111 protein-coding genes, 2 tRNA genes and 2 pseudogenes (1 of these 115 running past the window's edge) are annotated in these 115,088 nt (G+C 48.7%); 86 read left to right on the plus strand and 29 right to left on the minus strand.

The annotated features are described in order from the left end of the window. Positions 1 to 230 precede the first annotated feature (230 nt). A pseudogene (locus tag AC2JF8_RS00005) lies at positions 231 to 894 on the plus strand (DNA/RNA non-specific endonuclease); the annotation flags it as partial. Between the two features lie 122 nt (positions 895 to 1,016). On the opposite strand, the gene AC2JF8_RS00010 reads toward AC2JF8_RS00005, so the two are convergent. Genes AC2JF8_RS00010 through AC2JF8_RS00020 form a run of 3 tightly spaced genes read right to left on the minus strand, consistent with a single transcriptional unit; the run spans position 1,017 to position 1,831 of the window. Next, entirely contained in the window at positions 1,017 to 1,217 is a 201-nt protein-coding gene (locus AC2JF8_RS00010; protein ID WP_500760022.1) for a hypothetical protein, read from the minus strand. Between the two features lie 46 nt (positions 1,218 to 1,263). Further along, positions 1,264 to 1,518: a hypothetical protein gene (locus AC2JF8_RS00015; RefSeq protein WP_500760024.1), complete on the minus strand. Its 255-nt coding sequence runs from the start codon at positions 1,516 to 1,518 to the stop codon at positions 1,264 to 1,266. A gap of 46 nt (positions 1,519 to 1,564) precedes the next feature. Beyond that, positions 1,565 to 1,831 carry a hypothetical protein gene (locus tag AC2JF8_RS00020; RefSeq protein ID WP_500760026.1) on the minus strand — a complete coding sequence of 89 codons (267 nt, stop codon included), beginning with the start codon at positions 1,829 to 1,831 and terminating at the stop codon, positions 1,565 to 1,567. 240 nt (positions 1,832 to 2,071) lie between these two features. Here AC2JF8_RS00020 and AC2JF8_RS00025 point away from each other — a divergent pair, with 240 nt between their 5' ends. Together AC2JF8_RS00025 and AC2JF8_RS00030 are read left to right on the plus strand one after the other, a co-directional pair. Next, on the plus strand, positions 2,072 to 3,301 hold the full coding sequence (locus tag AC2JF8_RS00025) for a CPBP family intramembrane glutamic endopeptidase (protein WP_500760028.1): 1,230 nt from the start codon (positions 2,072 to 2,074) through the stop codon (positions 3,299 to 3,301). A gap of 134 nt (positions 3,302 to 3,435) precedes the next feature. Next, on the plus strand, positions 3,436 to 4,032 hold the full coding sequence (locus AC2JF8_RS00030) for a recombinase family protein (RefSeq protein WP_500760031.1): 597 nt from the start codon (positions 3,436 to 3,438) through the stop codon (positions 4,030 to 4,032). A gap of 294 nt (positions 4,033 to 4,326) precedes the next feature. Here AC2JF8_RS00030 and AC2JF8_RS00035 read toward each other — a convergent pair whose 3' ends face one another. The 8 genes from AC2JF8_RS00035 to AC2JF8_RS00070 form a co-directional block, all read right to left on the minus strand. Beyond that, positions 4,327 to 5,874 carry an ATP-binding cassette domain-containing protein gene (locus AC2JF8_RS00035; RefSeq protein WP_500760826.1) on the minus strand — a complete coding sequence of 516 codons (1,548 nt, stop codon included), beginning with the start codon at positions 5,872 to 5,874 and terminating at the stop codon, positions 4,327 to 4,329. Between the two features lie 122 nt (positions 5,875 to 5,996). Continuing rightward, on the minus strand, positions 5,997 to 6,587 hold the full coding sequence (locus tag AC2JF8_RS00040) for a DUF6568 family protein (protein WP_500760034.1): 591 nt from the start codon (positions 6,585 to 6,587) through the stop codon (positions 5,997 to 5,999). A gap of 115 nt (positions 6,588 to 6,702) precedes the next feature. After that, on the minus strand, positions 6,703 to 7,053 hold the full coding sequence (locus AC2JF8_RS00045; RefSeq protein WP_500760037.1) for a hypothetical protein: 351 nt from the start codon (positions 7,051 to 7,053) through the stop codon (positions 6,703 to 6,705). Between the two features lie 114 nt (positions 7,054 to 7,167). Beyond that, complete coding sequence (locus AC2JF8_RS00050) at positions 7,168 to 7,365, minus strand: Blp family class II bacteriocin (RefSeq protein ID WP_500760040.1); 198 nt, start codon at positions 7,363 to 7,365, stop codon at positions 7,168 to 7,170. A gap of 5 nt (positions 7,366 to 7,370) precedes the next feature. Beyond that, positions 7,371 to 7,616 carry a bacteriocin gene (locus AC2JF8_RS00055; RefSeq protein WP_500760043.1) on the minus strand — a complete coding sequence of 82 codons (246 nt, stop codon included), beginning with the start codon at positions 7,614 to 7,616 and terminating at the stop codon, positions 7,371 to 7,373. A gap of 113 nt (positions 7,617 to 7,729) precedes the next feature. After that, a complete protein-coding gene (locus AC2JF8_RS00060) occupies positions 7,730 to 8,161 on the minus strand; it encodes a LytTR family DNA-binding domain-containing protein (protein ID WP_500760046.1) in 432 nt (143 codons plus the stop codon). A 31-nt stretch (positions 8,162 to 8,192) separates the two neighbouring features. Beyond that, the gene (locus tag AC2JF8_RS00065) at positions 8,193 to 8,588 is read right to left on the minus strand and encodes a hypothetical protein (protein WP_500760049.1); all 396 of its coding nucleotides are present in this window, start codon (positions 8,586 to 8,588) and stop codon (positions 8,193 to 8,195) included. An 872-nt stretch (positions 8,589 to 9,460) separates the two neighbouring features. Beyond that, positions 9,461 to 10,906, minus strand: a complete 1,446-nt coding sequence (locus AC2JF8_RS00070) for a 6-phospho-beta-glucosidase (RefSeq protein ID WP_500760052.1) — start codon at positions 10,904 to 10,906, stop codon at positions 9,461 to 9,463. Positions 10,907 to 11,206: 300 nt separating this feature from the next. Between AC2JF8_RS00070 and AC2JF8_RS00075 the strand changes: the two genes are divergently transcribed. From AC2JF8_RS00075 to AC2JF8_RS00090, 4 genes are all read left to right on the plus strand, one after another. Continuing rightward, positions 11,207 to 11,677: a Dps family protein gene (locus AC2JF8_RS00075; RefSeq protein ID WP_500729667.1), complete on the plus strand. Its 471-nt coding sequence runs from the start codon at positions 11,207 to 11,209 to the stop codon at positions 11,675 to 11,677. Positions 11,678 to 11,806: 129 nt separating this feature from the next. Then, positions 11,807 to 12,505, plus strand: coding sequence for a ribose-5-phosphate isomerase RpiA (rpiA, locus tag AC2JF8_RS00080; protein WP_500729668.1), 699 nt, complete (start codon positions 11,807 to 11,809; stop codon positions 12,503 to 12,505). 143 nt (positions 12,506 to 12,648) lie between these two features. Beyond that, entirely contained in the window at positions 12,649 to 13,569 is a 921-nt protein-coding gene (locus AC2JF8_RS00085) for a nucleoside hydrolase (RefSeq protein WP_500760055.1), read from the plus strand. 12 nt (positions 13,570 to 13,581) lie between these two features. Further along, positions 13,582 to 14,307, plus strand: coding sequence for a GntR family transcriptional regulator (locus tag AC2JF8_RS00090; RefSeq protein ID WP_500760057.1), 726 nt, complete (start codon positions 13,582 to 13,584; stop codon positions 14,305 to 14,307). Positions 14,308 to 14,372: 65 nt separating this feature from the next. Here AC2JF8_RS00090 and AC2JF8_RS00095 read toward each other — a convergent pair whose 3' ends face one another. Continuing rightward, on the minus strand, positions 14,373 to 14,744 hold the full coding sequence (locus tag AC2JF8_RS00095) for a bacteriocin immunity protein (protein WP_500760060.1): 372 nt from the start codon (positions 14,742 to 14,744) through the stop codon (positions 14,373 to 14,375). 4 nt (positions 14,745 to 14,748) lie between these two features. Further along, positions 14,749 to 15,513 carry a DeoR/GlpR family DNA-binding transcription regulator gene (locus AC2JF8_RS00100; protein ID WP_500760062.1) on the minus strand — a complete coding sequence of 255 codons (765 nt, stop codon included), beginning with the start codon at positions 15,511 to 15,513 and terminating at the stop codon, positions 14,749 to 14,751. A gap of 273 nt (positions 15,514 to 15,786) precedes the next feature. On the opposite strand from AC2JF8_RS00100, the gene AC2JF8_RS00105 reads away from it, so the two are divergent. The 6 genes from AC2JF8_RS00105 to AC2JF8_RS00130 all read left to right on the plus strand — a co-directional run bounded on the left by AC2JF8_RS00105 (position 15,787) and on the right by AC2JF8_RS00130 (position 24,195). Then, positions 15,787 to 18,186, plus strand: coding sequence for a phosphoketolase family protein (locus AC2JF8_RS00105; protein WP_500760064.1), 2,400 nt, complete (start codon positions 15,787 to 15,789; stop codon positions 18,184 to 18,186). 269 nt (positions 18,187 to 18,455) lie between these two features. Continuing rightward, entirely contained in the window at positions 18,456 to 21,125 is a 2,670-nt protein-coding gene (locus tag AC2JF8_RS00110; RefSeq protein ID WP_500760067.1) for a calcium-translocating P-type ATPase, PMCA-type, read from the plus strand. Between the two features lie 204 nt (positions 21,126 to 21,329). Then, positions 21,330 to 22,067 (plus strand): amino acid ABC transporter ATP-binding protein, encoded by a 738-nt coding sequence (locus AC2JF8_RS00115; protein WP_500729675.1) that lies wholly within the window; start codon positions 21,330 to 21,332, stop codon positions 22,065 to 22,067. A 10-nt stretch (positions 22,068 to 22,077) separates the two neighbouring features. Then, positions 22,078 to 22,893, plus strand: a complete 816-nt coding sequence (locus tag AC2JF8_RS00120; RefSeq protein ID WP_500729676.1) for a glutamate ABC transporter substrate-binding protein — start codon at positions 22,078 to 22,080, stop codon at positions 22,891 to 22,893. Next, entirely contained in the window at positions 22,890 to 23,528 is a 639-nt protein-coding gene (locus AC2JF8_RS00125; RefSeq protein WP_500729677.1) for an amino acid ABC transporter permease, read from the plus strand. Before AC2JF8_RS00120 ends, AC2JF8_RS00125 begins: the two co-directional genes overlap by 4 nt. Positions 23,529 to 23,541: 13 nt before the next feature. Beyond that, positions 23,542 to 24,195, plus strand: a complete 654-nt coding sequence (locus AC2JF8_RS00130; RefSeq protein WP_500729678.1) for an amino acid ABC transporter permease — start codon at positions 23,542 to 23,544, stop codon at positions 24,193 to 24,195. Positions 24,196 to 24,363: 168 nt separating this feature from the next. Here the strand turns inward: AC2JF8_RS00130 and AC2JF8_RS00135 are convergent, their stop codons facing one another. Then, entirely contained in the window at positions 24,364 to 25,272 is a 909-nt protein-coding gene (locus AC2JF8_RS00135; RefSeq protein ID WP_500760069.1) for a LysR family transcriptional regulator, read from the minus strand. 254 nt (positions 25,273 to 25,526) lie between these two features. On the opposite strand from AC2JF8_RS00135, the gene AC2JF8_RS00140 reads away from it, so the two are divergent. The 17 genes and pseudogenes from AC2JF8_RS00140 to AC2JF8_RS00220 all read left to right on the plus strand — a co-directional run bounded on the left by AC2JF8_RS00140 (position 25,527) and on the right by AC2JF8_RS00220 (position 45,580). Beyond that, positions 25,527 to 26,807 (plus strand): SLC13 family permease, encoded by a 1,281-nt coding sequence (locus AC2JF8_RS00140; RefSeq protein WP_500760071.1) that lies wholly within the window; start codon positions 25,527 to 25,529, stop codon positions 26,805 to 26,807. Positions 26,808 to 26,825: 18 nt separating this feature from the next. After that, positions 26,826 to 28,307: an FAD-dependent oxidoreductase gene (locus AC2JF8_RS00145; protein WP_500760074.1), complete on the plus strand. Its 1,482-nt coding sequence runs from the start codon at positions 26,826 to 26,828 to the stop codon at positions 28,305 to 28,307. Positions 28,308 to 28,560: 253 nt separating this feature from the next. Continuing rightward, positions 28,561 to 29,700 (plus strand): CDP-glycerol glycerophosphotransferase family protein, encoded by a 1,140-nt coding sequence (locus AC2JF8_RS00150; protein WP_500760077.1) that lies wholly within the window; start codon positions 28,561 to 28,563, stop codon positions 29,698 to 29,700. Between the two features lie 14 nt (positions 29,701 to 29,714). Continuing rightward, positions 29,715 to 31,145 carry an oligosaccharide flippase family protein gene (locus tag AC2JF8_RS00155; protein WP_500729683.1) on the plus strand — a complete coding sequence of 477 codons (1,431 nt, stop codon included), beginning with the start codon at positions 29,715 to 29,717 and terminating at the stop codon, positions 31,143 to 31,145. Position 31,146: 1 nt separating this feature from the next. Next, the gene (locus AC2JF8_RS00160) at positions 31,147 to 31,845 is read left to right on the plus strand and encodes a glycosyltransferase family 32 protein (RefSeq protein WP_500760080.1); all 699 of its coding nucleotides are present in this window, start codon (positions 31,147 to 31,149) and stop codon (positions 31,843 to 31,845) included. Position 31,846: 1 nt separating this feature from the next. Next, a pseudogene (locus AC2JF8_RS00165) lies at positions 31,847 to 32,309 on the plus strand (SprT family protein). A 123-nt stretch (positions 32,310 to 32,432) separates the two neighbouring features. Further along, the gene (locus tag AC2JF8_RS00170; RefSeq protein ID WP_500760082.1) at positions 32,433 to 33,116 is read left to right on the plus strand and encodes a MarR family winged helix-turn-helix transcriptional regulator; all 684 of its coding nucleotides are present in this window, start codon (positions 32,433 to 32,435) and stop codon (positions 33,114 to 33,116) included. A gap of 79 nt (positions 33,117 to 33,195) precedes the next feature. Beyond that, a complete protein-coding gene (locus tag AC2JF8_RS00175) occupies positions 33,196 to 34,947 on the plus strand; it encodes an ABC transporter ATP-binding protein (protein ID WP_500760085.1) in 1,752 nt (583 codons plus the stop codon). 74 nt (positions 34,948 to 35,021) lie between these two features. Then, a tRNA-Leu gene (locus tag AC2JF8_RS00180) sits at positions 35,022 to 35,106 on the plus strand. 154 nt (positions 35,107 to 35,260) lie between these two features. Next, positions 35,261 to 35,908 carry a glycoside hydrolase family 73 protein gene (locus AC2JF8_RS00185; RefSeq protein ID WP_500729689.1) on the plus strand — a complete coding sequence of 216 codons (648 nt, stop codon included), beginning with the start codon at positions 35,261 to 35,263 and terminating at the stop codon, positions 35,906 to 35,908. 75 nt (positions 35,909 to 35,983) lie between these two features. Next, positions 35,984 to 38,227, plus strand: coding sequence for a DNA helicase PcrA (pcrA, locus tag AC2JF8_RS00190; RefSeq protein WP_500760087.1), 2,244 nt, complete (start codon positions 35,984 to 35,986; stop codon positions 38,225 to 38,227). A gap of 44 nt (positions 38,228 to 38,271) precedes the next feature. Continuing rightward, entirely contained in the window at positions 38,272 to 40,281 is a 2,010-nt protein-coding gene (gene ligA / locus AC2JF8_RS00195) for an NAD-dependent DNA ligase LigA (RefSeq protein ID WP_500760089.1), read from the plus strand. Positions 40,282 to 40,294: 13 nt separating this feature from the next. Beyond that, a complete protein-coding gene (locus AC2JF8_RS00200) occupies positions 40,295 to 41,434 on the plus strand; it encodes a CamS family sex pheromone protein (protein ID WP_500760092.1) in 1,140 nt (379 codons plus the stop codon). A gap of 12 nt (positions 41,435 to 41,446) precedes the next feature. Next, positions 41,447 to 41,749, plus strand: a complete 303-nt coding sequence (gene gatC, locus AC2JF8_RS00205) for an Asp-tRNA(Asn)/Glu-tRNA(Gln) amidotransferase subunit GatC (RefSeq protein WP_500729693.1) — start codon at positions 41,447 to 41,449, stop codon at positions 41,747 to 41,749. Then, a complete protein-coding gene (gatA, locus tag AC2JF8_RS00210) occupies positions 41,749 to 43,188 on the plus strand; it encodes an Asp-tRNA(Asn)/Glu-tRNA(Gln) amidotransferase subunit GatA (protein ID WP_500760095.1) in 1,440 nt (479 codons plus the stop codon). The genes gatC and gatA overlap by 1 nt, the downstream gene beginning before the upstream one ends. A gap of 3 nt (positions 43,189 to 43,191) precedes the next feature. Continuing rightward, positions 43,192 to 44,622, plus strand: a complete 1,431-nt coding sequence (gene gatB / locus AC2JF8_RS00215; RefSeq protein WP_500729695.1) for an Asp-tRNA(Asn)/Glu-tRNA(Gln) amidotransferase subunit GatB — start codon at positions 43,192 to 43,194, stop codon at positions 44,620 to 44,622. 37 nt (positions 44,623 to 44,659) lie between these two features. Beyond that, positions 44,660 to 45,580 (plus strand): diacylglycerol kinase family lipid kinase, encoded by a 921-nt coding sequence (locus tag AC2JF8_RS00220; RefSeq protein ID WP_500760097.1) that lies wholly within the window; start codon positions 44,660 to 44,662, stop codon positions 45,578 to 45,580. Positions 45,581 to 45,654: 74 nt separating this feature from the next. On the opposite strand, the gene AC2JF8_RS00225 is transcribed toward AC2JF8_RS00220, so the two are convergent. Beyond that, on the minus strand, positions 45,655 to 46,362 hold the full coding sequence (locus tag AC2JF8_RS00225) for a Bax inhibitor-1/YccA family protein (RefSeq protein WP_500760100.1): 708 nt from the start codon (positions 46,360 to 46,362) through the stop codon (positions 45,655 to 45,657). Between the two features lie 172 nt (positions 46,363 to 46,534). On the opposite strand from AC2JF8_RS00225, the gene rlmD (AC2JF8_RS00230) reads away from it, so the two are divergent. The 7 genes from rlmD (AC2JF8_RS00230) (at position 46,535) to AC2JF8_RS00260 (ending at position 56,562) form a co-directional block, all read left to right on the plus strand. After that, on the plus strand, positions 46,535 to 47,881 hold the full coding sequence (rlmD, locus tag AC2JF8_RS00230) for a 23S rRNA (uracil(1939)-C(5))-methyltransferase RlmD (protein ID WP_500760829.1): 1,347 nt from the start codon (positions 46,535 to 46,537) through the stop codon (positions 47,879 to 47,881). A 120-nt stretch (positions 47,882 to 48,001) separates the two neighbouring features. Then, positions 48,002 to 49,324, plus strand: coding sequence for a KAP family P-loop NTPase fold protein (locus tag AC2JF8_RS00235; protein WP_500760103.1), 1,323 nt, complete (start codon positions 48,002 to 48,004; stop codon positions 49,322 to 49,324). A 282-nt stretch (positions 49,325 to 49,606) separates the two neighbouring features. Further along, positions 49,607 to 54,016 carry an Eco57I restriction-modification methylase domain-containing protein gene (locus tag AC2JF8_RS00240; protein ID WP_500760105.1) on the plus strand — a complete coding sequence of 1,470 codons (4,410 nt, stop codon included), beginning with the start codon at positions 49,607 to 49,609 and terminating at the stop codon, positions 54,014 to 54,016. Further along, positions 54,016 to 54,726 carry an N-6 DNA methylase gene (locus AC2JF8_RS00245; RefSeq protein WP_500760107.1) on the plus strand — a complete coding sequence of 237 codons (711 nt, stop codon included), beginning with the start codon at positions 54,016 to 54,018 and terminating at the stop codon, positions 54,724 to 54,726. The genes AC2JF8_RS00240 and AC2JF8_RS00245 overlap by 1 nt, the downstream gene beginning before the upstream one ends. 139 nt (positions 54,727 to 54,865) lie before the next feature. After that, complete coding sequence (locus tag AC2JF8_RS00250; protein WP_500760110.1) at positions 54,866 to 55,177, plus strand: hypothetical protein; 312 nt, start codon at positions 54,866 to 54,868, stop codon at positions 55,175 to 55,177. Continuing rightward, positions 55,177 to 55,512 (plus strand): type II toxin-antitoxin system mRNA interferase toxin, RelE/StbE family, encoded by a 336-nt coding sequence (locus tag AC2JF8_RS00255; RefSeq protein WP_500760113.1) that lies wholly within the window; start codon positions 55,177 to 55,179, stop codon positions 55,510 to 55,512. The genes AC2JF8_RS00250 and AC2JF8_RS00255 overlap by 1 nt, the downstream gene beginning before the upstream one ends. Positions 55,513 to 55,668: 156 nt before the next feature. Beyond that, positions 55,669 to 56,562, plus strand: a complete 894-nt coding sequence (locus AC2JF8_RS00260) for a restriction endonuclease (RefSeq protein ID WP_500760115.1) — start codon at positions 55,669 to 55,671, stop codon at positions 56,560 to 56,562. Between the two features lie 67 nt (positions 56,563 to 56,629). Here AC2JF8_RS00260 and AC2JF8_RS00265 read toward each other — a convergent pair whose 3' ends face one another. Further along, a complete protein-coding gene (locus tag AC2JF8_RS00265; RefSeq protein WP_500760117.1) occupies positions 56,630 to 56,965 on the minus strand; it encodes a type II toxin-antitoxin system PemK/MazF family toxin in 336 nt (111 codons plus the stop codon). After that, positions 56,958 to 57,233, minus strand: coding sequence for a type II toxin-antitoxin system RelB/DinJ family antitoxin (locus AC2JF8_RS00270; RefSeq protein ID WP_500760119.1), 276 nt, complete (start codon positions 57,231 to 57,233; stop codon positions 56,958 to 56,960). Before AC2JF8_RS00270 ends, AC2JF8_RS00265 begins: the two co-directional genes overlap by 8 nt. Before the next feature lie 388 nt (positions 57,234 to 57,621). On the opposite strand from AC2JF8_RS00270, the gene AC2JF8_RS00275 reads away from it, so the two are divergent. From AC2JF8_RS00275 to AC2JF8_RS00315, 9 genes are all read left to right on the plus strand, one after another. Next, positions 57,622 to 58,806: a metal-dependent hydrolase family protein gene (locus AC2JF8_RS00275; protein ID WP_500760121.1), complete on the plus strand. Its 1,185-nt coding sequence runs from the start codon at positions 57,622 to 57,624 to the stop codon at positions 58,804 to 58,806. Positions 58,807 to 58,939: 133 nt separating this feature from the next. Further along, positions 58,940 to 59,311 (plus strand): pyridoxamine 5'-phosphate oxidase family protein, encoded by a 372-nt coding sequence (locus AC2JF8_RS00280; protein ID WP_500760831.1) that lies wholly within the window; start codon positions 58,940 to 58,942, stop codon positions 59,309 to 59,311. A 194-nt stretch (positions 59,312 to 59,505) separates the two neighbouring features. Further along, positions 59,506 to 60,507 (plus strand): D-2-hydroxyacid dehydrogenase, encoded by a 1,002-nt coding sequence (locus AC2JF8_RS00285; RefSeq protein ID WP_500760123.1) that lies wholly within the window; start codon positions 59,506 to 59,508, stop codon positions 60,505 to 60,507. A 132-nt stretch (positions 60,508 to 60,639) separates the two neighbouring features. Further along, a complete protein-coding gene (locus tag AC2JF8_RS00290; RefSeq protein WP_500760126.1) occupies positions 60,640 to 61,347 on the plus strand; it encodes a GH25 family lysozyme in 708 nt (235 codons plus the stop codon). Continuing rightward, the gene (locus AC2JF8_RS00295) at positions 61,344 to 62,576 is read left to right on the plus strand and encodes a DEAD/DEAH box helicase (RefSeq protein WP_500760833.1); all 1,233 of its coding nucleotides are present in this window, start codon (positions 61,344 to 61,346) and stop codon (positions 62,574 to 62,576) included. Before AC2JF8_RS00290 ends, AC2JF8_RS00295 begins: the two co-directional genes overlap by 4 nt. Positions 62,577 to 62,578: 2 nt before the next feature. Then, positions 62,579 to 63,907 (plus strand): PTS sugar transporter subunit IIC, encoded by a 1,329-nt coding sequence (locus tag AC2JF8_RS00300; RefSeq protein WP_500760129.1) that lies wholly within the window; start codon positions 62,579 to 62,581, stop codon positions 63,905 to 63,907. 53 nt (positions 63,908 to 63,960) lie between these two features. Next, positions 63,961 to 64,033: transfer RNA gene (locus tag AC2JF8_RS00305), tRNA-Arg, on the plus strand. Positions 64,034 to 64,598: 565 nt separating this feature from the next. Further along, a complete protein-coding gene (locus AC2JF8_RS00310) occupies positions 64,599 to 64,787 on the plus strand; it encodes a hypothetical protein (RefSeq protein WP_500760131.1) in 189 nt (62 codons plus the stop codon). 146 nt (positions 64,788 to 64,933) lie between these two features. Continuing rightward, positions 64,934 to 65,158, plus strand: coding sequence for a hypothetical protein (locus tag AC2JF8_RS00315; protein ID WP_500760132.1), 225 nt, complete (start codon positions 64,934 to 64,936; stop codon positions 65,156 to 65,158). Between the two features lie 36 nt (positions 65,159 to 65,194). Here AC2JF8_RS00315 and AC2JF8_RS00320 read toward each other — a convergent pair whose 3' ends face one another. Continuing rightward, complete coding sequence (locus AC2JF8_RS00320) at positions 65,195 to 65,383, minus strand: hypothetical protein (RefSeq protein WP_500729263.1); 189 nt, start codon at positions 65,381 to 65,383, stop codon at positions 65,195 to 65,197. Between the two features lie 86 nt (positions 65,384 to 65,469). Between AC2JF8_RS00320 and wecB the strand changes: the two genes are divergently transcribed. Next, positions 65,470 to 66,612, plus strand: a complete 1,143-nt coding sequence (wecB, locus tag AC2JF8_RS00325; RefSeq protein ID WP_500760135.1) for a non-hydrolyzing UDP-N-acetylglucosamine 2-epimerase — start codon at positions 65,470 to 65,472, stop codon at positions 66,610 to 66,612. Positions 66,613 to 66,675: 63 nt separating this feature from the next. Here wecB and AC2JF8_RS00330 read toward each other — a convergent pair whose 3' ends face one another. Continuing rightward, positions 66,676 to 67,209, minus strand: a complete 534-nt coding sequence (locus AC2JF8_RS00330; RefSeq protein ID WP_500760138.1) for a GtrA family protein — start codon at positions 67,207 to 67,209, stop codon at positions 66,676 to 66,678. Next, positions 67,202 to 67,648 carry a flavodoxin gene (locus AC2JF8_RS00335; protein ID WP_500760141.1) on the minus strand — a complete coding sequence of 149 codons (447 nt, stop codon included), beginning with the start codon at positions 67,646 to 67,648 and terminating at the stop codon, positions 67,202 to 67,204. Before AC2JF8_RS00335 ends, AC2JF8_RS00330 begins: the two co-directional genes overlap by 8 nt. Positions 67,649 to 67,782: 134 nt before the next feature. Between AC2JF8_RS00335 and map the strand changes: the two genes are divergently transcribed. From map to AC2JF8_RS00365, 6 genes are all read left to right on the plus strand, one after another. After that, positions 67,783 to 68,610 (plus strand): type I methionyl aminopeptidase, encoded by an 828-nt coding sequence (gene map / locus AC2JF8_RS00340; protein ID WP_500760144.1) that lies wholly within the window; start codon positions 67,783 to 67,785, stop codon positions 68,608 to 68,610. 5 nt (positions 68,611 to 68,615) lie between these two features. Continuing rightward, a complete protein-coding gene (locus tag AC2JF8_RS00345; protein ID WP_500760147.1) occupies positions 68,616 to 69,533 on the plus strand; it encodes a YihY/virulence factor BrkB family protein in 918 nt (305 codons plus the stop codon). Positions 69,534 to 69,601: 68 nt separating this feature from the next. Further along, positions 69,602 to 70,510, plus strand: coding sequence for a UTP--glucose-1-phosphate uridylyltransferase GalU (galU, locus tag AC2JF8_RS00350; RefSeq protein WP_500760150.1), 909 nt, complete (start codon positions 69,602 to 69,604; stop codon positions 70,508 to 70,510). A gap of 146 nt (positions 70,511 to 70,656) precedes the next feature. Continuing rightward, entirely contained in the window at positions 70,657 to 71,808 is a 1,152-nt protein-coding gene (locus AC2JF8_RS00355; RefSeq protein WP_500760153.1) for a thiolase family protein, read from the plus strand. Beyond that, positions 71,809 to 73,017, plus strand: coding sequence for a hydroxymethylglutaryl-coenzyme A reductase family protein (locus AC2JF8_RS00360; RefSeq protein ID WP_500760156.1), 1,209 nt, complete (start codon positions 71,809 to 71,811; stop codon positions 73,015 to 73,017). Then, positions 73,017 to 74,180 carry a hydroxymethylglutaryl-CoA synthase gene (locus AC2JF8_RS00365; RefSeq protein WP_500760158.1) on the plus strand — a complete coding sequence of 388 codons (1,164 nt, stop codon included), beginning with the start codon at positions 73,017 to 73,019 and terminating at the stop codon, positions 74,178 to 74,180. The genes AC2JF8_RS00360 and AC2JF8_RS00365 overlap by 1 nt, the downstream gene beginning before the upstream one ends. Before the next feature lie 140 nt (positions 74,181 to 74,320). Here the strand turns inward: AC2JF8_RS00365 and AC2JF8_RS00370 are convergent, their stop codons facing one another. After that, on the minus strand, positions 74,321 to 75,085 hold the full coding sequence (locus AC2JF8_RS00370) for a MerR family transcriptional regulator (RefSeq protein ID WP_500760160.1): 765 nt from the start codon (positions 75,083 to 75,085) through the stop codon (positions 74,321 to 74,323). Positions 75,086 to 75,233: 148 nt separating this feature from the next. Further along, a complete protein-coding gene (locus AC2JF8_RS00375) occupies positions 75,234 to 75,524 on the minus strand; it encodes a hypothetical protein (RefSeq protein ID WP_500760163.1) in 291 nt (96 codons plus the stop codon). A gap of 63 nt (positions 75,525 to 75,587) precedes the next feature. Between AC2JF8_RS00375 and AC2JF8_RS00380 the strand changes: the two genes are divergently transcribed. Then, positions 75,588 to 76,532 (plus strand): alpha/beta hydrolase, encoded by a 945-nt coding sequence (locus AC2JF8_RS00380; RefSeq protein WP_500760166.1) that lies wholly within the window; start codon positions 75,588 to 75,590, stop codon positions 76,530 to 76,532. Positions 76,533 to 76,626: 94 nt separating this feature from the next. On the opposite strand, the gene rlmD (AC2JF8_RS00385) is transcribed toward AC2JF8_RS00380, so the two are convergent. Then, the gene (gene rlmD / locus AC2JF8_RS00385) at positions 76,627 to 78,003 is read right to left on the minus strand and encodes a 23S rRNA (uracil(1939)-C(5))-methyltransferase RlmD (protein WP_500760169.1); all 1,377 of its coding nucleotides are present in this window, start codon (positions 78,001 to 78,003) and stop codon (positions 76,627 to 76,629) included. 141 nt (positions 78,004 to 78,144) lie between these two features. Between rlmD (AC2JF8_RS00385) and recX the strand changes: the two genes are divergently transcribed. Continuing rightward, complete coding sequence (recX, locus tag AC2JF8_RS00390) at positions 78,145 to 78,960, plus strand: recombination regulator RecX (RefSeq protein ID WP_500760172.1); 816 nt, start codon at positions 78,145 to 78,147, stop codon at positions 78,958 to 78,960. Between the two features lie 10 nt (positions 78,961 to 78,970). Beyond that, positions 78,971 to 79,450 (plus strand): hypothetical protein, encoded by a 480-nt coding sequence (locus AC2JF8_RS00395; protein ID WP_500729278.1) that lies wholly within the window; start codon positions 78,971 to 78,973, stop codon positions 79,448 to 79,450. Positions 79,451 to 79,462: 12 nt separating this feature from the next. Here AC2JF8_RS00395 and AC2JF8_RS00400 read toward each other — a convergent pair whose 3' ends face one another. Beyond that, positions 79,463 to 79,924 (minus strand): hypothetical protein, encoded by a 462-nt coding sequence (locus AC2JF8_RS00400; protein WP_500760174.1) that lies wholly within the window; start codon positions 79,922 to 79,924, stop codon positions 79,463 to 79,465. A gap of 100 nt (positions 79,925 to 80,024) precedes the next feature. Between AC2JF8_RS00400 and AC2JF8_RS00405 the strand changes: the two genes are divergently transcribed. Together AC2JF8_RS00405 and AC2JF8_RS00410 are read left to right on the plus strand one after the other, a co-directional pair. Next, positions 80,025 to 80,900 carry a hemolysin family protein gene (locus tag AC2JF8_RS00405; RefSeq protein ID WP_500729280.1) on the plus strand — a complete coding sequence of 292 codons (876 nt, stop codon included), beginning with the start codon at positions 80,025 to 80,027 and terminating at the stop codon, positions 80,898 to 80,900. Then, a complete protein-coding gene (locus AC2JF8_RS00410) occupies positions 80,900 to 82,471 on the plus strand; it encodes a peptide chain release factor 3 (RefSeq protein ID WP_500760178.1) in 1,572 nt (523 codons plus the stop codon). Before AC2JF8_RS00405 ends, AC2JF8_RS00410 begins: the two co-directional genes overlap by 1 nt. A 39-nt stretch (positions 82,472 to 82,510) precedes the next feature. Here the strand turns inward: AC2JF8_RS00410 and AC2JF8_RS00415 are convergent, their stop codons facing one another. After that, positions 82,511 to 82,792 carry a DUF1827 family protein gene (locus AC2JF8_RS00415; protein WP_500729282.1) on the minus strand — a complete coding sequence of 94 codons (282 nt, stop codon included), beginning with the start codon at positions 82,790 to 82,792 and terminating at the stop codon, positions 82,511 to 82,513. Between the two features lie 127 nt (positions 82,793 to 82,919). Continuing rightward, entirely contained in the window at positions 82,920 to 85,124 is a 2,205-nt protein-coding gene (locus AC2JF8_RS00420; protein ID WP_500760180.1) for an ATP-dependent Clp protease ATP-binding subunit, read from the minus strand. Between the two features lie 139 nt (positions 85,125 to 85,263). On the opposite strand from AC2JF8_RS00420, the gene ykzS reads away from it, so the two are divergent. The 6 genes from ykzS (at position 85,264) to AC2JF8_RS00450 (ending at position 89,904) form a co-directional block, all read left to right on the plus strand. Continuing rightward, positions 85,264 to 85,497, plus strand: a complete 234-nt coding sequence (gene ykzS, locus AC2JF8_RS00425; protein ID WP_500760182.1) for a protein YkzS — start codon at positions 85,264 to 85,266, stop codon at positions 85,495 to 85,497. Positions 85,498 to 85,608: 111 nt separating this feature from the next. Continuing rightward, positions 85,609 to 85,875, plus strand: a complete 267-nt coding sequence (locus tag AC2JF8_RS00430; RefSeq protein WP_500729284.1) for a phosphocarrier protein HPr — start codon at positions 85,609 to 85,611, stop codon at positions 85,873 to 85,875. Further along, entirely contained in the window at positions 85,875 to 87,608 is a 1,734-nt protein-coding gene (gene ptsP, locus AC2JF8_RS00435; RefSeq protein WP_500729285.1) for a phosphoenolpyruvate--protein phosphotransferase, read from the plus strand. Before AC2JF8_RS00430 ends, ptsP begins: the two co-directional genes overlap by 1 nt. A gap of 134 nt (positions 87,609 to 87,742) precedes the next feature. Beyond that, complete coding sequence (spx, locus tag AC2JF8_RS00440; RefSeq protein ID WP_500729286.1) at positions 87,743 to 88,141, plus strand: transcriptional regulator Spx; 399 nt, start codon at positions 87,743 to 87,745, stop codon at positions 88,139 to 88,141. Positions 88,142 to 88,245: 104 nt separating this feature from the next. Next, positions 88,246 to 88,980: an adaptor protein MecA gene (locus AC2JF8_RS00445; RefSeq protein ID WP_500729287.1), complete on the plus strand. Its 735-nt coding sequence runs from the start codon at positions 88,246 to 88,248 to the stop codon at positions 88,978 to 88,980. 63 nt (positions 88,981 to 89,043) lie between these two features. Continuing rightward, on the plus strand, positions 89,044 to 89,904 hold the full coding sequence (locus AC2JF8_RS00450) for a competence protein CoiA family protein (RefSeq protein ID WP_500760184.1): 861 nt from the start codon (positions 89,044 to 89,046) through the stop codon (positions 89,902 to 89,904). Here AC2JF8_RS00450 and AC2JF8_RS00455 read toward each other — a convergent pair. Both AC2JF8_RS00455 and AC2JF8_RS00460 read right to left on the minus strand, forming a co-directional pair. Beyond that, complete coding sequence (locus AC2JF8_RS00455; protein WP_500760186.1) at positions 89,879 to 90,496, minus strand: DsbA family protein; 618 nt, start codon at positions 90,494 to 90,496, stop codon at positions 89,879 to 89,881. The two genes, AC2JF8_RS00450 and AC2JF8_RS00455, sit on opposite strands and share 26 nt — an antisense overlap. 81 nt (positions 90,497 to 90,577) lie before the next feature. Beyond that, entirely contained in the window at positions 90,578 to 91,201 is a 624-nt protein-coding gene (locus AC2JF8_RS00460) for a CYTH domain-containing protein (RefSeq protein WP_500729290.1), read from the minus strand. Between the two features lie 476 nt (positions 91,202 to 91,677). Between AC2JF8_RS00460 and yjbM the strand changes: the two genes are divergently transcribed. The 3 genes from yjbM to AC2JF8_RS00475 are packed head-to-tail and all read left to right on the plus strand — an operon-like array spanning position 91,678 to position 93,990. Then, on the plus strand, positions 91,678 to 92,307 hold the full coding sequence (yjbM, locus tag AC2JF8_RS00465; RefSeq protein ID WP_500760189.1) for a GTP diphosphokinase: 630 nt from the start codon (positions 91,678 to 91,680) through the stop codon (positions 92,305 to 92,307). Further along, complete coding sequence (locus tag AC2JF8_RS00470) at positions 92,307 to 93,113, plus strand: NAD kinase (protein WP_500729292.1); 807 nt, start codon at positions 92,307 to 92,309, stop codon at positions 93,111 to 93,113. The genes yjbM and AC2JF8_RS00470 overlap by 1 nt, the downstream gene beginning before the upstream one ends. After that, a complete protein-coding gene (locus AC2JF8_RS00475; RefSeq protein ID WP_500760192.1) occupies positions 93,100 to 93,990 on the plus strand; it encodes an RluA family pseudouridine synthase in 891 nt (296 codons plus the stop codon). The genes AC2JF8_RS00470 and AC2JF8_RS00475 overlap by 14 nt, the downstream gene beginning before the upstream one ends. A gap of 179 nt (positions 93,991 to 94,169) precedes the next feature. Here AC2JF8_RS00475 and AC2JF8_RS00480 read toward each other — a convergent pair whose 3' ends face one another. Further along, the gene (locus tag AC2JF8_RS00480) at positions 94,170 to 95,201 is read right to left on the minus strand and encodes a lactonase family protein (protein WP_500760195.1); all 1,032 of its coding nucleotides are present in this window, start codon (positions 95,199 to 95,201) and stop codon (positions 94,170 to 94,172) included. Between the two features lie 207 nt (positions 95,202 to 95,408). Between AC2JF8_RS00480 and AC2JF8_RS00485 the strand changes: the two genes are divergently transcribed. The 19 genes from AC2JF8_RS00485 to AC2JF8_RS00575 all read left to right on the plus strand — a co-directional run. Further along, complete coding sequence (locus AC2JF8_RS00485; RefSeq protein WP_500760197.1) at positions 95,409 to 95,789, plus strand: PTS glucitol/sorbitol transporter subunit IIA; 381 nt, start codon at positions 95,409 to 95,411, stop codon at positions 95,787 to 95,789. Between the two features lie 13 nt (positions 95,790 to 95,802). Next, positions 95,803 to 96,993: an AI-2E family transporter gene (locus tag AC2JF8_RS00490; RefSeq protein ID WP_500729296.1), complete on the plus strand. Its 1,191-nt coding sequence runs from the start codon at positions 95,803 to 95,805 to the stop codon at positions 96,991 to 96,993. A gap of 56 nt (positions 96,994 to 97,049) precedes the next feature. Beyond that, on the plus strand, positions 97,050 to 97,607 hold the full coding sequence (locus AC2JF8_RS00495; RefSeq protein WP_500760199.1) for a tRNA (cytidine(34)-2'-O)-methyltransferase: 558 nt from the start codon (positions 97,050 to 97,052) through the stop codon (positions 97,605 to 97,607). A gap of 2 nt (positions 97,608 to 97,609) precedes the next feature. Then, positions 97,610 to 98,002, plus strand: coding sequence for a DUF1149 family protein (locus AC2JF8_RS00500; protein ID WP_500760202.1), 393 nt, complete (start codon positions 97,610 to 97,612; stop codon positions 98,000 to 98,002). 19 nt (positions 98,003 to 98,021) lie between these two features. Continuing rightward, positions 98,022 to 100,469: a DNA translocase FtsK gene (locus AC2JF8_RS00505; RefSeq protein ID WP_500760204.1), complete on the plus strand. Its 2,448-nt coding sequence runs from the start codon at positions 98,022 to 98,024 to the stop codon at positions 100,467 to 100,469. Between the two features lie 177 nt (positions 100,470 to 100,646). Continuing rightward, positions 100,647 to 101,375 carry an SDR family NAD(P)-dependent oxidoreductase gene (locus tag AC2JF8_RS00510; RefSeq protein ID WP_500760207.1) on the plus strand — a complete coding sequence of 243 codons (729 nt, stop codon included), beginning with the start codon at positions 100,647 to 100,649 and terminating at the stop codon, positions 101,373 to 101,375. A 64-nt stretch (positions 101,376 to 101,439) separates the two neighbouring features. Continuing rightward, complete coding sequence (locus tag AC2JF8_RS00515) at positions 101,440 to 102,543, plus strand: helix-turn-helix domain-containing protein (protein ID WP_500760835.1); 1,104 nt, start codon at positions 101,440 to 101,442, stop codon at positions 102,541 to 102,543. A gap of 23 nt (positions 102,544 to 102,566) precedes the next feature. Beyond that, the gene (gene pgsA / locus AC2JF8_RS00520; protein WP_500760210.1) at positions 102,567 to 103,127 is read left to right on the plus strand and encodes a CDP-diacylglycerol--glycerol-3-phosphate 3-phosphatidyltransferase; all 561 of its coding nucleotides are present in this window, start codon (positions 102,567 to 102,569) and stop codon (positions 103,125 to 103,127) included. A gap of 156 nt (positions 103,128 to 103,283) precedes the next feature. After that, a complete protein-coding gene (locus tag AC2JF8_RS00525) occupies positions 103,284 to 104,462 on the plus strand; it encodes an ABC transporter ATP-binding protein (RefSeq protein WP_500729304.1) in 1,179 nt (392 codons plus the stop codon). A gap of 1 nt (position 104,463) precedes the next feature. Then, positions 104,464 to 105,087, plus strand: coding sequence for an ABC transporter permease (locus AC2JF8_RS00530; RefSeq protein WP_500760213.1), 624 nt, complete (start codon positions 104,464 to 104,466; stop codon positions 105,085 to 105,087). Between the two features lie 11 nt (positions 105,088 to 105,098). Beyond that, positions 105,099 to 106,040 (plus strand): glycine betaine ABC transporter substrate-binding protein, encoded by a 942-nt coding sequence (locus AC2JF8_RS00535; protein ID WP_500760215.1) that lies wholly within the window; start codon positions 105,099 to 105,101, stop codon positions 106,038 to 106,040. After that, entirely contained in the window at positions 106,033 to 106,692 is a 660-nt protein-coding gene (locus AC2JF8_RS00540) for an ABC transporter permease (protein ID WP_500729307.1), read from the plus strand. The genes AC2JF8_RS00535 and AC2JF8_RS00540 overlap by 8 nt, the downstream gene beginning before the upstream one ends. 151 nt (positions 106,693 to 106,843) lie before the next feature. Further along, the gene (recA, locus tag AC2JF8_RS00545; protein WP_500729308.1) at positions 106,844 to 107,956 is read left to right on the plus strand and encodes a recombinase RecA; all 1,113 of its coding nucleotides are present in this window, start codon (positions 106,844 to 106,846) and stop codon (positions 107,954 to 107,956) included. A 127-nt stretch (positions 107,957 to 108,083) separates the two neighbouring features. Then, a complete protein-coding gene (gene rny, locus AC2JF8_RS00550; protein WP_500729309.1) occupies positions 108,084 to 109,706 on the plus strand; it encodes a ribonuclease Y in 1,623 nt (540 codons plus the stop codon). Positions 109,707 to 109,876: 170 nt separating this feature from the next. Continuing rightward, on the plus strand, positions 109,877 to 110,872 hold the full coding sequence (locus AC2JF8_RS00555) for a helix-turn-helix transcriptional regulator (protein ID WP_500760218.1): 996 nt from the start codon (positions 109,877 to 109,879) through the stop codon (positions 110,870 to 110,872). A gap of 35 nt (positions 110,873 to 110,907) precedes the next feature. Beyond that, positions 110,908 to 112,716 carry an FAD-binding protein gene (locus AC2JF8_RS00560; RefSeq protein WP_500760221.1) on the plus strand — a complete coding sequence of 603 codons (1,809 nt, stop codon included), beginning with the start codon at positions 110,908 to 110,910 and terminating at the stop codon, positions 112,714 to 112,716. Between the two features lie 21 nt (positions 112,717 to 112,737). Beyond that, the gene (locus AC2JF8_RS00565; RefSeq protein WP_500760223.1) at positions 112,738 to 113,076 is read left to right on the plus strand and encodes an FMN-binding protein; all 339 of its coding nucleotides are present in this window, start codon (positions 112,738 to 112,740) and stop codon (positions 113,074 to 113,076) included. Further along, a complete protein-coding gene (locus tag AC2JF8_RS00570; RefSeq protein ID WP_500760837.1) occupies positions 112,980 to 114,236 on the plus strand; it encodes an FAD-dependent oxidoreductase in 1,257 nt (418 codons plus the stop codon). Before AC2JF8_RS00565 ends, AC2JF8_RS00570 begins: the two co-directional genes overlap by 97 nt. Before the next feature lie 204 nt (positions 114,237 to 114,440). Then, positions 114,441 to 115,088, plus strand: partial view of a glycosyltransferase family 4 protein gene (locus tag AC2JF8_RS00575; RefSeq protein WP_500729313.1) — the 5' portion only. It continues 519 nt past the right edge of the window; only the first 648 of its 1,167 coding nucleotides appear in the window; its start codon is at positions 114,441 to 114,443; its stop codon lies beyond the right edge, outside the window.

The following is a 115,088-nucleotide window of genomic DNA, read 5'->3' on the forward strand; positions in this document are numbered from 1 at the left end:
GGCCCCAAGGGGCAGCTGGGACCATCAACCGCAATTCAGTAGAGACAAAAAGCAGGCAAATCACTAAAAAGTGGTTTGCCTGCTTTAGTTTATTAAGTCAAAGGATCTAGTTTTTTCCCAGACTCTTGTTTTTATTAAGCTTAGCCACAAGTAGCAAGAATGCAATTAATTGGGTAGCAAACAGCCCCGTTTCTGATTTGCAACAGGTCACCAATACCAAAATTAACTGAGCCAAGATTGCTAGAAAATCATACGGTGGACTATCCCAACAAGATTATGACCACTTGGCTAGCCTAGACTTCAAAAGCAGTAGCCAAACATATATCACTGTTAATAAGAATAAGTCTACGCTGATTAAAAAGTCGTGGCAGAAAAACCGTGTGATCTATGCAAATTTAGATGACTTAAATAGTACTTCTCACTCCAATACAGCCTTTTTAGAAAAGCGTAACGTTGCCAATGAAAGCCTGCGTGTACGTCAATTTGTCAATTCAACTGCATGGCACACCATCGTAATAGTACGCAAGTTTATAATCGTGGCCTTTTAATGCCTACTCTGTCTCGGCTGGTATTGATCAAGAAAGGAACTTTAATCCTAAGAATAGGTTCGGTGATCAAAATAATCCAAAAAATCTATTTACTCAATCTGCCTTTTCTAATCAGAAAATACAGACAATTTTTGAAGAGAAAATTAGAGCAGCGTTAAGACAAAATAGACGCGTTATTTATCAAGCAACAACAGTTTTTCGCGGTAAAGAGTTAATGGCACGTGGTATTAACTTGTAAGCAATATCAACGGACGGCTATCTTAACTTTAACGTGCAGTCTAATTTTATATTTAACTATAAGACTGGACAAGTAAGAGCAGACAGAAATATGCTAGTAGAAACTTAGAAATTAAAAAAATAAAGAGAAATATGAACTATCACCTAATTTTACGTAAAAATACACGATACCAATAAGATTTGGAATCGTGTATTAATAGGCTACTAATAGCTTATTATGTCTAAAAATGCCTAGAGAATAACCCAGGGAATAATAGGTGGATACCCACCGCCATCATGGAGCAAATGTTGAGGAGCAAAGTTTTGCACTTTTATTACATGCGACACCTTTGGTGCTGAATTGATTGAACTTGCGGCAACCATAGATACAGTAGCTGCATTTGCTGCTAAAAACGTACCTGTTGCGATAGCAACTTTAATAAATCTTTTCATGGTGACCTTCCTCCTAACTTTCAACTATAAACAGCTTGTGTTGATTTTAATGAAACGGCCAATATGGTCTTGGCCCTGGAATCGGTCGCAGGTAGATATGACCAGAGCCACCGCCTTCAGGAATAAGCTGTTGAGCCACCCTTCGAAGTAAAGGATTTTCCTCCTGATTATTTTGTACCCTTGATACATACGTTACCTTTGGTGCTGAATTGATTGAACTTGCGGCAACCATAGATACAGTAGCTGCATTTGCTGTTAAGAACGTACCTGCTGCAATGGCAATTTTAATGACTTTTTTCATGATGACTTTCCTCCTAACACCCAGCTATAAATGGCTTTTGTTGATTTTAATGAAACGGCATATGAGGGAATGGCCAATAATTAGGATGTTCAGTTGGCGGCATCCAGATATGACCACCTCCACCGCCTTCAGGAATAAGCTGTTGAGCCGCCCTTCGTAGTAAAGGATTTTCCTCCTGATTATTTTGTACCCTTGATACATGCGTTACCTTTGGTGCTGAATTGATTGAACTTGCGGCAACCATAGATACAGTAGCTGCATTTGCTGTTAAGAATGTACCTGCTGCAATAGCAACTTTAACAAATCTTTTCATAGTAACTCTCCTCCTACATTTATTATATATGATATTATTATACATAATTAAAATAATATTTAAACACCTAATAATAATTTAATTTAAAAAAGTGAGAACTGCATAATATATTCCGCGAGAAAAACATTACTGTGCTCTTGATAATTAAAGTTGGATACGTATAATTAGAAATATCATTTTAATAAATATATAAAGAAGTAAATTTTACTGAGATTAGTAAAAATATAGATGGTGAATATCATGTCCTCAGATCTATTAATAAAAAAATTTCATTTAATACAAACAAGTGGACAAATTATTATTCTATTAATTTGTAGCATACTGGGCTATGTAAATAGCAGGCTTTTTAGTCAAGCACAAACAATTACTATTTTTATTTGTTTTGTTTTATGTTTTGTAGAATTTAGTCTACTAAAGCCTGAAGGAAAGCAACCAGCTAGGTGGCAAAGAATTAATCATTACTTAATGATTGTTGCAATCTGTTATACTCTTCCAGGCAGTTTACATTTTCTTACTAAGACAGTAGACTATTACCATTTCATTGATCCAACATCTTGGATGGTCTTGATTACTTTTTATTGCTATGTCATGTATATTCCAATGGCTAAGCTGGCCTTAAGTAAAGTTAAAAATAATTGGGGAAGAATCTTGTTATTGGCATATGTTGTATATCTATATGCCACTTCAAGTCCAATGAGAATTGCTGGCTCTATGCATTATGCTGAAATTTTAGAGCAAATAAATACTTCTGGTTTTTCAGGTATTCCCATTTTAATTATTATCACACTACTTGTTATGTCAGAGTGGAAAATTAAAAAGCCGCATTTTACATTCGCCCATCATTCTAGCATTTGGATGATTGCTTTTATTATTTTATTCATTTTTTTGCATTTCAGCTATTTTATTATTCCAGCTGTAAGCAACGCTTTCAACTTAGAAGTTGCTCTAAATTATTATCTTGAGCAAGTAAACTTAGGAATAATATTTAGTGCACTGCGAGCCGGCATTGCTGAAGAATGGGTAATGCGTTTTGTTGCTATTGCTTTGTTAGCCCAAATCTTTCAAAATAATAAATATCAAATTTTTTTAATTGTCTTAGCAGATGGTATTATCTTTGGCTCATTACATCTTTCCAACCTGTCTTATCAGACTTTTTTAGCTACAATTCGACAAGTAATTGAGGTAGGTAGTTGGGCACTTGTAGTTAGTGCTATCTATCTTTACACTCACTCACTGTTATTAACTATGACCTACCACAGTCTATACGATTTTATTTTATTGATAATGGATGGGGGCATTTCTAATTCTGGTAATGTATTAAAAAATATAACACAGCCAACTGCTTACCAATGGCAATCAACTTTAGTAACAATGCTTGTTTTTATATTGATCACTTTAATTATTATTAGAAAGCGTAGCCACAAAGTTATTGAAAATAATTTATCACAAATGTATGTTAGATCACTATAAGCCTCTATGTACCACGTACTTTTTTTATTGCCATTTAGTTCAATAGGGTACACCCTTTTGAACTTCACAAAAATCATGTTATTATTAATAAGATAAGTGTTCAATAGAGTATGTTCAAAAAGGAATCTTAAACTATGGCAAAAATCGGTTATGCTCGGGTCAGCACGCGCGACCAAAATTTAGATCGCCAAATTGAAGCTCTGGAAAATTTCAAAGTAGATAAATTATTCTGCGATAAAATGTCGGGAGCGACCACCAAGCGACCTGAACTGCAAAAAATGTTAAATTACATTCGTGATGACGATGTTGTCATTGTTACAGAATTGGATCGGTTAGGAAGAAATAACCAGGACTTAACTAAGATCATGGGCGCAATTAAGGCAAAGGGAGCTACACTAGATATTTTGAGTTTCCCTTCGCTTAGAGGCATTGAAGACCCCAACCTGCGGCAACTAATGAATAATCTTATTTTAGAGTTATACAAGTACCAAGCTGAGAGCGAGCGCAAACGCATTAAAGAACGGCAGCGGCAGGGCATAGCAATTGCTAAAGCCGAGGGGCGCTACCATGGCCGCAAGCCTAAATTCAATCAGGACAGCCCGCAATTGCAACACGCCTTTAAACTTTACCAAAGTGGCATGACTGATACTGCCGTCAGCAAGGTAACTGGAATTAATCGGATAACATTTAAACGGTATAGAGAAAAATTAGGGATAACCCGGATAGGTTAATCAAGTTCTTGTGCAAAATTAGTTTAGTCATACTAGAATATAGCTATAGAGAAAAAGAAGCCTTGCAAAGCAAGACCTTTTCTCTGAATTTCAAGCAATCGCTTTAAAGGCGGTTAGCTCAGTTATAAATTAATCAAAAAGATCAATCCCATAACTCGCTAAAGTTTTTATTGGGACGGTCTTTTTTACGCAAAATCCAGCTAAACTAAGTCTCATAAATACTAACTCCTTATGAACATCGAGAGTTGACCCTTACCTAAAATTTATTTAAATGTCTTCATTTTTGGAATTACATTACTTTTTATTTAAATGAATTTCTCGATCGAACAAGTTATTCATGCGCTGATTAAAGTTATGTGCAATAAAAATAATTGTATTAGGCCTCTGTAGTAACTGATGTAAAATTTTTAGTGTTGCTACCTGGTCTATGGCACTGGTTCCCTCATCAATCAGTAAAATATTACTATCATGAACTTGTGCACGCGCCAAAATAATTTTTTGCCTTTGGCCACCGGAAATATTAAGTTTTTGCAAATTGATTTTAGTATTAAGACCTTGAGTCAAAGACGTAGTATCAGCTTGGAGACCCATTTCTTTGCCCGCTATTTCGGCTAGATTATTAAGATTTTCGTTAAACATAGTAATATTTCTTTTGACCGTACTTGGAAATAGGATAGGATTCTGCGCAATATAGCCAATCTTGGTAAGATCAGGATTAATAATGTCGCCATTTTGATTCTTAAATTCAATTTGTCCAGAACTGGGTTCAAGAAAATTTAAAATTAGTTTGAATAACGTTGATTTACCTGTTCCACTATCACCAGTAAGCAAAATCTTTTCACCATAATTAATCTCAATATCAGGAAATTTCAAAGTTTCTCCATTCTGAAACTTCATTGTTAAGTTTTTAGTTTTGAAAGAAAAAGGGATTCCCAAAGATTCAGATTCACTATAATCTTTTATAGGTAAAGTTGCTCTGGTAATCTGTTTTCTTAATCCACTGGTACCTTTAATTAAGCCCAGATAATAGGGTAGATACTCAATACCCGTAGACATATAATGACTAAAATTACCGATAACAGCAATAGCACCAAAAGGTACAATATCCTTTTTAATCAATACTCCTGTCCACACAAACAAAGCAAAAATCATTACTTGAGAAATGCTACCGGTAATAATTGATAAAATTTGCTGCTTAGCGTTTTGCCTTAGTTTGGCATCTTCCAATTTTTTTGCACCTAGATGCATTACACTCATTAAGTGATCACCTGCAGCATAGCGCTGCAGTTCAGCTATCCCACCAAGCCATTTTTCAACTAAGTCTAAATATTGTCTATTTTTAATTGATACGTTTTCCATTGCTCTTTGGATTGGTTTATCAATCAGCTTGGGTAACAGTATTGAAACCACTACCGTAAATATAGTAATCAACAATAAGGACCAATTAATAGTAAGTAATGCAATCACTGAAAAGACAATATACCCAAGAAAGACACAGATAGTTGGTAGTAAATTAAAGTACTGATCATTGACCATATTCAAATCGTTGGTCAGTAGATTCTCAACCTCTGCCACCTGATAACTTCTTTTTTCATCATATAGATGTCTAAGAATTTTCCCCCTTAATTGTTGGTTAAACTCTCGAATGTGTGTAGTAAGTAAGTAGCTTGCTACCATATCGCAAAAGTAAGAGGATAAATACGCAAATAGTGAAACTACTATAATTGTCAACCAGGCTTTTTGGTCATGATTACGTAAATCACTAATTTGCAATATATTGAGGTAAGAAGTAGCAACTAGGATAAAAGGTTGTAATATGCTAGAAATGGCGATTAACCAAATAAGAAAGAACTAATTTTTAGACAAACAGATGTTAAAAAAGACTAACTCTTTTAACATATCGAAAGTTAGTCTTCATTTAATAATTATTAGACTGTTCTAATTTTGCATTACACTGCGAAATATTATTGCTGATTAATATCGATTAGATTATTAAAGCAAAAATTAGTAATCTTTTTATTACTTTTCAATCTAGTACTTAAATACTCATCGGAATCATCAATTTGTTCAAGATCCTGTACAGTTACTGGGTAGCCAATTAACATGTTTTCAATTTTATTATCTCTAAAAAAAGTAAAAGTTGGAGTACCATAGAAAGTAAATGGCTTCAATGATTCATCCATTCTTTGTAAATCTTCTTCAGTGGCGTCACTCAAACTTTCTTCCATATTTATATAATAAATTGGATATTTGGTTTCTTTGATAAATTCCTTAAGATAAACTGACTCAGCACGACAATATTGGCAATCTTTAAATCCAAAGTAAACGATAAAGTCTTGCATTGCGTCGTCTTTATTTACTAATTTTAAATATTCTTTTACACTAATCTGCTTTGTTCCTTTAATATTATCAAGGTAACTATTAATTGGGACTTGAGGAACAGAACTATCTTCTGATGCGAAAACTCTTTGCGGTTGGCTAATCAAAGAAACACTTATAGATCCTCCAACAGCTAATATTACAGCCGCTAATATAATCTTTATAATCTTTTTCATCTTTGCCTCTTTCTCTTTTTAAATAAGATAAATTACCATTTCACTCTCTATTATGAGTTAACATCTTTAAAAACTAGGCAATTCTTAAAACTTATCGTAAATTTGAGAATACTAGTTAGATTAGCAAACTAAGCAGTCCCATATCAAAATAAAATAAATATGTTGAATCCTTGGGAGTTAACAAAAAGGCCAATATACCTATACAAATAAAAGTTATTCCTATCACTTTATCAGATTTTTCATGTTTCACAGTCGCTTGAGTTGTTTTTAGCAAATAAGGAATTATTATAAATATTACGCCTAAAACTGTAAAAATTATCAAAAAACTTATGTCTTTTTTAAAATAAAAAAAGTAAATACCACCTATCAAAAATTGTATTACACCAGCTAATAAGTATGATGCTTTGTAGGTCAACTTAAATCCGTTCATACCTTTTAAGTCCTTATTTATATGGAAACAATTCATTTATATTATTAACTAATTTATCATTTATAATCTAGACGTATCCATAATATTTAATTATAAAAAAAGCATATATATATTAGAATTAGCTTATATATATGCTTTCACATATCTATCTTATGAGTGATACCCAAGGTATGCACCTATTCCGCCACCAACAACTCCACAAGCTAGCATTCCCCAAGGACCAAAGCCCTTGCAAACTTTCACTCCTGTCCCGGCACCACTAAGACCACCAACGACAGCATTTCCTACTCTATTACCACCAACAATATTTGATAATTGTTGATCATTAACCAATTCATAGTTGCTCATAATAATTACCTCAAACTATTTTGGTGAATATGTCCAAAACCACCAGATAAACCTGTTCCTGCAACCCAAGCAATTGCACCATAATGTGCGCCTATGAAGCCACAAGCTGGACCACATATTGCAGTACCTAAGGCTGCTCCGCCACCTACTGATCCAATTATACCTTGAACATTTTGCTGCCACGAATTTCTTTTCTTTTTACCGCCAGTTATATTTGTTAATTCTAAATCAGTTAAAGTTTTAATATTCATAATTTAAGCTCCTTTAAATAAAATTAGTATTTACCTTATATATAAGATTAGCTAGCTCATCTACAGATAGTATACGCTATTAATTTATGAAAATGGATTTTCAAGATAAACGTTTAATTTTTCTGCTTTATCGTTGAACTTGTTAACAGTAAAGTTTTTTTAAGCATATAAACTTTACGAAAGCTTACCTCTAATTTATCTCCATTATCCAAGAAAACATATCTTGTATTCAGATTAACACATTTAATATGAGCAGGGTTTACCAAAATCCCCTTTTGGATTCTAAATAAAATAGGATACTTACGCTCAAAGTTCCTGAGTGTTCCATTAAGAATCGTCACTTTATTTTTGCTATGTAGTTCTAATAAACCACGTTTTCCTGGTACAGTTTGAATATAAAGCAAATTATCCAAGGGGAAAGAAAAAACTTGATTATTATCTACATAACTAAATAAATTAGTCATATTTAATTTTACACTATTGAATTGCTCAACAATTTTTATCAAATCTTTTTTAATGCGGTATATTACATCTTTTTGACTCAAATTTTTATCAATAATATCAAACGGTTCAATTCTATGTGTGACAATTGAAAATGCAATTTTCGTCTAAATAATAACTTCTATTTTGATAAATTTGTTCCTGATATGTCATATCACTTACTACTTTACCAAGATAGGCTATACCTAGAGAACCAATTGCTGCTAGCCCAACCGAGGGTAGGCCACCAATCACAACCACTCCAGCTAAAACCTCTGCAGAATTTTTGATCTTATTTTCAAAATAAAGCAGTGACATCTTGTCTTTAAAATAATAACGTGTTCTCCAATTATATCTTTGGACTTTATACGTAGTTGTTTCACCAGAATTTACCGGCGACTTTGCACTATTAATCATGTTAAAGCTGAACAAATCAACAATCATTATGATAATCATAATAAGCGCAAGCTTTTTTATTAGTCTTTTATTCATAAGTGGCCTCCACAAGCACCAGTATAAGCTTTTGAAGTTGGATTAATAACCGCTGATTATTTTTTAACTTCTATGAGGCATTTACCATCTTTTCCATTTGTAAATATGCTGCAGGGGTTAACCACCTTTTTAATTTAGGGTCAACAACATACTGATTGTTTTGTACAGAAATATATGGATCTGCTTTATTAAGCGCCTCTTGATCAATAACTTCAGAACTTTCAACACGATTTGTCGAATCTGATTTGACGTCTAATCTTGTACTTATTTATTGAGATGAATTACTATTTGAGGCAGCTAAAACCGTTGCACAAATATTAGCAACAATTTGACATACTAATGCCGCTGCCATCATAGCTCTTGCTGATTTTTGGTCTTTTTATAATGAAATATATTAATTTTAATATAATAAAGTGCTTACATTTTAAAGTCAACTCATTTTTAATTTATTTTCTGAATTTCAAGTAGCCCTTCAAAGACGACCAGCCAGCTTGTAAGGCAATCAAATACCTATCCCATAACCCGGCAAAGTTTACGTTGGACCAGTCTTTTTCTACCTGCAACTGTTGACATGGGGCAGCAGATAGTTAAAGTGTTCCTCTAATTGGGGCAGAACTGAGTCGACGCTCTCGGGTTAGTTCATGCCCAGCAGGGGCAATTCGCTGGACGACGGGCTGATGAGGGGCTTATTTGGCGTCTTAAAGAATAAGCAATCAGAAAGCACATTGACTACTGCAACGCCAAAAGAATCAAGCGCAAACTAAGAGGGCCAACGCCTTCTGAATGGTGGCGTTAATCCTCAGTTAAAAGTTATTATGCGGGGCCAATTTTGGGGATTACACCTTTATCTTCGCCTTTTGTGGTGCTTGAATTTAGTCTAAATCTGCACCATTAGAACCGATTACTTTTTTGTACCAGGCAAAAGAGTCCTTGCGTGAACGCTTCAGCGTGCCTTCACCGGCGTCATTTTTGTCAACGTAGATGAAGCCGTAGCGCTTGTCCATTTGGCCGGTGCCAGCAGAAACGAGGTCGATTGGTCCCCACGGCAAGTAGCCCATCAGGTCGACGCCGTCGAGTTCAACCGCCTTTTCCATTTCTGAAATGTGCTTGCGCAGGTAGCTGATGCGGTAGTCATCGTGGATCGAACCGTCTTCTTCCACCTGGTCGTAGGCGCCCAGACCGTTTTCAACAATGAACAGCGGCTTGTGGTAGCGGTCGGTCAGGTGGCTTAAGGCAATGCGCAAACCGGTAGGGTCAATTTCCCAGCCCCAGTCGCTTCGTTCAAGCGTCGGGTTGGGGGCGATGGCGGCCGCCAGGTCGCTCAGTTCGTCTGGCTTGACCTTCTCGGCGGAAACCGTGGTCGACTGGTAGTAGCTGAACCCCACGTAGTCGACGGTGCCTTCCTTCAAGACGATACGGTCCTCACTGGTAATGTCGGGTCTGAAGCCGTTGCGGTTGATATAGGCCTCAACCTCTTTAGGATATTCACCAAACACGTGAACGTCGGAGAACCAGTCGCGCCTTTGCTCAAACTTGTCGGCCAGCAGCACGTCCTCTGAAGACGGTGTGAGCGGGCGAACCGGTGAGTAGTTAATCATGCAGCCGATTTGAAAGTCGGGGTTAATCTGGTGACCAATCTTGACGGCCAGGGCGGATGCAACCAGTTCATAGTGTGCTGCTTGGTACATGGCGGCCTCTTTTTCCTGGTCAGATAAGCCTTTGAGGATGAGACCGGAGTTGGTGGCCATCAAGAAGTCGTTGTTGTAGGCCGATTGGTTGTCAATCTCGTTGAAGGTCATCCAGTACTTGACCTTGTCCTTGTAGCGGTCGAAGCAGACTTGGGCGAAACGCACGAAGAAGTCAATTAGCTTGCGGCTGGTAAAGCCCTTGTACTTCTTGACCAGGTGGTAGGGAATCTCGAAGTGCGAAAGCGTGATGACCGGTTCGATGCCGTAGTGGTGGCAGGTGTCAAACAAGTCATCGTAGAACTTCAGGCCGGCTTCGTTTGGCTCTTGCTCGTCGCCGTTAGGAAAAATCCGCGTCCACGCAATTGACGTCCTGAAGGCCTTGAAGCCCATCTCGGCCATCAACTTGATATCCTCTTGGTAGTGGTGGTAAAAGTCGATTGCAGAGTGGTTCGGGTAATTTTTTCCGGGAAGCACCCCATCGGTAATCGCGCGCGGCCTGGTTTCAGATCCAACCGTCATCACGTCGGCAACCGATACGCCCTTGCCATCCTGGTTCCAGGCACCCTCTAGCTGATGTGCAGCAACGGCGCCACCCCATAAAAAGCCCTTAGGCATTTTTGCAGAATACATTTTTAGCTCCTTTTCTATCTAACCTTGTTAGCGCTATCACCTTACATTTTATACTAGTTAAGAACCAATGAACAATTTAGTTAACACCTTTTTGGCTTACTGAAACTGGGCGCGTGCCCACAGTCGTTAGGCAACGTGACAGCACCGTGTTTAAACGGGGAAAACGGTCTACGAGTTAAATCTGCTTGCTTGTGAACCACTTCAGAAAAATATTATTTTATAAACAAATTTTTAGAAATATTACCGCTTTCTTGGTATGATGGAATTGTTAATAAAGTTATCTAATGGAGGCATATTAAGATGAAATATCCTAAAACAAAAGAAGTATTGAACCAATTGGTTGCTGATTTGACCCAAATGCACATGATTGTCCACCAACACCACTGGTACATGCGCGGCAACCGGTTTTTGAAGCTGCACCCATACTTAGACAAGGTAATGGATGAACTAGCAGAGCAGCTTGACGAGGTTTCAGAACGGCTGATTACGCTTGACGGTTCACCTGTTTCAACCCTGAGCGAAATTGCGGCCAAGACGAAGATCAAGGATGAAAAGGCCAACTGGAACGAGTCAATCGATGAGCGTTACGGCAAGATCATCGACGGCTACCACTACCTGGACAAGCTCTACGAGGAAGGCATCAAAGCCAGCGACGAAGAGGGCGACTACTCGACCAATGACATGCTGACCGGCTTCCATAGCGCCGTAGAAAAACGGATCTGGATGATGTCAAGCGAAATTAACAAGGCACCTGAAATCGATCCTGAATAAAAGTTTGTGGTAATAATTGCGGGACGGCTTGACTGAGCTGTCCTTTTTTGCTGCTTTTTTGAGGGTGATTTTTGCTATAATAAAATCAATGACGGATTATTAATAATGAGTGAAAAGAGAGCATGGAAGATGGATAAAAAAGAACAGGATGAATTGAAGAAGAGGGCGGCGGTTAAGGCTGCCAGCCTGGTCAAGTCGGGGATGAAACTGGGTGTTGGCACGGGCTCCACCGTTGCCTATTTGATCGATGAACTGGGCAGACGCAGAAAAGAAGAGGGCTTGAACCTGGCCGCAGTTGTCACCACATCCAGCAGGAGCAAGAAGCAGCTGGAAGAATGGGGCTTCAAGGTCGATGAACTGGCCGCGGTAGATGAACTCGACCTGACGATTGATGGTGCGGACCGCTTTGCAGCCAACTTCGATGGGATAAAGGGCGGCGGCGGCGCCTTGACCATGGAAAAGAACGTGGCGGTTAATTCCAAGCGGGTGATGTGGATTGTCGATGAATCCAAGTTGGTCGACCGGCTTAGCGGCTTTCCGCTGCCAGTTGAAGTTTTGCCGCTTTCATGTGTGCAGAATTTTCGCCGCTTTCAAGCAGACGGCTTGAGCCCTAAGTGGCGCATGGACCAAGGCAAGCGCTTCGTCACGCACTACGGCAATTATATCATTGACCTGCACGTTGACCCGGTTCCCGTCCCGTTGGGCCTCGCAGACTACCTTGACCATACCGTTGGCGTGGTTGAACACGGGCTTTTTCTTGGCATCTGTGACGAGGTAATCATTGCTCACGCAGACGGCGAAATCGAACATCGACGTAAAAATCAGTAACAGAAATAAGAGCTAAACGGGTGTTATTCGGCTGCAATTGCAAGATTGTGGTGGGGTGTACCCGTTTATTGTGGTTAAAAAAGGGCAATTGCGCGTCTGATTTGGTATGATGGTCTTAGAAACTTTTATGAAGAGGAAATCCCATGACGAAAAAACCTTTAATTATTAGCACTGATCCTGGTATTGACGACGTCGTTGCAATCACGATTGCACTGTTCTCCGAGCAGCTTGACGTTAAGCTCATCGCGGCCACTTGGGGCAACGTTCCGCTCGCTAAGACGCTGGCCAATACCCTGAAACTGGAAACTTTCTTGAAGACGAGGGTGCCGGTTGTCAAGGGGGCAAAAGTGCCCCTGCTGCGGGCGGCGATTGACGCCTCCGACGTTCACGGCAAGAGCGGCCTTGCCGGTTATGACTTTCCTGAACCGGACCGGAAGCTGCTTCAACCGGGGCTTGCCGCGGACGCTATTCATGAAGTTGTGGCAAATAGCCCGCAGAAGGTCACCCTGATGCAGATTGGCCCGGCGACCGATTTTGCATTGTACTTCAGGCAGTTTCCGGAGGACCTGGCTAATATCGACCAGCTGGTAATCATGGGCGGTGCGATTGGGCGCGGCAATTGGGGGCCCTATAGCGAGTACAACGTCGCGGGCGACCCTGAGGCGGCCCAGATTGTATTCGCAAGCGGAGTCAAGATTCTGCTTGCACCGCTTGAGTTGGGGCACCAGGCCTTCGTCACGCAGGACACGCTCCTGGAATTAAAAAAAATGGGCCAGACCGGCGACATGCTTTACCATGTACTGACCAGTCTAAACGACAAGACTGAAAACGGTGGCCGTGAGATCTACGATGCGCTGGCTGTCGGTATGCTTCTTAACCCGGCCATGTACACGTTTAAGCCGGCATACGTGGTCGTGGACACCAAGAGCCCCAGTGCGTACGGGGCATCGCTGATTGATTTTGACAACTTCTTTGGTCAGCGGGCTAATGCCCAGGTCGGCGTTGAAATTGATCGGAATACCTTCGCTAAGTGGTTCATTGCGGCAATTAAGAAGGCAATTTAGTTGAGGTGAAAAATGGCAGATTTCGTTTATCGTACGGTGATGCACGATATTAAGCAAAATATTTTGGATAACAAGTACGATGGCATGCGTCTTCCAGACGAACGCAGCCTTGCGGACTACTACCAGGTCAGTCGCTCTTCGATGAAGCGAGCGATGGAGCAGCTCTCGCAGCAGGGTATCGTTTTTAAAAAACGCGGCAGCGGTACCTTCATCAACCCGCTCTACTTAAAGAACCAGTCGCTTTTTCGCTACGAGGGCTCAAACCTGGGGTTAACGGACAGCTTGAAGATACCGGGCAAGACGCAGGGCATCAAGCTGCTTGACTTCAACGTGGTTAAAGCGCCGAAGGGAATCGCCCAGGATCTTTTTCTTAACGCCAATGACTTTGTCTATGAATTTCACCGTCTGCGCCTTTTGGACGAGCAGCCCTTCCTGATTGAAACGGGCTACCTGCCGATTAAAATCGTGCCGGAACTGAAGCCCGCGCACCTGAAAAAATCACTATTTAACTACCTGGAGGACACGCAAAACAAGGTGGTCACCAAGTCCTTCCTTAACATTACTGTTGAGCCTTCGAGCAAGGAGGACCAGGAGCGTCTCAAGCTGACTGCAAACGAACCGGTCGGCGTCATGGAGGGCATCTTCTTTTTGGACGACGGCACGCCATTTGAAGTGTCGACCATGCGGATTCATTACCAGTACATGCGCTTCAACACGTTTGTCAATTTGAATAAATAAAAAAGCGGACTCGCCTTAACCGGCGGGTCCACTTTTTTGGGTATATTTTATCTAAAAGAAGAAAGTTAAATATTGAAAAACTGGCTGGGGTCCGTGATGGGGCCGGTGTAAACGAAGTTCAGGTTAATGTTCCTGGTCTGTTGTGCCACCTGGCGTAGCAGCTTGCGCTGCTGGCTGGTTAGGCGTATGTGGTCCAGGGTCATTCGGGCCTGGATGTACATGACCAGCTTACCGGTGTAGTCCAGCGGGTGGTCGCCCTGCTCAAACTTGCGCAGCACGAGCCCAATTGCATCCCGGATCGGCTTGTATTTGGCAATATTCAATTCATTATAGATATGGGTAAAAAAACTACGGTAAAACTGTTCCAACTCCTGATATACTTCCTTATTCAGCTGCTCCCGGTTTCTCGTTGAACCGCCAATAAAAAAGCTGCACATAACCTCACTTCCTTAGCACCGCGATTATTTGCGTATGCGGTGCAAAATTTTTGTGCACCTCTTGCGGCAAGGGGACATCCGTTATGAGAACGTCGATTTGACTCAAGGGGATTGACATGTAGGGAGAAGTATTCTGACTGTCGAACTTATATTTTTCCGCAATGACCACAACCTGCTTGGCCCTGGAAGCCGCCACGTGGATTAACTCCGAATCGCTCATTCGGGCAAGGTAAATGCCGTCCTCTTTGACGCTGGAGGTACCGATAAAGGCGGTGTTGAAGCTCATTCGCTTCAGGGTGTCGAGCGCCGCAACCGAATAATTAAAGCGGTGCTCCTTGTCGACCTTTCCGCCGAGGAGGCGGACGCGCGGCAGTGGGGAGTGCATTAACTCAAGCGAATTATCGATTGAATTGGTGACAACCTGCAGGTCCATCCCGCCGATCAACTCGCACAGCTTCTTGAGCGTGGTCGAGGGGCCGATGAAGTCGAACTGGTTCGGGTGGACGAAGCGCTGCGCCATCTGTGCCATTTTCGTCTTTAGCGGTGAAGCAATTTGACTTCTGGTCAAGAAGCCGGGGACGTCGTCTCCGGTATTTGCAATCAAGCCGCCGTGCACGCGGGTTGCCTGCCCGGTTGAAGTTAGGTGCAGCACGTCACGACGAGCGGTATCGAAGGAAACATTAAAGTAAGCGGCTAGTTCCCTGGTACTTAAATGGTGTTTTTTCTCTAAGAGCTGTTTAATCTTACGGATTCGTTCTGCTTGGATCATCTTCTTCTCCTTCACTTAATTTAGCATTTTTCCCCGCATAGTTTAATCATTATTTCAGTACATCCAATTAAAATTCAGCATTTATAAGCATTTGAGCATAAAAGCACTGATATGTAAAGAAAAGGTGTTTTATTTTTTGGACGTATCGGGATACCTGTTACTTTTTAAAAAATGGAACGTACCAATTAGCAAAATGGTTGAACATTGCTAAAAAACTGTTATAATAGCGGTATGAGTAGAATCAAACAATTAATAGCTAAAGGGAGAAATAAAATGGCAATTGACTATGATTCACAAGAATTTTTAAAAAGTGTTGACGCGCACTGGCGTGCAGCCAACTATCTATCCGTCGGGCAGCTCTTCTTAATGGGCAACCCGTTATTAAAGCATGACCTTAAGGCCAGCGAGGTTAAGCCCAAGCCCATCGGCCACTGGGGAACGATTTCGCCGCAGAACTTCATTTACGCACACTTAAACCGCGTGATTAAGAAGTATGACCTGGACATGTTTTATATCGAAGGTTCTGGTCACGGCGGGCAGGTAATGGTATCCAATTCCTACCTGGATGGTTCGTACAGTGAGCTTTACCCGGAAATCCAGCAAGATGAAGCAGGCATGGCGAAGTTGTTCAAACGCTTCAGCTTTCCGGGCGGATCGGCTTCGCACGCGGCTCCCGAGACACCGGGTTCGATGCATGAAGGTGGAGAATTAGGCTATTCCGTTTCCCACGGCACCGGTGCGATCTTGGATAACCCGGACATCATCGCTGCGGTTGAAGTTGGTGACGGGGAGGCCGAAACCGGCCCGCTGGCTGCCAGTTGGTTCAGTGACAAGTTTATTAATCCGGTGAAGGACGGCGCCATCTTGCCAATTTTGCAGATTAACGGCTTCAAGATTTCCAACCCGACGATTGTTTCGCGGATGACAGACGAGGAATTAACCAAATACTTCGAGGGCATGGGCTGGCACCCGTACATTATTTCTGCTTACCAGGGCGGTGAATTTGATGGTTACAAGGACCACATGCAGGTGCACCAGGAAATGGCCCGCTTGATGGATACGGTGGTTGAAGAGATCAGGGCAATCCAGAAGAATGCTCGGGAAAATAATGATCAATCACTGCCGCACTGGCCGATGATCATTTTCCGCGTACCAAAGGGCTGGACCGGTCCTAAGGTCGACGTTGACGGCAACCCGGTCGAGAACTCGTTTAGGGCGCACCAGATTCCAATTCCGGTTGCGCAGGATGACATGGAGCACAAGGACATGCTCATTGACTGGCTTGAAAGTTACAAGCCGGAAGAATTGTTCGACGAAAATGGCGTGCCTACGGAAATCGTCACCAAAGACAATGTTCAGGGTGAGAGCCGGATGGCAATGAACCCAATCACAAACGGCGGCCGGGATGCTAAACGCTTGAACCTGCCGGACTACCGCAAGTATGCGCTCAAGTTCGACCAACCGGGTTCAATTGAGGCCGAGGATATGACTGAATGGGCCAAGTACCTCAACGAAATCGCCGAACTTAATCCGCATAATTTCCGTGGCTTTGGTCCGGATGAGTCCAAGTCCAACCGCCTGTTCAAACTAATTGATGAGCAGAAGCGGCAGTGGGAAAGTTCGATTCACGATCCCAATGACGAAAACCTGGCTCCGAGTGGTCGTCTGATCGACTCGCAATTGTCCGAGCACCAGGATGAGGGCTGGCTTGAGGGCTACGTTTTGTCCGGCCGCCACGGCTTCTTCGCCACTTACGAGGCGTTTGGTCGGGTGGTCGACTCGATGCTGACCCAGCACATGAAGTGGTTAAGGAAGGCTAAGGAGCAATACTGGCGCAAGGACTACCCATCCCTCAATTTTGTTGCAACGTCAACCGTTTTCCAGCAGGATCATAACGGCTACACGCACCAGGATCCGGGCATTCTGACTCACATGTACGAAAAGAACCGGCCGGATCTCGTGCACGAATACCTGCCAGCAGACACCAATTCACTCTTGGCCGTCTCTGAAAAGGCCTTTAGTGAACGGGAATGCATCAATATTTTGGTCACCTCTAAGCAGTCGCGGCCGCAGTGGTTCTCAGTTGCTGAGGCTGCACGGCTTGCTGACCACGGCTTATCGTATATTGACTGGGCGTCAACTGACCAAAACAGCAAGCCCGACGTGGTCTTTGCTTCTACAGAAACGGAGCCGACCATGGAATCACTGGCGGCAATTGACCTGCTGCACCAAAGTTTCCCTGACCTGAAGATCCGCTACATCAACGTCGTGGAAATCATGAAGCTGATGAACACGAAGGACAACCTTGAGGCCATTTCGGACGAAGAGTTTGACCAGTTGTTCCCTAGTGACGTGCCGGTGATTTTTGCCTGGCACGGCTACAAGGCAATGATGCAGTCAATCTGGTTCGGGCGGGGCCGGAGCAATATCCACATCCACTGCTATGAAGAAGAGGGCGACATCACGACGCCGTTCGACATGCGGGTGGTCAACGGACTTGACCGCTTCCACCTGGCCAAGGATGCCATCTTGAGCGTTCCGCGCATGGCCGCTAAGAGTGCGGGCTTTGTGGACCGGATGGACCAGATGCTTGCAAAGCACCACCAATATATCCGTGACAACGGCAAGGATATGCCCGAAGTTACCAGCTGGAAATGGACGGGCTTAAACTAGGACGTGGTCTTTTCTAGCGGTGAAGGGCTTGAATCTAGCCTATACTAGCAGCCCGTATCATTTGTGGTGCGCGGGGCAGAATAGGCGATGGTTAAAATTATTGCTTGTTAAAGCAAACAACTTTATTTATAATAGACTTCATCAAGGGAGTAACGGCAATTACTTGCGATAAGCCCAACAACCGAAGGAATACTTCTGGACTTATCTTAATTTGTGAGACTTGTGTGTATTAGTCATACGAGTCTCTTTTTTATTACTAGGAGGTCAAAATGACGCCCGATTTTTATCAGGTAAACGTTAAGGCTGTGGAGCAGGAACTAGCAACAAATACTGCTAGCGGCCTGAGCCAGGAGCAAGTGCGCCAGCGCAGAGCAAAGGATGGTCCCAACAGCCTGGCCGGCGCAAAAAAGGTAAGCATCTGGCAACGATTCCTGGCCCAATTTAAGGACTTCATGATTATTGTCTTAATCATTGCTGCGCTTTTGTCTGGCTTTGTGGCCCAAGAATGGACCGATGCGGCTATCATCATGATCGTGGTCATCCTCAACGCCGTTCTGGGCGTCTTTCAGGAAACACGTTCAGAAGAGGCCATCAATGCCTTAAAAAAGATGGCAACGCCCAATGCCCATGTCCGCCGCGGCGGTCAGGTGGAAGAAATTCCGAGTACAGAGTTGGTCCAAGGGGACGTTGTTCTGCTTGAGGCGGGTGACGTTGTGCCCGCAGATTTGCGTCTGACCATTTCCAAAAGCTTGAAGGTGGAAGAATCTGCCTTGACGGGCGAGTCAGTTCCAGTTGATAAAGAAAGCGCGGCAATCGATCAGGATAAGGTCGCTCTGGCAGACCAGACGAACATGGCCTTCGCCAACACCAATGTGACTTATGGGCGCGGGGAAGGAATCGTCACGCAGATTGGGATGAAGACGGAAGTCGGCAAAATCGCGACCATGCTGAACAACGCGGACGAAACCGATACGCCTTTGAAGCGTAATTTGAACCAGTTGGGCAAGACGCTGACCATCATGATTTTGCTGATCTGTGCGGTTGTCTTTGTCGTCGGCTTTTTCACCAAGGCAGGCACCGAACCAACTGACAAGTTGGCAATTGACATGTTTTTGGTAGCAGTCTCACTGGCTGTAGCTGCAATCCCTGAGGGCTTACCGGCAATCGTGACCATCATTTTGGCTCTGGGTACACAGGTGATGGCTGCCCACAAGTCGATTGTGCGCAAGCTGCCAGCCGTGGAGACCCTGGGTGCAACCGACATTATTTGTTCGGATAAAACGGGAACGCTGACCCAGAACAAGATGACGGTCGAGCAGCTTTATTATGACGGTCAATCTCATCCTGCCAGCCAGGAAGTGTCTCCGGACAACCACGCACTCTGGGCAATGGTCCTAGCCAATGACTCTAAATTGGACAATAATGACCAGCTGCTTGGTGATCCGACCGAAACGGCGTTGATCCAGTATGCACTTGACCGAAAAATTGCCGTGCGGCAGCTGATTAACGAACACAAACGCTTGCAGGAAGTACCCTTTGACTCAGGCCGCAAGTTAATGAGCACGGTTAATCAGGCCGGCGGAGAGTATTTTGTAGCGGTCAAGGGTGCACCGGATCAATTGCTGAAGCGCGTTAGCCGCATTGAACTCAACGGCCACGTTGAGGCAATTTCAGGTGAGCAAAAAGAAAAGATCATGGCCGCTAACAAGAAGATGGCGCAAAAGGCTTTGCGCGTGCTGGCTTTAGCGTATAAAACCACCCCGCAGCTATATGATGAACCAACCACCGACTCCGTTGAGCATGATCTGATTTTTGCGGGGTTAGTCGGGATGATTGATCCGGAAAGACCTGAAGCCAAGGAGGCAATTGTTGAGGCGCACGAAGCCGGTATTAGAACGGTTATGATCACAGGTGACTTCCAGGTAACAGCACAGGCGATTGCTGAGCGACTCGGCATCCTGAAGCCGGGCCAGGACGAACGCGTGGTAACCGGGGCGCAGCTGGATGAGTTTAGCGACAAGTACCTGCAGGATCATATTCGTGACTTCAGCGTTTATGCCCGGGTATCACCTGAACATAAGGTGCGCATTGTCAAGGCCTGGCAAGCTGAAAATAAGATTGTGGCAATGACCGGTGACGGCGTTAATGATGCGCCGAGTCTGAAGCAGGCTGATATCGGGATTGGCATGGGCATTACGGGCACCGAAGTATCAAAGGGTGCCAGCGACATGATTTTGGCGGATGACAACTTTGCAACCATTGTTGAAGCGGTCAAGCAAGGGCGCAAGGTCTTCAGCAATATTCAGAAGGCGATTCTTTACCTGATGAGCTGCAATGTGGGTGAAGTTCTGACCGTCTTCATGATGACGATGCTGGGCTGGGATATTCTCGCACCGGTGCAGTTATTGTGGATCAACCTGGTCACGGATACGCTGCCCGCAATTGCTCTGGGCCTTGAACCCGTTGAAAAAGGAATAATGAAACGCATGCCACGCGGCAAAAAGTCAAACTTTTTCAGTGGCGGGGTTTCGAGCTCGATTGTTTACCAGGGTATCCTGGAAGGCGTAATCGTGTTGACGACTTACCAACTGGGCCTGAATCTGGGACCGCACGTTGGAAATGCGCGCCTGCAGCATGGTGATGCCTTGACGATGGCATTCTTGACCCTGGGCTTAATCCAGCTTTTCCACGCCTTTAATTCCAAGTATATCCACCAGTCGCTTTTTTCCAAGCGCACGTTTGCTAACAAGTGGTTCAACTGGGCAATCGTAATTTCCGCACTTGTCATGGCGGCAGTTGAATTGCCCTTTATGACCAAGTTCTTCGATGTTACCGAGCTGGATGGTCCGCAGTGGCTGACGGTCCTCGGTGCAGGGATCGGCATGATTGTCATTGTTGAAGTAGTCAAGTTTGGCCAGCGTAAAGCAGGTAAAAAATAATATTTAACCAAAAGCACTTCATTGATGTGCTTTTTTGCTGGTTTTCTGCCACTTTGGTGTGCGTTTTATCCGCCCTTTACGGAAAATCGTTATATAATTTTTGGTAAAAAATTATGCATAACTTTTAAAAATCTTAACGACTATAGTAAAATAGATTCAACAACTTATTGTGATTTTACAATAAAGATGAAAGGGGCGATAAGAATGTCGATGATAGAATTTCATGACGTGCAAAAATATTATGGCCATTTTCATGCACTACACGACATTAATTTAGAAATTGACGCGGGAGAAACGGTGGTCTTAATTGGGCCATCGGGTTCCGGTAAGAGTACTTTAGTCCGTACGGTAAACGGTCTGGAGTCAATCCAGGAGGGACAACTAATTGTAAACGGTCACGACCTTTCTGATTCCAAGACCAACCTGAATATCCTGCGCAGTGACGTCGGGATGGTATTTCAGCACTTCAATTTATACAAGAACAAGGATGTGCTTGAAAATATCATGCTCGCTCCACGTATTGTTAGCCATATACCGGAAAAAGAAAACAAGGAACGAGCAATTAAGCTACTGGAAATGGTTGGTTTGGAAAAATGGGCCCACAACATGCCTTCACAGATTTCCGGTGGGCAAAAGCAACGGGTAGCGATTGCCAGAACGCTGGCGATGCAACCTAAGCTTATTTTGTATGATGAACCAACTTCTGCCCTTGACCCGGAAATGATTGATGACGTTTTGCAGGTTATCAAAAAGGTCGCCAATGAAAGTGGCATGACTTCTTTGATTGTGACTCATGAAATGGGCTTTGCCAAGGAAGTTGCCAATCGTGTAATCTTTATGGACAAGGGACAAATCGTTGAAGATGATGATAGTAAGAGTTTTTTCAAGCAGCCTAAGACGGAGCGAGCACAACAATTTTTGAGTAAGATTATCTCACATTAAGGGGGCAATCATGAAAAAGAAATTTTGGCTAATTCCCTTACTGGTATGGGTGCTCTTTTTGACTGGCTGTGGTAAGAGTCTAAACGACCAGTCTGTCCTAGAGAACGTTGAGCAGGCTAACACCATTACTTGGGGCGTTAAAGGCGATGTTAAACTCTTTGGTTTGATTGACGTGCGCGATGGACAACAAAAGGGCTTTGACGTCGACATGGCCAAGCATATCACCAAGCATATTCTGGGCCCCAAGGGTAAGGCAATTTTTGTTACGACGACCTCGCAATCACGAGTGCCGCTACTCAAAAATGGTAATGTTGATGCAGTGATTGCAACTATGTCAATTACTCCTGAACGGAAGAAGACCATCTCTTTTTCCAAGTCGTATTTTGATGCAGGCCAATCGCTATTGGTGCCTAAAAACTCACCAATCAAGAGTACTAATGACTTAAATGGAAAAACCGTGATCGGAGTTGTCGGTGCTAATTCGGTGCAGAATATTAAAAAGGTGGCACCGAAGGCGCGGGTAATTGAATTGCAGGACTATGCACAGGCCATGAACGCGCTCAAGTCTGGTCAGGGCGATGCCCTGACAACCGATAATGGCATTTTGTTTGGCCTGGCTGTCCAAAATCCTGGTTATGAAGTTCGCGGCAAGACTTTCACTGTTGAACCTTATGGTGTAGCCGTCAATAAGGGCCAGAAGTCCTTTACCAAGGCAGTAGACCAAGCCGTCTTGGAGATGCAACACAACGGCGAATACAACCGCCTCATTAAAAAATGGTTCGGCGAGGTTCCGGGATTTAAGTATAAGGAGTTGTATCGCCAATGATTAATATCTTTACCAAATTTAGTGGTCAACTGTTAGTTGGCTTGGGTTGGACCGTCCTTTCAAGCGTAATAGCACTGTTCTTTAGTTTGATAATTGGAACAGTGTTTGCGATTATGGAAGTGGTCCCAAGCAAAGCAATGCGGATAATTGGCCGCGCCTACGTGGAAATTTTGCGGAACATTCCTTTGCTCGTTATTACCATGTTCTTCTATTTAGTGATCCCAATGTACGTTGTCAAAATCAATGGCTTTACTGCCGGGACGATTGGGCTCACGCTTTACACTTCAGCCTTTATTGCCGAGACGATCCGGTCGGGAATACAATCTGTTTCTAGTGGCCAGATGGAGGGCGCACGATCCACAGGCATGACCTACTGGCAGGCGATGCGTTACATTATCCTGCCGCAGGCCTTTAAGATTGTAATTCCACCGTTGGGCAATCAGTTTGTTAATCTAGTTAAGAACTCATCGGTATTGGCGTTTGTTGCCGGCTTTGATCTGATGTACCAGGGCAATTCGATAGCGTCGACGACCTTTGATACGATCAATAGCTACCTGGTTATTGGCGTCTTGTACCTCATTATTACCTTGCCGCTGAGTTACTACATGCAGTACTTGGAAAAGAAATTAGCCTAGGAGGTGAAGCAAAATGCAAAATTGGATTAACGCCTTTTCATGGCTTAATGTTCGTTTTTTATTGATGGGCCTCTGGGTGACTATTTATATTTCAGTGATCTCGGTTGTTTTGAGCTTCATTCTAGGGTCAATTTTGGGAATTATCAGGTACTCCAAAATCAGATACTTGTCAAAAATCATCGGCTTCGTAATTGATATTATCCGCAATGTTCCACTGCTCTTGATTATCTTCTTCACCTACTTTGGTCTACCAAACTTCGGTTTACGGCCGGAAACGATTCCGGCCGCCATCATCGCGATGACGGTGTTTGAGTCAAGCATGATTGCGGAAATCGTGCGGTCTGGGATCCAGTCAGTTTCTGGTGGCCAGATGGAGGGCGCGCGATCAACGGGCATGTCCTTTATCCAGGCGCTCTGGCATGTTGTTTTGCCCCAGGCCTATAAAAATATGATTCCGACAATTATCAGTCAATTCGTCTCGTTGATTAAGGACACGTCGCTGGCAACGATCATCGTGGTGCCAGAAATGATGCAGCACGCACAGGTAATTTACGGGCAGAATGCCAACTATATTCTGCCGATGTTTGCGGCGCTAGCCGTATTATACTTCATCGTCTGCTTCACGTTGTCAGTGATTGGCAACGCAATTGGCAGGCGCTTGTCGTAAAGCTATGGGTAGTTGTTTTACGACCAGGTTCTTTAGTTATCGGCTAGCAAACTGAAAAAGCACCAGAGCATTCTTGCTCTGGTGCTTTTTTGCAAATTTTAATAAGAATAGTTAGTCAAGTTGGACGGACTGGCCGCCCGCAGTATTATAAAAATATTATGACAAGCATTAACCGTTCCATTTTTCTTTAGTGAAATTAATTGCCTTTTGCATATTAACTATTACGTCTTGGTAGGACGGATCCTTTTGCGTTTCCTGCAAGCAGCCAAGGCCATACGCTGTATAATGATCCCAATCTAAAAAGCGGTAATAAACCTCATTGTTACTGCGGTCGTATGCAAAACTTGGAACAATAGCTATTCCATCGTTTGCCTGCACTAACATGGTTGCCACGGAAACCTTGTGGATGATTTCTATTTTAGAAGCAGTATGAACATTTTCTATTGCTCTTTTTAGTTGTGCAACGGATTGTAGCGGAATTCTGCTGTCCCATAAATATATTTTTTTATTCAGTTTCTGCAACGGAACCTTAGCGTACTTTTGCAGGGGGCTGTCCCGACGAATAATTACGGAAAAGCCAGCACGCATCATTGGATAAAAATGGTACTTGTCATCATTGAAGAAGTCTGACTGATAGATCATAAAATCAATTTGCTGATTATCAAGCATGTTTTTAAAGTCCGACTTGCTTAAACTAATCGGTTTAAGATCCACGGACCATTTTCTTTTTTGCTGCATTAATTGAATAAAAACCGGCAAAAATTGTTTCTCAAAGGGAAGGCCGGAGTAACTGAGTGAAATGGTGCGCTGCTTTGATATCTCACTTTTTTTGATCTTTTGAAGTGCATTATCGATGTCTGCGGCAACTTTTAAAAGCACTTCGTGGAAATATTTGCCTTCCTCGGTTAAACAAATCTTCCGGTGGTCGTGAAAAATTAGTTGGATGCCAATTTCTTTTTCTAGATTATGAATATTTTTAGAAACCGTAGGCTGAGCCAGGTAAAGTTCTTTGGCTGTTTGAGTAAAATTGTGCGTTTTTCCTAGTGAAAGAAAACATTTAATTTGGGTAGAATTCATTTTTACCTATTCTAATTCGTAATAGATCTATTCTTTTTACCGTTAATCATACTCCTATTCGAATGATAAACTCAACAATGTAAACGGAATCAATGAGTGGTTTCAGAAGAAAGGGGTATTTGATTTGTGCATCAAAATGAGACAAAACATATTATAAAATTCTCTTATTTATATTTTTATAAAAATATAAATAAGGGATCTTAACAGTCCAATGAGTGGGATCATATGTTTCAAAGATAATTAAGGAGAAAATTATGGATCCAATGATTATAACGCTGCTGATCTTGTTAGCAGTAATTATCGCTTTCATTTCAGGGAAAGTTTCAATCTCGATGATTGGCGTCTTGGTAATGTTTGCATTAGCTGTTTTCCAAATATTGCCACCAGAACGGGCATTCGGGAACGTGACTAATACGTCTGTCTTGCTCTTTGCTGCCATGTTTGTCCTCGGCAAAGGCATTCAGAAAACTTCAATAATTACTAAGGCGGCGGAGTTTGTAAAACGCTTCAAGGATAAGCCCAGATTGTTGACGTTTTTCACCTGTATTATTGCAGCCCTGCTGGCAATTATCTCTAATGGCACTATTGCTTTAGTCATTATGTTGCCAATCCTGTGCGGAATTTGCGACGACATCGGATTGTCCCGAAGCAAAATTTTGTATCCTTTTGAGGTGACAGCAGTTTCTGCGGCTGGTGCTTGGTTTTTAGGCGTTGGGGCATTAAACATGTCTTGGTCTAGTGTAATGATGAAGCTGGGTGCGAAAGCTTCGGTCAACATTAACGATTTTCTGATTGCCCGGCTACCCTTTTTGGTTGTAGTTATTCTCTACATGACCTTTATTGGTCCCAAATTATTACCAGATAAGGATAATGCCGAGCTTGAAAAGCAGTCGCCAGAATATTCGGTCAGCAAGAAAGCCGAACCGCTGTCTAAAGGGAAAAACGCTGCTGGAATTATGATTAGCGCACTAACGATTGTGTTGATGGTGCTGTCATCATACATTCACGTTCAGTCCTATATTATTGCTATTGCCGGTGCCATACTACTAGTTTTGACGGGCGTCTTAAGCAACAAAGAAGCTTTGGGTGCCTTGAACTTGAACATCATCTTGCTGATTGCCGGTATGCTGGGCCTAGCCGATGCGCTGCAGGCAACTGGTGCCGGCAAGATGGTCGGAAACGCAATGGCGGGCGTTGCCAAGGGCATTAGCAACCCGTTCCTAATGATGGGATTATTCTTCCTGGTAACGCTGGTAATTGCCAACTTAGTTGGCGGATTAGCTGCTGTATCTATTCTGGTACCGCTGTGGACTCTGACCTGTCTGCGCATGGGACTGGATCCGCGGGGGGCGGTGCTAGCTGCAGCAACCGCAAGTTCCTTTAGCTTTCTAACGCCGATTGGCGGACATAGCCTGCCGCTAATAATGGATGCTGGGGGCTATAAGTTGAATGACTTCTTGAAATGCGGGCTGCCGCTAGCAATCATGCTTTGTGTTGTCGGGTGCTTTGTGACCCAATTAATGTATCCACTTTAATGTTTTAGGAGAAAAAAGATGAATAATAATTATGATGTAGTTGTTGTTGGTGGGTCCAATGCGGGCGGTTTTGCCGCTGCTGCTGCTGCCGAACAAGGTGCCAAGGTCTTGCTTATTGATAAGACCAGTACGGTAGAGCATTTATACCGGCATTGGCTAGGCGGGGTCAATACCAAGGCGCAGGCAAGGGCCGGCGTGCACATTGATAAAAATGACCTGGCTCAGTATCTGACGTCCTTTACCCAGGATAACGCAGACCAATCCTTGATTTGGGCTTGGCTCAATCACTCAGGCGAGACGGCCGATTGGCTGGAAGAAAAAGTTTTAAAGCCGCGCGGTGAACACCTCTACAGTGAACCCGATGCACACTATGAAACTTTAATCAATAAGGCCTTTCCGACCGAGCACCACGTTACAAAAGATGACCATTCTGATGATAAAGACTATGGCAACTATCTGATTGAATATGCACAGAAACTTGGAACAGACGTCAGGTTTAATACCAAAATGGAACACCTATTGACGGATAAGGAGGGCAGGGTAACCGGTATTCAGGTCAAGGACACTAAGACGGGTGCAACTTATGATATTAGTGCTGCCAAGGGCGTAATCCTATGTACCGGGGGCTACGGTGCAAATAAGGAATTGCTCAAGAAGTGGAATCCAACGATTTTCAAGAAGTGCTGCTACACCCAGAGCCCACGTGACGATGGTTCTGGCATCCTGGCTGCGCTAGAAGTGGGCGCAGTTAAAGATGATGAAGCTGCTTCAATTATCTTCAACCGTGGTGCGGTGCCCGTTGGAACAAGCAGCAAGGAGACTTACACAATTGATTGGCGCAATCACCAGTACAATATTGGCTCCTTCCCGTTTTTAAAGGTGAATTTAAAGGGGCAGCGCTTCTTTAATGAAAGTGCGCCATACCAGTTCGATATGAATGCACTGATGCACCAGCCGGGCAACATGGAAGTCTTGATTTGGAATGAGCAAACCATGGATCGCCTGGCAGAATTCCATACGTTGGGCTGCTCCCGGGTTGGTTGGCCTGGCAACAAGGAAGTTGCAGGCCGCAAGGAACAAAACGAGGAGAAGATCAAGGAGGGACTTGTCCAAAAGGCAGATTCGATTGAGGAATTGGCTGAGAAGCTGCAATTGCCGAAAGAGCAGCTGGTGAAGACCGTTGAGCGGTATAACGAATTAGCCAATAAAGGTGTTGATGAAGATTTTGGCAAGGAAAAGTCGCGTTTGCTCCCTGTAGAGGGTGCTCCGTACTACGGTGCTTGGTTCAGTGGCGTTCTGTTGGCAACCTTAGACGGACTCCAAATCAACGACCATATGCAGGTATTGAACAGCGACAATGATCCGATCAAGGGCTTGTATGCGGCTGGCAACTGTTCTGGTGGGTTTTTCTGGGGTTCATATGAAGACCGAGTACCGGGATTAACCTGCAGTCATGCCCAGACTTTCGGCCGTTTGGCAGGAAAATATGCTACTGAATAAATTTAATACCGTGTGATTAAAAGAGAAGACTACTTTTCGGTCTTCTCTTTTTGCTATTTGCAAAATGTCTAACTAAATGGAGGAGTGGATGTTGAGCGTGGTTTGGTTCGTTGTGCTTACCGTTCATGCATTCGCGCAATGCGTTTTTAAATCTTTATTCATTAAAAAACTAAAAAATAACGCTAAAAAGCTTGAGTTTGCTCAGGCTTTTTCTGTACCCTTAAGTGAAGCAAAAAAGTGGGGAAATCAAAGCATGAAGAATTTTTTATTTCGGTTGTATCTGCGCCTGATGAAGTTGGGGGCGCGACTAACTAGAATTAATGAAAAAAAGGTTGTGGTTCTAAACGGTGCCGGCAGGTCGGGGTCAAACGGCTACCTGTTTGCCAAATACATGCGGGCCAATCATCCTGATTATGATGTGTGTGTGGTTGAGCCCTGGCCATCTTCGCACCTGCCGCTCCAAGCCTGGCTGGAAATTGGTCGGGCAAAGTTTGTTGTCACGACGCATTCACCGTTTAAGATCCACCCGCAGCAGGTTAACATTCAGTTCTGGCATGGGATTCCGCTTAAGCGGATGGGCATCATGGCGGGCAATACCAAGCAGCGGGATAATCACCGCAACGCCAAATTGTGGCAGCGCAATGCTGACGTTGTCTGTTCAAGTTCAGACTTGTATGAAACACTGATGAGTGCGTGCTGCGCGATTGCAGCGTCTAGATACCAAAAAGTGGGCTTTCCCCGGGTTGATTTTTTGCAAAAGCCGGCCGTTACCAAGAAGCAGCTGCTCCAGGAACTGTTTCATCAAACTGATGAAACTGCTGCTATCGGCATCTACATGCCGACCTTTCGTTACGAAATGGAAGATGAGCAAGTTGAGGCGCAGCTTAAGTCGGGCAATTTTTTGACCCTGCCTGATTTTGATGTAGCAAAGCTGAATGATGCACTAAAGGCGCAGCACCAATACCTCGTGGTAAAGCTCCATCCGTATGAGATGCGCTTTTTGGCTAATTATGCAAGCTCCTATTCCAACCTGGCTTTTCTCAATAATGATTACTTTTCCCAACATGATTGTGACCTCTACGAGGTGCTTGGGGTCACCGATTTTCTGGTCACCGACTTTTCGTCGGTCTACTTTGATTACTTAAATTTGAAGCGCCCCGTAATTTTTGTTACGAATTATTTGCAGCAGTACGAAAAGGTACGCGGCCTGCTCATCGGGCCATACCAAAAGGTCGTGCCCGGTCCGTGCGTGAAGACGCAGGCGGAGCTGCTTGCGGCCCTGCGCGGGCCTGATCACTACCAGCAGAAGCGCCAATACTGGCTTGATTTGACCAACCAGCTGCAGGGCGAGTCCGCTTGTGCCAATGTTTTTGACTTAATTAAGCAACGGTAAAAAGGGGATAAATCGTGAAGAAAACTTTTTTAAACATTATGTATAATGCCATCTACCAGATTTTCCTCGTTCTAGTGCCCCTGATTACGGTGCCGTACCTGTCGCGGATTCTGGGCCCCCAAACCTACGGCATCTACAGCAACGTCAACAACATCGTGCAGTTCCTGATGATTTTTTGTACGCTTTCAGTCTCATATATTGGGATGCGCACAATTTCGCAGACGCGGGCCTTCGGCAGCAAGGCGGATTTGACGGAAGCATTCTGGGGCCTGTGGTATTTTCAGGCCTTAGCCGGCTTGGTGACCATTTTGCTTGTGCTGGCGACTGCGAGCCTTTTCCATGTTAAATACTGGAATTATCTGATACTAATGGTGCCCTACCTGATTTCGGCGCAAGTCGACATCTCGTGGTTCTTCCAGGGACTGGCCGCCTTCGGTCGCGTGGTTTTGAAAAACACGGCGGTGAAGCTAGTTTCAGTTATCTTGATTCTGCTTTGGGTCAAGAGCCCGAGCGACTTGGGCAAGTATATGCTTATCATGTCGGTCTCCACGATGCTGGGTTCCTTTGTCTTCTGGTTTGACATTCACCGCTACGTGGATGGTCCGGTAAGGCACTTCTACCAATCTCAAACAACGATTAAAGCAATTATCACTTTGCTAATTCCCCAGATTGCCACCCAAATCTATACGTCACTGGACAAGCCGCTTTTGGGTCTCTTTCAGAATTCGACGCAAGTGGCCTTTTATGACAACTCGCAGCGCATTGCCAACATGGTTTTAGGCGTGGTTACCAGTATTTCTTTGGTCATCATGCCCAAGATGGCTGGTGAGGGCCAGAAAAAGCAGCGGGTAATCCTCAAAAAGTCGCTTGAGGCGACCGTCATGTTGGGTACACTGTTTGCCGTTATCATCATGGCCAACACGAAGGAATTTGTCCCGTTCTTTTTTGGACCCAAGTTCATTCCGATGACGCCGCTCATGTTTTTCTTTGCCCTGACTATTGTCATGATTCCGACTGGCGGGGTGTTTGCCAACCAGTTTGCACTGGCCAATCACCGCGACCGGGACTATGCCCTCCCCTTGATTATCGGAGCGGTTTTAGAAGTTGTCCTGAGCTACTTTCTTGATCGTTTTTATGGTGCGACCGGTGCCATGGTCGCCATTTTGGTGACAGAGCTGATTGTTCTTATTTTGCGTCTGTGGATCGTGCGCGATGGCTATGACTTTAAGTATTCCTTCCGTGAAGTGCCCAAGTACCTGCTTATTTCCGTACTTGTTCTGGGAGTCGGCATGCTGCTTCCGCGGCTGGTTTCCTCGGCCTTTTTAAATATGGCACTCAAGTCAATCATCATGTTTGTTCTTTACATAGTGCTCATGTTCCTAATGAAGTTGGACTTTAATCAGGATATAATATTGTTGTTTAAGAAATTTTTTACAAGGGGCTAAAATGATTCCTAAAATTATCCATTACGTCTGGGTCGGCGGCAATCCCAAACCGAAAAACATCCAGCGCTGCATGAAGACCTGGCGCAAACACCTGCAGGGTTATCAGATTATTGAATGGAACGAGCAGAATGTCGATATCCATGAAAACAAGTACGTGGAAGAGGCATACCAGGCCAAGAAGTGGGCCTTTGTTTCAGATTATATCCGGGCCAAGGCCATGTGTGAAATGGGCGGCATCTACCTTGATACGGACGTCTTGGTTTTGGATGATCTAGACAGCCTGCGTTTCAACCAGGCCTTTGTTGGCTTTGAGAATCCGGCAAATCCCTTCACGGCGGTTTTTGGCGCGGAGAAGGGCCACCCGCTTGTGCGTGACATGCTGGACTACTACGATGACCGCAACTTTTCCTTTGATAAAAACAATCAGCTGGCGGGCGTCAATACGGTGTCCGTCTCAGACCTGTTAAAGAACAGGTATGGGGCCATCCCCAACAACAAGGAGCAGCTGCTAAGGGACGGCATTCACGTTTATCCCGATGGCGTTTTGTGCAATCCGTCCGCAAACTCCAAGACGATCCATGTGTTCACCGGCACCTGGATGGAGGGGGAGAAACCACTGAAGCGCAAACTGGTAACCGCGCTCAAAGTCAGGATTAAGACGCGCGCCGAGGCGGCCCTCTACGCCCGGATTTTTAGGTAAAATGAGCGAAGAAGAATTGCAGAGGCTGGTCGAAAGGATCTCGCTTGAATATTTTGCCCGGCCCTTTGGCCATGAGGTCAAGATCAACCGGCGCATGACCACGACGGGGGGGCCGCTACCACCTGCACGACCACCACATTGAAATCAACGCCCATTTTTTAGCAGAGCAGCAGAGGGCCGCACTGGTTGGCATTATTAAGCACGAATTAACGCACTATCACCTGCACGTGCTGCGGCGGGGCTACCGGTACCGCGACCAGGACTTCAAGGAACTGCTGAAGCGCGTGGGCGGAAGTCGCTATGCGCCGGATATTGGTCTGGGGCGCAAGCAAACCAGGAAGTATTTGTATGCCTGCTGCACCTGCGGGCATAGGTTTGCGCGCGTGCGCCGCGTTGATTTGCGCCGCTACGTTTGTGGCCGCTGCGGCGGTCGCCTGCGCCTAATAAAGCAGGCGGCAAAATGACGAAATAGTGCTGCGATTGGTAAGCAAAGTGATTGACAAAAAATAACGCTGCTCCTATACTTTTTACATAATATTAGGTACCTAACCTTTTTAAAAATAAGCGAAGAGCAAAGGAGTCATGTTATGAGTCAAGCAAGTGATAATTTAATGAAACGACTGCACTTTATCATGCGTGCAAGTCGCTACTTCATGTTTCAGAACAAGCAGCCGCTGGCAGGACAAAAGCGGGTCTTGGCGGTTCTTAAGCTTGAAGACGGGCTAACCCAAAATTATTTGGCTGAGGTCCTGGCCCTGCAGCCGGGCTCGCTCGCAGAATTGCTTAAGAAGATGGAGGCAAAGGGTGAAATCACGCGTGCGTCTGATGACCAGGACCGCCGGGTCAAGCGCGTCTATTTGACCAGTGCGGGCCGCAAGGAGGCCGAGCGCATCGACGAGTGGGCAAACAAGCAGGACACCTCGGCCTTCTTCAACGGTCTTAGCGCCACTGAACAGGAAGAACTCAGCAATTACCTAGAGAAGATTGCCAACGGCTGGGACGATGACTTTAAGGAACAAGCAGACAGGTTTGTGGATCCCAGCTACCGCATGTGGGCGATGAACAAGTGGCATAAGTGGGCTGAAGAGCACAACTGGTCTGCCGATGAGATGCGGGCGGCGTGCCACCACGCGCGGGGCATGCACCACCATGGCTGCCGGCCGGGGAGCGAATCTGCTGATGCAGAGGGCGGAACCTGCCCGAATCAGCGCATGCGTCCGCCACGCCGTGACTTTTGGCGCGAGTTTTGGGATAATGATAAAGAGTTATAATAAGCTAGGTTAAAAGAAAAAGTTTTTCAATTTATGAAAAGCTTTTTTTAGATTAAGGCACAGAAAGTTGGTAAGCAGATTGACTCACAGGTCCCCGCAGAACGGCAACAAAACAGTTAAATTACGTGATTTCTTGCGGTTATTAAGCAGTTTGAACGTGCGCAAGTCCTTATTTATCGTTGGTCTACTCTTTAGTTTGATTACCAGCGGCGCCAACCTGGCTTTGCCGCTCTTGACGCGTAATTTAGTGGACACGAGCAAGTGGGATGATTTTAACTATGCCAATCTGCTTATCATCGTTGTGGTCTTTGCCGTACAGCTCCTTTTGGGCACGCTCGGCGGTTTTATCCTCCGTTACTTCGGGGAAAGCGTGGTCAAAAAATTGCGCAACCGGCTGTGGCGTCACTTGCTGAAACTACCCGTCTCCTACTTTGACGAAAACAAGGCGGGCGAGAGCAGCTCAAGGCTGGTCAACGACACAGAAGTGATCAAGGGCCTGGTCGCCGAACAGTTCCCCAATTTTATTACCGGAGCGATTCAGCTGCTCTTTTCGCTAGTAATATTATTTGTGATGGACTGGCAGATGGCGGCGCTCATGTTTACCATTGTCCCCGTTGTGGTCTTGGTGCTGTTGCCGATTGGGAGGATCATGGCCCGTCTTGGCCGCAAGCTCCAGGCGGCGACCGCGGCCCTGAGCGGTGAGGTCAGCGAGAAGCTTTCCGACGTGCGGCTGATTAAGGCCAGCAACGGTGAGCAGTTTGAGGAAAAGCGGGGAAAGAATTTAATCGAAAAGATCTTTCAGATTGGCGTGACCGATGCGCGTGTGGCCGCAATTTTGCAGCCGGTTATGACCACCCTGATGACGGCTACCTTTATGGGCATCCTGGCGTTTGGGATCATTCGGGTGGGGCAGGGAACGCTGACCAGCGGCGCACTGGTTGCTTTTTTGCTCTACCTCTTTAATGTTATTGCGCCCGTGGCAACGTTTGCCACGTTCTTTTCCCAGATTCAAAAAGCGCTGGGATCAACCGCACGGATTCAGGCAATCTTGAATATCCCACCGGAAAAGAGCCTGACTGGCCATGACTTTGCCCCGGATCACGAAGCTTTGACTGTACAAAATCTTAGTTTCAGCTACCGCCGGGATAAGCCGGTTTTACGGGACGTCTCCTTTGTCGCTCAGCCCAATACCGTAATCGCCTTTGCTGGTCCGAGCGGTGGGGGCAAGTCGACTATTTTTGCTTTGCTGGAGCGTTTCTACCAGCCGACCGGTGGCCAAATTCTGCTGGGCGAGCACGACATCCAGGCAATTAACCTGTCTAAATGGCGGTCCCAGATTGGCTATGTCTCCCAAGACAGTGCGATTTTTTCCGGAACGATTCGTGCCAACCTGCTATATGGCCTGCAGCAAAAGCTGACGGACAGCGAATTGTGGCGCGGATTGAAGTTAGCGCACGCCGACCAGTTTGTGCGCGACTTTCCCGACCGGCTGGAAACGGAAATTGGTGAGCGCGGCGTCAAGCTCTCGGGCGGACAGAAGCAGCGCCTGGCAATTGCCCGGGCATTTCTGCGCAATCCCCAGATCTTGATGCTGGATGAGGCGACGGCCAGCCTTGATTCCGAATCGGAAAGGCAGGTCCAAGCGGCACTCGATCAATTGATGGTCAACCGCACGACGCTGGTGATTGCGCACAGGCTGTCCACGATTGTGAATGCGGATCAGATTTACTTTATTGAGCAGGGCCAGGTCACAGGGCACGGTACGCACCGCGAATTGATGAAACACCACAGGCTGTATGCACGCTACGTGAATGAGCAGATGGTCGATTAGCATTATTTTTTATAAAAATATGGCGGAAGGACTTGTACTCGGCTCGCTTTTGGGGTATAGTAATGAATGTGTTTGCGGGCATGGCGGAATGGCAGACGCGCAAGACTAAGGATCTTGTGATCGTTTTAGATCGTGGAAGTTCGAGTCTTCTTGCCCGCACTACTTAATGGAGCTTTTGAGCTCCATTTTTTTGTGCCTAAGTGAGGCCCTTGTGGTTTAACGTCTGCTTTTATTTTAAAAATTAATTACATTGCATAATTTGAGGCTGCGAGAGGGTATACTGGTAGTATTGATTTAGGGGCAAAGGGTAATTATGGCAAGAAAACGCAAAGGCAGAAAACAATCTAATGGGCGAATCATCATTCGCACCTTTATCATTCTCTTTCTACTGATTGTCGCGTTTGTCGCCTTCAGATACTACAGGCGCCAGGCAATCCAGTCCGAGCAGATTAGGCAGGAGCAGTTGGCCCGCGAAGAGGCCAGGCAAAAGGTTATTCGGCAGCACAAGGCCTTTATTAACAAGATTGGTCCGATTGCCAAAGAGGTCAACAAATCCTTTGAGCTGCTGCCCAGCATCACGATTGCCCAGGCCTGCCTGGAAAGCGACTACGGGCAAAGCAGCCTGTCGCAAAAGTATAACAACCTGTTCGGCGTCAAGGGCACGAACCCCAACACGTCTGCCATCTTGACGACCAAGGAATACGAGAAGGGCAAGTGGATCGTGGTCAAGGCCCGCTTCCAGATCTACGACTCATACGAGGCCTCGATCCGTGCCCACGCACGCCTCTTTCAGAAGGGAACGAGCTGGAACGCCCGGCAGTATAAGCACGTCCTGGCGGCTGAAAACTACGAGCAGCAGGCGTATGCACTCGTCAAGGACGGCTACGCCACCGACCCCAACTACGCGGAAAAGCTGATTAAGCTGGTTGAGCAGTACCACCTCGACCGCTTCGACAAATAAGGGCAACTAGTAAAAAAGCTGCCTTCTTTTTGGTACAATTAAATAGTTATAAAGTTTTTGGCGAAGGGAATTAGAATGAGCGAAGAAGCAATTTTGACAGGGTTAAACCCGCAGCAAAAAAAGGCCGTCAAGATAACCACGGGGCCACTTTTGGTTGTTGCCGGTGCGGGTTCGGGCAAGACCTCGGTCTTGACCCGGCGCATCGCCTACTTGGTTGAAGAAAAAGGGGTGCTGCCGTGGAATATTTTGGCCATCACTTTCACCAATAAGGCCGCAAGCGAGATGCGGGTGCGGGAGCACAAGCTGCTCGGTGCCCGGGCCGATGGCATCTGGATGTCCACCTTCCACGCTTTGTGCGTGCGCATTCTGCGCCGCGACGCAGAGAAGATTGGCTACAATCGAAACTTTTCGATTGCCGATCCGGCCGAACAATTGACGCTGGTCAAGCACATTGAAAAGGACCTGAACATCAACCCGAAGATGTACGAACCGCGGGGCATTTTGGCGGCTATTTCCAACGGCAAGAATGACCTGCTTACGCCTAAGGCGTTTGCGGCCAGCAACTCCGCGCCCTTTGACAAGGTGGCGGCGCAGGTCTACCGGGAATACCAAAGACGCCTGCAGCACGATCAGATCATGGACTTCGACGACCTGATTATGCAGACACTGGTCCTGTTTAAAAAGGATCAGGCCGTTCTGCATTACTACCAGAACAAATTCCGCTACCTGCTGGTCGACGAGTACCAGGACACGAACCAGGCCCAGTACGAACTGTGTCATGAACTGGCGGCCCAGTACAAGAACATCTGCGTGGTCGGGGATGCGGACCAGTCGATCTACGGCTGGCGCGGGGCCAACATGGAAAACATCATGAACTTCGAGCAAGACTACAAGGATGACGGGGTTCAGACCGTTAAGCTTGAGCAGAACTACCGCTCGACCGGCCATATTTTGGCCGCGGCCAACGCGGTGATCAAGAACAATAACAACCGTAAGGACAAAAACCTCTGGACCGACCGGGGCGATGGGGCCAAGGTGACCTACTACCGGGCCCAAAGCGGGGACGATGAGGCCCACTTTATTCTGTCCAAGATTCAGGAAGAGGTTAAGGAAAATAAGCGCTCCTATAAGGACTTTGCCGTTTTGTACCGTACCAACGCACAGTCGCGGACAGTCGAGGAGGCCTTCGTAAAGTCGAGCGTGCCCTACCAAATTGTCGGTGGCCATAAGTTCTATGACCGCAAGGAAATCATGGACATCATGGCCTACCTCAAACTGGTAGCCAACCCCAGCGACACGATGAGCTTCAACCGCATCGTCAACACGCCCAAGCGCGGGATTGGCCAGGTCAGCGTGAACAAGTTTATGAATTTTGCCCAGGACAATGGGTTGACGCTGCTCGATGCGTTCAGCCACATTAACATGGCCGGCTTATCAACGCGGGCCGGTGCCAAGCTGGGCGATTTTGGGGCCAAGCTGCGCGATGCAATCAACTACGCGCCAACCCACAGCGTGACCGGTCTGACGGAAAAAATCCTGCAGGACTTTGACTACACGGATGCTTTGAAGAAGGAGCGCACAATTGAGGCCGAGACGCGGCTGGAAAACCTGGACGAGTTCCTCTCCGTGACCAAGCAGTTCGACGACCAGCTTGATGAGGACAACGATAACGAGAGCGTGCTCAGCGACTTCTTGGCGGACGTTTCGCTTTTGAGCGACCAGGATGACCTGGAAAACAACGACGACCAGGTTGCACTGATGACCCTGCACGCAGCCAAGGGACTGGAATTCCCCGTCGTTTTCCTGGTGGGCATGGAAGACGGGCTGTTTCCGCTATCGCGTGCCCTGCTGGAGGACGACCAGCTGGAGGAAGAACGACGGCTGGCCTACGTCGGCATCACGCGGGCCAAGCGCAAGCTGTTTTTGACCAACGCATACTCACGCATGATGTACGGCCGCATGCAGAACAATCCGCCCTCACGCTTCCTGGAGGAAATCGACGCCCGGGACTTAGAGCAGGAGAGCGCCGTCCCGGAAAACTTCGCCGCGGGCAATTTTGCTGTGCAGACCGCCCCGTTTGCCAATAAGGACGAGCGTGCGCGCGCCCAGGTCTACACCCCGCGCGTTAAGCCCGCTGGGGCCGTCGGTGCGGAGAAGAAGGGTTGGAACACCGGCGACCAGGTCGACCACAAGTCCTGGGGCCGCGGCGTTGTGGTCAAGGTCAACGGTAAGGGCGAGGACATGGAACTCGACATCGCCTTCAAGGACAAGGGCATTAAGCGGCTTTTAGCAGCTTTTGCCCCAATTAAAAAGGTATAATAGAGTTGGTAAGCAATAATTAATTTTTAACCGGGAGGAGCAAAATGGCAGATTTAACGCTTGATGAGGCCAGAAAAGAAGTTGCAGCGCTCAGGGACAAACTGGATGAGTGGGCGGATGCGTACTATTCACGGGACGCGCCGGAGGTTGAGGACAGCGTCTACGACCAAAAGTACAATCGCCTGGTTAAGCTCGAGCAGCAGTTCCCCCAGCTGGTCACGCAGGATTCAATTACGCAGCGCGTCGGCGGCCAGCTTGACAGCGCACTGACGAAGGTTATCCACAAGGTGCCGATGCTGTCGATGGGGGACGTCTTTTCCAAGCAGGAATTGCGCGAATTCGACGACCGCGTGCAGAAGCAGGTGGGCCACCCGGTGGCTTACAACGTGGAGCTTAAGATTGACGGCCTGTCCATCAACCTGGAATACACGGATGGCAAATTGACCCGGGCCTCAACGCGGGGCAACGGCCAGGTGGGCGAGGACGTGACGGCCAACGCCCGCTACATCACCGATATTCCGCAAGAGCTGCCCACAAAACTGACGACTGAGGTCCGTGGCGAGTGTTACATGGGCAAGGAGGCGTTTGCAAAATTAAACAGTGAGCGCGATGAGAAGGGCGAAAGCACCTTTGCCAACCCCCGAAACGCGGCGGCGGGCTCTTTGCGCCAACTGGATGCCAGCGTGACCAAGCACCGCCACCTGAGCACGTTCATTTACACCTGGGTCAACCCGCCGGCAGAAATCACCAGCCAGAACCAGGCAATTAGTGCGATGCAAAAATTGGGCTTTCACACCAACCAGACCGGCCGCAAGTTGACCAGTCTGGACGAGATTTTTGCCTTTATCGATGAGTACACGGCCAAGCGCGATGCACTCGAGTACGGGATTGACGGGATTGTGCTCAAGGTGGACGACCTAAACCTGCAAAAGGAATTGGGCAACACGGTTAAGATTCCGCGCTGGGAAATTGCCTACAAGTTCCCGCCGGAGGAGCAGGAAACGGTTGTCCATGAGATTAAGTGGACCGTGGGGCGCACGGGCGTCGTCACGCCGACGGCAATCATGGATCCGGTGCAGCTCGCCGGCACTACCGTTTCGCACGCGGTGCTGCATAACGCCGACCTGCTCAGGCAGAAGGACGTGCGCATCGGGGACACCGTCATGCTGCACAAGGCGGGCGACATCATTCCGGAAATTTCGGAAGTGGTTTTGGCCAAGCGTCCCCAAGATGCTGAACCCTACCCGATCCCGACTACCTGCCCGTCGTGCGGGGAAAAGCTGATTCACCTGCAGGACGAAGTCGCCCTGCGCTGCGTCAATCCGTCCTGCCCGGCCCAAATAGAGGAGGGCATCACGCACTTTGCATCGCGACCGGCGATGAACATCGACGGCCTGGGACCCAAGATCGTGCGCCAACTGATTGCTCGCGGCCTGGTGCATAACGTGGCCGACCTCTATCGCCTAACGGCCGCCGACCTGGAGCAGCTGGACCACTTCAAGGACAAGGCGATTTCCAACCTGCTTAACGCCATCAACAATTCAAAGAAAAACTCGGTTGAACTGCTGCTGACCGGACTGGGGATTGATCACGTGGGCGCCAAGGCCGCCCGGCTGATTGCGCAAAAGTTTAAAAATATGTCAAAGATTATGAGTGCTGACGTGCAGGAGGTGGCGGCAATCGCTACAATAGGGAAGACGATTGCCGAGTCGCTGACCACTTACTTTGCTCAGGGTGAGGTCAAGGAATTGGTTGGCAGGCTGCAGGATTTGGGCGTCAACATGGACTATCTGGGACCAGACACTGCGGCTGAAGAGGTGCCGGACAACTACTTCAAGGGCAAGACCGTTGTTTTGACCGGCACGCTTGCGCACTACACGCGCGGCGAATTCACCAAGAAGCTGCAGGCGCTGGGTGCGACGGTAACCGGATCCGTCTCGGGCAAGACCGACTACGTGATCTACGGTAAAGACGCTGGCTCCAAGTATGCCAAGGCGCAAAAATTGGGCGTGCAGCTGCTGACTGAAGAAGAGGCAATTGCCCAAGTTAAGTAGAAGGAACAAAAAAGTGAAAAAGTATTTGCACATATTGGCGATTTTGGGGGCAGCCTTGAGCCTGACTGCGTGTGGCAATTTAAAAAATTCCAACTTGGCGAACAACGCTAAAACCTCGTCCAATTCGACCACTAAAACCTATCAGACGACCGATACGGGCACTAACGGCTACACGGTGCTCCTAAAAAACGGCCGCTACGTCACCAGTCCGATTGCGGGCCTGACCGCGACCAATAACAATAACTCGGTCGACACGCGGGAATTGGAACGGGGGCTCGTGCAGATTTCGAAGGGCGTGTACTCGACCAATTCCTACGTTTTTCAGGAGGGACAGTACATCACGACCAGCGTTGCCAACGATTGGTTGGCGCGCAAGTCCAAGGCGAACCCGGCCGGGCTCAACCCGCCAGCGGGCAAGAAGAAGGACTACCGTCCTTACTACCTGGAAGAGATTGTCGAGCAGGATTATTTGACCGGTTCCGGTTCATCCTACCACGTCGGCGGAATGAGCATCGGCCTTGCCCTCAACTCGATTGACTACTACCAAAAGACCAAGGACGGCCCCGAATATCAGAGAACGATTACGCGCACGCAGCAGCAAAAATACGGCCAGGCCGTGGCCCAGCAGGTGGTGGCGCGCCTGCGCAAGAAGAAGGCTCTCAAAAACGTGCCGATCACGGTGGGGCTGTTTGCCAAGGAAAGCCGCGACGCGCTGGTTTCCGGAACTTACTTTTTGAGCGGGACAGCGGCTGCTAATAGTAGTAAAATAACTAAATGGAAAACTATTGCCACCCAGGCCCAGGTGCTGCCAACGATTGGCAATAAGAAGGCAATCAACAGCAACGACGCGTCGAGCTTCAATAGTTTTAAAGAATCGATTCAGAATTATTTTCCTAATATTAGCGGGGTGACCGCGAGCCTGCGCTACGAAAACGGCAAGTTGGCCCAGGAAAACATTGCGATCACGACCCAGTTTTACGGGTACGAGCAGGTGCAGAGTTTTACCAGGCTGGTCCTTTCGACGGCGAAGAAATATTTGGCAAATGATGTGCCGATTGAAATAAAGATTGGTTCCGTTAACGACATCCAGGCCCTGGTTGCCAAGGAAACGGGCGACAGTAGTTATCAAGTCCATATTTATGGCGGTGAATAAGGAGGTATTTTTGTGGAAATCACAGAAGACACAATCAAGCACGTTGCGGTTTTATCGCGGCTTGCAATCAATGAAGAAGACATCGGGCAGGTGACCGCGCAAATGGCGTCCATCATCAACATGGCCGACCAGTTGTCCGAGGTTGACACCGCGGGCGTCGAGGAGACCGTCCAGGTGGTTGACCGCGACACGGTTTTCCGGGAAGACAAGCCGGAACACTGGCAGGACCGGACCGAATTAATGAAGAATGTCCCTGAGCAAGCGAACGGGTTCATCAAGGTTCCTGTGATTATTAACAAAGACGAGGACGAGTAATGAACTATTTAAATGAAGATATTGACTCATTAAATAAAAAATTGGTCCAGGGCGACTTGTCCGCCGACCAACTGGCCCAGGATACGGTTGCAAACATTAAGGAGACCGATGACAAGCTGAACGCCTGGATCACGGTGCAGGAGGACGCCAAGCCGGCGGCAGACCTGGACTTTGATCAAAACAAGCTGGCCGGGATTCCGATTGCAATCAAGGACAACATTATTACCAAGGGCGTGAAGACGACCGCGGCCAGTCACATCCTGGACAACTACATGCCGGTGTATGACGCAACGGTTGTCGCGCGCTTGAAGAAGGCCCAGGCTACCTTTGTGGGCAAGACCAACCTGGATGAGTTTGCGATGGGGTCATCAACCGAGCACTCCTACTTTGGCATCACCCACAACCCGTGGAACCTGGACAAGGTGCCTGGTGGCTCCTCCGGTGGTTCCGCCGTTGCGGTTGCCTCCGGTCAGGTGGTAGCGGCCCTGGGATCCGACACCGGTGGCTCAATCCGCCAGCCTGCCGCCTTCAACGGCATCTTTGGCATCAAGCCGACCTACGGTCGCGTTTCCCGCTGGGGACTGATTGCCTTTGCCTCATCGCTTGATGAGATCGGCGTTATGAGCAAGCGGGCCAAGGATTCCGCCCAGGTTTTGAACGTGATTGCCGGCCACGACGGTCACGACTCTACCCTGTCAACGCGGGACGTGCCCGACTTCACCCGGTTTATCGGCCAGGACGTCAAGGGCCTGCGCGTTGCCGTGGTCAAGGAATACATGGACGCCGTTGACGGCGACATGCACGATGTGATTCAAAAGCAGATCGACGTCTTGAAGGACGCCGGTGCCGTAATCACGGAAGTTTCCCTGCCGCTGACCAAGTACGTCGTGCCGGACTACTACATCATTGCTTCAAGTGAGGCTTCCTCCAACCTGCAGCGGTTTGACGGCATTCGCTACGGCTACCGGTCAAAAGACGCCAAGAACCTGCTCGACGTCTACGTGAAGTCACGCTCCGAGGGCTTTGGCGAGGAGGTCAAGCGCCGGATTATGCTCGGTTCCTTCGCCCTGTCGGCCGGCTCCTACGACCGCTTCTTCAGGCAGGCGTCCAAAGTGCGGACGCTGATCTGTCAAGACTTCGACCGCATCTTTAACGACCACGACGTCATCGTCGGGCCAACGACTACGACGCCGGCCTTTGATATCGGCAGCGAGATTTCCGACCCGATCAAGATGTACAACAACGATATCCTGACGATTTCGGCCAACCTGGCGGGAATTCCGGCGGCCAGCGTGCCGGCCGGCCTGGTTGACGGCATGCCCGTCGGCCTGCAGGTCATGGCCAAGCGCTTTGACGAGGGCAGCATCTTCAAGGTGGCCGACTTCATCGAACGCGCCAACAAGTTTTACGAACAGACACCAGCTGGAATGGAGGATTAATTGATGAATTTTAAATCAACGATTGGATTCGAGGTTCACTTCGAATTAAAAACTAAGAGTAAGATTTTCTCACCTTCACCAGTAAGCTATGGTGCCAAGCCAAACACGGAAACCAACGTGATCGACTGGGCGATGCCCGGCGTTCTGCCGTACGTGAACAAGGATGTTTACCGCCTCGGCATCATGGTGGCGCTTGCCACCCACGCCCATATTTTGCCCACGACCCACTTTGACCGGAAGAACTACTACTACCCGGACAGCCCGAAGGCTTACCAGATTACGCAGTTCTTCCAGCCGCTGGCCCGTGACGGCTACGTGGAGATTGAGGTGCACGGCAAGAAGAAGCGCATCGGTATCCACGAAATGCACATCGAGGAGGATGCCGGCAAGAACACCCACGGAACCAACGGCTTTTCCTACGTTGACCTGAACCGGCAGGGCGTGCCGCTGCTCGAGGTCGTTTCCGAACCCGAGATTTCCGACCCGGACGAGGGTTATGCCTACCTGGAAAAACTGCGCAAGATCGTACAGTTTACCGGTGCCTCCGACGTTAAGATGGAAGAGGGTTCGATGCGGGTTGACACCAACATCTCCATCCGTCCGGCGGGACAAAAGGAACTGGGGACCAAGGTTGAGATGAAGAACCTGAACTCCTTTGAGCACGTGCGCAAGTCGCTAGCCTACGAGCAAAAGCGGCAGGAGCAAGTGCTATTGTCCGGCGGCCGCGTCCAATTATCCACCCGGCGCTTTGATGATGCGACGGGCAAGACGGTTCTGGAGCGGGTCAAGGAAGGCGACGCCGACTACCGCTACTTCCCAGAGCCCGACCTGGCGCCCGACCACATCAGCCAAGACTGGATCGATGAGATCAAGGCCACATTGCCGCGGACGGCGGAAGACCGCTACAAGCAGTATACCGGCGAGTTTGGCCTCAAGGACTACGACGCCGAGGTTCTGCTGCAGACCAAGGAAAGTTCCGACTTCTACGACGAGACGGTGGCCGCGGGTGCGGACCCGCAGCTGGCGGCTAACTGGATGAACACGCAGGTTAATGGTTACCTCAACGACAACCGCGTCGACCTGGCCGACATTAAGCTTACACCTGAGCACCTGGCCGCAATGATCAAGCTGATCAAGGACGGCACAATTTCGTCCAAGATTGCCAAGAAGGTCTTTGCCGAAACGATTAAGAACGGCACCGACCCGAAGCGGTTCGTCGAAGACCAGGGCATGGTTCAGCTTTCTGATACCGCGGTTCTGGAGCCGATGGTCAAGGAAGTTGTTGATAATAACCCGCAGTCGGTTGAAGACTTCAAGAACGGCAAGGACCGGGCAATTGGCTACCTGGTTGGTCAGATCATGAAGAAGACTCGCGGCAAGGCCAACCCTAAGGTGATCAACCAACTCTTGAACAAGGAACTGCAGAAGCGGTAAGTAAGTTTTTATAGTAATTGAGTAAAGGGTAGTAATTATGACTAAAAAAGCACGATTGATCTATAATCCTGTGTCCGGTCACGAACAGATGCCTAAAAATGTTGCCGATATCCTGGATGTTTTGGAGCAGGCGGGCTACGAGGCGAGTGCCTTCAGAACCACGCCGGAGGCGCAGAGCGCGCAGAAAGAGGCCACCCGTGCGGCCAACGAGTGCTTTGACCTGATTGTTGCCGCCGGTGGCGACGGCACGATCAACGAGGTGGTCAACGGTATTGCTTTTTTAGAAAAGCGGCCGCAGATGGCCATTATTCCGGCGGGCACGACCAACGACTACGCGCGTGCTTTGCACATTCCGCGCAATGATATCGCAGACGCGATTAAGGTGGTTCTGAAGAACAAGACGCGCAAGATGGACATCGGCCAGGCCACCTTCAGCAATGAGACGCAGTACTTCGTCAACATCGCAGCCTGCGGCTCGCTTACCGAACTGACCTACGGCGTTCCGTCCGAGGTCAAGTCGGCCCTGGGCTACACCGCCTACCTAATCAAGGGTGCGGAGATGCTGCCGCACTTGACCGAGAACGAACTGCGGCTGACCTACGATGACGGCGTCTACGAGGGCAAGCTGTCGATGCTGCTGCTCGGCATGACCAATTCGATTGGCGGCTTCGAGCAGATCATGCCCGACGCCGAACTGAGCGATGGCCTCTTCCAGCTGATTATCGTGAAGCCCGCCGACCCGGTCAAGCTGCTCAAGCTGATGGCGCTGGCCATGAACGGCAAGCACGTTGATGATCCGGAAGTCATCTACACCAAGACGCGCAGCCTGCAGATCGAGCTGCTCGGCAAGAGCATTGGTCAAAAGCTGCCGGTCAACCTGGACGGCGAGATTGGCGACTACTGCCCTGTTACCTTTAAAAACTTGCAGCAGCGCATTGAATTCTACGTTGGCGAATAGCCGACAAATGAAAAAAACTGTTATTCCTCAAGGAATAACAGCTTTTTTGTGTTGGATAAAATTTTTATTAGTGACTAGTTGCGGCTGCTGTTGCCACCGAAGATCTCCAGCAGGAACAAGAAGATGTTGGCAAAGTCCAGGTAGAGCTGCAGCGCGCCGATAACGGCGAGGCCGCTGGACGACACTTGCGCACCATAATTGTTGTAGATGACCTTCATCTTGTTGGCATCAGAGGCAATCAGGCCGGTGAAAATAATCACGCCGATAAAGGAGAAGATGTAGGTGACGGCCGGACTGCGCAGGAACATGTTGACCACCCAGGCCACCAAAAAGCCGATCAGTGCGGCACTCAGGTAGGAGTTCCAGTTGGACAAATCCCGCTTGGTAAAGGTGCCAAACGCGGCCATCGCGATGAAGACCGCTGAGGCCGAGATAAACGCAGAAGTGATCTGCGAGCCGGTGTAAAAGCCGGCAATCAGCGCAAATTCGAAGCCATAGATTGCGGCCAGAAAACCGAGCATGATCAGGCTGGCCACCGGGTTGCGGTTGGCCTTGGCGCTGATGCCCCAGGACAGGCCAAAGGGCACGAAGAGCAGCAGCCACATGATGCTGACCGGCATGCCCATCACGGCGCTGCGGAAGGTCGTCATGGTCAGGTAGGCCACAAGTGCCGAAATCAGCACGGAAGCGCCCATCAGCGCGTACATTTTGGTCAAAAAACCATTGGTTTCGGAAATGGAGCGGACTTGGCGCCTGCCAGGATTAGTATCAAAATTATTCATAGAGTACGTCCTTTCTTTTTGATGTTTGTACCTAAATTAACATATTAAGGGTGCATAGTGAAGGGAAACGAATCACCTTAAGGCAATATTTAAGGTGGCGCGGGTAATTACTTTTGCCGCGATTTCTAGTAGAATAGGTATGTTAACTAGTGTTTGTAAAAAAGGACAGATTATGGAAAAGAACCAAATTATCGAATTAGAAATTACCGACTTGTCATACGAGGCGATGGGCGTGGCCCACTACGAGGGGATGACGGTCTTCGTCACCAGTGCCCTGCCGGGCGAGACGGTCAGCGCCAAGATCCTGAAGGTGAAGAAGCACTTCGCCTTTGCCAAGATCGAAAAGATCATCAAGGAAAGCCCGGACCGCGTCAATATCAAGCTCAACGAGTGGGTGCAGACGGGCCTAGCGTCGCTGGCCCACATCAAGTACGACAGGCAGCTCGAGTTCAAGCGCACGCAGGTGGTCAATTTGCTTAAAAAGGCACACATGGACAACGTGGAGGTCGGCGAAACGCTGGCGAGTCCGGAGCAGACCGGTTACCGCAACAAGGCCCAGGTGCCCGTGCGCGAGGTGGACGGCCAGCTCGACATCGGCTTCTTCCGCCGCCACTCGCATGACCTGGTGCCCCTGACCAACTTCTTCACGACCGACCCCGAGATCGACCGCGTCCTGGTCGCCGTGCGCGACATCCTGCGCGCAAACCACGTGCCGGCCTACGACGAGATTCACAACAAGGGCGAGGTCCGCTACCTGGACGTGCGCCGCTCGAAGTCCACGGGCGAAATCATGGTGATCCTGGTCTGCCTGCACAAGGACTTCCGCCAGCTGCCTAAGGTGGCCGAGGACATCAAGGCAATTGAGGGCGTGACCAGCCTGGTATTGAACTACAACCCGAAACGAACCAACGTCATCCTGGGCAAGGTGGACTACCTGATCTTCGGCAAGCCGCAGATCACCGACCAGATCGGCGACGTCAAGTTCCGCATTTCGCCGGAAAGCTTCTTCCAGATCAACTCGCTGCAGACGCCGCGCCTGTATGATTTGGCCATTAAGCAGGCCGACCTTGAACCCACCGACACGGTGATTGACGCCTATTCGGGCATCGGCACCATCGGGTTGTCCGTTGCCAAGCACGTCGAAGCCGTGCGCGGCATCGAAAGCGTGCGCGACGCGGTCAAGGACGCCAACAACAACGCCGAACTGAACGACATTCACAACGCCCGGTACGTTGCCGGCAAGGCCGAGGAGGTCATGCCGAAGTGGGCCGCCAAGGGGATGAAGGCCGACGTGATCTTCGTTGATCCGCCGCGCAAGGGCCTGACGCCTGAGTTCATCGAGGCCGCCGTCAAGACCAACCCGAAGAAGATCGTCTACGTCTCCTGCAACCCAGCCACGCTCGTGCGCGACCTGCAGACCTTCAAGGACAACGGCTACACCTTCAGCCGCATCGACCCCGTCGACATGTTCCCACAGACCCCGCACGTGGAAGCCGTGACGGTGCTGGAGAAGGGGTAAAGTGGAATAATTAAAAATTATGTGCTCTTAGTGATAAGAGTGCATTTTTATTATTTTTAGCTTTACAATATAATTCGTATAATGAGTATAAATTTGAGTAAAAGTGCTGGAGGTACTGTAATGAAAAAAACAGATTTACAACCAATAAAGGAGAATATTTCTGAGTCTATTTTAAATGATACAACTGGAAGAAATAAGAATATTCTTCATTTCATTGAGATGCTAAATGAACAAAGTGAATCTTGGTCCATAGCCATTGATGGCAAGTGGGGAACAGGAAAAACTTTTTTTGTTAAACAATGTGAGTTAGTACTGAATTGCTTGAATGAAATGGAAAGTAATGAAAAGAAAAGTCAATCTATTATAGAGACGGTTTGCAATGGGAAAATAGATGACGTTAAAAAGATAAATTATAAAACCGTATATTTTGATGCATGGCAAAATGACAGCGAAATTGATCCAATTGTTTCTTTATCAAAAAATATTGCATCTGCCGAATTCGTTTTGAAATCAGAAGTCAAAGTTAAAGCAATTAAAGCTGGGAAAAAGCTCTTAGAGGTTGCTGCAGAAAAGATAGCAGGTGTAAATATCCATGAATTTTTGAATTCATTCAATCCAGAAGAAAACATTCAAGAAGAGTTTAATAATGTTTTGTCATCATTGATACCACAAGATGGGCGACTGGTTATATTTATTGATGAGTTAGATAGGTGTCGTCCTACTTATGCTGTTAAATTATTAGAAAGAGTTCAACACTATTTTGAAAATGAAAGAATAACTTTTGTATTTTCTGTAAATTTGCTAGAACTAAATAATACTATAAAAAAGTTTTATGGTTCTGAATTTGATGGTGATAGGTATCTTGATCGATTTTTTGATTTTGTAATTTACCTTCCAGAACCCAATCTTAGCAATTATTATAAAAAAATTCTCAGTGCTCCAACAACGATAAACGGTCTTTTGGATTCATATTGTAAAGATGTTGCTAAAAATTTTGATTTTAGTTTACGGGAATTAAATCATTTCTATAGTAGAACAGATATAGCGCTTAAAAACGTAATTACTAGATTATCAAAAACTCCATTATTTGCTGAAACAAAAGGAGAAGAAGTTTTAAATGTATTTGTTATACCATATTTTATAGCTTTAAAGATGGTTAATAGCAAGTTGTTTAGTGACACAATTTCTGGTATTGATGGTAGTAGCTTTATTGAATTTATAGGTACAAATAAACTTTTCAAAATGTATGTTAGACTCGACGGAGACAACGATTCAAAGATATGTGTTCAAAAAATTTATCATGGATTATTCGTAGATGCGGATAATTCTAAAAATATAAATATTGGTGATGGAATAGTAATCATAAATTCTGAAAGAAATAGAAAACGGATTTGTGACATGGTAAGTCTTGTTTCAGATGGTGCAATGTATAAAAATATATAAAATAAGATTGATAAAATTCTTTATAAAAACTTTATGACTAAAATCTGTTGTTGGATTGCTTATGTTGTAATTCGCAAGTTTAAACAAATATGATTATTTGATAGAAATTTCAATGTATTTAACAAACGTTGTAATAGCAAAATTCTTGAACCAAAGAATTTTTTACTTCATTTACAATCTATCAATATTAAAATTTAATTGAGCTAAAGCTGCATTGTAGCCGTTTAATTTTGTATAATTATATATGAAAATGGAATCAGACTTTGAAACGGGTAATTGAGTATGGAAAGTAACTTTGAATTTTTAACCAAAGATCTGGATACGCAAACTTTGTATGATGCTGCTAAGGATGCCGAGGACTTATACGCTATTGGCAAATTTGGCAATGAATTTGAATCAATCCGCAAAATTATTGAAAATGTTGTTGCGATGGTCTTGGATTTAAACTACGTGGATGTCGATGCACGTGCTACCCTTAATGATAATTTGCGTACGTTAAGGTACAAAAATCTGGCAGATAGGGAAATTCTCGATACTCTTTACAAATTAAAAGCTGTCGGTAACAAAGCCGCCCACACCCTAGAGGAATACGATAAGATTGAGGCGTTAGAGGGATTAAAGGGACTATATCAAATTTTAGTATGGCTCTTTAACAGTTATTTTGACGGCCAAGAGGACGTTGCTAATTTTGTCGAACCACAAAATCCTAAATTGTATCAGACTGCAGAGCGCAAACTAATCTATGTTGAAACGGGCGACAATACGGATGGTCAATGGCCTGCTTATGTTGGCTTAGAAAAAGTTGGCGATGCGACGATAGATGATTATGAGATGGACAACAAGCCCAACAGTTCCGATTTAAGAAGAGTAGCTGAGCGTAGAATCAAACAATATATGGGTACAGCTGGTGTTCCTTATAAGTTAGGGTGGGCAGAATTGGCCTATCGCAAGTTTGATCGAAGCTGGTTCCGTGATTATGATGTGCATGAGGTTTTATTGCGTTCAGGCATCAAGAAAAAAGAGATGGGAACGGGTCAAGAATGGTTTGAGACCGATCTTGATACCGCCAAGCTTGCCATTAAGGCCGTCAAAGAGGGTCGCAAGTCAATCGATGAGCCCGCTGCAAATAACACAAGTATCGAGATAGTTCTGCGCCCCGAGCAGGAAGAAGCGGTTAAGAAGACGAAGAAGGCGTTTAAGAAACATGACCAAATGCTCTGGAATGCCAAAATGCGTTTTGGCAAGACCTTGTCGGCCCTGCAGCTGGTAAAGGATGAACAGTACCGGCACGTTTTGATTATGACGCATCGACCTGTTGTTGATGAGGGCTGGTTTAATGACTTTCAGAAGCTGGGCATGGCTGAAGAAGGGTATTTATACGGCTCCAAGAAGGAAGGAGAGAGTTTTGACTACCTTTTAAAGAGCGACAAGCCTTTTATTTACTTTGCCAGTCTGCAGGATTTGCGTGGATCAAAGGCTGTGGGTGGCACTGCCGGCGACAAAAACCGGGAATTATTTGAGACTGACTGGGACTTAGTAATAGTCGATGAGGCACACGAAGGTACGCAGACCGACCTGGCCCAAAACGTTACTAATTTAGTTGTTAAGAAGGGTCACACCAAGCTCTTAGAGTTGTCGGGCACGCCCTTTAACATTCTTGATCAATATGATGAAGATACGACCTATACCTGGGATTACGTCATGGAGCAGAAAGCCAAGTATACTTGGAATAAGGCTCATCCGGATGAGCCTAACCCGTATGATGGCCTGCCTAAGGTTTCGATGTATACGTTCGAAATGAATCAAAAACTCAAGGAAGCACAGTTCTTGGATGAAACGCACTCGTTCAACTTCAAGGAATTCTTCAAGGTTGATGACCAGGGAAAGTTTGTTTACGAAGATAAGGTGCGGCACTTCTTAGACAATATTACTCAGCCTGATAAGAAAACCAACTATCCGTTTTCTACCAAGGAATTTCGTGCGCGGCTGCGTCATACTTTGTGGATTCTGCCAGGCGTGAAAGAGGCCAACGCGCTAGAGCAACTGCTAAAGCAACACCCGGTTTTTGGCATTGATTATCAGATTGTGAACGTGGTTCGCAATGTTAGTGGTGAAGACGATAGCGGTATTACTTCTGAAAGCGATATCAAACAAGTCAATGATGCCATCGGTCCCGATCCGGCGGCTACTAAGACAATTACGTTGACCGTGCGCAAATTAACTACGGGCGTTACCATTAAGCCGTGGACCGGTGTTGTCTTCCTGTCCAACACCAATAGTGCGATGCAGTACCTGCAGGCCGCCTTTCGGGCACAGACGCCATACTCGTCACCAACGTTTGGCAAAAAGACAAATTGCTACATCTTTGACTTTGCGCCCGACCGTGCGCTAAAAATAATGGCTGCTTCAACCAAGCTGAACACGGGTGTGGGCAAGTTAACATCAAGTGTCCAAAAGGCCAAGATGGGAGAATTGCTCAACTTCTTGCCGATTATTGGTGAATCCGGTCAAGGGATGAAACCCTATAAAGTGGATAAGCTTCTGGCTAAGATTAAGCGTGTATACGCCGAAAAGGCTGTGCGCACCGGCTTTGATGACGATTCCCTGTACAGTGATGCCCTGTTAATGCTACAGGAAAAGGACCTCGAAGCCTTTAACAACCTAAAGGCCATCGTGGGAACAACCAAAGCCGAAAAGAAGCCCGAGAAGATTAACGTTAATAGTCAGGGACTTGACCAGGAAGAGTATGATAGTGCCCTTCGAGGCGAAAAGAAGCCAAAGCGGCAACGGACAGAGGCAGAACAAGCTGCTATTGATAAGATGAAAGAGTTGAAGAAGCAGCGAAAAACGATGGTTTCCATTCTGCGGTCGATTTCAATTCGAATCCCAATGATGATTTATGGAATGGACGTTAAACTAGACGAGGATGTTAATATTCGCAAGTTCATTGATCAGGTGGACGATAAATCGTGGCAAGAGTTCATGCCAAAAGGCGTGACCAAGGAATTGTTCCATGAGTTCAGCAAGTACTATGACCAAGACGTCTTTATTGAAGCCGGCAGGATTATCCGGCAGCGCGTTAAGAAATTAGACAGGGAAGATCCGATTAACCGCGTTGAGCATCTGGCAGAAATCTTTGGCACCTTCCGCAATCCCGACAAGGAAACGGTTTTGACGCCATGGCGCGTGGTCAACATGCAGTTAGGCATGACCCTGGGTGGCTACTGCTTTTATGATGATAAATATCAGTACACCACTTTTGAGGGTAAGCGGGCCAACCACTGGATTCACACCGAGTATACCGACAGAATCTTTTCTGAGAATAGCCATATCCTGGAAATCAATGCCAAGACCGGTCTTTACCCGCTGTACGCGGCGATGTCAATTTACTGGCGTGAATATCAGAAGCTGAACAATGATACTGCTGGTAAATTTAGCCTTGAAGATGAGCTGATGATCTGGCAGCGTGTTCTGCGCGAGAACATTTTCGTGATTGCCAAGACGCCGATGGCAGCGGCAATTGCCCGCAGGACCCTGGTTGGTTATCATGACATGGATGTAAACATTGAATTTGTTGACAATATTGTTGAAGACTCGAAAAAAGATGTTGATCAAGAAGCACAAAAGATTGAGGGGCTATTTAATAATATGAAATTTGATGTTGTAATCGGGAATCCGCCATATCAATCGGAAGCTCAAGGTGAAAGTACTCGTGATGAACCGATATATCATAACTTTATGGAATTAGCTTATAAGTTATCTGATTTAAGTATTTTGATTACACCTGGACGATTTTTATTTAATGCTGGTCAAACTCCAAAATCTTGGAACCAGAAAATGTTAAATGACAAGCATTTAAGGGTTATTATGTATGAGCAAGATAGCAGTAAGATTTTTCCGCGAACGGATATAATGGGCGGAGTAGTCATAACTTTACGGGATGCGACCAAAGAAAGCACACCAATAGGTATGTTTACTCCATATGAAAAATTGAATAACATTATAGAAAAAATATGGAAAGATGATACTGCTAGGTCTCTTAGTAAATTGGTGTCAGCACGTGGTAATTATAGATTTACCCAAAAATTATTTGATGATTACCCAGACATAAAAGATAGAATGGGTAAAGGAACAAGAAATATGATAGTATCCAATTCTTTTCAGAACCTACCTGAAATATTTGTAGATAATTGTGATAATGTTGACAACTATTTCAAATTTTTGGGTCTTTTGTATCAGCATAGAGTCTATAAATTCATCAAAAAATATTATGTTAAAAGTAATAATTATATAAATAAATACAAAGTATTATTGCCAGAAGCTAATGGAAGCGGAGCATTAGGTGAAGTTAAATGTACACCATTAATTGGAATACCGTTGATTGGCAGACCATTAATTGGCAGTACTGATACTTTTATTAGTATTGGACCATTTAATTACGAAAGCGAAGCTGTTGCTGCTCTTAAGTATATTAAAACAAAATTTGCTAGAGTAATGTTAGGTGTTAAAAAGGCAACTCAACATAATCCTCGATCAACTTGGGAAATGGTTCCTCTCCAAGACTTTACACCAGATTCAGATATCGATTGGACAAAGTCAATTCCTGAAATTGACCAGCAGTTGTACGAAAAGTATAACTTGTCCGAAGATGAGATTAACTTCATTGAAACGAAAGTACAGGCTATGGACTGATGGTAGAAAACTTAATCAAGTCTGCTGCGCGGGTTAAAGACTTGGGCGAGGTTTTCACGCCGAAGAGGACCGTGAATTTCATGCTGGATCAACCGGAAATCAAAGCCAAGATTCAAGACCTAACTGCAACTTTTTTAGAACCAGCTGCAGGTGAAGGAGCATTTTTGGTTGAACTGCTAAAAAGAAAGATGCATGTGGCTGAGAAGCAAAGTCAAACGGCAAAGGAATACGGTGAAAATTGCCTCATTGCCCTGTCCACACTTTATGGTATTGAAATCATGGAAGACAACGTGGAGATGCTGGTTATGAACATGATCATGACTTTTACCGAACTGTATAGTCATGTAGTGGTTACCAAGTTTTCGGCAATCAGGCCAGATAGCCACGTCTTAAAGAGCGCCCAAATCATTATTAAGGCTAATATTGCTCAGGGCGATACGTTGAAAGGCACGGCAGCTGATGGCTCGCCCATTATCTTTTCAGAATGGAAGCTCATTAATGGTAGGGTCAAGAAAGTTGAACGCTTAGAATATACCTTTGAATCAATTCTCAACGGTGGTGAACCGGAGAGTGCACAGAAGCAGGAGTTTGAAGAGCTAGATCTGTTTGCAGATTATTCTGAAACCGAACAGGATGAACAGGAAGAGACGCCGGACAAGAAGTACGCGATTGTCAGGTGGACTGACATTTATAAAGAAGAATTGGAATAAGTATTTAACTAATCATTGGGTGTTATTGCACCAGAACAAAAGGACGTTATTGTAACGCTTTTTTGTTTTACTCTTGCACAGTTGTGATGTTATCATTTAGACAATAAATGATAATTAAATGCTAGCAAACGTTTGGAGGGTGATATACATATCGACAGTACAATTTGGTATCCGGTTGGACCAAAAAGAAAAACAGGAACTGGAAGAGAATGCACAGGCCATCGGCCTGACCGCGGCAGCCGCGGTTAAGATGTTGATCGCGCAATTTAACCATGATAAGGGCTTCAGCTATCCGGTTAATCGCAAAGAAAGCTCACAGAAAAATGTCCCGCTGCCCAAAGAAGTGGAGAAGGCGCTGGTTTTGGCCAGGGCCGAGGAACTCGGTCTCATTAAGGACACCAGCGAGAAAGTCAACGATTTGTCTGCCTGGAAAAAACGTTGGGCTGAATAATGAAGTATCAAATCCGTTTTGAAAAATCTTTTATCAAACGAATGGATAATTTGGGAAAGTTGTTTGGACCCTCTGTGGGTGATGTTAGGGATGCTCGTGAAACTATCTTAGATGCAGTATCTATACTTTCCTCTGGCGCAAAGTTGAGTGATGAATTTGCCGATCATGAACTTAACAGACAGCCCTGGAACGGTTACCGTGAATTTCATGTGCTCAATGATCTGTTGGTTATTTATTACCGGGTTGATGCCAAGAAGCGTCTACGGATGATTACGGTAACTAACCACGAGGAATTGACAACGGGGAAATTACCACATAGTAAAAACAATTATTAAAACAAGATTTGCTATTGCCGCTGGGCAGGTAGTGAATCTTGTTTTGCTTAATTGAGAAATAATTTTTCCTTTACGTGAAAAATTGCTAGAATGGAATTATCAATAATAAAGAAAATTAGGCCAAGAGTGCCTTAGCAGATTTAGAGGACGAGTACAGTGGCAAGCAAAGAGATTACGAAGGAAAATTTAGCGATGAAGGAAGTACTCATTGCGATGCACAAGTTGGGCGGTCAGGTCACCAGAAACGAAATTCAACAGGAAATTCGGGCTGATTCGCAGGTATTTTCTGAAGATGATGTGGACCGCACCCGCGTTTCGAAGAAGAGTGGCAGAACGTACCATCCATTCCGTTTCCAAATGAATTTTGCCATTAAATACTTGATTTTGGCGGGCTTCATCGAGAGCAGTGACAATCGCAACCTTGAATTATCTGAGAAGGGCCGCAGAACCGATCTGACTACTTTTGATGCGCAGAGGGACGTGCGTGCGGTTTTGGATACGCAAGTCAAGTCTACGGAATTAAACAGGGGCCAGGCGATGAATAATGGTGAGACCGAGTCCGTATCGGAGGACGAAGAAGATGGTGTAGATCAATGGCGCCAGGATCTCCTTGCTGCGTTGCAGCGGATGGATCCCCGCAAGTTTGAATTGTTCTGTCGTGGTCTGCTGGTCAAGATGGGGATTGACGTCGATGACACAATTGGTGTGAGCTATACCGCAGATGGTGGTCTTGATGGCTTTGGCTACGTGCGCTCCGAAGATTACCGCACCACGCGCGTCGCCTTGCAGGCCAAGCGCTGGCAGGGCAATGTCCCGGCACCCGAAATCGATAAGTTTCGCGGGGCCATGGATAAGTACAACGCCGAGTTTGGCATTTTCATCACGTCCTCTGATTTTTCCCGCGGCGCAATCAAGACGGCGCGCCAGGGTACCCGCATCATCACGTTGATTAACGGCGACGAAATCTGCAACCTGGTGGCCAAGTATAATTTTTACGTAACGCCCGTAACCACCTTTCAGCTGGGCAAGTTTTATACGGACAAGGACTAGATATTACGTGATTACTGATAGGACGTAAAAAGCTGGAGCAATGCTCCAGCTTTTTAGTGTACCTAATTTATAAATTATTTTTGGCTTGAGTAAGAAATAAACGCAAGCGCCCCGTATCGCTATCGCTTAATTTACTAATATACTTGATTTGGTTGGCCATCTCTTTAGAAAGAGTATAGATACGGTATGTGTCAATCCAGGAGTGTCTTCTCAGACCCGTTGACTGGTAGTCCTTGATTTCGAAATACCATTGCTTAATCCGCTCAGACTTATTGGCAAACTTGGTAGTGATATCAAAGAAAAAGATCTGCTCTTCCGTTTCACGCAAAATAAAAATAGGCCGCCGTTTACCGCCGCTGACTTGAATGAAACGGACATAGGCAGTGGCAATATTGTTACTCATCTTTTTGTGCCCAGGCCTGGATTTTTTCTGGAGTGTCAAGTTGTTCAACCGGCCAAGTTGAAGTTAAGCGTTCGATTTTCAGTTCATCCTTTTCCCTTTGTGTAAGTACAGGGGAGAAAGGCAGGCCGCCTTCTGCAACCAGTCGTTTATAAAACATGGTAATTGCTGTCGTCGGGGTCAGACCGAGCTTTGCTAGCACTTCATCGCCTTCGTCTGCAAGTGCACGGTCGAGCCTGACTTGGATTAGTTTGTCTGTTGACTTCTTCATAATGCACCTCTTTTGTCTTGATTATACTAGTTAATCAGCCACCGGGCCCACTTCCCCGCCTCTAGTTGACAAACCCGACTTGGCGTGCTTAAATGAAAGCCAAATTAATAGTTTCATCTTGAAGAGCAGAGTAGCTACTGACGTGCGCCTTTAAAGAGAGCCGGCGTGGTGGTGGAAGCCGGCAGGCGCCGGGTAGCGAACATGGGCTCGGAAACGGTGACTGCCGGTGACAGTTAGCCGGCGGCGGGGCTGCACCCGTTATCAGTGCAGGCTGCTAGCTGGCAGCCAGTGAGGTTTAATGCGCAAGCATTAATCAAATTAAAGGTGGTAACACGAAGCACTCGTCCTTGGTACAGGGATGGGTGCTTTTTTATTTAGGAGGCAAAAAATGACGAAGACGGTTTTTACAAATGCAAATGTCTTTAACGGCAAAGACGAGGCGGTGCAGGAAAATTGCTACCTGCTGGTCGATGACGCAACGGGCAAGATTATTGCGATAACCAGCGGTCAGGCGCCGACTGCCGAACACACGGTCGACCTGGGCGGCAAGTACGTCATGCCGGGGCTGATCAACTGCCACACGCACATTGTGATGGATTCAAACACCCCGGACGGCGCTACCGGTGCAGGCGTGGTCGAAGCAACGGTGCGCGCTGTGGGCCACCTGCACGACCTGCTCAAGTCCGGCGTGACCTACATCCGCGAGTGCGGCAGCTCCTTTGACATCGACATTGCGCTGAATAATCTAATTAAGGAGGGCAAATTAACGCACGTGCCGGAAATCATGCCCGCGGGGCGGCCGTATTCAATGACCGGCGGCCACGGCGACATGCAGAACTTTGCCCACCTGGTCGATTCGCCCGACGAGGTGCGCAAGGCGGTCCGCCGGGGCATCAAGAAGGGTGCCAAAAACATCAAGGTCATGGCCACCGGCGGCGTGATGACGGAGAACGACTTCATGGACGACCCGCAATTGAGCACGGCGGAGATTCACGCGGCCGTTGAGGAGGCCCACCACAAGGGCCTGATTGTTGCCGCCCACGCCGAGGGCAACCCCGGCATCCTGAATGCCATCAAGGCGGGCGTTGACAGCATCGAACACGGCTTTTACGTCAACGACGAGGAGATTGCACTGATGCTCAAGCAGGGCACGTACCTGACGCCGACGATTGTCGGTGCGTGGGCCTTCATCGAGTACGCACCGGGCAAGATTCCGGACTGGGAGATGGCCAAGATTGCGTCCGCCTGGAAGGACCTGCGGGGCAACATCACGCACGCCAAGAACGCGGGTGTTCCGATCACGCTGGGCACTGACGCCGGCACGCCCTTCAACGACTTCACGATGACGCCGCAGGAACTGCCGCTTTTGGTGGAGCAGGGCTTCACCAACTTCGAGGCGCTTCAGACCAGCCTGAACTCGGCCCGGCTGATGAAGATTGCGGATGAGTACGGCACGCTGGAAGAGGGCAAGTATGCGGACTTCCTGGTGCTGGATGAAAATCCCCTGGAAAAAATTTCCGCGGTCTTGCAAGAAGACAAGCAGGTCTACAAGAAGGGCAGACGCGCGTATTAGTCATATTAGTTTTAGTTGTTGCTTATCATAAGCATAATCTTTTGAATACTCGAACAGATGTTTTATAATTTAAAGAAGTTACCGCGCGCAGTAACTTTTTTATTTTTTAAAAGACGTTTAGGAGGAGCTTATGATGGAACAAAAATTTTTAGACGTGATGAAAAACGAAGGTCCCGTGACGATCGTGACGGTCAACGCGCATCCAGCCAGCGTCGTCAACACGTGGATGTCATACGTCAAGATTGATGAGCAAAACAACTGCCTCTACATTCCGGCGGCCGGGATGCATTCAATCGAAAATGACTTTCAAAGCGATAGGACGGTCCTGCTCACCATGGGCTCCAAGAACGTGGAGGGCACGGCCGGACCGGGAGCCGGGTTCCACGTGCGGGGACGCGGCGAGTTCATCGAAGATGGTCCCGCGTTCGACGAGATGAGAGAAAAGTTCCCGTGGGTGCGCAAGGTGCTGCGGGTTGACGTCGAGCAAATCATGCAAAAAATCTAGGCTGATAAGTCTGACGACTGCACCCCTGACAAGCACTGACCAAATTTTGAGTCGGTGCTTATTTTTTACTACAAGCTCAGGGTGTCTTCCTATCAACGTGCAGGATCATAATAATTCAAATAAAGCTTTAATTACTTGCTAATGTTGGTTTAAAATATGGGTAGCATATTTTATCCGCAAGGGAGGAACAATCAATGAAAGTTTTGTTATACAACATGACGCCGGAACAACAGGTCTACGTCGATAAGTGGAGCAAGGGTCACCCGGAGGACGAGCTGGTGACGACTCAGGACGACCTGACCGCGGCCACGGTCGGTCAGGCTGAGGGCTTTGACGTAGTCAGCGTCCTGCAGGTCGCCGACATTAGTGAAGAAGAGGTCTACCAGAAGCTGTCCGCTTACGGCATCAAGCAGATTGCTTTGCGGTCGGTTGGCTACAACATCATCAACTGGGACTTTGTTCACAAGTACCACATGCTGGTCACCAACACGCCGGCCTATTCGCCCCGTGCGGTGGCCGAGAACACGTTAACGTCCGCCATGTTTTTGCTGCGGAAGTGGGGGCAGATTTTCAAGAATGAAAAGGAAGACCTCAACTTTGTCCGCAGCTCGGATCTGATGAGCGCCGAAATCTACCAGCAGACGGTCGGCATCATTGGCGTCGGCCGCATCGGCTCGGCGGTGGCCGAGATCTTTCACGCCCTGGGTGCGCGGGTAATTGGCTACGATGTGGTTGAGAATCCGGCCAACGAGGCCTTCTTGGAGTATGCGGACTTTGATACGGTGGTCAAAGAATCCGACATCCTGACGCTGCACACGCCGCTTGAAGCCGGCATGGAGGACATGATTAGCGCCAGGCAGTTTAAGCAAATGAAAAACACGGCGATCATCATCAACGATGCCCGCGGTCCGCTGGTCAACACCGCTGATTTGATAGCGGCACTCAAAAACAAGGAGATTGCGGGGGCTGCATTAGACGTGTTGCCGGGTGAAGAGACGTTCCTGATGAAGAAGTTCTCTTCGCGCAGCGAATTGCCGGCGGACTACCTGGAACTGGCCCAGATGCCGAACGTGGTTTTCACTCCGCACTCGGCCTACTACACCCAGACTGCGGTGAAGAACATGATTGAACAGAGCATGACGGACGTCAAGCGGGTATTGAACGGCCAGCCGCCGGTGTACCTGGTTAACGAATAGCTTGTGCTTGAACAGAATGGCCATTTTAAAAATTGGTCATTTTTTTGCGCAAAATTATCAAATTGCCCGGTTATCATTTATAATTGAATGGTTGGTATAATGACGTGGTGGAAAAATAGGCGGAGGCAAGGGATGAAGAGGTTTCACCATAAATACACGCTGCCGGCGATCTTGTTCTTGCTAGCTGTTGCGGTGGGGCTGCTGATAACGGGCCTTTTTAACCTGCACAGCCAGACGACGCTGCCCCCCGATGCGAATTCGAGCGCAATCGGGGTGGAGCTGAACCAGAACTACGGCTACATTGACCTGCACGAGCTGCAGGCCAACGGCATCTCGTTTGTGTACCTGAAGAGCACGCAGGGCCGGTCGTATTTTGATGATGACTACCTGTCCTACCGCGATCAGATTCTGGGCACCAAGCTGGCCTTTGGCACCAGCATTGCATATAGCAACGAGTCAACCCCGCTGGAGCATTACCGCTATTTTATTAAAAAGGTGGGGACGGACACGGGCACCCTGCCCGTCTTGATTGAGCCCGCCGTTGACGATCACAGCCTGCACTACATCAAGCAGATGGCGGCTTTTAGCCGGATGCTTGCGGCGCAGGGCAAGCGGGTGATGGTGGAAACGGCCGTTAAGTACAAGAAGTACTTTCCGCGCGGGGTGATGTTCGCAACTTACGGCAAAAAAGCCCCCAACCGGATCCAGTATTCATTTTGGCGGTACACTAATGACGGGCGCGTGAAAGGCGTAAGGGGCCTGGAGGACGGCGTGGCCATGCTGGCGTATAACGGTACCGTTATGCAGTATAAACAGAAATATGGGCAATTAACACAATAATGAGAAAAGAAATTCAAGCGGTTTTAACCAAGTTGGGCTTTGACCACCCAACCTTAATTCAGCAAAAAACCAGTGACGCAATCCGTCAGGGAGCCAGCTGCATTGCGCTGGCCAAGACGGGCACGGGCAAGACTTTGGCGTACGCCCTGCCGGCGCTCGAGCGAATTGAGCCGGGTGCGGCCTGCAGCCTGGTAATCATGGCGCCGACCACGGAACTGGCGGTGCAGATTCGGCATGCAGTCAATCCCTTCATTAGCGCGTTGGGACTTAGCGGCGTTAGTTTGGTGGGTGCAGGCAACCGCAAGCGCCAGGAAGACAATTTGAAAAAGAAGCACCCGGAAGTGGTCGTGGCGACGCCCGGACGGTTCTTTGACTTCTTCTCGGCCGGGCGGATTAGGGTCGACCAGATTAAGACCCTGGTAATCGATGAGGCCGACGATATTCTTGAGTTCAGCAAGATGGAACTCCTCGGTTCCCTGGGACAGAATATGGGGCCCGATTCTCAGATTCTGCTCTTTGGCGCGACCGAGTCGGAGGTTACCCGCAAGGCCGACGAACTTTTTGCCCGGCAGTTTCTGCTGATTGACGTGCGCGCCGACCAGGAAACGACGGTCAATAATTACTTCCTGCAGGTTGACAACAACCACAAGGTCGACTTTGTGCAGCGCCTGCTGCGGCTTAACCGCTTCAAGGGCATCCTCTTTTTTGATTCGAACCGGACGATGATGCGCTTTGCCGGCATATTGGCCCACACCAAGACCAAGTTTGGCCTTCTGGCCAATGAATTCGGCAAGCAGAAGCGCGAAGAGGCGCTCCGGGACTTTAAGGCGGGTAGGACCAAGCTGCTGCTGGCGACCGACCTGGCCGCGCGTGGCCTCGACATCACGGGGGTTACCTACGTCGTCAACTTTGATATTCCAAGCGAGGTCAACACCTACCTGCACCGGGCGGGGCGTACCGGACGCATGGGCGCCACAGGCTACGTGGTCACGCTGGGCGACGACCATGACTTTCGTGACCTCAAAAAACTGCTGGGCGATTTCACCGCGCTTGAGCGGATGTATTTTGCCGGCAACAGGCTGACGCACCAGTTACATGACAAGGATAAAAAGCAGGAGAAGAAGCAGGCGGCTGCTGCACCCGCGGTTAAGGACAACAAGAAGAAGCATAAGAAGCGGCACCTTAAAAATAAGGGCTATCACCCGCATTACCTAAAGAAGAAGGAGTAGAGATGAGTCGTTTAGTTGCATGGCTGGAAGATTACGTTTTGCCACTGGCCAATAAACTGGCGCAGACCCGCTGGCTCGTGGCCCTGCGGGACGCGTTTATTTCCGTGATGCCGATTACGATTGCGGGTTCAGCTGCCGTTCTGATTAAGAGCCTGCTTGCAGCCGCCAAGACCCACTTCGGCCTGCGGGCCTTCGCCTGGCTACTGCAGCCCCTTGCGTTGGCCGGCGACATCGTCTGGCGGGGAACGTTTGCACTGTTTGCGCTGTTTTTGTCGATGGCACTGGGCTACCACCTGGCTAAAAGCATGGAGGTCGACCCCGTTGCGGGGGCAATCGTTTCCTTGTCATCGCTGGCGATGAGCATCGCCAACCTGACCAAGCTGAAGGTGGACGGCAAGGACGTTGCCGTGCGCAACGCATTTGACATCTCGCAGTTCTCAACAACCGGCATCTTTACCGCAATTCTGTTTGGTACCATTGGCGTGACTATCTTTGCCCTGTGCATCAGGGCCCGGCTGACGCTGCACATGTCGGCGAGTCTGCCGCACGCCGAACAAATGGCCTTTGACTCGTTACTGCCGGGAATTATCGCAATCTTCAGCGTGGGAATGATCAACCTGATTTTTCAGACCGTCACCGGCACCTTCTTTGGCAACTGGCTGCTGCACTCGATTCAGACCCCGCTGATCAAACTAGGGCAGGGCTTCGGCATGGTGCTGCTGGTCACGCTATTGGTCCAAGTGTTTGGCTTTTTTGGCATCAACGGCCTGAGCGTGTGGGCACCTATTCTTGATTCAATCTGGCTGACTGCCCAAAACGTCAACGTCACGGCCGTGCGTGGCGGCCACGCGGCGCCCTTTTTATGGGTGCGCGGCTCGTTCGATATCTTCGTCTGGTTCGGTGGTACAGGTGGCACACTGATGCTGATTGCGGCCATCCTGCTTTTTTCCAAGCGCAGCGACTACCGCACAATTGCCAAGGTGGCCCTGGCACCCGGTATCTTCAACATTAACGAGCCCATCATCTTGGGGCTGCCGGTTGTGCTTAACCCGGTCTACTTCATTCCGTTTGTCCTGGCGCCGCTGGTCAATGTTGCTTTCTCCTATTGGGTCACCATGATGGGGCTGGTCAATCCGGTGCAGGCGGCGATTCCCAGCGTGGTGCCACCGCTCATCGGGCCGTTTCTGGCCTGCAACTATGACTGGCGGGCCATCGTCTTGTGCGTTATCAACATGCTGATTGCGCTGGCCATCTGGACACCCTTTGTCTTTGCGGCGGACAAGATTGCCGACGCCAATAATCCGCAGTCCTACTTCACGCGGCAATATTAATTGCAAAAAAAATTGACTTTTGCCCCCTACTTTTGGTAAAGTTAATTTTGTACGACCCTGTAGTTCATCTGGATAGAACAATGGTCTCCTAAACCGTAGAGGTGAGTTCGAATCTCACCGGGGTCATTAATAAGCAACTCAAATCATTGCTATAGCGGCACTTTGGTGAAGCTATGGACTAAACTTGGACTAGAGAACCGCACTACTATAAAAGCAGCGTGGTTTATTTGGCTAATGTCGTTAAATTTTTTATCTGATTTAGACTTTAATTCATTAATCATATGTGCGTAGAAGGCTGCTGCAATGGGCATGGTAAAATGGCCAATCATTTGCTTATTGCACATAAATAAAAATCAATTCTTAAATCTGGTTGATTATGTACCAAAATAAGTGTATTAAATATATAATGTGATGAGAGATATGAAAAACGAAAGCACAAAAAAGTTCTAAAGCCGAAACTTTAGAACGAGCTGGAGCAATTGCCTCGGTTATATCTGCAATCATCGCATTACTTTAGTACCTAGGACTAACGCCCTAGTAGCTTTGAGAAACCGCAAGGTCTCTATTGGCCATAGCTTAAACTATAATGGAGGATCAAGCAATGACTAAACGCATGGCTTGGACAATAATACTGGTTTGTTCAATAATAACAATAACTTTAAAAATAGTAATGATGTTAAAAGGATAATTGATGGCTAAATTAACGGATGCACGTATCAAAGCAAATAAAAAGTGGGACGAAAAGAATAAGGAACGAACTCGTTATCTTCGGTATAGATCGACAGCTAAAAATTTTATTTTAAAAAAAGCAACTGAAGAAGACTTGGATACGATGCAGGAATACATTGAGCAACGCAGAATTGAGTTAAAAGGCAAATAAGTTGAAGTTGATGAAGTTGAAGTTGAAGTTGAAGTTAACCCCTAGAATTGGCCTTTTTTATTTAACTTCTTGTATGCTGTGGTCAGACTAGTGACCTTGGTGGATAATCAAATTAAAGAATAGTTTGTGCCGAAGGGGCGGTTTCAATGATGGATAAAGAACAAATTATGAAAGTATATCACGGGTGGGATCCAACCACTATTGCGGCAATCTCAAGGTACGTTGATAAATTTCACGAACCGTGGTCAACCTATGGTCCTTGCGACGTTGAATTGATTAATTATTGCGTGGAAAAGGGCAAGTCGATCGATGAATTACCGGAAGATGATCCGGTAATTTTAAAGTATAATCCCAGAGATAGAATTTATTGAAGTTAAAGGGATGCCTGCTTATTAACGGTGGAAATTTCACACCAGTGGCCAGCGCATCTGGAGCGCAACTAAGAAGCCAATCACGATAAAGAGAATAATTCCGGTCAAAAGCAAAAGGCGGCGAGTTGTGCGGGCCTTTTTATAGTCAAAGCTGAAGACCAGGCTGAAGCTCGCAATAACGATCAACAAGCCAGATAACAGCAATAGGTTAAACTGATAATGCATTTTTTCTCCTCGTTGTTTTACCAATAATTAAACCATATTGACTTGTTTTTTGGCCGTTAAATCTTTAATATTAACGTGGAGGCAATATGACAAAAATTAAGGTAATGATGGTTTTTGGTACACGGCCCGAAGCAATCAAGATGGCCCCACTGGTGCTGCAGCTGCAGGCAGATGAGCGTTTTGATGAGGTTACCGTGGTCACTGCCCAGCACCGCGAGATGCTGGACCAGGTACTGGAAATTTTTAAAATCACCCCGGACTATGACTTTAACATCATGAAGAAAAACCAGTCGCTTGAGGCAATAACGTCAAAGGTCATGCTGGACATGGTTGAAGTAATCAAGAAGGAACAGCCGGACATTGTGTTGGTCCACGGCGACACGACGACCAGTTTCGCGGCCGGCTTGGCCAGCTTCTACCAAGAGAGGCCTTTGGGCCACGTGGAAGCGGGACTGCGCACGTGGAATAAGTATTCGCCCTACCCGGAAGAGATGAACCGGCAAATGACGGATGACCTGACGGACTTGTACTTTGCACCGACCAAAATGAGCAAAAGCAATCTGCTCAAGGAGAATCATAAGGCGGCCAATATTTTTGTGACGGGCAACACGGCAATCGATGCGTTGCAGCAGACCGTGCAAAAGGATTACCACCACGAGGTGCTTGACCTGATTAAGCCGGGCCACAAGATTATTCTGGTTACGATGCACCGGCGCGAGAACCAGGGCGAACCGATGCGGCGCGTCTTCAAGGTGATGAAGCAGGTGGTGGACAGCCACGATGACGTTGAGATTATTTATCCGGTGCACTTATCGCCCAGGGTGCAGGAAGTGGCGCGTGAAATACTGGGCGACGATCCGCGCATTCATTTGATTGCCCCGCTAGACGTGGTGGATTTCCATAATCTAGCCAAGCTGAGCTACTTCATCATGACCGATTCCGGCGGTGTCCAGGAAGAGGCACCGGCGCTGAATAAACCGGTTCTGGTGCTGCGCGATACGACCGAGCGGCCCGAAGGGGTTGAAGCCGGGACGCTGAAATTGGTCGGCACGCAGACGACTCAGGTGCGTGCAGCAATGCTTGAACTGCTGGACAACAAGGACGTGTACGACCAGATGGCGCATGCCAAGAACCCTTACGGCGACGGGCACGCATCGGAGCGGATCATGGAAGCAATCGCCTACTACTTCTCTGCTCACAAGGGCGAGCGGCCGCAAGATTTTGAATAAAAACGAACTAATCAATTAACTAGAGCAAAAAAGCCCAAATCAACTTATTTTGGGCTTTTTTGCTTATTTTTGTTTGCCATCAGTGCCTGACTTGATACGTTCCTTGGCGCGCTCAATCATCGTCTTTTCCTGGACCTGGAAGACCGAGCGTGTGGTCAGGTAGTTGAAGATGCCGACCAGGAGCTGGTCGATAATCTTTACTGACAATGCGTTAAGGTGCAGCCAGGACAGGCCCACCAGCATGATCAGGCTGTCGGGGATGATGCTGATGATGCGGTAGGCGAAGAAGGCCAGCAGCTTTTGCCACGTGGAGTGTTCCTGGTCAACGTTGTTGGTGAAGACGGCCTTTTGATTAAAGAAAAAAGACGCGAGGTTGGAAACCACGAAGGCAATCGTGTTGGCAATTAAAAGCGGACTGCGGCCCCACTTGTGCAGGGCCATGAAGACGACCGTGTTGATGAGTGCCGCAACAAAGCCGAAGACCATGTAGACAAACAGGTTGCGGTGCCGTTTGACCACCTTCTGGGCGAGGGTGCGGATGTTAGGGTCTTCGGTTGAGTTAAAGCTGCTCGTATTGCTTATTTTGTCTTTAGCCATTTAACTGGTTAGCCATTTCCTTGGCGGCGTTGTCAATCAGGTCAATTGCTTCGTCACCGGGCGCATTTTCAATTGTAACCGGCTTGGTCAGCTCTTTAGCACCAACTTGCTTGAACATTTTTTCGAAGTCGAAGACGTTTTCACAAAAGTGGTCGGCGTAGACCATGTCGCCGCTGCCCATTACCGCAAAATACTTGTTGCTGAGGTCCAATTCCTTAAGCTGGTCGTAAAAGTCCGCAACCTCATCAGTCATCGTGCCCTCACCGTAGGTATAAGTGACGAAGATGCACAGGTCGCTATCTAAATAGTCACTGGCATCGGTGAATTCGGCCTCGCTGGAATCGACGTCAAAGCCCAGGTCCTGCAGGTCCTCCTCCAAAATTTCCGCCATATCCGCATCGTTGCCAGTCATGCTAGCATAGACAATTTTTGCCTTCATAGTCCTCATACCTTTCATATATACATTATCATAGTATTATACCTAATTTTGCCTGTTAGATGAAACCCTTTAGTAAACTTTTAAAAAACGCTATAATGTAAATAAACATCATTTTATAGAGGAGAAGTTTAACTTTGATTACAATTAAATCCATACGGGAACTTAAGGGCATGCAGGCTTCGGGCCGCCTTTTGGCATCAATGTTTGAAGGGCTGCGGGACGTAATTAAGCCCGGCATCACCACTTGGGTGATTGAAGAATTCTGCCAGGATTTTGTCAAGAGCCGGGGCGGACGTCTTTCCGAGCAGGGCTTTGAGGGCTACAAGTACGGCACCTGCATCTCCGTCAACGACCAGATTGCCCACGCAACGCCACGCAAGGACACGGTTTTAAAGGAGGGCGACCTGGTTAAAGTTGACGTAACGTGCAACCTCAACGGCTTCGAGACGGACTCGTGCACGACCTACCCGGTTGGCACAATTTCAGAAGAGGATCGCGACCTGATGGAAGTGACCAAGAAGGCCATGTACCTGGGCATTGACCAGGCGGTCTTAGGCAACCGCATCGGCGACATCGGCGCTGCCATCCAACACTTTGTTGAAGACGAGCACCATTATGGCGACGTCAAGGAACTGGTTGGTCACGGCATCCAGCCGACAATCCACGAAGATCCCGAAGTTCCGCACTGGGGCAAGGCAGGTCATGGCTTGCGCCTGCGCGCGGGCATGACGATTACCTGTGAGCCCATGGTTGAAGCCGGCGGCGACTGGCGCATTGCGCAGAAGTCGGTGGCGGACCCAAGCGATGATTGGGTCTTTTACGCAACACCGGACGGCTCTAAATCGGCCCAGTTTGAACATACTTTTGCCATCACCAAGGACGGCCCCAAGATCCTGACCCTGCAGAAGCCGTACGATGGCTATGAGAAGTACCTGCCGCACTTTGACGAAATGGACGAGTAGGGTGTATGGGTATAAAAGCGGGGGCAAGAAGACGACGCATTGCCAGGTTTTATAAGGAACTATCCCGCAGGTTTACGCAGGGGGAAGTCTTGACTAGTGCGATTGCCATCGCCTATTACGTTTTGTTCTCAATATTTCCGTTAATTATTATTATCGGAAATATTTTACCGCTGTTTCACATCAATACGGGGCCCATCGCCAGCTACCTGAAGCTGATTTTTCCCGAGCGCATCGCTGCGTTCATCATGCCCATCATTAATTCGCTCCTGAAAAGCAATTCAACGGGCTACATTTCGTTTGGTATCCTGCTGGCAATCTGGTCGGTTTCATCGCTGGTCAACGCGATCCGCATCGGGATGAACCGGGTCTACGGCGTCCGCAAGATTGAACTGCAGCAGAAGTGGCAGGTGACCGTGTGGACGAGGTCAATCACAATCATGCTGACCAACCTGATGATCATGATTTTTGCGCTGCTCAGCCTGACCTTTATTTTTGGCCAGCAGGTACTGGAATTTTTGCGGCCGATTTTCTCCTTTTCCGTGGGTGAAATCGAGCACATCTTCAGCTACCGCTACCCGGTTGTTGTTATCACACTGACCAGTGCCCTGTACTACCTGAATTATTTTCTGCCGAATATCAGGCTCAAGAAGAAGGTCATCTGGCCGGGCGTCATTACAACACTAGCCAGCTGGCTGCTTTTGTCGTGGCTGTTTGGCTTCTACTTGCGCCATTTCCATATTAGCTGGGAAAATTACGGCATCATCGGCACCTTCATCATCTTCATGCTCTGGCTCAACATTGCGTCCATCCTTTTTCTATTGGGCACCTGCGTCAACGCGGCCATTGTGGCGCTCAACTACGGTAAGGTGCAGTACTCCATTGGGCGCCTGGCCGAATACATTCAAAGTAAGCGCCACCGGTAATAGTGGAACTATGCCGGTAATTTTGGTATATTAAGTTATAAAAGATTGACAGAAAGTGTGTGTGTGGTATGAAAGTAAGGAAAGCCATTATCCCCGCAGCGGGACTTGGTACGCGGTTTATGCCGGTTACCAAGGCGATGCCCAAGGAAATGCTGCCGATTGTCGACAAGCCGACGATTCAGTTTATTGTGGAAGAGGCTAAAAATTCGGGGATCGAGGATATCCTGATTGTTACGGGCAAGAATAAGCGGCCGATTGAAGACCACTTTGACTCCAACCCCGAACTGGAGCAGAACCTGCAGGAAAAGGGCAAGACCGGTCTGCTCAAGATGTCGCAGGACATTACGCATTTGGGCATCAACATTTATTACACCAGGCAGCCGTACCCGGCCGGCCTGGGCGATGCGATTGCGCGCGGGCGCAGCTTTGTCGGTGACGAGCCCTTCATCGTGATGCTGGGCGACGACCTGATGATGGACCGGGTGCCGCTGACCAAGCAGCTGATCAACCGCTATAACGAGACCCACGCGTCGACCATTGCCGTTATGCCGGTGCCGCACGAGGAAGTTTCCAAGTACGGTGTGATTGAGCCCGAAAGCGAGATTATGCCGGGGTTGATCAACGTCAAGTCCTTTGTCGAAAAGCCGAGCGTTGACCAGGCACCAAGCGACTACGCCATCATTGGCCGTTACCTCTTAACGCCGGAGATTTTTGGCATCCTGGCCGAACAGAAGCCAGACAAGGGCGGCGAGATCCAGCTGACCGACGCAATCGACACGATGAACAAGACGCAGCGGGTCTTTGCACACGTCTTCAAGGGCAGCCGCCACGACGTTGGCAACAAGGAGAGCTACCTGGAGACGTCGATTGAATACGGTCTGAACCACCCGGAGACCAAGGACGCCTTGCGCCGCTACATAATTGACCTGGGCAAGCGCCTGCAGGCCGGTGACAACAAACACAAGAAAACCAACTAGTATTAACCAAAGCAAATGAGGCCACGAACGCGTGGCCTTTTTTAGGGTAAAATTTTTCTTAATGTCGGATTAATTGCTATTGCTGAATGAAAAAGTTGGGTAAGATGTAGTGCGTAAGAAGACTCTTTTGCCAAGGAGAAGATTTTATGAAGGATATTTTTGTTGTTGCAGCCAAGCGGACGCCCTTTGGCCGTTACCGCGGACTCTGGCGGGACCAGGACGCCGTAAGCCTAGGTGAATTTACGCTGGAAGAAACGCTGAAAAGCATTGACCTGGATGCCTCCGAGCTCGAGGCCCTGTTCATGGGCAACGTTCTGAGTGCCGGTTTGGGCCAAAACATGGCCCGGCAGGTTGGTCTAGGTGCGGGGATGCGTGATACCAGCAGTGCGGTCACCATTAACGAGGTCTGTGGTTCAAGCCTGAAGGCGCTGCGCCTTGCACAGGGGCAGATGGAAATGGGCGACTTTGACCTGGTTGCCGTGGGCGGTGCCGAGAGCATGACCAACGCCGTTTATTATGCGCAAACTAAAAAAGACGCTGACCTGCACAGCGAGATGCTGGACGACGGGCTCATTGACGCCTTTTCGGGCATGCACATGGGTCTGACCGCCGAAAACGTTGCGGCTAAATACCATGTTTCGCGCCGGGAAATGGACGAATACAGTCTGCAGTCGCACCAAAAGGCGGCCGCGGCCGCGCGGCAGGGCTATTTCGACGGCGAGATTATTCCGCTAAAGGTTGATGGCGCAACCGTCAACCGGGATGAAAATATTCGTCCGGACACCAATATGGCAGCCCTTAGCCAGCTCAAGCCGGCCTTCAAGGACAACGGCTTGGTCACGGCGGGCAACTCGTCGCCGTTGAGCGACGGGGCCAGCATGGTAATCCTGGCAACCAGGGAAAAGGTCGACGAATTGGGCCTGACGCCACTGGCACGCCTCGGGGCGTTTGCCGAATCCGGGACCGATCCGGCCTACATGGGCTTTGCCCCGTATTTTGCCGTCCAAAAGCTGCTGGACCGGACCGGCAGAAAGATCAGTGATTACGACGTGATTGAGGTTAATGAGGCGTTTGCGGCACCGAGCGTGGCCGTAATGCAGGCACTGGAAATTCCGGCCGCCAAGCTGAATATGTTTGGCGGCGCCATCGCACTGGGGCACCCGCTTGCGGCTACGGGCACGCGCCTGGTTGCCACGTCGATCAATGCGCTGAACCACGTTGACGGGCAGAGGGCACTGGTCACCCTTTGCATCGGCGGCGGGTTGTCAATTGCGTGTGAAATACTGCGGGTTTTTTAAATGAAGTTTTATGAATTGCCGCCTGCGGGCCGTCGTGCCTGGCTCAGGGCACAAGGGGTTGAACTAGATGAGACAGATGAAGCCGACTTGCTTCGGCTCAATCGCCTGAGCGAAAACGTGGTGGGAGAACTGCAGCTCCCTGTTGGCATTATCAAGAGTCTGATTGTTAACGGCCGCCCTTACGTGGTACCGATGGCAACGGAGGAGCCGTCAGTCGTGGCGGCCGCTAACCACGGCGCCAGCCTCTTTGCGCGTGGCGACGTGAGCGCGGTCAGCAAGCGCGCCGGCATTTACGGTCAGATTGTTTTGCAGGCGGGCAGCGGCTTCGATGCAGGGGCGTTTAAGAAGGAGTTTCCGCCGTTGATTGACCAGGCCAACGCCGCGTTTGCCAGTCTGGTTAAGCACGGCGGGGGCGTTCGAAGGATTGAAATGGACCGTCAAGATGATTTGGTCTTTCTCAGGGTTTTGATTGATCCGGCGGAGGCGATGGGGGCCAACCGGGCTAACGCAATCTTGGAGTTCATGGCGGACAGGCTGGCGCAGTCGCCGCTGATTAGAGCGAAGCTCTTTGCCATTTTATCGAACTATCCGAGTCAGCTTACGCAAGCGCAGGTCAGGCTCAGGACCCAAGCGGTAGGCGGGCAGGCAACCGCCCGGCGCATCGCCTTATTAAGTCAGATCGGACAGACTGACCCCTACCGCGCCGCGACCAACAACAAGGGCATCATGAACGGCGTTGACAGCGTGCTGCTTGCTACCGGCAACGATACGCGGGCGGTCGAGGCGGCTTGCGGCGTTTGGGCCAGCCGCGACGGTCGCTACCGTAGCCTCAGTTCGTGGCGGATTGACGGAGCGGAACTGGTTGGTCAGCTCACGCTGCCACTGGCTCTGGGTACGGTGGGCGGTTCGATTAGTGCCCGCCGCGACGTCCAGCAGAACTACCGTATTTTGGGTTCAAAAATCACTAGCGCAGAATTGGCAAACGTGGTTGCAGCGACGGGTCTGGCCAACAACCTGGCGGCGCTTTTAGCGATTGCAACAACGGGCATCCAAAACGGACACATGAAGCTGCAGGCCAGAAACATTGTGGCTGCCCTGAACGCAACGCCGCAGGAGAAGAGCCTTGTTTTAGAATTGATGATTGCCCAAAGGGCATACTCGCAGACGGCAGCACGGAAATTATTGCAACAGGTAAGGGAGAAAAAGTAATGGAAGTTGGAATTGACCGGATTGGTTTTTACACGCCTAATAAATACGTCGATATGGTGGATTTGGCCCATGCGCGGGGAGTTGATCCCAATAAGTACCTCATTGGGATTGGCCAGCGGCGGATGAGCGTGGCCGACCAAACCCAGGATGCCGTGTCAATGGGCATCAATGCGACGCAGAATTATATTGACCAGATTGACCGCAAGCAGGTTGGCTTGCTGATCATGGGCACAGAGAGCGGGGTAGACCAATCGAAGTCGGCTTCTTTGTTTGTTAAAAGCGCGCTGCAGCTGCTCCCTGACGTGCGCACCTTTGAAATCAAGGAGGCCTGCTTTGGTATGACGGCTGGGGTCATGATTGCGACCGACTACGTTCGGCTTCATCCGGAACGCAGTGCAATTGTGATTGGCAGCGACATCGCACGCTACGGAATCGGCACCAGCGGCGAGGTCACCCAAGGCGCAGGCAGCGTCAGCGTTTTGATCAAGGCCGAGCCCAATATTCTTGCACTAAAGGCCGCCCATAGTGCCTATAGTGCCGATATTAATGACTTCTGGCGGCCGAACGATTCACCGGTTGCGCTGGTGGACGGCAAGTACTCGACCGAGGTCTACCTGGACTTTTTTGCGCGGACGTTTGCGGACTACCGCAGGAAAACCGGCACGGCCACCGCGGATTTTGCCGCGCTCATTTATCATTTGCCCTTCGTTAAGATGGGTTTTAAGGCCAATAAGCTAGCCAGCGAAAATCAGGATGAAGAAACTGCGCAGCGCCTGCAGCAGAACTTCACGGCGGCCGCACACTTCAGCCGCGACGTCGGCAATATTTACACCGCCTCGCTCTATTTGAGTCTGCTCAGTCTGTTGGAGAATGGCAGTCTGGCCCCGGCGGCGCGTATTGGCCTGTTCTCATATGGTTCCGGCGCAATGGGCGAATTTTATGCGGGTCAGCTTGCTGCGCACTACGGCGATTTTTTGGAAGTCAAAAAAGATCAAAAGATGATTGCCCGGCGGCAAAAAGTAAGCATTGCGGACTACGAGCAAATTTTTACTGAAGCCCTGCGCCTGCCGGAAGACAACCGTGAACTTGCAAGCGATGAGGAAGCAGGCTACTGGTACTTTGCCGGCACCCAAAGTCGCGTGCGGCAGTACAAGCAAAAATAAGAAGCGCCCAATGGCTGGGTCCGACCACAATTTTAGCAAACAAAAAACCACAATTACTGCGGTGAATCTCCGAACTGGGGATCACAGCGCAAGGTAATTGTGGTTTTTGGCTACTTGCCGTCAAGAATTAAGAATACCTGCTAGGCGTAGTAATCAATGACCGCTTTCAACGTTTCCGCGGCGTGCTCTTTGCCCGTGCCCTTTGCATAATACTTTTTGAAGCGGTCGTCGCTTACGTACATGGCGGCAAGGCCCCTGTGTGCCGCGGGCGAGTACAGACCCTGGGGCCAGGCTAGTTGCAGGTATTCCTTGTGCAGGTCAAAGAGGTGCTGCGCCGCTGGTTGTTTTAGATCGGGCGTATCTGGCAGCAGCGCGAGCTCGTCTAAGATTTGTAGGGCAACTTCTTTAAGACGCCTCACTTCGTTTTCCTCCAGTGCGTTAAATTTGCGGTTGCTGGCATCAATGGTCTGGCTGCCGTATTTAGCGCGTATTTCCTCCCCGTATTGGTCTTCATTGTCTTCGATTGTTTTAGCCTTCAAAGCGGCAAACTTTTCCTGATCGCTCATTTCTGATGCTCCTTTCATTGTTGCAAGTGTCTTGTCTAAACTGATAATCAAGTCGCCGAGTCGTTCTTGTTCAGCCCGCATTTTCGCACGCTGGGCGGACAAGATTTGGTACTGCACCTCTTCGGAATCATCCAAAATTTTCTTTATTTGGTCCAGGGGGATATCAAACAGCCGCAGAAACAAAATTTTTTGGAGCCGGTTGACCTCTGCCTCATCGTAATACCGATAATTGTTTTGGGGATTCCTGCGTGCCTGCAAGAGCCCCTTTTTATCGTAGAACCGCAGCGTCCTGGTTGAAGTGCCCGCCAGACGGGCTAATTCTGTGATTGAATATGACATGATTAAGTTCCTCACTTGCACAGCAGATTATAGACTTTGACGCAGCGTCAAGGTCAAGCCCAAGGCCAAAAATTGTTCAGGCGGCGGCAAAGCTGGGCCCCTCTTTTTTGGCGCTAAAAAGGTGGTGGCCAATGATTGTCCACGCGCTTTACATTAGAATAATTGCGTTAAGCTCAGGATGTATTTGAATCCCATACAGGGGGATTTTTTTCGTTTTGTCTTTGACATACAGGGGGATGCTGCGCCCGTGCAAATTTTGCACCATCCGAAATATCTTTGCCTTGGTCAGGGGCTCTTTTCCCGGGTAGAGCAGACAAGAACTGCTTGAAATTTTTAACTTGGCCAGTGGCTGAAGGTGATTGTTCATTGCCGCATAAAGAGCGGTCTGTCCGCTCAGGTCATTGGTTAATTGCAAAAGGTCGGTCAATCTCATAATCATATCCTATACGTTTTAAAAAATGCTATACTATTAATATTACTTTTGAAAAGGTGGTTTTACCAATTGAAACACAAAAAGCTCCGGCTTTCATTACTTGCTGTTATTCTGTTGTTATGCCTGGCACTGCTCGGCGCCGGGCTGTACTTCTTTAAGGTTGCCTGCGTGCCGGGACCCAAGAGCTTCTTGAGCTCGTCCAGCACCGTGCTGAAGAAATCAGACCCGCTCTACCGGGAAAAAAGGTGGTTCAAGGAGACAGCCAAGCAAAAGTGGCACATTAAGTCAGCCGACCAGCGCTACAAGCTGGATGCCAACTATATTCCGCGTCGCGGCGCCCAAAAGACCGCCGTTATTTTGCCGGGATACATGGACACGAAGGAGGACATGGGCAAGTACGACGCACTTTTCCATCGCCTGGGCTACAACACGTTGACGCCTGATCCGCGGGCGCAAGGGAACAGCCAGGGCAAGTACATCGGCTACGGCTGGGTTGAAAAGGATGATGTTAAAAAGTGGATCGGCTACCTGATTGCCCGGAAAAAACCGCAGCAAATTGTCGTCTACGGGTTGAGCATGGGTGGTGCCACTGCAATGATGGTCAGTGGGCTCAAGCTGCCCCGGCAGGTTAAGGCCTTTGTGGAAGACTGCGGCTACACCAACGTCAAGGACGAGATTGAGCATGAGGCCAAGGCACTCTATAATTTGCCGGCAATCCCGCGCTTTCCGCTCGTCGAAATTCTGAGCGGGATCAACCGCATAAAGGTGGGCTACTTTTTGCATGATGGCTCGAGCGTTGACCAACTACGGCAAAATCACCGCCCAATGCTGTTTATTCACGGCGGCCGGGATACGTTTGTGCCGACCAAAATGGTCTACGAGAACTACCGTGCGACCCGTGGGCCCAAGGAAATCTGGGTTGCACGCGGGTCCACGCACGCCCATTCATTTGCCGATCACCCCAAGGCGTACCGTCAGCACGTTGCGACCTTTTTGCACAGGTACGTTAAGTGAGCTAAAAAATTGTCCGCTGGCAGGCCACAATTAAACGTGCACATAAAAATAGCCGTCTTGCTTTTAGGATTAAAAGCAGGGCGGCTGTTTTTTATTAGCGCAGCGTCAGTTTGACAACGCATTCGCACCGCGGCGTCTGCGGCAGCATGTCGACGTTTTCAATCAGGCGAACGTTGTAGGCCTCGCTGAGCAAAACGAGGTCTTGAGCCAAAGTCGACGGGTTGCACGAAATGTAAACAAAGGTCCTGGGCTTGACCTTGAGCAGCGTTTTGATTAAGCTCTTGGCCAGGCCCGTGCGGGGCGGATCCACAATCAGCGCATCAATGGGCACGCCGCTTTGTTCAAGCTCGGGCAGCACCTTTTCGACACTGCCCTGGATGTAGTCGGCATTTCTGATGTGGTTGAGGTTGACGTTGTGCTTGGCGTCTTCCACCGCTTCGGGGATCGTCTCAATTCCGAATACCTGCTTGACCTGGTCCGCGGCCAAGATGCCGAGGGTACCCACCCCGCTATAGGCATCGATAAGCGTGTCCACGGGCGTCAGGTCCAGAAACTTGAGTGCGCGTGAATAAAGGGTGGCGGTTTGGACCGGATTCAGCTGGAAAAAGGCCCGCGGTGAGAGGGCAAATTTTTTGCCCAGAATTTCGTCGGTGATCTGGTTCTTGCCGGCTAGTTTTTCCGTGCGGTTGCCCCACACTTGCGGGTTGCGCCAATCCGTTTCGTTTTGGAAAACACTGACGACGTCCGGCAGCTTCATGATTTCCCGGCTCAAAGCAGGGAGGTTTTTCAAGACGCGGCCCACCGTGATCAGTGTAACCTGTATTTCCTTGGTGGCCTCTGCCTGCCGCACCACAATTGTTTTTAGACCATCACGGTGGCGGTAAGGATCAGCAACAGGCACGTGCAGCTGCTCAACCAGTTCCTTGATTTTGCGCTCGGTTTTCTGCGTTGCTGCGGACTGTGTCGGCATTAAAGGCAGGTCGTGCAGCTCATGCGAATTAGGCGCAAATAACCCCAGCTTGACCTGGCCGTGGTCCTGCTCGATTTGGTACTGGGCCTTATTGCGGTAGTGCCACTCAGCGGGGGCCGGGATGGTGTTTTTCACCTTGTACTTGCTGTAGCCCCGCGGGTGGTACTTCTTGAGGGCTTCGAGGACGTTGTCCCGTTTGAATTCGAGCTGCTTGTCATACGCCAGGTGGGCCAGTTCAAGTCCGCCGACAGTGGGGTCAACGCCCCGGGGGAAGGCTACCCGGTCCGGGCTCTTGTCCTTGATGCGGATCAGTTCGCCCTGGATGTAGTGCGGGAATTCTTCCTTGATTTTTGCTACGACCACCTCGTTTGGCAGGGCACCCGGGATAAAAATGATTTTTTTCCGGTAGTAACCGATGCCTTCCCCGTTAATGCCAATCCGCTTGATTGTGATGATCACGTCTTTTTCACGTGTTTCTTGCCGCTGCTGTTTTCTATTCATGATTTTTTCTTTCTACGATAAACAAAATTAAATAAACAATTTTCTCGCTTAGTAATTAATTGTACTCCCTGGGAAAACTTTTTAGCAAGAATGACGGAAATTTGCTAGCATGGAGTTAAACAATTAGAAAGGTGGATTAAGATGCCCATTATTACAAAAGTTAGTGCACAGAAGCGGCCCGGTCGCTATAATGTTTTTTTAGACGGCCAGTACGCGTTCTCGGCGAGTGAGCAGACGATCGCAGAGTTTGTCCTGCTAAAGGGTCAGGAATTATCCGCGGAGCAGGTGGCCCGCGTTAAGCAATTTGATGCCGGTGCCAAGGCAACTAACCTGGCGTCAAATTTTCTGAGTTACGAACCGAGAACCGTCTTCGAGGTTTTGCAGTATTTAAACAAGCATGATGTTGACGAGCAGTCGGCTCAGAGCGCAGTTGCCCAACTGAGCGAGATGGGCTTTTTGGACGACCGCAAGTACGTTGAAGTGGCGGTCAGACAGAGCTTGCGCACCGGTACGGAGGGCCCGCTCAGCTTGAGCCGGAAGATGACCCAAAAGGGCGTGGCTGCTGAACTGGTGGAAAGCGAACTCGCGGCAATTGCTGATGAAGACTGGCTGGATGCCGGGCTGCGCGTGCTCAAGTCAATGAAAAGCAAGGTGGGCAAACTGTCTGAGCGTGAGTTAGAACGGAAAATGCGCAGCAAGCTAATGAGTCACGGCTTTTCCGGTGCGCTTGTGGAGATGATTATTGCTGAGGTTAATTTGCAAACCGGTACGGATGAACAGCTGGAAGCCTTGAAAAAGCAGGGCGTCAAAGCCTACAAGCGTTTTCGGCGCTTAAGCGCCAGCGCGCGGCAAACGAAAATGCGCAACTACTTGTACGCGCACGGTTTTACGAGCAGCGAGATTGACTCCTTCATGGCGGGGGAGATAATCCCGCTGGACGAATTGGCTGAATATTAGGGGAATTATAATGAAAAAATTACAGCAAGAAACAATCTTTGTCGGCCGTCCCTTTGCGGACCAGCTCATGGATGAACAGAGAACTTTTAGCAAGAGCAACCTGGAAATTGAACGGGATCCGGTTTTCCAGCGCTTTTTGGCGGACAACCAATTATCGGCCAGGCGCAGCAGCATGCTGGTGTTTGGTCAGGAAAATTTCATGTACTGGTACGGCGTGCTCGCCGCTCGTGTAGTCGAGGTTCCGCAGGGTCTGCTGCGCTTTGTCCTGCCCGCGGCGCAAGTGGCGTTTAAGGAAAGCACGCAGCAGGAGCGGTCCTTTTTTAACCTGCCGGTCAACTTGATTTTGCCGCAGTTTTTGGAAGAAGTAACCGCCAGCGGCATAGCGGTTTACGAAAATCCGGGCGACAGCGCCACGCCTTACTACGTGCAGGACCTTGATCTGGAGACCAAAAAACTGACCCAGATGCTATATCTAAAGGCCAGTAAATAAGGTTAATAGCGGTTAGTGCTGCTTGGGGTCGACGGACAGGTTGTCGTACTCAACGTAGGCGCCAAGACACGTGGACAGGAGCATGACGAGCATGACGATTCCCACCGATTGACCGACGATCTGGTCTAAAGTGAGGAAGTCGCGGACGACAAAGGTCGCCGCAAAGCACAGGATGAAGTCCAGCACCATGTTGGCAACTTGCAATAGGGGCCGCCGCCGGATGCTAAAGAAGCGCAGCAGCTGCTTTAGCAGTCCATCGTTAACGTCAACTGCGAGCAAGTCAACGGGACGCTGGATTGTGGCCTTGATTGCAAACATGACCATGGCGCCCACGAGTGCACCGATAGTGGTTCTGAACAAATCGGCTGAGTGCAAAACGAGCGCATCGTAGCCAATGCCGATAATGGCAAGGCTGCACAGGTAGGGCACCAGCAGCAGGAAGGTAAATACGAGTAAAACGTGACTTTTTTTCATGGCTGAACCTCATTTCTTACGTGCTATTCTAACATATCAACCCCGTACATGATATAATGTGATTACTTTAGTTGGTTTTTTAAGAAAGAGAGCAAAAGATATGGCTAGCGACCCTGCTGAGGGGAGTTTATTTCAACGTTTCAAAAATAAATTTTCCCCTTCAAGCGATGAAGAAACAAAAGAGCACTTAACCACTGAAATAGAAGTTTTGCACGATCATAAAAAAATCAGTGACGCCGAATTTTCGATGTTAAATGCCGTTTTGGATTTCCAGGGACGGATGGTTCGTGAGGTTATGGTGCCGCGGATCGATGCCTTTATGGTTGATTGCAATGATAGCCTGCAGGATAATCTGGATGAAATTCTGCGTGAGCCGTATTCACGGATTCCGGTTTACCAGCGGGATAAGGATAAAATCGTGGGCGTAATTCACATTCGCACCGTCCTGCGCAAGGCCCATGAAAAGGGATTTGCACAGATTGATTACGATGACGTGATGAATCCGCCCTTATTTGCGCCCGAAACAACAGACCTGGGCGAACTCTTGGTTGAAATGCAGCAAACGCAGCAGCAGCTGGCCATCCTGACGGATGAATACGGCGGCGTGGTGGGCATCGCCACAATTGAAGATTTAATCGAGGAAATTGTCGGCAACATTGATGACGAAGTTGACCGGGCGGAGGTTTTGGTCAAGCAGCTTGCGCCGGACAAGTATGTTATTTACGGCAAAATGCCGCTCGATGATTTCAACGAGCAGTTCGGTACCGACCTCGAAATGGAGGATGTCGATACGGTTGCCGGCTACGTGATTACCAAGCTGGGCATTATCCCGGCCAAGGGCGAAAAACTAGCGGTCAAGCTGGACAACGGCATGGTGCTGACAACGCGCAGGATGCAGCGCTCACGGCTGCTCACGCTCTTGTTGACAATCCCTAAAGAAACAAACAAGGAAAAGGAAGAGGAACACAGTAATTAATGGGTGAAGGACTTTTAGACAAGGTAAAAAAGAGAAGAACATTTGCAATTATTTCGCACCCTGACGCAGGTAAAACCACGATCACGGAGCAAATGCTGCTTTTTGGGGGCGTCATCCGCAGTGCGGGCACGGTGAAGGCGCGCAAAACGGGCCACTATGCGACCAGTGACTGGATGGAAATCGAAAAAAAGCGGGGCATCTCGGTTACCAGTTCCGTGATGCAGTTTGAATATCAGGGCAAGCGGATCAATATCCTCGATACCCCGGGGCACGAAGATTTTTCGGAAGACACGTACCGGACGCTGATGGCCGTCGATTCAGCGGTCATGGTGATCGATTCGGCTAAGGGGATTGAGCCGCAAACCAAAAAATTATTTAAGGTAGTCAAGCAGCGTGGCATCCCCATTTTTACTTTTATGAACAAGCTTGACCGTGATGGCCGCCCGCCGCTGGACCTCATTGCCGAACTCGAGGACCTGCTCGGCATCGAGGGCGTGGCCATGAACTGGCCCATCGGTTCAGGGCAAACCCTCAAGGGGCTGTATGACCTCGCGCATAACCGCGTCGAGCTCTACCACAAGGACGGCGCTGAGCGCTTCTTGCCCTTGGACAAGGCGGGTCAACTGGATGCCAGTGAACCGTTCAGCCAGGATCCCCAGTTTAAGGATACTTTGGGTGAAATTGAACTGATTAAGGAAGCGGGCAACGCCTTTGACGAGGAAAAGATTGCCCAGGGCGAGCAGACGCCGGTCTTCTTCGGGTCGGCGCTGACCAACTTTGGCGTTGAGACTTTTTTGCAGAGCTTTGTCAAATTGGCGCCCGCACCTGCAGCACACACGGTTAATGATGCGGAAGTGCTCGCCCCCGATGACGCAGACTTCTCGGGCTTTGTTTTTAAAATTCAGGCTAACATGAACCCCCACCACCGTGACCGCATTGCCTTTGTGCGGGTCGGCAGCGGAGAGTTTAAGAGGGGCTTGGATGTTACCCTGGCCCGGACCGGCAAGCCGATCCGGCTGAATAATGCTACCGAATTTATGTCGAGTGAGCGTGTCCAGGTGACCGATGCGGTTGCCGGCGACATTGTTGGCCTGTATGACACCGGCAACTTTCAGATTGGCGACAGTATTTATGCCGGCAAGCGCAAGATTGTCTATCCGCCGCTGCCGGAATTTACGCCGGAATTGTTTGTCCGGGTCAGCGCTAAGAACGTAATGAAGCAGAAGTCCTTCCACAAGGGGATGACCCAGCTGGTGCAGGAGGGCGCAATTCAGCTTTACCGCAACTACCAAACTGATGAGTATATCTTGGGAGCCGTGGGGCAGCTGCAATTTGAGGTGTTCAAGTTCCGCATGCAGAACGAATACAATTCCGATGTGGAAATGACCAGTATCGGTCACCGGGTTGCCCGCTGGATTGATCCCGCACAGCTCGATTTGGCCATGTCCAACAGTCGCAACTTGCTAGTCAAGGATCGTTACGATCAGCCGCTGTTCTTGTTTGAGAATCAATTTGCTGAACGCTTTTTCCAGGACAAGTACCCCGACGTCAAGCTAACCGAAAAATTATAATCTACAAAAAAATGCTGGCAATCGCTGCCAGCATTTTTGCTACTTGTCAATATGAATCTCGATGACGTGTTGACTCTTGTCAACGGTTAGCGTATACGACGGATTCTTTTCTTTAATTAAGCGCTCAATGACGAAATCAGTCTCTTCCTTGCGGACGCGCCGGTTGTGGTTTTCCAAGACAATGCCAATGGCCTCATCGCTTTCGGTGTAGATCACGGAGGTGTTGCCCAGGGAATAAACCTTGACGTAATTGACTCTGGTGGAATTTAGCTGATTGTGAACTAGATCCCTATAACTGTTGGTTACATCTATCAAATGCATGGATTTCACCCGTTTCTTCTAGTAGTTCTTTATAATTAGTATACCGCTATTTTTAAATATTTTCTTTAGCAAAAACAGTCTTAACTGAAAATATTGGTAAGATGTAGAAGTTTTCGCTGAGCTTGAACTAGTTTGAACTTTCTCCACCAGCAGGTGCCGCAGCTTCCTCTGCTTCAGTGATGACTATCTGGTTAGCGTTCACACTGACCAGGAGGTTCTTTGCATCCAGGTGATCCAGCTTAAAGTCGGCCACCTTGTCTTCAACCTCTTCTTGAATCGTTCGCCGCAGCGGACGCGCACCCATATCCGGATTAAAGCCTTCTTCGACCAACTTTTTCTTGGCTTCGCTGGTAACCGTGATTTGCAGTCCCTGCGTCTTGACCATGTCGTTGACTTCGTCCAGCATTAGGTTGACGATCTTAAGCAGGTCGTCCTTAGACAATTCGTTGAACTCAATGACGTCGTCTAGCCGGTTCAAAAATTCGGGCTTAAAGAATTGGCTCATCGAATTTCTAGCGGAGTCGGGTTTGTCCTCTGCATTCTCGACGTTGAAGCCGACGCTGGTGTTCTTCATTCCCTGACCGGCATTTGACGTCATGATAATGATGGTATCCTTGAAGGAAACCGTGCGCCCCTGCGAATCGGTCAAGCGCCCGTCATCCAGAATCTGCAGGAAGAGGTTCATAACCGATGGATCGGCTTTTTCAATCTCGTCAAGCAGAATCAGGCTGTACGGGTTGCGCCGAACGCGTTCGGTGAGCTGGCCGGCTTCTTCGTAGCCGACGTAGCCCGGAGCCGACCCAATCAGCTTGGAGACCGAATACGATTCCATGTACTCAGACATATCGAAGCGAATCAGCGCATTTTCCGAACCAAACATTTGCTTGGCCAGCTGCTTGGCGAGTTCGGTCTTGCCCACGCCGGTGGGACCAACGAAGAGGAAGGAGCCAATAGGCCGACCGGTCTTGTTGAAGCCGATGCGGTTGCGCCGAATGGCCCGGGCCACCTTGTCAACGGCCTTGTCCTGGCCAATGACGTGCGCCTTAAGGTTGGGGGCGAGATTTTGCAGTTGGTTTTCTTCCTGCTTTTGCAAATCGCCCACCGGAATTCCCGTTTTTTCTTCGACGATCTTGTTCATAATCTTAGCGCTAATCACGGGTGACTTATCGGGATCAACCTTCTGGTCCTTCATCTTATTGTACTTTTCAATCTGGTCACGGTAATAAGCGGCCTTTTCATAGTCCTCATTTTTGAGTGATTCCTGTTTAAGCTGTTGGGCCGCGTCAATCCGTTCCTTCATTTTTTCCTTATCGACGAAGGGAATCGTCAGGTTCATGCGCGAGCCGGCTTCATCGAGCAGGTCGATCGCCTTATCTGGCAAAAAGCGGTCCTGAATGTAGCGCTCAGACAGCTCTGCGGCTGCCTTGATTGCGTCATCCGTGTAGTGCACGTGGTGGTAGCTCTCGTAGCGCTTTTGGATCCCTTGGAGAATCCGGATCGTTTCGTTAACCGATGGTTCCTTAACGTCAACGGGCTGGAAGCGACGGGCGAGTGCTGAATCTTTTTCAATCTCACGGTACTCCTTGAGCGTCGTTGCACCAACTAATTGCAGGTCGCCGCGGGCGAGTGCGGGCTTGATAATGTTGCCGGCGTCCATGCCGCCCTCGGCATTGCCCGCACCAACAATCTCGTGAATTTCATCGATAAAGAGAATAATCTCCTTGTGGTTCTGCAACTCCTGAATCAGCTGCTGCATCCGTTGTTCAAACTGACCGCGAATGCCGGTGCCCTGTACCAGTGAAACCACGTTAAGCGAGATGATTCGCTTGTCCTGCAGCTTTGCGGGCACGGAACCGTCAACTATCTGCTGGGCCAACCCCTCAACGACGGCGGTTTTGCCCACGCCGGCTTCACCGATCAGCACGGGGTTGTTTTTCGTTCTTCTATTTAAAATTTCGATCACGCGCGCAATTTCCTTATCGCGCCCAATGACCGGGTCGATTTTGCCCTTTTTGGCAAGTGCGGTCAGGTCTGTACCGTACTGGCTAAGCAGCGAACGACCACCGCCATTGGCACCGTTCGGGGGCGTGGTACCCTGACCGCTACTCATTTGCGGTTCACCGGAGTTGCCACTTGCGCTGCCGTTAAAGCTGTTGAAGAGGTCATTAAAGTCGCCAAAGAATCCACCATTGTCACTGCTCATGTTAATATTTCCCTGTTGTTTTAGTTGTTGATAACACTGTCCACATAAATTAATTTCACGGCTTTGGCCATTGACCTTAGCGAAAAGGTGAATGGAAGCTGGCCGTTTTTGACAATTTTGACAAAGCATGTAAATACCGCCTTTCATTTCAAGTTATGTCCACTAAATTATATAATTAGCACTCTAGATAATCAAGTGCTAAGTGCTGGAAAACTTATTTTTAGTAAGTATAAAATATGGTAAAATGACCTGAGCAAAACCAGAAAATTTGCTGAAGGAAGATTTAGTGTGTTTTAGTTTAAAAGAAATGGTGGTATATTTGGATTACCAAATAATTCTTGAGCAGTTGGCAAGTGGTGCGCTTGATCATTATGAAGTGGAACCGGGGAAAGCTTTTGCATTCCAAGCAGCCTTGAGATCTTTTGGCAAAAGACAGAACATAACCGGTAAAGCCCTGCGTGGCGGAAAAATAGTTTATACTAAGTCAAAGAGTGAACTTTAGTGATGTAAACTGTTACATTTTTGTTGTTTAATTCACAAAAAAATGATAATCTAATACACGAATAGGTAGATTTTACCGGTTTGATTTTTTCAATTCAAAGGAGATATTATAATGGAAAAACGCGATTTTCATGTTATTGCAGAAACAGGTATTCATGCTCGTCCGGCTACATTGTTAGTACAGGCCGCTTCAAAGTTTGGTTCAGATATCAACCTGGAATACAACGGCAAGTCTGTTAACTTGAAGTCAATCATGGGCGTGATGTCGCTTGGCGTGGGCAAGAATGCCGATGTGACAATCAGTGCCGAAGGCGACGACGAAAAAGATGCAATCGCAACTATTTCTGACACAATGAAAAAAGAGGGTTTGGCAGAATAATGACCAAGACATTAAAAGGAATTGCTGCAAGCGATGGTATTGCTGTAGCACCAGCCTATCTCTTGGTTGAACCGGATCTTTCGTTCTCAAAGACCACTGTCAGCGACGTTGATGGCGAACTAGCTCGCTACAAGGACGCAGTTGCAGTCTCAACGACTGAAGTTGAAAAAATTCGTGATGATGCGAAAAAGAGTTTAGGTGAAGACGAAGCCCAGGTCTTTGAAGCCCACTTGATGATTTTGAATGACCCTGAATTTACCGGGGCGATTGAAACCGCAATTAAGGATCAAAAGGTCAACAGTGAAGCGGCGCTTGACGAGACGGCGCAGAAATTCATCAGCATTTTTGAGGGCATGACCGATAATGCGTACATGCAGCAGCGTGCGGCCGACGTGCGCGATGTCTCAAAGCGGATTATGGCCCACCTCTTAGGCAAGGAATTGCCTAATCCAGCTGCTATTGACCATGAGGTTATCGTCGTTGCCCACGACTTAACCCCGAGTGATACCGCGCAGTTAAACAAAAAGTTTGTTAGGGGCTTTGTCACCGATATCGGCGGCCGGACAGCCCACTCGGCCATTATGGCCCGTTCGCTCGAATTGCCAGCCGTTGTGGGGACCGATTCGATCACCACGGACGTTGAAAACGGCCAGACGCTGGTTGTTGACGGGCTGAACGGTGATGCGGTTGTTGAACCAAGCGCCGACCAGATCGCTGCATACAAGCAAAAGAGTGCGGCTTTCTTAAAGCAGAAGGCTGAATGGGAAAAACTGAAGAATGAACCATCAGTGACCGCTGACGGCAAGAAGTTCACGATTGCGGCAAACATTGGTACGCCCAATGATATGGAAGGCGTACATGCAAACGGTGCCGAGGCCGTTGGTCTGTACAGAACCGAATTCCTGTATATGGACTCCAAGGACTTTCCGAGTGAAGATGATCAATTCAATGCTTATAAAGAAGTCATTGAGGGCATGCATGGCAAGCAGGTAATCATCAGAACAATGGACATTGGTGGCGACAAGCACCTGGATTACTGGGACCTGCCGGAAGAAATGAACCCATTCTTGGGTGTGCGGGCAATCAGATTGTCATTGCAAAATGAACAGATTTTCCGGACGCAGCTGCGTGCACTTTTGCGGGCTTCGGCATATGGTAGCCTCGGGATTATGTTCCCGATGATTGGCACGCTGGCCGAATTGCGTAAGGCCAAGGCCATTTTGAGCGAAGAAAAAGACAAATTGACTGCAAAGGGCACAAAGGTTGGTCAAGACCTGCAAGTGGGCATGATGATTGAAGTTCCAGCGGCAGCGGTTTTAGCCGATCAATTTGCCAAGGAAGTTGACTTTTTCTCAATCGGCACCAATGATTTGATTCAGTACACAATGGCGGCTGACCGTGGCAATGATAATGTTTCTTACCTTTATCAACCGGCTAACCCCGCAATTTTGCGCTTAATCAAGCACACGATTGATGCAGCCCACGAAAATGGCATTTGGTGTGGCATGTGTGGGGAGGCTGCTGGCGATAGCACCATGTTCCCGATTCTGCTGTCAATGGGACTCGACGAGTACTCAATGAGTGCAACCTCAATTTTGCGCATTAGAAGCTTGATGAAGAGTCTTAACACCGCTGACATTAAGGAATTAGCCAACCAGGCTTGTTTTATTTCCGAAACGGCAGAGGAAAATGAGCAGCTCGTTAAGGACTTAATGGCAAAAGTAAACAAGTAACCAAGAAAAAGACACATTAATGAAAATTGATGTGCCTTTTTTAATATTTATTTTAAAATACTACTTACAAAAAAGAAGTAATGTGCTATAATGTTTCTGGTAAGGAATAGTATCGTTCAAAGGAGCGTGAATATATGGTAAATTTATATGTATCTCCGAGTTGTACCTCATGCCGCAAGGCCAAGGCGTGGCTGAAGAAGCACGATATTTCTTTTCGGGAAAGGAATATTTTTTCAGAGCCACTTACCAAGGCGGAACTTATCCAAATTCTGCGGATGACTGAGAATGGCACGGAAGAAATTATTTCAACGCGTTCGAGAGCATTTCAACAACTGAAAATCAACCTTGATGATCTATCAATCGATCAATTGCTTGGCTTGGTTGAGAAGAATCCAAGTCTTTTAAGACGACCAATTATTATGGACGACCGACGCCTCCAGGTTGGTTATAATGAGGACGAAATCAGGCGGTTCTTGCCGCGCAAGGTTCGCCGGCTTGAGCTTGAAGAAATGCAGAAAACTGCAGACCTGTAATTAAGAATTTTTGCGGAAAAAGCGTTGGTTTTTAGACTAACGCTTTTATTTTATGGGCAAAATAGGCTACAATAGTTGAAAGGATCCAGTGGAGGTGAGAACTCGTGCAAGTAGATCACATTAATGAAAATACTATTCGGGTACGAATAGATAAAAATGAACTGGCAAGGCGTGGCTTGAAGGTCTTAGACCTGCTGGGCGACAGGGATAAGATTCAGCATTTTTTCTATTCAATTTTGGATGAAGTTGACACTGACCACTCATTTAGTCAGGATGCGCCCGTTACTTTCCAGGTGATGCCCAATAATGGCGGGTTGGACCTGCTCATTACCAAGGTGCCAAAAAAGGACCGCGATGACCTGTCCCAGCTGATTGATAGCGCCACGGGTGAGCCCCAGATGGGCCCGGGCAAAAATGACCTGCGCAGGTCGTTTCTGGACTTGGAGGCCGATGATGACGACGCGCAAGAAGAATCGGCTGGGGCGGATGAAGACGATGCGATCAAGGCCAAGATGGAAAAGTCGCTCAAGAAGTTCCAGAAGGAGCAGGCGTACTGCTTTGATGATATTGACCGTGTGACAGAACTGGCCGACAGCTTGCGGGTAAGCGACCTTTCTTCAAGCCTTTACTTCGAGCGGGGAAAATTCTACCTGGATTTGGACTTTCAGGATGAAAACTACGTGGAACTCAAGCCCGATGACGCATGGGCAATTGCCACCGAATATGGCCTTAAGGTTAAAAGAAGCGAGATGGCGCGGGTCAAAACGACCGGCAAGTGCCTGATTGCGCATGACGCCTTGGAACAGTTGCGCAACTATTTTACTAAAACGAAGCACTGATGCTCTAATAAAGGACAAGGTAAAACTTGTCCTTTTTGCGTACTTAATTAAGGGGTGGCGATTATGTACGCGGCACTGTTGAACAATAAGCTGGTAGCGGCGAAAGTAGCGGCCAAATTGCTGGAAAAAGGGACCATCCGGGTGCAGGAGCAGCTGTTCTATTGTCCCCGCTGCGGGCAAAAGGTGCAACTCGTGATTAAGGCCGCTACGGCCTACTTTAAACACGCAGCACGGGTTAATAACTCGGTTAGCGAAAAAGAAGAACATGCCCGCAGCAAAAAATTCCTGCAGTCTGCGCTGCGTGGGGCACATTTTGATGCCTGTCTTGAGGTTTCACTAGCAGGCGGGCGACTGCGTGCCGATGTCCTGGCAAGCCCGCAGCTGGCCTTTGAGGTGCAGTGTGCGCCGCTTGGCAGCGCTGAGTTCAGCCACCGTCATGCCCTGTATCATAAGATTGGCGTCAGGGACATCTGGGTAGTAGGGCGCCGGCACTACCTGCAGCGCAGCATCAAAAAAACACAACTCATTTTCTTTCGCGAAAACAGGTTGTGGCGTGATTATTATTTAGAAATCAATCCTTATAGAGAAGTGCTGACCCTCAAGTATAACGTCAAGCTTGCACCGCTGTCGGAGACCGTCCATTGCCAAGCGGCGATTTTTGCGTTGAACGCGGCTGGATTAGCGCGTCTGTGGCACTTTCGCCCGGTGCTTAAAGACTACCGCGTGGATCCCGGCGTGCAGAGGCGTTACCTGCAGCAGCAAGTGGTGCAAAAGAGTATTAAGGGAATGTGCATCGCGGCTAAATTATACGAGAACCAGATGACAATCGCCGACCTGCCCGAGTGGGTGTTTAGCCGGCTGCGCCGGGTTCATTCATGCGACAATGCTTCTTTTTACCTTAAATCAGGCGCAGGTGGGTGCTAGGGTAGTACTTCTCTTGCTCCTCCAGGCAACTCCCGTTTTGTAGCAGCGTGATCAATTTGTCGTGTGCCACGATGCCCTCCAGAAGGATGCCGTTGTAGTTGCCGCTTTCGTTGAAGATGATGGTGGTGGGGAAGTTGTTGACGCTGAATTTTTGTGCCAGGTTCTTGTCCAGCTGGATCGAATCCTCGATGTAGCCGCTAATGGCGGGGCTGGTGATCCGGTCGTAGTCGAGGTTGAGCTTGTTTGCGATTTTCTTCGGTAGGTCTGCGGAATACCGGTTGAAATTCTGGTTGAGTGCACGCTGCAGGTTTACTAGGAATGAACGGGCTTTTTTGTTGCCGTATTCGAACTTGATAGCGTGGTAATTGCGCAGGGCCTGGTAAGATGCCAACGTGTATTCCGAGACGCTGCTGATGTGCTGTCTGGCCCGCTTGCGCCGCATGATATCATCCTTGATAACCTTCGCATTGGTAATGGGAACGAAGTGGAAACAGGTATTGATATTGAGTTCATCGATTGCTTCTTTAACTAAAACTTCTGCATCGTAGCAATATGTGCCAATGGGATTAACAAAGAGAAAAATCTCAAACATAGTCAGACTCCTCCGTACTGATTAAGTGGCTGTGTATTTTTTGAATGGCCGGTTGAACTAGGGGAAATACACTTAACGTATTCACATTTTAGCACGGTGATTGAAAGCGCGCGCAATTTTTGCCTGGTTGGTGTTGGCGGCGTTTTGGGTAAAACCGTAGTCCTGCTTTAACTGGCTTAAAACACCCTTGATTAAGGCTAGTTGCGAATTCTCAATCTCGAGTTCAAAGTCTTCGTAGCCATCGGGGTAAACGGTATCATCAAGCGTCAGCTCGCAGCCGTGCGGCCCCCTGAGAAGGCTGCGGTGGGTCTTGGAATAGGTTTGCAAGCGCAGACTTATAGCAGGACCAAAATGCGCGTTGAGGTAGCTGCCGACGGTGCCGTGAAAATTAAAATCAGGGTGCGTTTGGGCTTGGTCGACCAAGTGCCGGGCCGCGGCAAGCGTCAGGGCGTCATTGATCTCGATCGCCTCGTGGTAGTTGGCCTGGACGGGACTGGTATTTGGCACCTTCAGCGTCTGTTCGCCGTGGTCGGCGAAGAGCCGAATGCGGCAGCTCACGTTGGCCTCTTTAAGAAGGCCGCTGTCCGTATCAAAGTAGTAGTTGACCTGGTCAAAGCTGCTCTTGGACGCAAAGCCCGCAAGCACTTTGCGGTAGATATCCTGAGGCAAGACAACCTTGGCCTCAATTTCGGTGTTTTCAGACATAAAGCAATCATTCCTTTCCAACTTGCGCAAAAATTCAAAAAACAGACCCAGTTTCATTTAAGTACTACATGAAAGATTTTAGCGGTCCGCCCTTGTGCGCTAGCGCTAGCAATTTAGCCTTCAAGCATAGTATCTATCATTTTCGGTCAAGATTAGTAAAATAGTCAAAATTTTAGCTTATGAAAGCATAAAAATAACGCGCAAAAGAAGTCCTATACAGGGGCTTATTGAAAGCAAGATGGCGCATTCACGCCACGGCATGCGCCGAGCGTGTCAACTAGTTTATCATAATCTTAAGGTAGTGATTAAGGATGGGTGCGCAAAAATGCTTGCGGTGCTAAAAGGCCCTTGGCGCCAGTCAATTAGCCAGCATTGTCAAAAAAATAGTCCGCTTTCTGTAAACGGTTGCTCCGTAAAATTGCTCGCACGTGTTTTGTGTTAAAATGAGTATGCTGTTTGAGAAAGGAACTATTTCTATGAAAATGGATTGGGATAATTTTTTGTGGCCCTACGATGAGGCCGTTCGAGAATTAAAGGTTAAGTTCCGCTCCCTTAGGCAGAGCTTTTTGACTAAAGGGGAGCTTTCACCGATCGAATTTGTGGTCGGCCGGGTAAAGTCGGTCGATTCAATTAAGGAAAAAATGGAGCGCCGGGTGATCAGCCCGGACGTGATTGAAACCGATATGCAGGATATTGCGGGCATCAGGATTGTTAGTCAGTTCGTCGATGACATCTATAAGGTTGTCGACCTGATTCACGCGCGTGCGGACATGGAGGTGGTTGAAGAGCGTGACTATGTGCAGAACGCTAAGCCGTCCGGCTACCGCTCATACCACATGGTGATTTCCTACACCGTCTATCTGCCCGCCGGTCCCAAGAAATTACTGGCTGAAATTCAAATCCGCACCTTGGCGATGAACTTCTGGGCGACGGTCGAGCATACGCTGAACTATAAGTACCAGGGCTCGTATCCCGATGACATTTCAAAGCGGCTGAAGTCGACTGCGGAATCCGCGTACAAGCTTGACGAGGAGATGTCGCTGATCAAGGACGAGGTGCAGGAAGCACAGAGAGTCTTCACCAAAAACAAGGGTAAGGAAAAATAATGAGGATAGCAATCGCCCATAATACGAATCAAGAGACGCTGAAGGTGGTGGCGCACCTGCGCAAAGTGCTTGAAGCAAAAAACGGCGTGGTCTTTGACGCCAAGTACCCCGACGTGGTCATCACGGTCGGTGGAGATGGGACGCTGATCAACGCCTTCCACCGCTATGAAAGCCAGATTAGTTCCATTCGGTTCATCGGCATTCATACGGGGCACCTCGGATTTTACACTGACTGGCGCAGCACGGGGGTGGACAAAATGGTTGACGCACTCTTTTTGCGGGAGCCAGAAACGGCGCGCTACCCGCTGCTGGAAGCCGAGCTGGTGACGGAGGCAGGCGAAAAGCGGCACTACCTTGCGCTGAATGAGTCGGCGGTCAAGCGGGTTTCGCACACCCTGGAGGCCAACGTCTTCATTGACGACCAATTCTTTGAAAACTTCCGCGGCGACGGACTCTGCGTGTCAACGCCAACCGGGTCGACGGGCTACAACAAGTCGCTCGGAGGCGCCGTGATTCACCCCCAGCTCAAGGCCCTGCAGATGGCCGAGATTGCGTCCATCAACAACCGGGTCTTCAGGACGCTGTCGTCGCCCATCGTAATTGCCCCCCAGCAGCAGATCACAATTGTGCCCAACGCCGACCACTTCGTGATGACCGTTGATGGCAGCCGCATCAACGTGCGCAACGCGCGGAAAATCAACTACCGCATTTCCAGCAAGGCAATCCGCTTTGACCGCTTCGGGCACACGCACTTCTGGACTCGCGTTCACAGTGCCTTCATTGGAGACGACAATGACGTGGTTTAAACTTACCGTCCGCGGGCAGGGTTCGCTGCGCCTGGGGGCTTTTTTAATGAAAAACGGTTTCTCCAAGCAGGCGATTAACGACGCCAAGAACCGTGGCGGCCTGCTGCTGGTCAACCACCACCGCCGCTACACCAACTATCTTCTGCATGCGGGCGACGAGGTAATCTTCGTGGCCGGCAAGGAAAAAGACAACCCGTGGCTGCGACCGTCGACGAAGCCGCTTGCTATTGTCAAGGAGACGCCCAACTACCTGTTGGTCAATAAAGAGGCGGGGCTGCTTTCGATTCCGTCGCGCTATGACGATAATGCACTGGTCAACCGTGTTTTGGGTTATTTTGTGCAGAAAAAGCTGACGGGTATCAAGCCCCACGTCGTGACGCGTCTGGACCGAGACACGTCGGGGCTAGTCCTGATCGGCAAGAACGCAATTGCCCACGCTCGTTTCAGCAAGCTGAGCAAAGATGACTTCATTAAAAAATATCATGCAATCGTGCACGGCAACTTTGCTCTAGGTGAACTGGCAGGCGTCGTTAACGCGCCGATTGGACGCGCAACCGCCACCGTTGCACGCAGCATCGATTCCGGCGGCAAGGCGGCCGTGACCGCTTACCGCGTGTTGAAGCAGGTTCCGGGCGCGAGTCTGGTCGAGCTGCGCCTCTACACGGGCCGCACGCACCAGATTCGTTTGCACATGCAGCATTTGGGCCACCCCTTGTTTGGCGACCCATTGTACGGCGTTCGCGACGACTTTGACCGCCAGGCACTCAACTGCTTTTACTTGTCCTTCCCGGACCCCTTTGCGGGTGGCGCGCAGGTTGAGGTCACAGTTCCGGAGCCGCGGGACATGCAGGACTTGTGGCAGGAACTGGAGGGATAATAAAAGTGCTGTATTATTTATGACCATCTGGCAAATAATGTGGCTTTGAAGCCGGGGCGTGCAATCCGCGGGCGCAAAAGCGGGGGGCAGCAATTAAGCAGCATAAGGACGAGTCTAATTAGATGGACCAAAAAACGCACGCGGGCAGTTGCCAGCGTGCGTTTTGCATGCGTCTTAACCTATTCTTGAAACTGAACGCAGGTCCCTTCGGGAACCGCAATGTTTTTTTGGATGGGGGTCAGGCAGCCGTCCTGCGTGCTGCGCGTGTAGAGTGTTGCGTTGTCGGAATTCTGGTTGACCGCGACCACCAGGCGCTGGGACCGGTCCCAGCCAAAGTCGCGCGGAAATTCCCCGAAGGTCGAAACGCGCTGGCGCAGCTGCAGCGTGTGGTCGGCGTTGACGGCAAAGACGGTGATAGAGTCGTGGCCGCGGTTGGAAACGTAGACAAATTTGCCGTCGCGGCTGATTCTGATGGCCGCCGCACCGTTATGAGCGGTGAAGGTAGAGGGGATTGTGGCGTAAGTCGCAACGCTTGAGAAGCTCCAGTTTTTTTCGCTGAACTTAACGAGGTTAACCTTGCTGGCGAGTTCGCCGACCACGTAGAAGTATTGTCCGTCGGGGCTAAAAACAATGTGTCGGCTGCCAAAGCCGGCTTCGTTGTGGTAGCTGGCCAGTTGGCGCAAGCGCCCATTTTCAAGACGGTAGAAGTCGACGCGGTCATTGCCTAAATCGCAGCTGACCAGGTTGCCGGCGGGCGTTTCGTCAAAGAAGTGGGGGTGCGGGCCGTCGGCTTGTTCGGGCTGCGGGCCCAGCGTATCTGCGGTGTGAACAACCTGATCGAGCAGCGTCAATTCACCTGCCGCATCGTAGGAGAAGACGGCCAGGACCGCTGTGTGGTAGTTTGCCGTGTAGAGCAGCTTTTGCGTGCGGTTGATGCCAATGTAGGCCGGCGATGAACCCGGCGTCAGGCAAGAAGACGCCTCCTGGTACTTCCCGGCGTGCAGCCTAAAGGCGGTGATGCCGCCACAATCGCCTGCCTTGGTAATTGCAAAGATGAGGTCCTGGTCAACGGCGAAGTAAGTGGGGCCGTCCACTCTGATTATTTCCCGCGCCGCGGTTAGTCTTGCTTGACCGTCATCTGCTTCGGCTACCGGCAGTTCGTAAATCCCGGTTCCCTTTTTCTTGGTGTAGCCACCAGTCAATACTTTCATTAGTTAAACCTCCGTCACGTTTAAAGATATTGTCTACCAAATAGTATAGCACGCGCCGCAATGGGCTGCTTCGGCTTTGGGCACAACGTGCTAACGCTGGTCACCGCCAAAAATAAAGATCTAACAAAGAAAACCGCCAATATATTAGTTAAGCGGTTTTTGTTATGCTAAAATTAGGTCTTAAGGAGCTTATATAAGGAGCACAAAATGAAGTGGATCTCAACTATTGCAAAAATCGGCAAGCAGGCAATTGAGCCCAAGGCCAGCATGGTGATGCTGTTCGGTGAATCCGTCACGAAGGACCTTGCCGACGTGGCAGTCATTCAAAAGTTTACGGATGACATGCAGCTGAACGGGTTTATTTTCAAGAAGGGCGACACGATCACGATTGACGGCGAAACGTATGTGGCCGCCTACGTTGGCGCCATGGTCGTGAGCGACATGAAGGCCCTGGGCCACATGACCCTGTTTTTTGACCAAAAAAAGCCGCGCAACCCGCTGGCCAACGCCGTTTACCTCAGGTTTGCGGACAAGCAGACCGCGCCTGAATTTAACGTCGGCGACGATATTATTTACGAGCACATTTGATTAGGATGATTTGATGGATTACGAAAAAAAGCATAATAAGCAAACCGTTTTTCAAAAATGGTTCTTAAACAATCGTTTTAGCATCGCGCTGGTCAATATCTTACTGTTCTTTTTGGTAATCTGGCTGTTTAATCAGGTTTCTTTTGTTCTGAATCCGGCGCGCTTGTTTGTTAGCGCGGTTCTTCCGCCGCTAATGTTGGCATTGATCCAGTTTTACATTATGAACCCGCTGGTGGACGTCTTGGAACGCAAGTTCAAAGTGCCGCGGATCATAACCATTAGCGTGCTCTTCCTGCTGGTGGCGGTTCTGCTCGTGTGGATCATCAACACGTTGCTGCCGGTAGTGCAGGGGCAGGTTAATTCACTGATCAAGAACTGGCCGCACATCTGGAAGGATGCGTCGATCGCGCTGCAGAATACGCTGCAGAGCCCGCAGCTGCACAGCGTCAAAAACAATATTAACGATGTAATCAACCGGGCGCAGGATACGCTGTTCAAGTCCGGACAGAACACGATCAACGCGACCCTGACCAACATTTCTTCAGCGATCAGCATCGTGACGATTATCTTCATGACGCTCGTGACGGCCCCGTTCATTTTGTTCTTCATGCTGAAGGACGTGCACAAGCTGCGGCCCTACTTGACGCAATTTGCCCCTAAACGCTGGCAAAGCGGCTTTAGCGAGCTTCTGTATGAAATCAACAGCGCGCTGGCCGCGTACATCCGCGGGCAGATTACCGTTGCCTTCTGGGTGGGCGTTATGTTTGCAATCGGCTACAGCCTGGTCGGACTGCAGTACGGCATTGCGTTGGCCGTCTTTAGTGCCTTTTTAAACCTGATTCCCTACTTTGGGACCTTCATTGCCTTTATCCCGGCAATCGTGATTGCAATCATGATGTCGGGCCCGATGATCATCAAGGTTCTGGTCGTCTTCGTGGTCGAGCAGACCATTGAGTCGCGGATTATCAGTCCGCTGGTCATGGGCAACAAGATGGAGATGCACCCCGTTACCACCATTCTGGTTTTGATTGGTGCAAGTGCCGTTGGGGGCCTCTGGGGCGTTATTTTCGGGATTCCGATCTACGCGGTCCTGAAAATCATCACCATGCGCGTTTACAATTATTACCGCAGGGTTTCGAAGGTGTTTGAAGAAGACGAGAGCACGGTATTGACCACCAAGGGCACCGGTAAAGACCAAGAGTGACAAGAATTAAAGAAGCGTGGTCACGGTACCACGCTTTTTGAGTTAAGGAGAAAAAATTGACGAATCACGTTGTTTTATACGAACCATTAATGCCGGCCAACACGGGCAACATTGCCCGGACGTGTGCGGGCACTAGCACGGTGCTCGACCTGATTGAGCCGCTGGGCTTTCAGATTGACGACAAGAAGATGAAGCGGGCCGGGCTCGACTATTGGGACAAGGTTGACGTCCGCAGGCACGCCGACCTTGCGGCTTTCCTTAAGAAGCTGCAGCTGCAGGACGAGCTCTACCTCATCTCTAAGTTTTCGACGCGGAACTACGCGGAGGTTGACTACACCGAACCCGGCAAAAATTATTATTTTGTTTTTGGCAAGGAAACAACTGGTCTACCGGAAACGTTTATGCGAGAATATTATGAACGGAACCTGCGGATTCCCATGACGGACAATATCCGCTGCTACAACCTGGCCAACTCGGTGGCAATCGTCCTGCTTGAGGCGTTGCGCCAGCAGGGTTTTCCCAACATGGAGACCGCACACCACTATCAAAATGACAAGCTGAAGGACAGTTACAACCGGCCAGGACGCTACGAACGTAATTTAGGGGGAGAATAGAAATGGATTTTAGCAAAGAAACGCCAGTGATGGTCAAGAACTTTCACTACGATATTAATGAAGAGGCCACAACCAAGGACAACGTTAACTTCGGCCTGAAGAAGGTGGAGAAGCAGAACGAGGACGGGACGACCGACGCGGGCGAAAACGGCAATTACTTCGAAGTAACCGTTGTTTTCGACGTTGCACCCGCTCCGGGCCAGTTTTCCGTCAGCGGCGTGATCAGTCAGATTGTCCAGCTTAAGGACTACTTCGGTGACGGCAGCGACCTTGCCAAAAGCGACTACAAGCTGCTCAGCCGCCCGCTGGTCGAGTACATTGAGACGTTAACCTATGAAGTTACCCAAATTACGCTGGATGAGCCGGTTAATTTGAACTTCAAAGCCAACTTTTAACGCTTGATTAGGTGAAAAGATGCCTAAGAAAAAAAGAAAAGCAACCAAAGCACGCAAAAAAACGCAAAACACCGGGATGTCCTGGGCCGTTACGGGCCTTGTCCTGGTAATTTGCGCCCTCTTGGTGTTTGCGCGGTTTGGCATCTTAGGCAGGCAAACTGCCAACGTCTTTCGCTTGTTCTTTGGCAATTCATACCTGCTGGCGGCCGGGCTCTGCGTCGTCTTTGGCCTGGTGATGCTGATTTATAACAAGCCCCTGCACTTTAAGTTTAAGCGCAGCAGCGGCTTGTTTTTGGCTATCCTCGGTTTTTTAATCATTCAGAGCAGCCTCTATTTTGAACGCGAACTGGTTAACAGCGCCTTCATGAACGTTTTCTGGCACGAGATGAGGGCTGAATTTGGCCGGGCGGCCATTACCGAATCCGTTGGCGGCGGCGTTATTGGTGCCCTGTGCTACCAGCTTTTTTACCCACTGCTGGGTCACATTGGCCTGCGCGTGTTTGCATGCCTGTTTATCCCCACCGGCATTCTGATGTTTTTTGACGTCAAGTTTAAGGACGTGCTTGGCAAGTTTCAGTCCCTCAGCCAGCATTTCATCAGGAAAAACAAGGAAGCCGGAGCCAAGCTGAAGGACAAGTACAGTCTTCTGCGTGAGCAGCAGGAACAAAAAAGGAAAGAGCAGAAGGCCCCGGACCTGGATGACCCGCTTGCAGGCGAGTCGCCCGTTTTTCCGAATGTTGACGACTTCACTGCTGAAGGTGAACCGAGCAGCCACGATGATGCGGACGCACCGTCCGCGTTTGCTAGCGCCCAGGAGGACAGTGCGGCAGGTGAAGATGAGGAGCCGCAAATTCAGTTTGCTGATGAAGGGCAGGAAGAGGCGCAAGCTCCAACGCAGCCTAAACAGCCCCTAAAAGAAAGGGACCTGCCCCGGGCGCACTCGTTTGCAGATGAGGACAAAAAGATGGTCGAGGAGCTGGGTACGGTTGACCACGGCGAATTAAAGCAGACAGCGAAGGTAAATCCGCAGTACCAGAAGCCGCCCTTGAAACTTCTTGACAACGTGCCTAATGCCGATCAATCAACGGACAAGGCCCTCATTAGGAAGAATACGCAGACGCTGCAATCGACCTTTAAGAGTTTTGGTGTGAACGTGATCATCAAGAAGGCGATTCTGGGACCAACGATTACGCGCTACGAGATTCAGCCAGCTGTGGGCGTGAAGGTGAGCCGCATCGTCAACCTGGCAGACGACCTGGCGCTAGCGCTTGCCGCCAAAGATATCAGGATCGAGGCTCCGATTCCGGGAAAACCCTTCATTGGAATAGAGGTGCCCAACCGGACTACTTCCGTTGTTGCCTTTAAGGATGTAATGCAGAATCAGGATGCTACGGCGAAGAGGGATCCAATGCAGGTGCCGCTGGGCAAAGATGTCAGTGGTCAGATTGTCTCCGCCCCTCTGGCGGAGATGCCCCACCTGCTCATTGCGGGCTCGACGGGTTCAGGTAAATCCGTTGCGATCAACACGATTCTGACCAGCATTTTAATGAAGTCAACCCCGGACCAGGTCAAGCTTATTCTGATTGATCCCAAAATGGTTGAGCTGTCCGTATACAACGGCGTGCCGCACTTGCTGATTCCGGTTGTGACCGATGCCAAGCTGGCGGCAAGCGCCCTTGGCAAGGCCGTGAAGGAAATGGAGCGACGCTACAAGCTGTTTGCGGCGAGCGGTGCACGCAATATGGACGAATTTAACGAACAGGTGCGCATCAACAACCAGGACAAGACTAAGACGGTGATGGCTCCTTTGCCCTATATCCTGGTCGTGGTGGATGAACTGAGTGACCTGATGATGGTCGGCGGTCACGACGTTGAGGGTGCAATCGTGCGCCTGGGTCAGATGGCCCGCGCCGCCGGGATCCACATGATCCTGGCCACGCAGCGACCGAGTGTCGATGTCATCACCGGTTTGATCAAGGCCAACGTGCCATCGCGAATTTCCTTTGCGGTTTCGAGCGGGATTGACTCACGAACGATTCTGGACCAGACTGGTGCAGAAAAGTTGATAGGACGCGGCGATATGCTCTATATGCCAGTCGGTGCATCCAAGCCGGAACGGATCCAGGGTGCATACGTTGCCTCCCACGAGGTTGAAAAGGTTATTTCATGGGTCAAGGACCAGCAGAAGCCGGAATACGACAAGGAAATGATGCCACAGAAGGGCGAAGAAGCCGCAGCCAATAATGCTGAGGAGCCTGAAGATGAACTTTACGAGCAGGCCGTCGACCTGGTCAGGCGCCAGCAGACGGCCAGCGTTTCAATGCTGCAGCGGCGTTTCCGCATTGGCTACAACCGCGCGGCCAGAATGATTGATGACATGGAAGAAAAGGGTGTGGTGGGACCGTCTGAGGGTTCTAAGCCTCGCCAGGTTCTGCTGCCACCCGTAAAGGATGATGCCGGTAGCTAAATTTTTAAGAAAGTTTAGCATGTCTTTTTTTGCGCCTGCTTAGTTAAAAAATAATGGTAAAATTAGACCGGTTCGATGTTAAAGTAAAATTGCTGGTTATAGTGGAGCAGACGTTCATTAGTGGTCTGCTTAAGGCTGAATTTTTACTTAAGTGAGAAGCAGAAAAGGGAAATAAAGATGCAGCGAGCAATTATCTTTGGTGCCACGGGCGGAATTGGCCAGGCAATTTGTGCCGATTTGGCACAGGCGGGCTGGTCGCTCTACGTTCACTGCAGCCGTAATTGGTCTGCGGCGAGCGACCTGAGCGAGCGGCTCAGGCGGCAATACCCACAGCAGGATTTCATCCCGGTTAAGCTTGATTTTTTGGCTGGAGATAGGGACTTGACTGCGTTCGTCGCGGACATGCTGCCTGTTAATGCCGCCGTTTTTGCCCAGGGCATCACGGACTACAATTTTGTCAGCGATGAAGACATGGGCAAGATTGCTGAGATTATGCAAATTGACCTCGTTACGCCGATTAAGCTGACCGGCCTGTTGGAACCATTACTGGCTAAAAACGACTTTAGCCGGATCGTTTATCTGGGTTCCGTCTATGGCGGCAACGGCAGCGCAATGGAGGCAGTGTACAGTTCCGCGAAGGCGGGGCTGTCGCGCTTCAGTCAGAGCTATGCGCGCGAAGTGGCATCGGCCAACCTGACGGTCAACGTTGTTGCGCCGGGTGCGGTCAACACGGCGATGAATTCGCTGTTTGCACCCGAAACAATGGAAGAGGTCAGAGGCGAAATTCCGGCCGGGCGCCTGGCTGAGGGCAGCGATGTTTCCTACTGGGTCAGGGCGCTGCTTGACCGCCGCGCAGCTTACTTAACCGGCCAGACGATATACGTGAGCGGTGGTTGGCTGAAATAATAGTGAAATTAGTTATTGGTATATGATATACTCAATGTATAAAAAGGAAATTAAAGGGGTAATTATGGCTGATATCGGTGACAAATTACGCAGTGCTAGAGAGGCCAAGGGCCTTTCAATTGGGGATATTGAAAAGGCAACGAAGATTCAGGGCAGGTACCTGACGGCAATTGAGCAAAATGATTTTGACAAGCTTCCCGGAGAATTCTACGTGCGGGCCTTCATCAGGCAATACGCCCAGGTTGTTGGCCTAGACGGCAAGGAACTGCTCAGTGAATTTCACAAGGAGATTCCCAGTGTTGAACCCGAGGAATACGTTAAGGATTCGATCGACAACAAGAGCGAAGAGGTAAGCAAGACGACCAGCAGCAAGAAAAAGCTGTGGCAGGATTACCTCCCCCGGATCGTTGTTGGCGTAGGGGTTATCGTTGTTATACTGGTGTGCTATGTCGTATACGCACACTTCTCATCCAATAATAACCAAAACAATGACACCGCAAACGATGTGGCTATTTCTTCGGAGAATACGCACAAGTCCAAGAAGAAAAAGAAGGTCAAGAAGAACCCGGTAAAAATTAGGCAGGTAGCGGTCAACCAGTACCGGGTCACCGGCCTGAAATCAAACCGCAACCTGGTCGTTCGCGCCGGGGACCAGGCGACGACTGTTTCTATCGCAATGAACGGGGTTAACCAGGGCGGGCAAACTCTAGCGGCCGGGCTCAAGCACACGGTGAGGATTCCGGATACTGCTCAAACAGTAGTGGTGACGTTCAGCAACGCCCGTGGGACCTCGATTTCCATTGGGGGCAGGAAGGTGCCGTACGACGTGCAGTCTACCGGCCTGACGCTGACCTTCTTCATCGGCAACCGCCGCGCGCCGCAGCCGGGTTCATCGACTGCCAACCAACAGAATCGCTCCAGCTCCACCATTGGCACCGCTCGTACCAACCGGCCAAACCAAAATAAGAACCAGGGCCAACAGCAGCAAAGCGGCAATAATAGAACTAACGGGACGAATAATAGCGGGCAGACCGGGCAGAGTGGTCAAACTGGACAGACCAGCCAAAATGGCGGCCAGACCGGTCACGACAATAACCAGACCACTGGCAACGGGCAGAACAATCATTCTGAGGGTTCCTCGTCTGGCAATAATGGTAGCAATAACTAAATGTTGTAGAAGAGGAGTTAAGAATGAATTTACCAAATAAATTAACGGTTTTACGGATTTTTATGATCCCGGTCTTTATTTTGATCGTGATCTTTGGTGGGAATGCGAGCGTCCAGGTTGCCGATACTACGGTCTACTGGAGACTGGTGGCTGCCGCGGCGGTCTTTGCCGTTGCGTCTGCCACCGACTGGTTTGACGGCCACATTGCCCGGGCCAACAATCTGGTGACGAACTTCGGCAAGTTTGCTGATCCGCTCGCGGACAAGATGCTGACGATGACGGCATTCATAATGCTGATACCGCTGAACCTTGCACCGGCCTGGATCGTTGCAATTATTGTTTGCCGAGAGTTGGCCGTTACGGGGCTCAGGCTTATCCTGGCGGAAAACAAGGGCCAGGTTATGGCAGCCGCAATGCCCGGCAAGATTAAGACGACGTGCCAGATGCTGTCGATTATCTTTCTTTTAATTGGGGACTTTTATTACAGCGGAACAATTCTGCTTTACCTTGCCCTCATCTTTACCATCTACTCCGGATACGATTATTTTCGCAGTTCATGGGATGTTTTCCGCGGTTCGATGTAGCAAAAACAGGACTGCTTTAAAAAAACACTAACAGCGTTAGTGTTTTTTTCTTGCCGCAATTGCGGCAAAAAACTGCCGTCATAAAGGCATAAGTTTGCTTAACACACGTTACATTGCTAAGATTGAATTATACTATCAGTGAAAAAGGGGGATTTTATGGGAAAGAAGATACCAATGGTTGAGTTCAAGGATGTCACGAAGCTGTATCCCAAGATGAAAAAACCTGCCGTTGCCAATATCAGTTTTGAAATAGATCAGGGTGAGTTTTGCTGTCTGATCGGTACCTCGGGCTCGGGCAAGACCACGTTGATGCGGATGATCAACCGGATGAACAGCGTGACCAAGGGCGAAGTGCTGGTCGAAGGCAAAGACGTGAAGACGCTCAACCCGGTCGACCTGCGCCGTCACATCGGCTACGTCATTCAGAATAATGGCCTGATGCCCCACATGACGATCCGTGAAAACATCATTCTCGTTCCAAAATTGCTGAAGTGGTCCAAGGATAAGCTGAACAGCGAGGCGCACAGGCTGATCAAATTGGCCGAATTGCCCGATTCTTACCTTGACCGCTACCCGGGCGAATTGTCCGGGGGTCAGCAGCAGCGAATTGGCGTTGTGCGGGCGCTGGCTGCCAATCAAAACCTGATTTTGATGGACGAGCCGTTCGGGGCGCTTGACCCGATAACGCGTGAAAGCCTGCAGGATATGGTGCAAAACTTGCAGGTGCAGCTGGGCAAAACGATTGTCTTTGTCACGCATGACATGGATGAGGCGTTGAAGCTGGCCACGAAGATTGTTGTTTTGCATGACGGGCAGCTGATTCAGGTGGGCACGCCGGATGATATTCTGCGGCATCCGGCCGATGACTTCGTCAAGAGTCTGATTGGCGAGGAACGCCTCTCTGAGGCCAAGTATGAGACGGTTAAGGTCAAAAACGTGATGTTGACCACGCCGGTCAAGATTAACCTGGGTGCTTCGCTAACCGAGGCCCTGACAATGATGAAGGAGCGCCATGTGGACACGTTGCTGGTTGTTGACGATGATGACCACCTCAAGGGCTATGTCTCAATCGATATGCTGCAGCGCAAGTACCACAAAACGCGCAGCGTCAGTGACATTCTCATCACGGATTTTGCCACGGTCGGCCCCGACGAGTACCTGCGGGATAATTTCCGCCGCATCCTGAGCCACAGCGGGCAGTACGTGCCGGTTGTCGATAAGGACCAGCACCTGATTGGCATCGTCACCCGCTCCAGCCTGGTTAATGTTGTTTACGAAAAAATTTGGGGCGACAAGACGCCCCTGCATACGCAATCCAAAAAAGAGGCGAATTAGTATGTCGGTTTTTTTAGCTCAGCACGGTTCAGAATTGATTGTCAAAACCTGGCAGCAAATCTACATTGCGGCCATTTCGCTTGCGTTGGGCATTATTGTGGCGGTTCCGCTCAGCGTTCTTCTGCTGAAGTTTCCCCGCACGGCCAAGGTCGTAATTGCCGTTGCCAGCATGCTGCAGACGATTCCCGCCCTGGCGCTCCTGGCGATGATGATTCCGTTTTTCGGGGTCGGGCAGGTGCCGGCGGTTATTGCGCTCTTTTTGTACAGCCTGATGCCGATTCTGCGCAACACATACGTGGGCTTGACGAGCGTCAATCCCGATACGGTTGATTCGGCGCGTGGTCTGGGCATGACGAGGATGCAGCTGATTATGAAGGTTGACATCCCGCTTGCAATGCCCGTGATTATGGCGGGCATCCGTCTTTCGGCCATCTACGTCATTGCGTGGGCAACGCTTGCTTCCTACATTGGTGCCGGTGGCCTGGGCGATTTTATCTTTAACGGGCTCAGCCTGTACCAGCCCGACCTGATCCTGGGTGGGACTATTCCGGTAATTATCATGGCACTTTTAACGGATTACCTGCTGGGCAAGTTGGAACGGCGGATTACGCCGAAGGGCATATGAGGAGGACGCTGATGAAAAAATATTTCAAAAAGATAACGCTGGCGTTCCTCGCTTTCGTAGTCATGGTGGCTACCAGTGCCTGCGGCCTGCCGGGCTTGGCGGATACGCAGGGCAGCAGCGCAAATATCCGGATAACGGCACTGACCACTACGGAATCACAGATAGTTGCCAACATTATCGCGCAGCTGATTGAAAAAGAGACGCCCTACAAGGCTTCGATTGTCAACAACCTCGGCTCGGCCCCAATGCAGCACCAGGCCCTAGTGCGCCACGACGCCGATATCCAGGCCGCTGCTTATGACGGGGGAGAACTGACGGCCAACTTGCTGCTGCCGCCGATCAAGGACTCGCGCCGGGCAAACGCCACGGTGCGCCGCGAGGTCAAGAAGCGCTGGGACCAAACCTACCTGCACACCTATGGCTTTGCCAATAATTATGCGTTCATGGTACGGAAGAAGGACCAGCAAAAATATCGTTTGTACAAAATTTCGGACCTGAAGAAGGTGGAAAACAAGTTTTCCTTCGGCGTTGCGTCCGAGTGGGTCAATGCGCCCGGCGTGGGCTATCCGGCCTTTCAAACGGCGTATGGCATGACCTTTAGCAAGGCGCACCCGATGAACATCGGGCTGGTTTATTCGGCCCTGAAGAGCGGCAAGATGAACGTCATCCTGGGCTACTCGACCGATGGCCGCATTGATTCCTACCACCTGCACCTGCTCCAAGACGATAAGCACTTTTTCCCACCCTACAACTGCGGCATGCTGATCAATAATTACCTGTTGCGCGAGCACCCGGAACTAAAGCCGCTTTTGCGGCGTCTTGTCGGCAATATTAACGTGCATGAGATTCGCAAAATGAACTTCCAGGTGGATGACAAGCTGCTGGAACCAGCAACCGTTGCCCGCCAGTTTTTAGTGAAGCACAATTACTTTAGGGGGCAAAATAATGGCTAAGTTATCTTTATGGCGGCAGTTTATCTATTATTATCAGCATAATGGCGGCTACGTGCTTGAGCAATTCAACCGCACGTTTCTGATTTCAATATACGGGGTCCTGTTTGCCGCAATCATCGGAATTCCAATCGGTATTTTCATTTCGCGCAACGCCCACCTGGGCGACTTTGTAGTGGAAATTGCCAACTTCATCCAGACCATTCCCTCGCTTGCCCTCTTGTCAATCATCATGATCGGGCTGGGCCTTGGCGTCATGACGGTCATCGTTACCGTCACGCTGTATTCGCTCTTGCCGATCATCAAGAACACGTACACGGGCATGCGGAACGTCAACAAGGACATCATCGACTCTGGCAAGGGCATGGGCATGACGAAGCTGCAGCTGCTCTACATGGTGCGCCTGCCGCTGTCGCTGTCCGTAATTATTGCCGGCCTAAAAAACGCGCTGGTCATCGCGATCGGGATAACCTCAATCGGTTCGTTCGTTGGCGCGGGCGGTCTGGGCGACATTATCATCCGCGGAACCAACGCTACGAGCGGCAGCGCAATAATTTTGGCGGGTGCACTCCCGACGGCCTTGATGGCCATCATGGTCGACCTGCTTCTGAATTTTATGCAAAAATGGCTGCAGCCCCGGGGACTCAGACGGTAAAATTTTAGGAGAAATGTGGCTTTTTTGGCGTAATTAATAGTGCAAGGCAAAAAAATCAAAACGCTTGTTCGCTTTTTCTTGCAAATAACAAGTGAATCAAAGTATAATTAACGAGGATTAATTAACGATTATTAGAGGAGGAAAACAAGTCTTGGCCAAAGATGAAAAGAAGGCTGCGCTGGACGCGGCACTGAAGAAAATTGAGAAAAATTTTGGCAAGGGTGCCGTTATGCGGATGGGCGATAAGGCAAACACCAAGATTTCAACCGTTCCGTCCGGTTCGCTTGCGCTAGACGCCGCCCTCGGCGTGGGTGGCTACCCCCGGGGACGAATAGTTGAAATTTACGGACCAGAATCTTCCGGTAAAACCACCGTTGCACTGCATGCGGTTGCTGAGGTCCAGAAACGCGGCGGCACGGCGGCCTATATCGATGCCGAAAACGCAATGGATCCGGCCTATGCCGAGGCACTGGGCGTTGACGTGGACGCGCTGATTCTGTCCCAGCCCAACACGGGTGAAGAGGGCCTCCAGATTGCTGATACCCTGATTAGCAGCGGTGCCATCGACATCCTAATTGTTGACTCCGTTGCGGCGCTTGTTCCGCAGGCTGAAATAGACGGCGACATGGGCGATAGCCACGTCGGGCTGCAGGCCCGTTTAATGAGTCAAGCCCTGCGCAAGCTCTCCGGCAACATCAATAAGACCAAAACAATTGCGATTTTTATCAACCAGATTCGTGAAAAGGTTGGCATCATGTTTGGCAACCCGGAGACCACGCCTGGTGGTCGTGCGCTCAAGTTTTACGCGACCGTTCGGCTTGAAATCAGGCGGGCGGAGAAGATTAAGCAGACCGGCGGTGAGATTACCGGTAACCGTGTCAAAATCAAGGTGGTCAAGAATAAGGTTGCCCCGCCGTTCAAGGTTGCCGAGGTTGACATGATGTACGGCCAGGGGATCTCGCAGAGCGGTGAACTGCTTGACATGGCGGCCGAAAAAGATATTGTCAACAAGGCCGGCTCGTGGTATTCATATAATGACGAGCGGATTGGCCAGGGCCGTGAGAACGCGAAGAAGTACCTGGAAGAGCACCCGGATATTTACGCAGACGTTGAACAGCAGGTGCGCCATGCCTTTGGCATCGATGAGGACTCGATTGCCGACCGCGAGGACCCGGAGAAGGTCAAGGCGAAGAAGGCCCAAGAAGTCAAGCCTGCAGAAAAGGAGGCTTCCGCAGATAAGGAAGCCGATAGCAAAAGCAATTAGAGTTGAAGAGATTAACCTTGACCTGTAAAGTGGTCAAGGTTTTTTCTATTAATTGACATAACCCTTGCGGTTCTTTATCATTAATACTGTGTGAATAATCTTAAAAATAAAAAAGGCGATAGTAATCATGACAAAAATAATTTTGATTCCCGTCGCGATTGTTATTATTTCAATTTTAATGGGTGCAGATATTGGATACCTTATCCGCAGGGATATCTGGGAAAAGAAGGCGCAGAATGCGCAAAACGATGCCGACCATATTCTAACTGAAGCAAAAAAACAGGCAGCTTTAACTAACTCTGAAGCTTTGCGACAGAAGGTGCTAGTAGAGCAGAGTGCGCAAAACACCAAGAAGGAAAAAATTCTTGAGGCGCAGGAAAAGATTCAGGGCTACCGGCAAAAAGTTGAAGACGACCTGAACGTCAAGCGTGCCGAAATTGCACGTGACAACAATCGTCTAAAACAGCGTGAGGATACGCTTGACCACAAGAACGAGCTGCTGGTGGAACGTGAAAATGGACTAGCCAAGAAGGAGGAACAATTAAAGAAGGACCAAACTGAACTGAGCAAGAAAGTTCAGGATGCAAATGATTTAATTGAACAAAGCCAGCAAAAGCTTTACGAAGTTGCCCACTTAGACCAGGAACAGGCGAAGAAGCTTGTTCTGAATCAATTATCTGAGCAATTGTTCAAGGAGCGGGCAGAAATGATTAGGAACAGCAATGAAGAAGTTCATGCCAAGGCCGATCATTATGCGCGCAAGGTAATTATTGATGCAATTCAGAGCAGTTCTGCCGATACCGTTGCCGAAACCACGGTTTCGGTGGTTGACTTGCCCAATGAAGAGATGAAGGGACGGATTATCGGCCGTGAAGGCCGCAACATCCGTTCATTTGAAGCCCTCACTGGTGTGGATCTGATCATTGATGATACGCCTAAGGTTGTTACCCTCAGCGGGTTTGATGCGATCAGGCGGGAGATTGCCAAACGGGCAATGGAGCGTCTGGTTAAAGACGGTCGGATTCACCCAGCTCGCATTGAAGAGATGGTGGACAAGGCACGCAAAGAAGTAAACGACGATATTTATGAAGCGGGTGAGAGCGCCTTGATGGAGCTGGGGATTCACAAGATGAACCCGGAACTAGTCAAGATACTCGGCCGGCTTAAATATCGGACCTCTTACGGGCAAAATGTTTTGGGGCACTCAATTGAAGTTGCCAAATTAGCCGGAACAATGGCTGCTGAACTTGGTTTAAATGAAAAATTAGCGGTTCGCGCGGGATTATTACACGATATTGGAAAAGCCATCGATCATGATATTGAAGGTTCACACGTCGAAATTGGCGTTGAGTTAACCAGGAAGTACCATGAATCAGATGTAGTTGTTAACGCAATTGCGGCGCACCACGGGGATGTGCCGAAGTTATCGTTTATTGCCGAACTGGTTGTTGCGGCAGACACGATTTCCTCGGCCCGGCCGGGCGCCAGGAGCGAAAGCTTGGAAAACTATATTAGACGGTTGACCGAGCTTGAGCAGATTGCCAAGCGGTATGACGGGGTCAAGCAGGCATACGCCATTCAGGCCGGACGTGAGGTCCGGGTGATGGTGGAGCCGGAGAAGATTTCGGACGACCGCATCACCGTTTTGGCACGTGACATTCGTAACCAGGTTGAAAAAGAACTGGATTACCCCGGTAACATTAAAATTACCGTTATCCGCGAAAAACGCGTCGTTACAGTTGCAAAATAGGCAAAAAACTGGATCTTTGGATCCGGTTTTTTGTTTGCCTATTTTTACTGTGACTTATATCACTAATTCGCAAAGAGCTGTGGCGTAGTTAGACATAAAATATCGCAATTAATTATATTTTGCTAAAATGAAAGGGTATACAATAATAATTAAGTGGAGGGAGATAAGCTGTGGGCCAAGAAGAAACACGCGAGTGTAAGGACTTTTTGCAGGAGTTGGGTTATCCGTTTGACTCGATTTCTGGTTTGCTGGATGCCGGTGCAATAAGCAAGTATTTAAACTCAAAGTGGATCAAGAATTCACATGTGTTTGAAATCCTGGATAAAAAAGCAAGCGACAAGCAATTACTGAAATGCAGCGACGTCCGCAATTTTTACCAGTTTATGCCACCGTATTTTGCTGCACTGTCAAGTCAGAATGGCAAGCAGGCAATTTTCCGCTTAGCGTCTTATGAGCAGTTGATTGGTCCACTGAAATTAGGCACATTTAAGGAGGGTGAGAATTTACGAATTCATATCAGTTACCTTGACCAGTACCGCAAAAGGTCTCGCTTTAGTCTTCTGGTTGATCAGTTGTCGTTGGTTAGCATGTTGCGGTTTGGTACGAATAAACGGGTTGAGCCGGTTTCAATCGGCAGCATATTCACTTATGGTCCGGATATATCCGAGTATCTGGGGATTGCCCCGCAGAAGAGCGTGGACAATTATCTGGTGTTCAAAGAGCAGGATTTGCTTCAGTCCTTTATTACCCAAAACGATATACTCTGGAATTTCATGGAGCCCGGTTTAAAGAAATACATTGGCGAACTGAACGTTGATCCACCCTTTGCAGCCGTAGTGCAGAACACGCTGTTCCGGCTGATTGCCGGGGGTAACTTTCAGTTGAAGGACGTAGCAAACTCAATCGGTATCTCGCCCCGCACTCTCCAACGCTGGTTGGAAAAAGAGGGAACGACCTTTGAAAAGCAGCTAGTCACAGTTCAAAAATTCCTAGCACTGAACTTGCTTCAGGACGTGAACATAGATACAGCTGAGGTCAGTTTCTTAGTCGGTTTTAGCAATGTAACAACTTTTTATAAGGCCTTTAAAAAGTGGACGGGCAAGACTGTGCTTACGTACCGGCACCAGGTTATTATAAAGAAAAATAAGGATAACCAAGAAATGTAATACTATAAAGAAATCTAAAATGAAAGGAATCTAAAATGATTTTAAAAGATAATGAAACGTGGAATGCAAGCTATGACGTTGTTGTAGTTGGGTTTGGCGGTGCTGGTGCGACGGCTGCCCGTTTTGCGGCGGATAATGGAGCTAAGGTGCTGCTGGTGGATAGCGCACCCGAAGGTCATGAGGGTGGCAACACTCGTTATTGTGGTCAGATTGTCCAAGCCGGCTATGATTTTAACAAGCTGAAGAATTATTTCTTGCAGATGACGGCACCACTTGATCTCGATGAGCAAGTCTTGGACACCTTTGTTAAAGGGATGGTTAACTTGCCAGCTTACTTCGCCAAGTACTTGGGTGGCCCAGCCTTCAGCGTCAGAAAAAATCCGGGGAATAAAAACGTGGCGCTCCTGGCTTACATGATTGCCGAGTATCCGGAATTTGAGGGAGCCGAAACGAATGACGATTTACTCATTCACGACCATATTTTTGATGCAGCTTTATGGAAAAGGCTGCGTCAAAATGTTCTTAATCGAAGTGATAAAATTGATGTGCTCTACTCAAGTCCGGCCCAACATCTGCTTCAGAATAGCGACAAGACAATCATTGGCGTTCAAATAGAAAATGGAGGTAGGCGGTTCAACATCAAGGCTAGAAATGGTGTTATCTTGACTCTGGGTGGTTTTGAAAACAATGAGCAGATGATTCAGGACTATCTTGGTGAAACAAGACTATTGCCATACGGGTCACTGTACAACAATGGGGATGGCATCAAGATGGCAATCGAGGTTGGCGCAGACTTATGGCACATGAACAATTATGAACCGGGTGGCCCGGTCAGCATTGCGGCTCCTAAGGGCCAGCGGGCGCATAGCACGATGGCGTGGACGGAACTCTTTAAGGGCTCCCTCATTACAGTTGGCGATGACGGCACCCGTTATATTGCGGAAGACGATCCTACCCGGCACGGTCACCGCTACAATCACGGCATTTGGCGGATTCCGCTAGCTCAAGTGCATCCGCACCTGGTTTTTGACCAGAAGAAGTACGATGAGTTTATGGCAAGTGTTAATGACAACTTCCAAAAGGAAACTCTAGCCAAGGTTGTAAAGTCGGATACAATTGCTGAGCTCGCCAGAGAAATCAACGTGGATTCAGCCGTCTTGGAAAATACCATCGAAACCTATAATTTCTTTGTTGACCAGGGCGTGGATTACCAATACGGCCGTAAGCCAGAATCGATGGTCAAGATTTCGCTGACGGGTCCGTTTTATTCTTTGCCCCAGCAGCATACGATGCTCAATACCCAGGGTGGACCGCGGCGCAATGAAAAAGCTGAGGTACTGGACACAAATCATGAAGTTTTGCCACACTTATACGCTGCTGGTGAATTGGGGCATGTTGGTGCTAACCAGTACAACGGTGGCGGTGATATTGCTGATTGTCTGATTTTTGGCAAGATTGCTGGCGAAAATGCGGCTAAAGTTAAGGAAAAGGGCTCAGTTATGGCTACCAATGCGAGTTCAACCGTTATTGACGCAGCCTTTCCGACATCTGCGCTCAGGGCCAAGACTTATGAAACTGATAAAAATCAGTACATTGGCAAGTCGACAAGCGGAATAGGTAATGAAATCGTTGTGCGCGTGACTGTTGATGACCAAAAGCAGCTGCGTAAAATTGAAGTCTTAAAGGAGAGCGAGTCTCCTGATTATGGCGGCAAGGCCATCAAGCAGTTGCAGGAAAGAATGGTTAGAGAAAAGACGACCGACGTTGATGCGGTGTCAGGTGCGTCTGCCACAAGCCGTGCCTTCAAAGAAGCCGTTTCATCTGCGATGATGCAAGCTAAATAAGAAGAAGGGTGAGAGTTTATTATGGCTAATTTAAGGGATGGGATTTACCAAGGAACTGGATCCGGCAACCGTGGTCAGATTCAGGTGTCAGTCACGGTTAAGGATAATGCAATTAAGGCGGTTAAAATCGACCAGCAGGATGAAACAAGAGGCATTAGTAACGCTGCCCTGAAAATAGCCCCCGAATTAATTGTTGAGCACCAGTCGTATAATATTGATGCGGTCACGGGTGCGACCATCAGCTTCCAGGCGGTGGCACCAGCCTGCAGGAGGCACAGGGCGTTGCAGACTCAAAAGCAAACTGGAATAATTATCTCAAGGCCGTTGGCCAGGGCTACGAGGATCCGGACATGCGTATGACAATCGTTGAACACGGTGCCGAAGACTATGAGTGGCTTGCAAACGACGTTGGTGTTCACTTTGAAGAGGTCCAGCAGATTGGCAATGAGGACGCCATGAAGAAGTACGCTGTTCCAGCGGCCCGGTCACACCTCACGGTAGAGAAAAGCGGCTACGGTCTCTCCAAGCCATTGTTTAACAAGGCCAAGGAGGTTGGCGTCAAGTTTATCTTTAATATTACCGCAGAGAATTTAATCACTGACCGGCAGAATCGTGTGATTGGCGTGCACACTAATAAGGGCAATTACCGTGGCAAAGGCGTAATTGTTGCCACCGCCGGTTTCTCACGTAACAAGGAGATGTTGAAGAATTTTGCACCTGATTTTGCTGTTGGTAAATCCTATGGTTCAATTCGCCAGATGGGCGATGGTATTACCATGGGAGCAGAAATTGGAGCTAAATTAAAAGACATGTGGATGCCAATTGCCCAGTCAATTGGTACGCAGTCGGGTGATAATGTCTGCATTGGGCCCCTCTGCACTGCTTGGACCAAGCCTTACATTTGGGTTGGAACTGATGCCAAGCGGCACTTCAGAGAAGATATGTACTTTGAGTTTGCGTCAAAGAAAATTGCAGGTTTAAATCAGGGCTTTGTCTGGCTACTCTTTGATGGGGGCATGGCTAATGAGATGCCCACTGCATTTTCCGCTCCCGCTCCTTCACCGCACCTTAAACGTGAAGTCGAGGACGGGTACTTCAAAAAGGCAGACACTATTGAAGAATTGGCCCGACAGATTGGCTTTAATCCTAAAGTTCTGCATGAAACACTTGCACGGTGGAACAAAGATGTGGCCCAGGGCCGGGATACAGAATTTGGACGTGAGAAGGACCTGACGGCCTTTAAAGCGCCGTATTATGCGGCCAAGCTTGCACCGTCGACCCCGGACATAGCTGGTGGTTTAAGCATCAATATCAAGTCTGAAGTCTTAGATAATCGCAATCAGCCTATTGCCAACCTCTACGCCGCCGGTAGTACAACTGGTGGCTGGTGCGGGATGATTTATCCAGGTTGTGGCATGGGCATTACCAACGCGGTCGTCTTCGGTAGGATTGCCGGTACAAACGCTGCTGACAATGCACAAAAAAAGTCTGATACTAGTTCAGGTGCATCACTAGCATAATGAAAAGGTCAAACTGAAAGGTTTGACCTTTTTTGGTCGACGCATTTAGCCAGTGTGTACACTTATAAACGGCTCAAAATCTTATTTAGCGATACAAATTGGCTGCACCGGTAATTAAGTACGACCATTAAGCTGTGCAGCTATTTGTGCATTTTTGGGCAACCTTGTATAATTAAGGCAACTTAACGATGAAAGTAGCTAACTATGTTTAAAATTATTGTTGAAATATTCTTTTTGGTGATCATCCAGGCTGCCATTACTCCCTTTATCAGGCGGCTAGCCTTTGTTCTGGGCGCCGTCGATAATCCCAATAAGCGGCGGATTAACAAAAAGCCGATGCCAACCTTGGGCGGATTGGGCATTTTTGTCACTTTTAACATCGGTGTCTTTGTCCTCATGCGGGAGCAGTTTCCCACCCACGAGGCGTTTAGCATCCTCTTGGCGTCTAGCGTAATTGTGCTCACGGGCATCATTGACGATATTATGGAACTAAAGCCGAGGCAAAAGATGCTCGGCATATTTACGGGCGCCATGGTCATCTACTTTTTGGGTGGCATCAAGATGAACGTGCTCAACCTGCCCTTTGTGAATAAGCAGATCAATTTGGGCTGGTGGAGCCTGCCCGTTACAATTTTTTGGATCCTTGCCTTGACCAATGCGGTTGACCTGATTGATGGACTCGACGGCTTGGCTGACGGGGTGTCAATGATCTCGCTCATCACGATGGGGATTGTGGGCTACTTTTTCCTGCACACAGGGCAACTGTATATCCCCATCGGCTGCTTCATGCTCGCGGCATGTCTGCTGGGCTTTTTGCCGTACAATTTTCACCCCGCTAAAATGTTTCTCGGT

The organism is Lactobacillus sp. CA30L (genome assembly GCF_059900845.1).

Coding starts and splice junctions, on each gene's coding strand:
- pgsA (WP_500760210.1), top strand. CDS start 102,567: ATGAATTTACCAAATAAATTAACGGTTTTACGGATTTTTATGATCCCG.
- AC2JF8_RS00370 (WP_500760160.1), bottom strand. CDS start 75,085: ATGTCATATTCAATCACAGAATTAGCCCGTCTGGCGGGCACTTCAACC.
- galU (WP_500760150.1), top strand. CDS start 69,602: ATGAAAGTAAGGAAAGCCATTATCCCCGCAGCGGGACTTGGTACGCGG.
- AC2JF8_RS00170 (WP_500760082.1), top strand. CDS start 32,433: ATGAGTCAAGCAAGTGATAATTTAATGAAACGACTGCACTTTATCATG.
- AC2JF8_RS00245 (WP_500760107.1), top strand. CDS start 54,016: ATGGTAGAAAACTTAATCAAGTCTGCTGCGCGGGTTAAAGACTTGGGC.
- AC2JF8_RS00360 (WP_500760156.1), top strand. CDS start 71,809: ATGAAGTTTTATGAATTGCCGCCTGCGGGCCGTCGTGCCTGGCTCAGG.
- AC2JF8_RS00300 (WP_500760129.1), top strand. CDS start 62,579: ATGAGTCGTTTAGTTGCATGGCTGGAAGATTACGTTTTGCCACTGGCC.
- AC2JF8_RS00395 (WP_500729278.1), top strand. CDS start 78,971: ATGAAAAAATTACAGCAAGAAACAATCTTTGTCGGCCGTCCCTTTGCG.
- AC2JF8_RS00220 (WP_500760097.1), top strand. CDS start 44,660: ATGACTAAAAAAGCACGATTGATCTATAATCCTGTGTCCGGTCACGAA.
- AC2JF8_RS00020 (WP_500760026.1), bottom strand. CDS start 1,831: ATGAAAAGATTTGTTAAAGTTGCTATTGCAGCAGGTACATTCTTAACA.
- AC2JF8_RS00105 (WP_500760064.1), top strand. CDS start 15,787: ATGGCAATTGACTATGATTCACAAGAATTTTTAAAAAGTGTTGACGCG.
- AC2JF8_RS00310 (WP_500760131.1), top strand. CDS start 64,599: ATGGCTAAATTAACGGATGCACGTATCAAAGCAAATAAAAAGTGGGAC.
- AC2JF8_RS00560 (WP_500760221.1), top strand. CDS start 110,908: ATGATTTTAAAAGATAATGAAACGTGGAATGCAAGCTATGACGTTGTT.
- AC2JF8_RS00055 (WP_500760043.1), bottom strand. CDS start 7,616: ATGAATATTAAAACTTTAACTGATTTAGAATTAACAAATATAACTGGC.
- gatA (WP_500760095.1), top strand. CDS start 41,749: ATGAACTATTTAAATGAAGATATTGACTCATTAAATAAAAAATTGGTC.
- AC2JF8_RS00185 (WP_500729689.1), top strand. CDS start 35,261: ATGGCAAGAAAACGCAAAGGCAGAAAACAATCTAATGGGCGAATCATC.
- AC2JF8_RS00120 (WP_500729676.1), top strand. CDS start 22,078: ATGAAAAAGAAATTTTGGCTAATTCCCTTACTGGTATGGGTGCTCTTT.
- AC2JF8_RS00290 (WP_500760126.1), top strand. CDS start 60,640: ATGAAGAGGTTTCACCATAAATACACGCTGCCGGCGATCTTGTTCTTG.
- AC2JF8_RS00450 (WP_500760184.1), top strand. CDS start 89,044: ATGTACGCGGCACTGTTGAACAATAAGCTGGTAGCGGCGAAAGTAGCG.
- yjbM (WP_500760189.1), top strand. CDS start 91,678: ATGAAAATGGATTGGGATAATTTTTTGTGGCCCTACGATGAGGCCGTT.
- AC2JF8_RS00430 (WP_500729284.1), top strand. CDS start 85,609: ATGGAAAAACGCGATTTTCATGTTATTGCAGAAACAGGTATTCATGCT.
- AC2JF8_RS00275 (WP_500760121.1), top strand. CDS start 57,622: ATGACGAAGACGGTTTTTACAAATGCAAATGTCTTTAACGGCAAAGAC.
- AC2JF8_RS00400 (WP_500760174.1), bottom strand. CDS start 79,924: ATGAAAAAAAGTCACGTTTTACTCGTATTTACCTTCCTGCTGCTGGTG.
- AC2JF8_RS00015 (WP_500760024.1), bottom strand. CDS start 1,518: ATGAAAAAAGTCATTAAAATTGCCATTGCAGCAGGTACGTTCTTAACA.
- AC2JF8_RS00315 (WP_500760132.1), top strand. CDS start 64,934: ATGATGGATAAAGAACAAATTATGAAAGTATATCACGGGTGGGATCCA.
- AC2JF8_RS00475 (WP_500760192.1), top strand. CDS start 93,100: ATGACGTGGTTTAAACTTACCGTCCGCGGGCAGGGTTCGCTGCGCCTG.
- AC2JF8_RS00150 (WP_500760077.1), top strand. CDS start 28,561: ATGAAGAATTTTTTATTTCGGTTGTATCTGCGCCTGATGAAGTTGGGG.
- AC2JF8_RS00540 (WP_500729307.1), top strand. CDS start 106,033: ATGGCTAAGTTATCTTTATGGCGGCAGTTTATCTATTATTATCAGCAT.
- AC2JF8_RS00255 (WP_500760113.1), top strand. CDS start 55,177: ATGAAGTATCAAATCCGTTTTGAAAAATCTTTTATCAAACGAATGGAT.
- AC2JF8_RS00085 (WP_500760055.1), top strand. CDS start 12,649: ATGACGAAAAAACCTTTAATTATTAGCACTGATCCTGGTATTGACGAC.
- AC2JF8_RS00455 (WP_500760186.1), bottom strand. CDS start 90,496: ATGTTTGAGATTTTTCTCTTTGTTAATCCCATTGGCACATATTGCTAC.
- AC2JF8_RS00535 (WP_500760215.1), top strand. CDS start 105,099: ATGAAAAAATATTTCAAAAAGATAACGCTGGCGTTCCTCGCTTTCGTA.
- AC2JF8_RS00095 (WP_500760060.1), bottom strand. CDS start 14,744: ATGTGCAGCTTTTTTATTGGCGGTTCAACGAGAAACCGGGAGCAGCTG.
- AC2JF8_RS00335 (WP_500760141.1), bottom strand. CDS start 67,648: ATGAAGGCAAAAATTGTCTATGCTAGCATGACTGGCAACGATGCGGAT.
- AC2JF8_RS00565 (WP_500760223.1), top strand. CDS start 112,738: ATGGCTAATTTAAGGGATGGGATTTACCAAGGAACTGGATCCGGCAAC.
- AC2JF8_RS00030 (WP_500760031.1), top strand. CDS start 3,436: ATGGCAAAAATCGGTTATGCTCGGGTCAGCACGCGCGACCAAAATTTA.
- AC2JF8_RS00140 (WP_500760071.1), top strand. CDS start 25,527: ATGGATCCAATGATTATAACGCTGCTGATCTTGTTAGCAGTAATTATC.
- AC2JF8_RS00490 (WP_500729296.1), top strand. CDS start 95,803: ATGGATTACGAAAAAAAGCATAATAAGCAAACCGTTTTTCAAAAATGG.
- AC2JF8_RS00075 (WP_500729667.1), top strand. CDS start 11,207: ATGAAATATCCTAAAACAAAAGAAGTATTGAACCAATTGGTTGCTGAT.
- AC2JF8_RS00410 (WP_500760178.1), top strand. CDS start 80,900: ATGGGTGAAGGACTTTTAGACAAGGTAAAAAAGAGAAGAACATTTGCA.
- AC2JF8_RS00285 (WP_500760123.1), top strand. CDS start 59,506: ATGAAAGTTTTGTTATACAACATGACGCCGGAACAACAGGTCTACGTC.
- AC2JF8_RS00460 (WP_500729290.1), bottom strand. CDS start 91,201: ATGTCTGAAAACACCGAAATTGAGGCCAAGGTTGTCTTGCCTCAGGAT.
- AC2JF8_RS00375 (WP_500760163.1), bottom strand. CDS start 75,524: ATGATTATGAGATTGACCGACCTTTTGCAATTAACCAATGACCTGAGC.
- AC2JF8_RS00025 (WP_500760028.1), top strand. CDS start 2,072: ATGTCCTCAGATCTATTAATAAAAAAATTTCATTTAATACAAACAAGT.
- AC2JF8_RS00415 (WP_500729282.1), bottom strand. CDS start 82,792: ATGCATTTGATAGATGTAACCAACAGTTATAGGGATCTAGTTCACAAT.
- wecB (WP_500760135.1), top strand. CDS start 65,470: ATGACAAAAATTAAGGTAATGATGGTTTTTGGTACACGGCCCGAAGCA.
- rlmD (WP_500760169.1), bottom strand. CDS start 78,003: ATGAATAGAAAACAGCAGCGGCAAGAAACACGTGAAAAAGACGTGATC.
- AC2JF8_RS00420 (WP_500760180.1), bottom strand. CDS start 85,124: ATGCTTTGTCAAAATTGTCAAAAACGGCCAGCTTCCATTCACCTTTTC.
- AC2JF8_RS00345 (WP_500760147.1), top strand. CDS start 68,616: ATGGGTATAAAAGCGGGGGCAAGAAGACGACGCATTGCCAGGTTTTAT.
- AC2JF8_RS00530 (WP_500760213.1), top strand. CDS start 104,464: ATGTCGGTTTTTTTAGCTCAGCACGGTTCAGAATTGATTGTCAAAACC.
- AC2JF8_RS00065 (WP_500760049.1), bottom strand. CDS start 8,588: ATGAATAAAAGACTAATAAAAAAGCTTGCGCTTATTATGATTATCATA.
- AC2JF8_RS00225 (WP_500760100.1), bottom strand. CDS start 46,362: ATGAATAATTTTGATACTAATCCTGGCAGGCGCCAAGTCCGCTCCATT.
- AC2JF8_RS00405 (WP_500729280.1), top strand. CDS start 80,025: ATGGCTAGCGACCCTGCTGAGGGGAGTTTATTTCAACGTTTCAAAAAT.
- AC2JF8_RS00330 (WP_500760138.1), bottom strand. CDS start 67,209: ATGGCTAAAGACAAAATAAGCAATACGAGCAGCTTTAACTCAACCGAA.
- AC2JF8_RS00235 (WP_500760103.1), top strand. CDS start 48,002: ATGAAAAAAACAGATTTACAACCAATAAAGGAGAATATTTCTGAGTCT.
- rpiA (WP_500729668.1), top strand. CDS start 11,807: ATGGATAAAAAAGAACAGGATGAATTGAAGAAGAGGGCGGCGGTTAAG.
- AC2JF8_RS00135 (WP_500760069.1), bottom strand. CDS start 25,272: ATGAATTCTACCCAAATTAAATGTTTTCTTTCACTAGGAAAAACGCAC.
- pcrA (WP_500760087.1), top strand. CDS start 35,984: ATGAGCGAAGAAGCAATTTTGACAGGGTTAAACCCGCAGCAAAAAAAG.
- AC2JF8_RS00320 (WP_500729263.1), bottom strand. CDS start 65,383: ATGCATTATCAGTTTAACCTATTGCTGTTATCTGGCTTGTTGATCGTT.
- AC2JF8_RS00480 (WP_500760195.1), bottom strand. CDS start 95,201: ATGAAAGTATTGACTGGTGGCTACACCAAGAAAAAGGGAACCGGGATT.
- AC2JF8_RS00110 (WP_500760067.1), top strand. CDS start 18,456: ATGACGCCCGATTTTTATCAGGTAAACGTTAAGGCTGTGGAGCAGGAA.
- AC2JF8_RS00280 (WP_500760831.1), top strand. CDS start 58,940: ATGGAACAAAAATTTTTAGACGTGATGAAAAACGAAGGTCCCGTGACG.
- AC2JF8_RS00365 (WP_500760158.1), top strand. CDS start 73,017: ATGGAAGTTGGAATTGACCGGATTGGTTTTTACACGCCTAATAAATAC.
- AC2JF8_RS00145 (WP_500760074.1), top strand. CDS start 26,826: ATGAATAATAATTATGATGTAGTTGTTGTTGGTGGGTCCAATGCGGGC.
- AC2JF8_RS00160 (WP_500760080.1), top strand. CDS start 31,147: ATGATTCCTAAAATTATCCATTACGTCTGGGTCGGCGGCAATCCCAAA.
- AC2JF8_RS00090 (WP_500760057.1), top strand. CDS start 13,582: ATGGCAGATTTCGTTTATCGTACGGTGATGCACGATATTAAGCAAAAT.
- AC2JF8_RS00470 (WP_500729292.1), top strand. CDS start 92,307: ATGAGGATAGCAATCGCCCATAATACGAATCAAGAGACGCTGAAGGTG.
- AC2JF8_RS00525 (WP_500729304.1), top strand. CDS start 103,284: ATGGGAAAGAAGATACCAATGGTTGAGTTCAAGGATGTCACGAAGCTG.
- AC2JF8_RS00115 (WP_500729675.1), top strand. CDS start 21,330: ATGTCGATGATAGAATTTCATGACGTGCAAAAATATTATGGCCATTTT.
- AC2JF8_RS00045 (WP_500760037.1), bottom strand. CDS start 7,053: ATGAATTGTTTCCATATAAATAAGGACTTAAAAGGTATGAACGGATTT.
- AC2JF8_RS00515 (WP_500760835.1), top strand. CDS start 101,440: ATGGCTGATATCGGTGACAAATTACGCAGTGCTAGAGAGGCCAAGGGC.
- ligA (WP_500760089.1), top strand. CDS start 38,272: ATGGCAGATTTAACGCTTGATGAGGCCAGAAAAGAAGTTGCAGCGCTC.
- AC2JF8_RS00125 (WP_500729677.1), top strand. CDS start 22,890: ATGATTAATATCTTTACCAAATTTAGTGGTCAACTGTTAGTTGGCTTG.
- AC2JF8_RS00070 (WP_500760052.1), bottom strand. CDS start 10,906: ATGTATTCTGCAAAAATGCCTAAGGGCTTTTTATGGGGTGGCGCCGTT.
- AC2JF8_RS00500 (WP_500760202.1), top strand. CDS start 97,610: ATGGATTTTAGCAAAGAAACGCCAGTGATGGTCAAGAACTTTCACTAC.
- AC2JF8_RS00355 (WP_500760153.1), top strand. CDS start 70,657: ATGAAGGATATTTTTGTTGTTGCAGCCAAGCGGACGCCCTTTGGCCGT.
- AC2JF8_RS00485 (WP_500760197.1), top strand. CDS start 95,409: ATGAAGTGGATCTCAACTATTGCAAAAATCGGCAAGCAGGCAATTGAG.
- AC2JF8_RS00240 (WP_500760105.1), top strand. CDS start 49,607: ATGGAAAGTAACTTTGAATTTTTAACCAAAGATCTGGATACGCAAACT.
- AC2JF8_RS00270 (WP_500760119.1), bottom strand. CDS start 57,233: ATGAAGAAGTCAACAGACAAACTAATCCAAGTCAGGCTCGACCGTGCA.
- AC2JF8_RS00100 (WP_500760062.1), bottom strand. CDS start 15,513: ATGATCCAAGCAGAACGAATCCGTAAGATTAAACAGCTCTTAGAGAAA.
- AC2JF8_RS00510 (WP_500760207.1), top strand. CDS start 100,647: ATGCAGCGAGCAATTATCTTTGGTGCCACGGGCGGAATTGGCCAGGCA.
- rny (WP_500729309.1), top strand. CDS start 108,084: ATGACAAAAATAATTTTGATTCCCGTCGCGATTGTTATTATTTCAATT.
- gatB (WP_500729695.1), top strand. CDS start 43,192: ATGAATTTTAAATCAACGATTGGATTCGAGGTTCACTTCGAATTAAAA.
- AC2JF8_RS00050 (WP_500760040.1), bottom strand. CDS start 7,365: ATGAGCAACTATGAATTGGTTAATGATCAACAATTATCAAATATTGTT.
- recX (WP_500760172.1), top strand. CDS start 78,145: ATGCCCATTATTACAAAAGTTAGTGCACAGAAGCGGCCCGGTCGCTAT.
- AC2JF8_RS00265 (WP_500760117.1), bottom strand. CDS start 56,965: ATGAGTAACAATATTGCCACTGCCTATGTCCGTTTCATTCAAGTCAGC.
- AC2JF8_RS00130 (WP_500729678.1), top strand. CDS start 23,542: ATGCAAAATTGGATTAACGCCTTTTCATGGCTTAATGTTCGTTTTTTA.
- AC2JF8_RS00010 (WP_500760022.1), bottom strand. CDS start 1,217: ATGAAAAGATTTATTAAAGTTGCTATCGCAACAGGTACGTTTTTAGCA.
- AC2JF8_RS00505 (WP_500760204.1), top strand. CDS start 98,022: ATGCCTAAGAAAAAAAGAAAAGCAACCAAAGCACGCAAAAAAACGCAA.
- ptsP (WP_500729285.1), top strand. CDS start 85,875: ATGACCAAGACATTAAAAGGAATTGCTGCAAGCGATGGTATTGCTGTA.
- AC2JF8_RS00040 (WP_500760034.1), bottom strand. CDS start 6,587: ATGAAAAAGATTATAAAGATTATATTAGCGGCTGTAATATTAGCTGTT.
- spx (WP_500729286.1), top strand. CDS start 87,743: ATGGTAAATTTATATGTATCTCCGAGTTGTACCTCATGCCGCAAGGCC.
- rlmD (WP_500760829.1), top strand. CDS start 46,535: ATGGAAAAGAACCAAATTATCGAATTAGAAATTACCGACTTGTCATAC.